Below are 115,343 nucleotides of genomic sequence, written 5' to 3' on the forward strand. Positions count from 1 at the left end.
TTCTCGCCGGTTTCCGGCATGGAATCGACGCCGTACTGCTTCTTCATCAGCGGGTTGACGAAACGCCAGCCGATCGTCGTGTCATGAATTTCGGCAGCACGCGAAAAAGCCGTGTCGGCCTTCGGCATCACGAAGGGCGCACGCGACATGCTTTCCACGCCGCCGGCGATCATCAGTTCGGCCTCGCCTGATCGGACGGCGCGCGCTGCGGTAATGACGGCATCCATGCCCGACCCGCAGAGCCGGTTGATCGTCGTGCCCGGCACAGAGACCGGCAGGCCGGCGAGCAGCAGCGACATGCGCGCGACGTTCCTGTTGTCCTCGCCCGCCTGATTGGCGCAACCGAAGACGACGTCGTCGACGGCTTCCCAGTCGACAGACGCATTCTTCGTCATCAGCGCCTTCAGCGGAATGGCGCCGAGATCGTCGGCCCGGACCGAGGAAAGCGAGCCGCCATAACGGCCGATCGGCGTGCGGATATAATCGCAGATAAAGGCTTCGGTCATGGACTTGTCCTCAAAGTTGGGGAACGACGAGGTCGGCAACCGGCCCCTCGATATGAAGCTGCGCGCCGGTCATGGCCTGCAGTTCTTCGAGGGACATCGCGGCAAGCTTCTCGCGCAGCACGAAACGTTCGTCCTTGATGTCGATGACGGCGTGGCTCGTATAGATGCGGGTGATGCAAGCCACTCCCGTCAGCGGGAAGCTGCATTTATCGACCAGCTTCGGCTCGCCATTCTTGGTGACGTGCTCGGTGATGACGCAGACCTGTTTGGCGCCGTGCACCAGATCCATGGCACCGCCGACCGCCGGCACGCCCTTGGCGCCGACGCGCCAGTTGGCGAGATCGCCGTTCTGGGCAACCTGATAGGCGCCGAGGATCGCGACATCGAGATGACCGCCGCGTACCATGGCAAAGCTGTCCGCATGGTGGAAGAAGGCCGCACCCGGCTTCAGCGTCACCGCTTTCTTGCCGGCGTTGATGAGATCCCAGTCCTCCTCGCCCGATGGCGGCGCCTCGCCGAAATTGAGGATGCCGTTCTCCGTGTGGAAGATCGCCTGCCGGCCCGGCGGCTGATAGCGGGCAACCATTTCCGGAAAGCCGATGCCGAGGTTCACATAGCCACCGTCGGCGATGTCCTGCGCTGCCCGCCAGGCGATCTGTGCGTTGGAGAGCTTGATATCTTCTCTGGTGTCGACGGTCATATGTAGGCCACCCCGGCTCGAATGAGCTCTTCTTCCTGTTGCGGATTGGCGATCTCGACGACGCGATCGACGAAGATGCCGGGTGTGACGACATGCTCAGGATCGATGCCGCCGGCCGGCACGATCGTCGAGACCTGCGCGATCGTCTTGGCAGCCGCCATGCACATCAACGGATTGAAGTTGCGGCCGGCCTTGTTGTAGGTGAGGTTACCGTGGACATCGCCGACATGCGCCTTGACGATGGCGAAGTCAGCTTTCAGCCAGCGTTCCTGCACGTAGTGGCGGCCATCGAATTCGGCGATGACCTTGCCTTCGGCAAGCTCAGTCCCGTAACCCGTCGGCGTATAGAAGGCCGGGATGCCGGCTCCGCCGGCGCGGATGCGTTCGGCGAGCGTGCCTTGCGGCACCAGCTCGAGTTCGATTTGCCCTGCAAGATACCTGTCGGTGAAGGCGCGCGGGTCGGATGAGCGCGGGAAGGAGCAGATCATCTTCCTGACCATGCCGGCATCGATCATTGCGGCGATGCCGATGCGGCCATTGCCGGCATTGTTGTTGATGACCGTGAGATCTTTCGGCCCTCTGTCGATCAGGGCGTGAATGAGTTCGATCGGCGCACCCGAGCCACCGAAGCCACCGATCATCACGGTCGCGCCGTCGCCGATTTCGGAGACGGCGTCCGCCGCCCTCCCGATTGTCTTGTCCATGCGGGATCTCTCCTTGCCGGCTGAGGCTTCCTCGTGCCCCAATGAGAAAAGCATAAAGTGAGAGCCATCCGGACGGCAAGAGTTTTGTGCGCTATTTTATATTTGTTCGTATATCGCACATAGGTGACGTGCAAATATTCTCGGCGGTCGACCGGCCCGCATGGAAAAGCAATCGTGCGTCGGTGGGCCAGCGGCCATCCGGCAGCGTTCGCAGAAAGCCGGTTTTGCGATGAGGTTAGATTGTCGGCAGGGCAGGTCGCAGCGAGACCCGCAGAGAGAGAATGCTCGAGAAGAGGCAAGACACGGTTGCCATGCAAGGATCCCAAGCGGACTGGAGCTGCCCCCTTGCGGGGGCGCTTTCAACCGTGTCGTACCGTCAGGCTTAACGTCCTTTGCTTTCCCGCGATGCCGGCAGTGTCGTGCTTTCCCAATGCCACTCCACATTTCCGGGTACAAATCCGAGCTTGAGGTTTCTGCGACCAATAATTCGACGGCTTCCGGTGTTCGGCGCAAGATGGTCGATATCTGTCAGGAACGCGTCAAAACTGTCGCGCCAGCGTGGATCTATGTGATGGTCGGACGCAAGCATGCGGCGATACTGTTCCCGCAGGAACTTGTGCTTATGGGTTTTTGGCATGGTGCTCGGGTGGGAATGCTGGGGGTGTCGGAGCAATAGTGAGCGGGCCGTATAATTTGACTTTACGTTCGTTGTAAAGTGCCTCTTGTCGGCAAAGCAGATTAACCGTCACGTTCATCCGGCTCGTTGCGACTGGCGGAACCCGGACGCGAAGCGACATAGGCGGCGCAAGCCAGGATCAGTGCACCGACAATGATCACGAGCGGAACAGACGGCTTGGAGGTAACGAGGAATATTGCGTATCCCGCCGACATCCCCATCAAGGCCAAATTCTTGGACTTGCGGGAAATCGCGCCATTCTCGCGCCAGTCACGCAGCGAGCCGCCAAATCGACTGTTCATCAGATAGGCCTCCAGGCGCGGAGATGACCGGCTGAAGAACCATGCGGCCAGGATCAAGAAGATCGTCGTCGGCATGAGCGGCAGAATGGCGCCGACAATTCCAAGGCCAACCATCAACAGACCGAGGCAAAGGTAGACAGCCCGTCGGAACGAACTGCGCGATGGATCTGGCGTAGAACTCAATTCACACACTCCTGTCGGGTCGTCAGGTACCTGAGATAATCGAGGTCCTGTTCGCCATCCATTCGCGGAAGCATCAATTTTGACGTCGACGGTTGCCCAGCTGACGCGTAAGTTCGCCGAACCACACGACTATCTCGCGCAACACATTCCAAACATCTGAGCGGAACCTCTACCATGACGACCCACGATTTCGTCGCGACTGCCTTTTACAACGTTATTGGCACCTTGCCTCCTGCTTTGAAAATCATGAGCGGCGATACGATCGTAACCCGCACGCTCGATGCAGGGGGCTACGACGAGAATGAGGTCCAGCGGGCGCACGGTCCAAATCCTATGAATGGGCCGATCTTCATTGAAGGTGCCGAACCCGGAGATGCCCTCAAGGTCGAGATTCTGGACATGAAACCGACGCGTGACATGGGCTTCACTCGCAGTGTGCTGGCGGCAAATGTCATCGACCCCGAGGCGGCTCGCGATCTTCCGAGGTCCGAAAAGACGCTGTGGGACATCGACCGGCAAGCCATGACGGTGAAGCTGAAGGAGCAGGTTGCCGGCATCGAAAACCTCGTCCTACCGCTATCGCCGATGATCGGATGTTTCGGCGTTGCGCCGAGCCACGGCCAGGCGATCTCAACGGCGACCAGCGGCGCGTATGGTGGAAACATGGACTATCGCTTGCTCGGTCCAGGCGCGACGATCTGGTTTCCGGTCTTTGCGCCCGGCGCGTTGTTCTTTCTCGGGGATTGCCATGCGGTCCAGGGTGACGGCGAAATCGTCGGCACCGGCGTCGAAACGACATTCGAGGTGACGGTCCGGCTGACCGTCGAAAAGGCAAGGCCGATGTCCTGGCCGAGGGCCGAAATTGCCGATGACATCATCACCATCGGCAATGCGAGGCCGCTGGATCAGGCTCTGCAGCATGCGACGACCGAAATGCTGACCGTGCTCGTAGCGGACTACGACCTGACGAAGGTCGCGGCCAGCCATCTGCTCGGCCAGGTGGTCCGCTACGATATTGGCAACGTCTTCGATCCCGCCTACACGGTCGCCTGCCGGGTTGCGAAGAAATGGCTTCCGGCGCGCTGAGCAATGCCGGCCGCACAAAGGCTGCGATCGGGACCTCACCCATCATCGATCCGGCAACCGAACTTCTGAGCCACGATGAAGGAGCCAGACAAGTCCATGCGCGAAAGCGATTTCGTCAGCGGCTTCGCCCGCGGCCTCAAGATAATCGAAGCTTTCGGTGAAATGCATCGCCGCCTATCCATCACCGATGCGGCGAAGCTCACCGGCCTCGACCGCGCCACAGTGCGCCGCTCGCTGCTGACGCTCGCCGAACTCGGCTACGCCAATTACGATGGCAAGTTCTTCACGCTGACACCGAAGATCCTGCGGCTCGGGCATGCCTATCTGGAGGCGACACCGCTGCCGGTGCTCATTCAGCCGCATCTCGATGCCCTCTCCGAGAAGGCTGGCCAGAGCGCATCCGCTTCGGTGCTCGACGGCAGCGAGATCGTCTATGTCGCCCGCGCCTCGCAGCGCCGCGTCATGTCGATCAATCTCACGCCCGGCAGCCGTCTTCCCGCCTATTGCGCCTCGATGGGCCGCGTGCTGCTTGCCGCCCTCCCTGAAGGCGAGGCACGGGCGGTTCTTTCCCGAAGCGAGCTGAAGGCGAACACGCCGAATACGAAGACCGATCCTGGGGAACTGATGGCGGAGTTCCGCAAAGTTCGCGCACAGGGCTATGCTCTCATCGACCAGGAGCTTGAAATCGGCCTCTGCTCCATCGCCGTACCGGTCGAGAACGACCGCGGTCAGACTGTAGCCGCCATCAATATCGGCGCACCGGCCGCCCATGTGCCGGCGGCCGAGATGGTCGCGCGCTACCTGCCGCTACTCAAGGAAACGCAAACCACACTGCGGACCGTGCTGCGCTAGAGCCGAAGCCATCAGCCGTCACTCCGGCCGGCGCGAAATGCGAAAGACGCTGGCGGGCGGAATATTCAGGCGCACCCGGCCGAGCCTCTCCGCCCGCAGGCCCAATTCCGCAAGCACATCTGGTGGAACGGAACAGGATTGGCCGTAGGTGAACTGGTAGAAGGCGCCGCCACGTTCCAGCAGGCTGAACCCGCCGCCGACGATGGCGGTGATGACCTCGATGGGCATGTTGCGAAAAGGCAGGCCGCTGACGATTGCGGCCTGCGGCCCGAACTCGGTCCTGCAGGCAGAAAGCTCGCACGCGTCTCGCTGGAGGATGGTCACGTCAGGAAAGCGCTGCCGCAGTGGAGCGATGAAGCGGGCTTCGAGCTCCACTAGGGTCAGGTCTCGCGCCGCTAGGCCGCGTTTGAGAAGCGCCTCGGTGAAAACCCCGGTGCCGGGGCCAAGCTCCAGCACCTTGCCGGCCGAAGGCTCGATCTCGCTGGTCATCAACCGCGCCAGCCGCCCTCCCGAGGGCACGATCGCGCCGATTTTCCTGGGCTCGGCGAGAAGCGCACTAAAGAAGGCGGCCAGTGGCGGCTGTTGCATGCGGGTCTCCGGCATCGATTTTCCAATTCCGGTATTCCCCTTTCAAATGATGTGAGCATGACGTGCACTCGCAGCATCGGAGAGATTCATACAGTCTGGACCGTCGGCTCGAAGCTCATGTTGAAGCTCGCGCCGCCGCCCTCCGCATCCGACACCCATACGCGCCCGTGGTGCAGCTTGACGATCTCGCGCACGAGGTGCAGGCCGAGCCCGATGCCCTGGCTGCGCCCGTTGGCGCGCTGGAAGGGCTCGAAAATCCGTTCCCGGTCCTCAGGCGCGATACCGCGGCCTTCATCGCTGACGGAAATCTGTGCGGGGCGCTCCACGGCTATGGTGATCGTGCCGCTCCTGCCGCCATGCTGGATGGCATTCTGCACCAGATTGGCGATCGCCCGCTCCAGCGCGGTCTCGTCGCCGAGAATGCGTTCGGGCATCGAGCGCAGCTCGAAATTGGCCTGATAGCCGGCAGCGATGATCAGCGGCGCAAGTTCCGCGGCCTGCCGTCTGGCGACCGTCGCAAGGTCGATGGAGCAATCCGGCACCGGCTCCTGATTGAGCCGCTGCAGGTCGAGCAATTGCTGGGCGAGCGTCGAGAGACGAGCGACATCCTCCAGCAGCCGGTTGGTTGCTTCCGTCGGCGGCATGGTTTCCAGCCGGTTCTGCAATATGGCGATTGGCGTGCGCAATTCATGGGCGGCCGCCAGCATAAAGCGCCGCTGCTTGTTGTGGTCGTCATCGAGGCGCTGCAGCGTCTCGTTCATGGCAATGACCAGCGGTGCGACTTCCTCCGGCACGTTTTCGAGCGGCAGGCGATAACCGCGTGTGGTGCCATCGATGCCCTGTGCTGCCTGCGCCACCTCATTCAATCCGCGGTGGATGCCGCGCGCAACGAAGGGCGTGACCGCCAGTGTGATCAGGCCTGTCAGCAAGATCACCGGCAGCACGACGCCGGAGGCGATCGCCACGAAGACGACCAGAAGTTTGCCGGCCGAGAGACTGCCCTGACGTCCGACGATGACGAGAAGATCCCCGTGATCGGTCTTCACCTTTTGCAGGCGCGCGGCAATTGTCGCCGGATTGTCCTCATCCCCGTTGAAACGCGCCTCGGCGATATCCGTGCCCGAGTTCGCAATGGCGAAATATTGCGCCGGCACATTCCCGTCGGTCAGCATGTGCCCCTGCTGATCACGCACCAGGAACCAGAAATCGGCTGCCTTATCGCGCTGGTAGTCCAGTGCGTCCGTGCTCGTGGTGCGCATCGAACCATCGGGATTCCAAGCGATCGATTCCGTCACCGCATCAATTGCATGCTCGTCGGGAGCGAAAATCCCGCTCATGCCCGAGATCCAGAAGACGAAGGCAAAGGCGATCGCGATCAGCACCAGGGTTGCGGCCTGCAGCGCCACCAGCCGGCGGATCAACCGCCATTTCAGCGAATAGAACTTCATCTTCTTCATGGCCGGGCCTGCCGGATCAGATAACCCACCCCGCGGATCGTATGGATCTCGACCCCAGCACATGCCGCATCGAGCTTGCGGCGCACGCGCGAGACATGCGCATCGAGTGCATTGGACTGGATCTCGTCATCCATGCCGTAGACGGCCTCTTCCAGACTGGAGCGCTCCACCGTGCGGCCGGCGCGGCGCATCAGCGCTTCCAGCACCAGCAATTCTCGGCGCGGCAATTCGAGCGCCACGTCGCCGACACGCGCCTCGCGATTGCGCAAGTCGAAATGCAGCCGGCCGAGGCACAGGCTTTCGATCTCGATATTGCCAGGGCGGCGCAGGATAGCTCTCAGCCGCGCCATCAACTCCTCTACGGCGAAGGGCTTGGCAAGATAGTCGTCGGCGCCGAGATCAAGCCCCTCGATCCGGTCTTTCAGATCGCTGCGCGCCGTCAGCATGATGACGGGAACGGTCGGCTGGATGCGGCGCGCTTCGGCGATCAGTTCCAGCCCGTCGCCGTCAGGCAGGCTGCGGTCGAGCAGCAGGGCATCATAACTGTTCAGCCGCACGGCCTCCTCGGCCGCCTCGATCGTTGAAACGTGGTCCGCGATGATGTTGTTGTTGCGGAGCGCCGCCGTAAGCACAGCGGCCATTTCCGGTTCATCTTCCGCCAGCAAGACGCGCATTCGATCGTCCAACTTCAAAAGCCGCTCTCTGCACAGGCAAGATTGCGTCAGCATGACGAAAATTACCAGAGCGCCCTGACGTTCAATCGCCGAAGGGCAGGGCAAGCGCCTCCGTCCGCGCTTCAAGGGCGCGGATGACAGCCGCCATGTCTTCACGGCCGAAACCCAGGCTTTCGGTTTCGGCATAGAGCGCATGGCAAGCATCGAGCAGCGGCGAGGCGATGCCCGCCTGCCGGGCCGCTTCGGCCACCAGCCTGTTGTTCTTGAGCGCGTCGGAGATCGCCGCCTGCACTGAGAAATCCCGCTCCACCAGCTTGCCGCTCTTGATCCGCGATATGCCGCTCGCCATTTGGCCGGCATCGACGACAGCTTTGAAAAGTCCCATGTCTAATCCCTGTCGAGCGGCAAAGTGCGCCGCTTCGGCGAGCCCCGTGACCGTCGTGATCAGAAATATATTAACGGCAAGCTTCATCAGGAGCGCATTCGGCACGGCGCCGCAGACAACCGTTTCCCTACACATGGGCTTCAAAAGCGGACGAACCTCTTCGACGACGTCCGCATCTCCCGCAAGCATGACCACAAGCTGGCCTTCCTCCGCCGGCCGGCGCGAGCCTGAAACAGGCGCCTCGACATAATGGCCGCCGGCGGCACGAATATCCGCCTCAAGCGCTTTCGAATATTCGGGCGCGGTGGTCCCCGTGTGGATAACGACATGTCCGGCGACCCGTTCGACAAAACCTGGTGTGCCGCGCCCGAGAACCGTGTCGATCACCGCTGCCGTGGCGAGCATCAGGATGACGGTCCGGGCTTTTGCAAACACTTCGTCGACATCCGCGGCCACTTCGGCACCGGCTGTCCGTAGCGTGTCAGCGCTTTCCGGCGACCGGTTCCAGACGATGAGGTCGGTGCCTGCCCGCGCGAGATTGAGCGCCATCGGCGTACCCATCACGCCGAGACCGATGAAGCCTGTTTTCATTTTGCCGTCTCCTCGGATAGCCAGGAGCGAAGTCTACGAACAAAGGCGACAGTTGTCTTGAAGGTTAGTGCGCAGGTGCGGGCTGCCCCGAAGTTTCCAGCGCTGCCTCACGGATCGTCTGCATGAGAATCGACAGCGGCAGCGAAGGGACGGCATCGGTACGCACCGTCAATCCAACCGGACCCTTCGTCTCGCTCGTATCGACCGGCAGGGCGACAAGCACGCCGTCGGCAATATCCCGCGCAACCACGCCGTTGGAAATGATCCAGATCGCGTCGCTATCGCGCACGAAAGCGCGGCCGAAGGCATCGGAGACGGTCTCGATCTGGCTCGGCAGGCTGGCGACACCATTGGCGATCAGGAAATTTTCGACCACCGGCCTAATGATCGAACCGCGGGTCGGCATCAGAAGCGTGTAGTGGCCGAGTTCGGTGAAGAACGATTTGCCGGCGCCAAGCAGCGGATGGCCGGCGCGCACGGCAAAGACCACTTGCTCGGAATAAAGATGCTCGAACGAGAAGCTGGCCATCCTTTCTGCTCCCGCGAGACGGCCGACGACGAGATCGAGATCGCCGACACGCAGCTGCTCCAACAGTACGGCATTGTCGCCGGTGACGATCTTCACCCGGCTCCAGGTATTTTCCTTCAGAAACAGGTCCATCGCCCGCGGCATGATGCGTGTCGAGACCGTCGGCAGAGCACCGATACGGATCGGCGGGGCATCGCCAAATTGCTCCTGCGAGACGGAATCGAGCCCCTGCCGGAGTGCTGTCAGCGCAGCACCTGCATGGCGCAGGAAGACCTCGCCGTACCGCGTGATGCGGATGCCGCGTCCTTCCCGCTCGAAAACCCCGACGCCGAGCGCCTGCTCCAGCTCGCGGATCGTCTTCGTCACTGCCGGCTGGCTGACATGCAGAAGTTCGGCGGCCTTCATCACGCTTTTCTGCCGCGCCACCTCGACAAAGGTCTGCAGATGGCGAAACTTGATACGACTATCGATCATTGCTTTCATAACTCATGGGTTATCGGAAAGCTGGAAAATATCATTTTACTTAACCGGTTCAACTCACCAAATTGGACGTGGAGGAGATTTAAAGTGCAATTCGCCAGTATCAACGACGTAACGATCCACTACCAGCTCATCGGCGCGCCGGCTGACCGGCCGGTCATCGTCTTTGCCAATTCGCTCGGCACGGACTTCCGGATCTGGCGCGATGTGATCGTGCGTCTTGCCGGCGATTTTGCCATCATCCTCTATGACATGCGCGGCCATGGGCTTTCCGATGTCGGCCAGGTGCCCTACGCCATGGAGGATCATGCGACCGATCTTGCCGGCCTGCTTGATCTGCTTTCGGTCAAGGATGCCGTCATCTGCGGTCTCTCGGTGGGCGGCCTGATTGCCCAGTCGCTCTACCAGCGCCGCCCGGATCTGGTGAAGGCGCTGATCCTTTGCGATACCGCCCACAAGATCGGCACGGCCGACAGCTGGAACAGCCGTATCGCCACCGTCGAGAAGAGCGGCATTGCCAGCATCGTCGACATGGTCATGGAGCGCTGGTTCACGCCGGCGTTCCGCCGACCTGAAAACATCGCCTATGCCGGCTACTGCAACATGCTGATCCGCCAGCCGGTGGAAGGTTATGTCGCCACATGCGCTGCGATCCGTGACGCCGATTTCACCGAGGCCGCGGCCAGGATCAAAGTGCCGACCATTTGCGTCGTCGGTGATCAGGATGGTTCGACACCGCCGGATCTGGTGCTCTCGACAGCAAAGCTGATCCCTGACGCGCGCTATGAAGTCATCAAGGACTGCGCTCATATTCCGCCCATCGAGCAGCCGGAAGCGCTGACAGCGATCATCCGCGCCTTCCTCTCATCCATCGGAGACAAGAGCCCATGAGCGACACCGCGTCCGAACGCTATCATCAAGGCATGACAACCCGCCGCGCCGTTCTCGGCGATGCCCATGTCGACCGCGCCCAAGCCGCTGCGACGGAATTCGACAAGCCGTTCCAGGAGTTGATCACCGAGGCCGCCTGGGGCCATGTCTGGTCGCGGCCGGAGCTGACGAAACGCGAGCGCTCGATGATCACGATCGCCCTGCTTGCAGCCCTTGGCCAGGACGAAGAGGTGGCGATGCATGTGCGCGCCACCGCCAATACTGGCGCCTCCCGGGAGGATATTCGGGAGGCGCTGCTGCATGTGGCAATCTATGCCGGCGTGCCGGCGGCCAATCATGCAATCAAGATCGCAAAACAGGTTTTCGAGCAGATGGACGCCGGCAAGGCAGCCTGAGGGGGAGAGAATGTCCGACTTACCGAACCGCAAGCCAGAAACCGGAGCTTTCTTCGCCCGCGACCGTGCCTGGCATCCGCCGGCCTATGCGCCGGGTTACAAGACCTCGCTCCTCCGTTCACCGCAACGCGCGCTGCTTTCTCTCGATGGCACGATTTCGGAAATCACCGGCCCGGTCTTCGGCCATTCGATGATCGGCGAGATGGATAACGACCTGATCCATAATTTCGCGCGGCCCGGCGAGAGCGCCATCGGCGAACGCATCATCGTCCACGGCCGGGTGCTCGATGAGCGCGGTCGTCCGCAGGTTGGTGTCCTCGTCGAATTCTGGCAGGCCAATGCCGGCGGCCGCTACCGCCACAAGAAAGAAACCTATCTCGCCGCAATCGACCCGAATTTCGGCGGCTGCGGCCGCTTCGTTACCGACGAGGAAGGCCGCTATTTCTTCCGCACCGTGCGGCCCGGCGCCTATCCCTGGCCAAACGGCGTCAACGACTGGCGCCCGGCGCACATCCATTTTTCGATCTTCGGCCACGGCTTCTCGCAGCGCCTCATCACCCAGATGTATTTCGAAGGCGATCCGATGATCTGGAAATGTCCGATCGTCGGCGCGATCCCGGACAAGGCGGCGATCGAGCAGCTCATCGCCCCCATGGATTGGGGCAATACGATCCCGATGGACGGCCGCGCCTACAAGTTCGATATCGTGCTGCGCGGCCGCCGCTCGACCATGTTCGAAAACAAGCTGGAGGGGAACTGACATGCAGGAACTCGGCTATCTCAAGGAAACCCCGTCCCAGACCGCCGGCCCCTATGTGCATATCGGCCTGACGCCGAACTTCTGCGACATCGCCGGCGTTTTCGACAGTGATCTCGGTACGCGGATGGTCAATGACAAGACGCTCGGCGAGCGTATCACCGTCAGCGGCCGCATCTTCGACGGTGCCGGAGCACTCGTTCGCGACGCCGTCATTGAAATCTGGCAGGCAGACAGCGCCGGCCTCTACAACAGCCCCTCGGAAATGCGTGGCACGGCAGACCCGAACTTCACCGGCTGGGGCCGCTGCCCCACCCGCGCCGAAGACGGTGTCTATAGTTTCGAAACCATCAAGCCCGGCAAGGTTCCCTTCAAGGACGGCCGCAAGATGGCCCCGCATATCACCTTCTGGATCGTCGCCCGCGGCATCAATATCGGCCTGCACACGCGCATGTATTTCCCGGAAGAGCAGGATGCCAATGCGGTGGACCCGGTTCTGGCGCGTATCGAGCACCGCGAGCGCGTGGCAACGCTGATCGCTGCGCGCGATGGCGCGAAGCTGAGCTTCGACATTTACCTGCAGGGACCGAAGGAAACGGTGTTCCTGGACATTTAAGCTATCTCGACTGGCTACTTGCCCGCGATCCGTCGGGCAAGTAGCGTCGGTTTCGCCCTGCCCTATCTGGGTCGAGATAAGCCGACAGGCAGACCGGGATTGCGATGAAACGAGCTGCCACATGACCACATCCCCTTTCGACCATCCTTTCCTTTCCGGCCTGCTCGGAGACACTGAAATCGTCGCCTACTTCTCAGTCGAGGCTGATATCAGGGCGATGCTCTCCTTCGAAGCGGCACTTGCACGCGCAGAAGCGACGCATGGCATCATTCCGGCGGAAGCCGCGCGAACAATCGGCGAGATCTGCGCTGGCTTTACCGCAGATGTGCAAAGCCTGAAGGCTGCAACGGCTCGGGATGGAGTCGTCATTCCGGACCTCGTCAAACAGCTCAGGAAGGTGGTCGGCAGCGAGGCCGCCGAACATGTTCATTTCGGTGCGACCAGTCAGGACGCCATCGACACCAGCCTGATGTTGCGGCTGAAGTCCATCACCTTCCTGTTCGGCGGAAGGCTGCATGCCATCGCGACGAAACTGGCGGCGCTCGAACGCCAGTTCGGCGCCAACCGCCTGATGGGCCATACACGCATGCAGGCCGCAATCCCGATTACCGCCGCCGACCGCATTGCCGCCTGGCGGATGCCGCTGGAGACCTATCGCGACCGGCTGACGGAGCAGACCTTCCCCGTGCAATTCGGCGGTGCTGCCGGTACGCTCGAAAAGCTCGGGGCCGAGGCATCCGTCGTGCGCGCCTCGCTGGCGCAGGAGCTGGGATTGGCCGATGAGCCGCAATGGCAGAGCCGCCGCAGCCGCATTGCCGATCTCGCCAATCTCTATTCGCTCATCTCCGGCAGCCTCGGCAAATTCGGGCAGGATATCGCCTTGCTCGCCGAAGCCGGCGGCGAGATCGAGCTTGCGGGTGGCGGCACGTCCTCGGCCATGGCCCATAAGCAGAATCCGGTCGCCGCCGAAACGCTGGTCGCGCTCGCCCGCTTCAACGCAACGCAGCTCTCGGCCATCCATCATTCCCTCGTTCATGAGCAGGAGCGCTCCGGGGCGGCCTGGACACTCGAATGGCTGGTGCTGCCGCAGCTGGTCATGGCAACCGCCGCCTCGCTGCGGCTGGCGGCGGAACTTATCGGCAATATCAAGCGTCTGGGGACAGGCTGATCGCCTTTGCATGAACGCGGTAAAACCGGCTATGCAGAGGCGTTGATTTCAGGAGTGATCCCGTGACCTTTCCCCTCTTCGATCTTTCCGGCCACCGCGCGCTCGTGACGGGCTCCAGCCAGGGTATCGGTTATGCGCTGGCACTCGGGCTTGCCGAACACGGCGCCTCCATCATCATCAACGGCCGCAACGCCCAGAAGGCGGAGGCCGCCGCCGAGACGATCCGCGAGCAGAAACGCCATGCCGTCAGCGCAGCCTTCGACGTGACTGATGCGGAGGCCTGCCGCTCGGCGATTACCTATATCGAAGCCGAGATCGGCCCGATCGATATCCTCATCAACAATGCCGGCATGCAGTTCCGCACGCCGCTGGAGAGTTTTCCGGTCGAAAAGTGGGACGAACTCTTTCGCACCAATGTCTCCAGCGTCTTCTACGTCAGCCAACCGGTCGCGCAGGCGATGATCAGCCGCGGCCGTGGCAAGATCATCAACATCGCCTCGGTTCAGGCCGAACTCGCCCGGCCAGGTATCGCGCCCTATACGGCGACCAAGGGTGCTGTGCGCAATCTCACCCGTGGCATGGCAACCGACTGGGCAAAGCATGGCCTTCAGGTGAACGCGATTGCGCCCGGCTACTTCAAGACGCCGCTCAACCAGCCACTTGTCGATGATCCGAAATTCTCCGGCTGGCTCGAAACCCGTACACCGGCTGGCCGCTGGGGCAATGTGGAAGAGTTGGTTGGTGCGGCCGTCTTCCTGGCGTCGAACGCATCGTCCTTCGTCAACGGCCATATGCTGATGGTCGACGGTGGGATTACGGCGTCGCTCTGAGGTTAATCGCCTCCACCGTCACCACCGCCGTCGCCTCCATCACCGCAATCAAAACTCATTTCGAGGCCGCCTTCGGCTTGGCCACGAACGGAACGCCTGGAAAACCGAAGGTGCGCCCACCAAACAGGGTTCCAGGACAAGAATACGGCAAATGCGACGATGAGGATGAAAACGATCACGAGGCCTATAAGGATTGCAGTGACTGGAGCCATGTTCACTCCAAAGGTTGCGCAAGGAAATTATCTCAGCGATTTCCGCGAGAAACAAGAACATCTCGATTTTGAGCACGATATGACAAAGACGAGCTTTCGCTGCCGCGAGCGTGCTTCGGCTGCCGGCCATCTCCGACGCGGTTTCCTTGCCGTTTCGCGGCTTTAGCATCGCCAAAAACAGGCGGATTTGCATTTTCGGTCGCGCGCAACCATTTAAGATGCATGATCCGCGGAAATGTCGCGATCTCGCTCACGCCGGAACGTTTACAGAAAACGAACCATACCGGCTTGCATTCTGAGCCAAAAGCCGATTGCTTAGGAAAATCTACTTCTTCTTCGGCTAGCCGTTGGAAGAGTGCGAGGGGATATAGGCAAACCCGTGGAATTCTGCAGCTTCGCATCGGGATCGATGGTGACTACGATGACGAAGCGGGAAAGCTGGTTTGAAGGAAGATGAGTAACGATCTGTTTCAGGTAAAATTTTGGGGCGTACGGGGGAGCATTCCCGTGTCAGGCCCGGAATTTGACCGCTATGGAGGCAACACCTCCTGCATTGAAATCCGCTGCGGCCAGCACCGGATGCTGTTCGACGCGGGCTCTGGCCTGCGTGAAGCCGGCCTGTCGCTCATTGCTGATGAAGTCCACGATGTGGATCTCTTCTTCAGCCACTGCCACTATGATCACATCATCGGCCTGCCCTTCTTCAAGGCGATCTACTACCCGTCGATCAACGTCAACATCTGGTCCGGCCATCTGGACGGCAAGATGACCACGCGCGAGATGGTCGAGCAGTTCATCAGCCCGCCCTGGTTCCCTGTGAAGACCGACATCTGTCAGGCGACGATGAATTTCCGTGATTTCCATGCCGGCCAGACACTGACCCCGCATGATGGTGTGGAGATGCAGACCTATATGCTGAACCATCCGGGCGGTGCGATCGGCTATCGCATCCATTGGAAAGGGCGCATCATATCGCTGATCTACGACATCGAGCACACGCCGGGTAGCTACGATCCGGTGGCGCTGGAGATGATGAAGGACGCCGATCTCGTCGTCTACGACTGCACTTATAATGAAGACGAGATGCAGCGCTTCAAAGGGTTTGGCCATTCCACGTGGCAGCACGGTACCGAACTTGCAAAAATGGCGGGCGCGAAGCGCTTCGCCCTATTCCATCATGCGCCCTCGCGCACCGATGAACAGCTCGCTGTCATGGAAAGCCAGGCGCAGGCCGCCTTTGCCGGTGCCTTTGCCGCCCGTGACAATCAGGTCATCGACATCTGATCCTGTACGAGCGCGGCTGCCGAGACCCATTCTACTGCGGGATGGCCCGAAGTCGCCTCGAAGAGCTCGGCAAGGAAATCCCACGCCGCCGCATCATGCACCAAGTGATGCGCGAGCACGCCGATCGGTTCGCTGCTGCCCTCGAACCTGTCCTGCAATTCGGCAACCAGTTCGCCGATCAGGTCTGCCATCGGCCGGCCGCCGCGCGTACCGTGCCAGTCCATGAGGTCGACATGGGAATTGACGATGGCGAGCGGGCTTTCTCCCTTGACGCGTCCGTAAGTCGAAAGGGCTTCAAAGCCGAGCGCCGGCAGCTTGGGAATGAGGCCCTTGTCGATGCGGTTCCAGGGCGGAACCAGCATGGCTAGAAAGCGTGTCGGGTAAAGACCCTTCAGCTTCAGGAAGCCTTCGTAGAGTTCACCGAGAATGGTTTCTTCCAGACGCGCTCCGCCGAGCTCCTGCTTCTTGTCGTCAGGTCCGGCATGATTGTGATGCGCCCAGCCGTGAACCGCCACGCTGACATGCGCCTCGCCCGCAAGCCGCTGAGCCAGCGGCGCGTCGGTAAAGGCCGGAATGACCGCAAGCGTGACGGGGATGCCGTAGCTTTTCGTTTCGGAGAGCAGCCGCTCCAGCGCCGCCGTCGGCTCGATCGCATCGTCATCCCGCAGCCAAAGCCGCGCCACGCGGCCAGCGGCGCGCCAGCGCTCCAGTTCCCGATACAACGGCTCGTGGATGGTGCTATCGATCATGTGCAGCTCCTGCATGATTGCATAGGATCAAATCCAGTTCTTTCGCCGCGCCGGCTAGCGAACGCTCGTCGATGACGAAGCGACGGGCCGCGGATGCCATGGCGTCACGGCGCCCCCGGTCATCCAGCAGTCCGGCAATGGCCCGCGCATAGGCTTTCATATCGCCATCAGGCGTCAATAGGCCGGTCATATCGGCCTCCACCACGGCAGGCACGCCGGCGGTCTTCAGCGCCACAACAGGAAGGCCCGCCGCCTGCGCTTCGAGATAGGCAAGTCCATAGGCTTCGCCGCAACCCGGCCAGACATAGATGCTGCCCTTCGCCAACAGTACGGCAATCTCTTCCGGTTCCCTTTGGCCAAGCCAATCGATACGGCCGGGCGCAAAGCCGGCAAACAGGGCCTCTACCTCAGCCCGCAGCGGACCGTCACCGATGATGCCGAGTGTCCATGGACGCTCCGCGATCATGGAGAGTGCCGTGGCGAGCATCTTGTAGCTCTCCATCTTGTCGCCGGCCCGCATCATGGCCACGGTCATCAAGCGTTGCGGATCGGGGGCGGGCGTTATCGCCTCGAAGAGCGTTGTGTCGATGAAGGGCTTTATTCCGGCGATACGCGCTTCGGGAAAGACGTCTTCCAGTCCTTTCCGGTCGCGTTCGGTGAAGGCGATATTGACCGCCGCCTGACGGATCGCGTCCCCCACCGATCTCTGGAAGAAGGCCCAACCCAGCCCATCACGTTTGCGCGAGTAGGAGGCTTCGGCCGTGACATAGGGAATGGCGAATTGCTCCGCGATGGCGGGGCCGAGGAGATCAGGGGATTTGTAATAAGGATGATAGCAGAACCAGAGTTCCGGCCCCGGCTCCGCCCGCCATTTGCGCCGCAGCCGCTCGAGTTCGCCATCCGCCTTCGCCAGAACCTCAGCCGCCGCCTCCGGCGAGCCGGCATGGACACGGAATTCGGACACGACCTCGACAGAATGGCCAGCCATCCCCAGCGCCCGGATCAACAGCCGCGCCATCAGCCGGTCGCCTGAGGGCACTGGATGATCAGGCGATTTCATCGGCGCGTAGAAAGCGATCCGCATCGCGACACTCCGCTGACGACAGTGTGTTTCCAATCGGCGCTCGCGCCGTAAGCGAAAATTTCCGCTATTGTCACTATCCTTGAACGATACAGGCAGGCATACCGAAGCGATCGTGATTAGACGAGACGATAATTCCGCCCTTTTTCGTCTTCTCTAGTGCATTTGCGATTTGAGCTTCAAGAACAGGAATTGATGACGACGGTCTTGGCCACAGGGGTTTTTTCGGAGCGCACGATCAGGAAGGCCAGGCTCGGTTCCGGCCTTGTCATGTTCGTCTTCATCATCCTGCATATGTCGAACCATGCATTGGGGCTCGTTTCGCTGACGGCAGCCGATGATGCGCGCCGGCTGTTTCTGGCGATCTGGCGCAATCCGGTCGGCACTATTCTCTTCTATGGCTCGGTCCTCGTCCATATGACGCTGGTGCTGCGCGGGCTCTATATGCGCCGCAGCCTCGTCATGCCGAAAAACGAGATGGCACAGATCGTTCTCGGTCTCCTGATTCCGCTATTACTCATCGACCATGTCGTCGGTACGCGTATCGTCCATGCACTCTACAGCTATACCGACAATTACGAGACGATCGTTCGCACGCTCTGGATCAACTCACCGCAGAACGGCGTACGCCAGACTTTCGCGCTGCTCGCCGTCTGGATCCACGGCTGTATCGGCATACATTTCTGGCTGCGCTATCGGCCCTGGTACGACAATTCCTCATCGCTGCTTCTGGCGATCGCCATCCTTCTGCCGGTGCTGGCGCTGCTCGGTTTCGTCGAGATGGGCCGCACGCTGTCCGATCCCTCCTACATCGAGTCAGAATCCGGCCACTACGAAGAAGCGATCAATACCCGCTATTACAACGATCCCGAGGCGCGCGAGCAAATCGCGACGATTCGCGCCGGGCTCTACGGCAGCTTCTCCGCAACGCTGGCCCTCGTCATCCTGGCACGGGCGCGCCGCAGGCTGAAAGAGCGGGCGAACCAAGTTGCGGTTCACTATCCCGGCGGCGAGACGGTGCGCGTGCCCCGCGGCTTCACCGTCCTGGAAGCAAGCAGGCTTGGCGGTCTGCCGCACTATTCGGTCTGCGGCGGCAAGGGCCAGTGCTCCACCTGCCGCGTGCAGATCCTCGGCGATTACTGGACCCTGCCGCCGCCCGACAAGCTGGAGCAGACGACGCTGAAGCGCATCAATGCGGCATCCGATGTGCGCCTCGCCTGTCAGCTCCGCCCGGATAAGGACTTGACCGTCGCGCCGCTGCTCGTACCGCAGACAGAGGCTGCCCTTCCCGCCAACAGCCAGGAAACCAGCCCCGGCCGCGAGCGCGAGATCGCCGTGCTCTTCTGCGACATGCGCCATTTCACTACGCTGACCGAAACCCGCCTGCCCTTCGACGTCGTCTTCCTGCTCAACCGCTATTTCGGGATCGTCGGCAAGGCAGTGGAACAGGCCGGCGGACGGCTCGACAAATTCATCGGCGACGGCGCTATGGCACTCTTCGGCCTCAACACCACGCCTGAGGAAGCCTGCCGGCAGGCGGTAGCAGCCGCAACCGCAATTGTTGCCGAGGTGGAGAAGCTCGCCGCCGAACTTTCCGAGGAACTGCCTTTGCCGCTGCAGATCGTCATCGGCATCCATGCCGGCCCGGCCGTGGTCGGCACGATGGGCTATGGGCGCGTGCGCAGCCTGACCGCCGTCGGCGATACGGTCAATGTGGCAAGTCGCCTGGAAACCGCGGCCAAGGAACTCAATGCCGCTATCGTCATTTCCGAGCCGGTCGCGGTACGCGCAGGCATCGATCCGGAAACGGTCGAAAGCTGCGAAATCAATGTGCGCGGTCGGGTACTCCCCTTGAAAGTCTATGTCGTTCCGAGAGAGAACGCAGCCGAACCGCTCAAGGAAAGACAATAATGTCCGGCAAGGCATGGCTTACCGCCAAATATTGGAAGCGCCGTTTGCGCAAGGCGCGCAATGCGCTGGCCACGCGTTTCTTCAATACCCGCTTTGGCCGCCGGCTGCTGATCGAAAATATCGGGCCGCGCGTCACCTCCATGACCGTCGATGCCGGCGATCACCTGATGAGTTTTTCGCCGGCGGACTATATCGGCCGCAAGGTCTTCCGGAAGGGCCATTTCGAACGCGAGGCCGTCGACCGGCTGCTCGTGATCCTGCGCCAGCGCGGCCTGCTGAAGAAGGACGGCATGCTGCTGGAGATCGGCGGCAATATCGGCACACAGACCGTCTATTTTGCGCTCGCCCGGGCCTTTGCCGGGATCGTCAGCGTCGAACCGGACCCGCGCAATTTCCGCCTTTTGGAACAGAACATCCGTCAGAATGGACTTACGGATGCCGTGCGCCTCGTCAACTGCGCAGCCGGCGAAGACGAAGGCAAGATCGACTTCTTTCTAAACAGCGCCAATCATGGCAAGAGCAGCGCGATCCGCCAGAGCGCCAGCGACCAGAAGATCAGCGTGCCGGTGCGGTCTGTGACCGGCATCCTCGACAGACTCGGCATCGACCAAGCGGCCATCGGCCTCGTCTGGATGGACATCGAAGGGTATGAGCCGGTTGCCTGCCGCTCGATGCTGCCGCTGCTTGCCCGCCGCGCGCCTCTCTATATGGAATTCACGCCGCTCTTTTACGGCCCCGAGGGCACGAAAGCCTTCATTCGTACGCTCGCCGGCTTCTACGAGGATTGTCTCGTCGTCTTCGAGGACGGCGAGAAGGAGATGAAAGTCCGTGATCTGCCGGGCGAATTCGATCAATATGACGTGCTGTTCCTGCCTTAGACCGAAGAAGGGCATGTCGTCGTCCGAAAACCGCTCACGCTTTTCGGCGTCGTGCTCCAGGCGCCAGAGGCTACGGTGCAGACTGCATCACCAGCGATTGATGGCAATGTACACCGGCGAGGACGCCTGAGGCGGAGGCGAGCGTGGCGTTGTGCATGGCACTTGCCGCATCGCCGGCGGCAAAGACGCCTCTGACGGTCGTCTCTTTGTTATCGCCGGTCCGGATGACCGGCCCGAGCGGACCGTCGTCGAAGGCACAGCCAAGCTGCTCGGCAATCGGGCTTGCCATCGCCGTTTTCGCTGCGACAAAAACGGCGTCCAGCGGCACGACCCGGCCGTCGGTCAGGCGGACGGCCTCAAGCTTCGGATTGTCGCCCAATAATTCGACGATAGGGCTGCGCTCGATCCGAACACCGCGCGCGGTCATCCGCGCCAGTTGCTCTTCATCGGGCTCGAACAAGGCCTGGGTGAAGTAGGTCGTTTCTCCCCAGTCGGGAAGCAGCATGGCCGCATGCGCTGAAAGCGGAAGGGTTGCGAGAACGCCAAGTGCACCGCCACTCACTTCATAACCGTGACAATAAGGGCAGTGCAGCACGGAACGGCCCCATCGATCCCGCAGGCCGGGGATCTCAGGCAGTGAGTCGCTGATACCGGTCGCCAGGACGATGCGCGCGGCCCTTTCTTCGCCACCACCCTTGATGCCGATCACGAATTCATCTCCATCGGCACGCGCCTGAACAACTTCCCCGTCGCGGATAGTGATGGTCGGATAAAGCGAAAGCTGCCGCTTTCCCTCCCGCATGATCGCCGCCGGTGTCTGGCCGTCCTGGCCCAGGAAGCCATGTGACGCGTGCGAAAACCGATTGCGCGGTGCGCCTGCATCGATCAGCAGAACACGGCGTCGCGCCCGGGCAAGCTGCATGGCTGCGGACAGGCCGGCGAAATTTCCGCCGATGACGATGACCTCGAATGACATGGATCTCTCCTTTGACGTCGCCTCAATCATGAAGCAACATAAGTTACATGAAATGACGCAGTCAAGCATCATGTTACTTGTCTTGTTACGATCTGCTTGTGATAATGGCCCATTCGATCGACGGGAATAGAACTTCATGCGCAATGACAGCCGCCTTTCACGCATGCTGCACGTGCTGATCCACATGGATCGGCATGAGCATTCGGCGACCTCCGAAATGATTGCAAAGATGCTGAACACCAATCCCGTCGTCGTCCGCCGCACCATGGCCGGCCTTAGAGAACAGGGCTATGTCCGTTCCGAAAAGGGGCATGGCGGGGGCTGGACGCTGATGCGCCCGTTGTCGGAAATCACGCTGCTCGATGTCTACAACGCCATCGGCGAACCGCATCTTTTCGCCATCGGCCCAGCCGACGACCAGCCGAAATGCCTTGTGGAACAGGCTGTGAATGCTGCTCTCGAGGATGCGATGAAGGAGGCGCAGGCCCTGCTCCTGCGGCGATTGGGCAGCGTGACGCTGGACGAAATCGCGGCCGACTTCGAGGCAAAATATGCCGCGCTCTCGGCTGCGTCCTATTCCTGCGCCTCATAAGCGCGGATCATTTCCTGCGGTAGAGGAAATACCGGCCTTCCTTGATGCCGCCGGGCAAAGGCAGAGGCAAAAGTTCGGGATGTTCCAGCGGCAGGCCGCTGATGGCGATGCCGTGATGGGTAAGCACGCCGGCCATCAGCTGCGGCAGCCAGGTCAGCGTCACGGCGTCGATCTCGTCATGGCCGGTGCCGATATCGGCGTGGGCGAGCGCAGCATTGATCCCGAGGAACGCCTGGCCGGTGTCGCGGATATTGCCCGTCACCATATTTTCGGCTGGCGGCGTGGAGGCGGAATAGGAGCGTATTTCCCAATCGAAGGCGATAATGCGGCGATCGGGAAAATGCTCGCGCAGATGGTCGTAGGTGCGGCCATTGCCGAGGCCGAATTCGAGCACCGGCCCCTCCACCTCTTCCACCAGATCGATGATGGCATTGAGAATATCGCGTTGAGCCGACAATCGGCGAATGAAGCTATCGAGGCGGCTCATCTTGTCCTGTCCGTCATAAAATATGTCAGCGGTGCTACCATATCGATGCGGTGCAAGTCGATTGCCGGAACCGCAAATTGCCGTTGCAGCGGCAACACGGGTCTGTGATAAACTCGGCCCCATGAACGAGATATCCAGCGACGCATTCTTCGCCAACGTGCCTGTTTTCAGCGACTTCGAAGGCGTGACCGATGAGAGCAATTACCAGCCGCTGCCCGAACGGTGGGTGCTGGCGATGGCCGATATCGTCGGCTCGACGAAGGCGATTTCCGGCGGCCGCTACAAGGACGTCAACATGGCCGGCGCAAGCGTCATTTCCGCGGTGCTGAATGCCGTTGGCAAGGGCGACTATCCCTTCGTCTTTGCCGGCGACGGCGCGTTGATCGCCTTGCCCGCTTCGCTTGAGAAGGAAGCACGCAAGGCTCTTGCCGCGACGCAGGTCTGGGTGAAGGAGGATCTTGACCTCGATCTTCGTATCGCCATCGTGCCGATCGCCGATATTCGCGCGGAAGGTCTCGATGTACGCGTCGCTCGCTATTCGGCAAGTCCTTACGTCACCTATGCAATGTTTTCCGGCGGCGGCACGCTTTGGGCCGAAAAGAACATGAAGATGGGCCGGTACGGCGTCGAAAAGGCCGCGCCCGGCACTCGGCCGGATCTGACCGGCCTCTCCTGTCGCTGGAGCCCGATCGAGGCCCGCAATGGCGAGATCGTCTCGATCATCGCCGTACCGGGCGAAGCTGGTCCGGGGCCGGAATTTCAGGCTCTCGTCGCCGGCATCGTTTCGCTCACCGCCGAGCAAAACCGCAATGGCCATCCGGTGCCGGAAGATGGGCCGGAGTTTGCTTTTTCAATGAGTGGCATCAATCGCGAGGTGAATGCGACGGCGCCCAAAGGCAAACGACTGCGGCAAAAGCTGTTCATCTTCCTGCAGACCGGCTTGATCGTTTTCCTGCACAAATTCGGCCTCACCTTCGCTCATTTCAACGCGCGCCGCTACAAGCGGGACATCGCGGGTAATTCGGATTTCCGAAAGTTCGACGACGGACTGAAGATGACCATCGACGTGGATGCCGCCCATCTCGCCCGCATCGAGACGCTGCTGAAGCAGGCGCAGGAAAGAGGCGTGGCTCGCTACGGCCTGCACCGCCAATCATCGGCACTGGTGACATGCTTCGTGCCGACGCCACTGTCGCGCGACCACATGCACTTCATCGATGGTGCCGCCGGCGGTTATGCAGTCGCTGCCAGCCAGATCACCGGCAAGCAGCTTTCCGGCGCGCTCGTTACGCCTTGATAACGTGATCGGCAGTAAGGCCGAGCCGGCTGAAGACGTTTCGGGTATCGACAATCAGTTTGGCGCTCCTCGAAAGAGCCGCATAGTCGATCATGTCGTGATCGGTCGCGATGAGAACCGCGTCATATCCCGCAACGGCTTCCGGCGTCAGGTCGATGGATTTCCGGCCCTTCAGCGCCTGATATTCACGGGTCGGCGGAATCTCCGCGACGAAGGGGTCATGATAATCCGCCTTGCCGCCGCGTTCCTCGATAATTTCGATCAGGCGCAGCGACGGGCTTTCCCTGATATCGGCAACGTTCTTCTTGTAAGCGAGGCCAAGCACGAGGACGCGTGAGCGGCTGAGCGCCTTGCCGGCACGGATATCCAGCACCTCGGCCAGTTTGCCGACGACATAGCGCGGCATCGCCGAATTGATCTCGCCGGCAAGCTCGATAAAACGGGTCGGCAGTTCGTATTCGCGCGACTTCCAGGTGAGGTAGAAGGGATCGATCGGAATGCAGTGGCCGCCGAGACCGGGACCGGGATAGAAGGGCATATAACCGAACGGCTTGGTCTTGGCCGCGTCGATGACTTCCCAGACATCGATCCCCATTGCCGCGTAGACGGTCTTCAGCTCGTTGACGAGTGCGATGTTGACCGAGCGGAAGATGTTTTCGGTGAGCTTCACCGCTTCCGCCGTCGCATTGGAGGAAACCGGAACGACGGTCGAAACGGCTGTCCCGTAGAAGGATTTCATCAGCGACAGCGCTTCTGCACCGTCGCCTGCAACGACCTTCGGGATGGTCGCGGTGTGGTAGTGCTGGTTGCCGGGGTCCTCGCGCTCCGGCGAGAAACCGACGAAGAAATCGGAACCGGATTTCAGCCCGGTCTCTTCGAGAATGACCTTCACGATATCATCGGTGGTACCCGGATAGGTGGTCGATTCCAGCACGATGAGCTGGCCCGGCCGCAGATGGGCGGCGATCGACCGCGATGTCGCTTCCACGAAGGAGAGATCGGGATCGCGATGTTTGGTGAGCGGCGTCGGCACGCAGATAACGATCACGTCGCAATCCGCAAGGCCGGCGAAATCGGTCGTCGAGAAAAAACGCCCCGCATCGATCTCGGCTGTCAGCGCCTCATTCGTCACCGCATCGATATAGGAGCGGCGGGCATCCAGCGCGACGATTTTCTTCGGGTCGATATCAAAGCCGGTCACAGTAAAGCCGCTGCGTGCCACAGCCATCGCCAACGGCAAACCGACATAGCCAAGGCCGATAATGCCAGCGCGCGCCGTGCGGGCCTCAATCTTCTTTGAAAGCGTCTCGAAGGTGGAAGAGCGTGCGTCCAAGGCCATGCCTCTTGCGAAAAGTGAATCCGAACGCTGATCTAATGCATGATCGCGGCAAATTAAACCCGGCCCCTTCGCAGCGCCTGCCCGCGCCACGGCTTGGATTCATCAGCGGGGTGTGGCGAACATGGTTCGGTCCGAGCAGTGCCACAACCGAGACGCACAAAAAAATCCGGATCCCATTGTTTCGCACTTCCGGCGTGCCTATTTTGGCAAGTGATAATGAACCATTTTGCAAAGATTGCTCGCCCGTTTCCAGGAGGTCGGAAGCTGGCGGGTGTCAGTGCCGGGTCATCGGCACATCGTTGACACGATAATACCGCTCGTACATCCTGAATTCTTTGCGATCTGCTCATCGTGAATGGGCAGGTCGGGGTTGTTTTTGTCTTTGAGGATGGACGTGCGACATGAGGATAATACCAAGAATGAGCACGATCGAATCCAGCGTATCCTCCATTTTGTTGGACCGTGTTGCTGAATGGCTGACGAATTCTTCGCTGGCCGGTGACGACCTTGAAAACATCGTGCGCGGTTTCTGCGAGCGGCTTGCTGCCGCCGGTCTGCCACTCGCGCGCGTGCACCTGACCTTCTCGATGCTGCATCCGCTCTACGACGCACTGAGCTTCACCTGGAAGCGCGCGAGCGGCGTAACCATCGAAGGCTTTCGGATGCCGGCCGGCCAGAAGCAGGATCGTTTCCTGCAGAGCCCCTATTTCCATCTTCTCGACAACAATCTGCAGCATATCCGCCGCCGTATCATGCCTGAAGGCCCGAATGAATTCCCGATTTTCGAGGATCTGCGGCAGGAAAAGATCACCGATTACCTCGCCTTCGTGCAGCCGTTCGGTGATGGCTCGGTGCAGGGCATGATGGGTTCATGGTCGACCGACAGCCCGGTCGGTTTTTCCGACGACATGATCGACGCGCTGCTGCGCATGCAGAACCATCTGGCGGTCGCCGCCAAGATGGCGGTGCTTGCCAAGCTCGCCAACAATATGCTGACTACCTATCTCGGCGGCGATGCCGGCAAACGCGTGCTGAACGGGCAGGTTCGCCGTGGCGACGGCGAAACGATCCGTGCGGCCCTCGTGATGGCCGACATGCGCGAATCGACCATGTATGCCGAGAAGGAGGGCCGGCAGGCCTATATCGATACGCTCAACCAGTTCTTCGACGCGATCGCCGCACCCTTCAACCGCAATGGCGGCGAAATCCTGAGCTTTCTCGGCGATGGCTTTCTCGCGGTCTATCCCTGCGGCCGCCACAAGGACCCGTCCAAGATCGCCTGCGAGGCAGCGCTTTCAGCCGTACACCACGCGCAGGCGCGTGTTGCCGAACTCAACAAGGATCGCGAGACAAAGGGGCTTCCAAAGATCGGCTATGGCATCGGCCTACATGTCGGCAACGTCATGTTCGGCAATGTCGGCCTGAAGGACCGCCTCACCTTCTCTGCCTTCGGTTCGGCGGTGAACGAGGTGCAGCGCCTGCAGGTACTGACGAAGAAATATAGCCGCGAGGTCGTCGCGAGCCAGGCCTTTGCCGGCTATTGCGGCGGCGAATGGATCACGCTCGGCGAGGAAAAGCTGCGCGGCATCCGCCAGAAAGTGACGGTGCTGCAACCGCGCGCGCCGGCATCTGCCATTCACGTCGACGAAGGCTTCCGCGAAGCCGTTCAGAACGGCCTTTCGGAAGCAGAACAGGTCATCATGCTTCACCGCGACAAGAAACAGGTAAAACGCACGCCGATCGAAAAATTCATTCAGTAACCACGCGCGAACATTGCAGCCGCTTTAGCCGTTGCGTCTATATGAGAACCCTCGCACCAAGCGGCCTGTAAAATGGGCGCCCTGTGCCGCTTTTTCCCATGTCTGTCATCAACTGGACACCCCGTTTACGGTACGATAGTGTGCCTTAACGGGAACACATAAAGACTGGGGAATTTCATTGGTATGGCGTCTGCAGCCGATCTGTTGCGTGTTGAGAATCTGGATGTCGCCTTCTCCGTTTTCGGCGACCGGCTGCGTGTCGTAAAGGAAGCCAATCTCCGCATCCTGCCGGGAAAAGTGACTGCCCTCGTCGGCGAAAGCGGCTCCGGCAAATCCGTCATCAGCCAGGCGATCATGGGCATCTTGCCGGCACCGGCACATGCAAGTGGTCGCATCCTGTTTACCGATCCGCTAGATGGCAAGGCGACGGATATCGTGGCGCTGTCGCGCGATAGCGGTGAGATGCGCGACCTGCGCGGCCGCCGCATGGCGACCATCTTCCAGGAGCCGATGACGTCGCTCTCGCCGCTCCACACGGTCGGCAACCAGATCAGCGAAGTGCTTCTGATCCACACGGACGCCGATAAGAAAGAAGCGCGCGAGCGCACCGAGGAAATGCTCGGCCTCGTCGGTTTTTCCAATCCGAAGCGCACCTACGACATGTATCCGTTCGAGCTTTCCGGCGGCATGCGTCAGCGCGCCATGATCGCGATGGCGCTGATCTGCAAGCCGGCGCTGCTGATTGCCGACGAGCCGACGACGGCGCTCGACGTGACGATCCAGGCGCAGATCCTGGAACTGCTGCGCGACCTGCAGGCCAAGCTCGGCATGGCGATGCTGCTCATCACCCACGATCTCGGTGTCGTCGCCAATATGGCTGACGAAGTGGTGGTGATCTATCACGGCGAGATCATGGAGGCCGGCCCGGTCGAGGCAATCTTCCGCAATCCGCAGCATCCCTATCTCAAGGCCTTGATGGCCGCAGTTCCGCATTTCGACATGAAGCCAGGCGAGCGGCTGAAGGCACTGCGCGAGGTACCGGTCAATCTGGAATCGCTGATCGGCAAGAAGAAGTCGGTCGAGAAGGAGGCGCCGGGCGTGCTGCTTTCCGTTGCCAATCTTTCCAAAACCTACAAGACGCGCAAGCGCGGCTTCTTCGGCGGGCAGGAAGCGGCCATCGTGCACGCCGTCGATGATGTCAGCTTCGATATCCGCCTTGGCGAATGCCTGGGGCTGGTCGGCGAATCCGGCTGCGGCAAGACGACGGTCAGCAAGATCCTGATGCGTGCAGTGACACCGGATGGCGGCTCGGTCCTCTTCAACGATGGCAAGGACGTCATCGACGTCCTCTCCGTCAAGGGCTCGGAACTGCAGGACCTGCGCACCAAGATCCAGATGGTGTTTCAGGACCCTGTCTCCTCGCTCTCGCCGCGCATGACGGTGCGCAACATTCTGAGCGAGCCTCTTGAGATTCACGACCGTGGCAACAGCGCCGAGCGCAAGCAGAAGGTCGAGGCGCTGATGGGCGCGATCGGCCTCGATCGGCGCTATCTCAACCGCTATCCGCACAGCTTCTCTGGCGGCCAGCGCCAGCGCATCGGCATTGCCCGCGCGCTCGCCCTCGGTCCCAAGCTCATCATCCTCGACGAACCGGTCTCGGCCCTCGACGTCTCGGTTCAGGCACAGATCCTCAATCTCTTGAAAGACCTCCAGAAGGAACTCGGGCTCACTTATCTCTTCATCTCGCACAACCTCGCCGTTGTGGATTATATGGCCGATCGCATCGCCGTCATGTGCAAGGGACGCATCGTCGAGATCGCGCCGCGCGAGATCATCCTGCGCAACCCGGTTCACCCCTATACGAAGTCACTGCTTGCCGCCGTTCCCTTCCCGGACCTCGACCGGCCGCTCGACTTCAAAGCGCTGCAGGAAAACGGTGCAGCCGACAAGCAGAACTGGGGCGGCGTCTTCACGGCCGATCATGACGATGCCTCCGAACTCGCCTTTGCCGACCTCGGCGGCGGCCATCTGGTGCGCGCCCGTAAGGGCGCCGACGCAAAGGAGCTGGTCTGATGGTGACACGCCGCATCTTTCTCGGCGGCCTGATCGGTTCGGCTATCGCGCCTTCGGTGCTCCGGGCACAGCAGATCGCCGAGCCAGAAATTTTGAAGGCCAGGGTCGCTGACGGCAGTCTGCCGCCAATGGCTGAGCGCATTCCGACTGAGCCGCGTATCGTCAATCTCAAGGAGATGGGCCGCGTGCCCGGCACCTATGGCGGCAACGTGCGCACCATCATCGGCGGTGTGCGCGATATCCGCTACATGACCGTCTACGGCTATTCGCGGCTGGTCGGCTACGACACGAAGTTGCAGTTCCAGCCCGATATCCTTCGTGACTTCACCTCGGAGAATGACACGGTCTTTACCTTCTACCTGCGCGACGGGCACAGATGGTCTGACGGGCATCCTTTCACGGCCGAAGCCTTCCGATACTGGTGGGAAGACGTCATTCTCAACAAGGAACTGACGCCCGGCGGCGGCGCGCTGGAGCTACGTCCACATGGCTCCCTGCCGCGCTTCGAAGTGCTCGACGAGTTGACTGTGCGCTATAGCTGGGACAAGCCCAACCCGGTTTTCCTGTCGGCGCTTGCCGGCCCCCTGCCGCTCGTCATCTATGGCCCGGGCCATTACTTGAAACAGTTCCACAAGGGCTTCCAGGACAAGGTCAAGCTCGAGGAGCTGATGAAAAAGAACCGCGCCAAGAAGTGGGCCGATCTGCACATCAAGATGGCCCTCGCTTCCCGGCCCAACAATCCCGATCTGCCAACGCTCGATCCCTGGAAAAACCGCACCGCTCCGCCGGCCGATCAGTTCGTCTTCGAGCGCAATCCGTTCTTCCACCGCGTGGACGAAAACGGCATGCAACTGCCCTATCTCGACCGCTTCATCCTCAACGTCTCGTCTTCCTCGATCATCGCCGCCAAGGCGGGTGCGGGCGAATCCGACCTGCAGGCGACCGGCATCGACTTCAACGACTACACCTTCCTGAAAGAGGCGGAAAAGCGCTTCCCGGTGAAGGTCGATCTCTGGAAGATGACGCGCGGCTCGCGCATCACACTGTTACCGAACCTCAATGTCGCCGACGAAGCCTGGCGCGCGCTTTTTCGCGACGTGCGCTTCCGCCGGGCCTTGTCGCTGGCGATCAACCGGCATGAGATCAACATGGTGGCCTTCTACGGCCTCGGCAAGGTGAGTGCCGACACGGTGCTGCCGGAAAGCCCGCTCTTCAAGCAGGAATATGCCGATGCCTATGTGAATTTCGACCCTGATACGGCCAACAAGCTGCTCGACGAACTCGGCCTCGACAAGCGCGACAGCGATGGCATCCGCCTGCTGCCTGATGGACGCCGCGCCGAGATCACCGTCGAGACAGCCGGCGAGAGCAATCTCGACACGGACGTTCTGGAACTCGTGCACGATCACTGGGCCGATATCGGTCTGGCGCTCTTCACCCGCACCTCGCAGCGCGACGTCTTCCGCAATCGCGCCATGAGCGGCTCGATCATGATGTCGATCTGGTACGGGCTGGACAACGGCGTGCCGACCGCCGACATGTCTCCTTATGGACTAGCCCCTACACTGGATGACCAGCTTCAATGGCCGCTCTGGGGCATGTACTATCTTTCGGCCGGTCAGGAGGGCAAGGCGCCCGATCTGCCGGAGGCGGCCGAGCTTGTGGATCTCCTGAACCAGTGGGGCGCAAGTGCTACGACGGAAGAGCGTGAGGTTATCTGGCACAAGATGCTGTCCCTCTATACCCAGCAGGTCTTTTCGATCGGCCTCATCAACAGCACGCTGCAGCCGATCCTCATGTCCGCCAAGATGCAGAATGTGCCGGAGCACGCGCTCTACGGCTTCGATCCAACCTCCTTCCTCGGCGTCTACATGCCTGATACCTTCTGGTTCAAGGAGGCCTGAGCGATGATCCGCTATATTCTCTGGCGTATCGCCGCCATGGTGCCGACCCTGCTCGTGATATCGGCGCTGGTCTTCGTCATCATCGAACTGCCGCCGGGTGACTTCTTCGAAAGCCAGATCGCCGAACTGCGCGCACAGGGCGAGACCGCAAACCTGCAGGAAATCGAGGAGCTGCGCCATCAATACGGCTTCGACCAGCCGGGGATCGTGCGCTACTTCTTCTGGGTCGGCGGCATGCTGCATGGCGATTTCGGCTATTCCTTCGAATATCAGCTGCCGGTTTCCGACGTCGTGGGCGACCGATTGTGGCTGACGATCCTCGTCTCCTTCACGACCATCCTTCTCACCTGGCTGATTGCCTTCCCGATCGGCATCTATTCGGCAACCCATCAATATAGCTGGGGCGATTACGGCCTGACCTTCCTCGGCCTGCTCGGCATCGCCATCCCCAACTTCATGCTGGCGCTGATCCTGATGTATTTCGCAAATGTCTGGTTCGGGCTTTCCATCGGCCATCTGATGGACCAGCAATATCTGAACGAGCCGATGAGCTGGGCTAAGGCGCGGTCCATCCTCGCGCATCTCTGGATCCCGGTCATCATCGTCGGCACGGCGGGTACCGCCGGCATGATTCGCCGCCTGCGCGCCAACCTGCTCGACGAGATGCAGAAGCAATATGTGACGACGGCACGCGCCAAAGGGCTGCATCCGGTGCGCGCCCTGGTCAAATATCCGCTCCGTATGGCGCTCAACTTCTTCGTCGCCGATATCGGCTCGATCCTGCCGTCGATTATTTCGGGCGCCGAGATCGTCGCCATCGTTCTGTCGCTGGAGACGACCGGGCCGATGCTAATCAAGGCACTGCAGAGCCAGGATATGTATCTTGCCGGCTCGTTCCTGATGTTCCTCGCCTTCCTCAACGTCATCGGCGTGCTGATTTCCGATATCGCGCTCGGTTTCCTCGATCCCCGCATCCGTCTGCAAGGCAGGAGCACCAAATAATGTCGCCCCTACCCGCTCCCGGTGCGCCGCTGCCGCATTATGTTTCGACCGCCCCGTTCGATCCGATCGCAACGGAGACGATGACATCAGCGCAGTCGCGCATCCACCTTGCCTCGCAGAAGCAGCTCATGTGGTGGAAGTTCAAGCGCCACAGGCTGGCGCTTGCATCCGGCATCTTCCTCGCCGCCGTCTACCTGATGATCCTTATCGTCGAGTTCCTGGCGCCTTACGGGCTGCATACCCGCAACGTCGATTTCATCCATTCGCCGCCGCAGCGCGTCCGTCTTTTCGACAGCGAGGGCAATTTCGTCGGCCCCTTCGTCTATGGCCGGAAGATGACGCTCGATATCGATACGCTGCACCGTCTCTATACCGACAACCAGAACGACATCCAGCCGATCCGCTTCTTCTGCCGTGGCGATGACTACAAGCTCTGGGGCCTTGTCGCTTCCGACTTTCATCTCGTCTGCCCGGCAATCGGTGGACAGATGTTCCTGCTCGGCACCGACCGTCTCGGCCGTGACGTGCTTTCACGCATCCTTTATGGCGCACGCATCTCGCTCACCATCGGGCTGATCGGTATTTCCATCAGTTTCGTGCTCGGTATCATCATCGGCGGCCTCGCTGGTTATTGGGGTGGCATCTTCGACCTCATCGTCCAGCGCCTGATCGAAGTGCTACAATCACTGCCCTCCCTGCCGCTCTGGATGGCGCTCGCCGCCATCATGCCGGTGACATGGAGCCCGATCGTCATCTATTTCGGCATCACCGTCATTCTTGGCATCATCGACTGGACGGGCCTTGCCCGCGCCGTACGCTCCAAGCTTCTGGCGCTGCGTGAGGAAGATTATGTCCAGGCAGCCCAGCTCATGGGTGCCAGCACCCCGCGTGTCATCGGCCGGCATCTCGTGCCCGGCTTCATGTCGCATCTTATCGCATCCGCCACCATTTCCATTCCGGGTATGATCCTCGGTGAGACGGCGCTCTCCTTCCTCGGCCTCGGCCTGCGGCCACCCATTACCAGCTGGGGCATCCTGCTGACGGAGGCCAAGAGCGTAAGCGTCATCGCCTTCTATCCGTGGCTGCTGTTCCCGATCGTTCCGGTTGTACTGGTGATTTTGGCGTTCAATTTTCTGGGAGATGGCTTGCGCGATGCGGCAGATCCCTACAAATAGCGTCGAGTTCGACGGGCTGCTTTGCGTCCGCCGCCTCGTGGCCTCCGATTTGCGGGGGTGGTAGAAGTATGTCGTCCACCTCAGAGGGCACACCCATGGCCAGACGCCTCGAAGATGCACGCATCCTCATGTACAGCCACGATACATTCGGCCTCGGCCATTTGCGCCGTTGTCGCACGATCGCCCATGCCCTCGTCGAGGATTATCGCGGCCTGAACATCTTGATCATCTCGGGCGCGACGATTGCCGGCGCCTTCGATTATCGTGCCCGCGTCGACTTCGTGAAGATCCCGAGCGTCATCAAGCTTCGCAACGGTGAATATACCTCGCTGGCCAGCCACATCGATCTTCAGGATACGCTGAAGATGCGCGAGTCGAGCATTCGTCACACCGCCGAGACCTTCGAACCCGATATCTTCATCGTCGACAAGGAGCCGATGGGCCTGAAGGGCGAGATCGAGGAAACGCTTGCCTATCTGAAAGCGCGCGGCACCACTCTGGTGCTCGGTCTGCGCGAGATCATGGACGCACCGCATCTGCTTGAAGCCGAGTGGAAGAGAAACAGCGTCATGCAGAAGATCGACCAGTATTACGACAGCATCTGGGTCTATGGGCCGCCGGACTTCTACGATCCGCTTGTCGGCCTCGACGTACCCGCCGGCGTTCGCCGCAAGATGGATTTCGTCGGCTTCCTGCAGCGCAGCGTCTCCAAGGGCAAGAACTCGCTGAATGCCCGCAAGGACGACTATATCCTGGTGACGACAGGCGGCGGCGGTGACGGCTCCGATCTCGTTCACGACGTGATGAATGCCTATGAGGCCGACGAGACGCTGACGCAGAAGGCGCTTGTCGTACTTGGTCCGTATATGCCGGCGGCCGAACGTGCAAAGCTGGTCAAAAAAGGGGAGAAGATCCCCTATATCGAGGTGATCGAATTCGACAATCACATGGAGGAATTGATCGACGGCGCCACTGCCGTCGTCGCTATGGGTGGCTACAACACCTATTGCGAGATCCTTTCCTTCGACAAGCCGGCGCTCATCGTCCCACGCGTCGCCCCGCGCGAGGAGCAGCTTCTGCGCGCCCGCCGCGCCAGCGAACTCGGCCTCATCGATATGCTGCTGCCAGTGCAATCTGCTGACCCGGCGATCATGGCCGAAACGCTGAAGCGCCTGCCCTCGCGGTTGCCGCCATCAAGGAGCGGCTGCAACATGCACCTCGAGGGGCTGGATCATATTTCCCGCACTGTCGGCATATGGCTGGACAGCCGAGGACGCCATCTTTCCCTCGTCGGCGCAGAATAAAGAGCCATCCTTTGTCGCCACGCCGCAAGATTCTCGTCGTGCTGAAAGGCTATCCCCGCCTTTCGGAAACCTTCATCGCCCAGGAACTGCTCGGCCTTGAAAAGGCCGGCTTCGACCTGACGCTGATTTCCATGCGCCGGCCGACCGACAAGAAGCGTCATCCCGTCCATGATGAGATCAAGGCGCGCGTCGTCTATCTTCCGGAATATCTGCATGAAGAGCCGATTCGCGTGCTGAGGGGCCTTCTTGCCGGCTTTTCGAAACCTGGCTTCGGCGCGCTGATGAAGCGTTTCTTTGCCGATCTGCCGCGCGACATCTCCCGCAATCGCTTCCGCCGGCTCGGCCAGGCGCTGGTCCTGGCACGCGAATGGCCTGACAACGGCGAGTGGCTGCACGCTCATTTTATCCATACGCCCGCTTCCGTGACGGAATATGCGAGCATTCTGACCGGCACGCCCTGGACCTGCTCGGCCCATGCCAAGGATATCTGGACCTCACCCGACTGGGACCTCGGCCAGAAGCTCGGAAGTGCCCGGTGGGCCGTCACCTGCACCCGCAGTGGCTACGAGCATATGAAAGCGCTGACGAGGCGCCAGGATGCGGTACATCTGAGCTATCATGGCCTCGACCTCGCCCGCTTCGGCCATTTCTCAGGCGAGCGCTCAAACCGCAACGGCAGCGATCCCGCCGACCCCGTCTTCATCCTCAGCGTCGGCCGGGCGGTGGAAAAGAAGGGCTACGACGTGCTGCTGCGCGCCCTTGCCCTGCTGCCGAAGGAGCTCAACTGGCGCATGGACCATATCGGCGGCGGCGAGGAGCTTTCCAAGCTGAAAAAGCTTGCCGCTGAACTCGGTCTTGCCGAACGCATCACCTGGAAGGGCGCGCTGGCGCAGGAAGACGTGCTCGATCACTATCGCTGCGCCGACCTCTTCGCCCTCGCCTGCCGCATAGCCGCCAATGGCGACCGCGACGGCCTGCCGAATGTACTGGTCGAGGCTTCCAGCCAACGGCTCGTCTGTCTCTCCACCAATGTCTCCGGCGTGCCGGAACTGCTGAGCGACGGCGAAAACGGTCTGGTCGTGCCGCCGGAGGATCCGGCAGCCCTTGCAAAGGCGCTCGAGACGGCGATCCGCAATCCCGATATGCGCAAACGGCTGGGCGATGCGGCGGAGGAACGCGTGCGAGACCATTTCGATTACCATTCCAGCATCCGTCAGCTGAGCGGCCTGTTCGAGGCAGAATGGCAGAAAGCGTCATGACTGCTCCCCGTATCTTCTTTTATGTCCAGCATCTGCTCGGCATCGGTCATATTGCGCGCGCCAGCCGCATCGCCAATGCGTTGGTAAAGGACGGCTTCGAAGTCACCGTCGTCACCGGCGGCCTGCCTGTGCCGGGCTTTCCGGGCGACGGTGTGAAGACCATCGAACTGCCGCCGGTCGTCGCCAGCAATGTCGGCTTTTCCGGCCTTGCCGATGCCGACGGGCAGGCGGCAGGCGAGGAATTTCTGTCCAGACGCCGCGACCTGCTTCTGAAAGCCTTTGAGGAAGCGAAGCCCGAAGTCGTCATTATCGAGGCCTTCCCCTTCGGCCGCCGACAGATGCGCTTCGAACTGCTGCCCCTGCTCGATGCGATCGAAAAGGCCAACCCACGGCCGAAGCTCTTAAGCTCAGTGCGCGACATCCTGCAGGAAAACCGCAAGCCCGGCCGCGACGAGGAAACCGTCAAACTGGTCAGGGACCATTTCGACGCCGTGCTCATTCACGGCGATCCGGATTTCGTGCGTCTGGAAGATACTTTTCCGCTGACAGCCGATATCGCCGACCGGCTGCGCTATACCGGTCTTGTCGCTCCACCGCCGGCGCCGGAACCATCCGAGACATTCGACATCATCGCTTCGGCGGGCGGCGGCGCCGTCGGGTTGGAACTGATCCGCGCCGCCCGCGATGCGGCCGCACTTCTGCCTGCCGATATCCGCTGGCTGCTAGTTACCGGCCCCAACCTTCCCGCAGCCGATTTTTCTGCATTGTCGGAAGATGCGCCTGCCAATGTCACGCTGGTACGGTTCCGCAAGGATTTCCCCTCGCTGCTGCGCGGTGCGAAAGTCTCTATCTCGCAGGCCGGCTACAACACGGTGGGAGATCTCCTGCGCACCCAATGCCGTTCGATCCTCATCCCCTTCGTGGCGGCGGGTGAGACGGAACAGACCGTGCGCGCCGAACGGTTGCAGGCGCTAGGCCTTGCCGAAATCCTGCCGGAGAAGGGGCTGACCCTCGACGACGTCAAGGCTGCGGTCGAACGGGCACTTGCCGCCCCGCCGCGTCCGGCCGTTCGCCTCGATCTCGACGGAGCCGCAAAAAGTGCAGCCATCATTCGCTCGATGATCGGCTGAAACCCTCGCCTATTCCAAAATTCATGTGATATAAGAAAATTTCCGGCGAGAATCGGCGTTTCGACATCAGTCCGCTCCGCCTTGTTTTCGTTGCGATATCGGCGGTCTGACTGCATGGTCCTGTACTCGGAGATTCCCTCTTCTTCAGCATCAGGATCACTGCACGGACTTTCCCCACAGTCTGACGGTTAGCCATGGAAAAAAGCCTCGCGCGTTATATCTGGAAGAATACGCGGCTGCAGCAGCTCTGGATTCTGCTGGTCGTCGCAGCCTCCATGGTGCCTTACTTCCTGTCCTTCGACCTGCCGAAGCAGATCGTCAACGGACCTATTCAGGGTGACGGCTTCGAAGGGCCGGGCGCAAGACAGACCTTCATGCACATCGCTTACGACATCCCGCTGATCGGGCATGTCGAATTCTTCAAGGGCCTGGAGCTCAACCGCTTCCAGATGCTGATGGCACTGAGCCTCGTCTTCCTGGCGCTGGTCGTGCTGAACGGCCTCTTCAAGTTCTACATCAACACCTACAAGGGCCGGCTCGGCGAGCGCATGTTGCGCCGCATCCGCTTCGAACTCATCGATCGCGTGCTGCGTTTCCCGCCCGCCCATTTCAAGCGGGTGAAATCCGCCGAAATCGCCACCATGATCAAGGATGAGGTGGAGCCGATGGGTGGCTTCACAGGCGACGCCTTCGTCTCACCCGCCCTGCTCGGCGGCCAGGCGATCACCGCCCTTGCCTTCATCATCATCCAGAATTTCTGGCTCGGCATGATCGCGGCTGCCATCGTCGGCGTGCAGGCGGTGGTCATCCCCCGCATGCGCAAGCGCCTGCTGGAACTCGGCCGTCAGCGCCAGCTGACCGCCCGCGAACTTTCCGGCCGCGTCGGCGAGATCGTCGACGGCATCGGCACGATCCATGGCAACGATACCTCCAACTTCGAGCGCGCCGATATCGCCACCCGCCTCGGCCGCATCTTCTCGATCCGCTACGACCTTTATCAGTGGAAGTTTCTGGTCAAGTTCATCAACAACTTCCTCGCCCAGGTCACGCCCTTCCTATTCTATGCGATCGGCGGTTATCTGGCGCTGCAGGGCCGGCTCGACATCGGTCAGCTCGTCGCCGTCATTTCCGCCTACAAGGACCTGCCCGGCCCGCTGAAGGAGCTGATCGACTGGGACCAGATGCGCCAGGACGTGCAGGTCAAATATGCGCAGGTCTACGAGCAGTTCAATATCGAGCCGCTGATCGAAAGCCGCATCCAGGAGCTGGCCACGACGCCGGTGACGCCGCTGACGAGCGCCTTCGTCGTCACAAACCTCTCCGTCAGCGACGACAGCGGCGCACGCCTCGTCGACCATGTCTCGGTCGAGATCAAGCCCAACGAGACGGTTGCGATCGTCGGACCGAACGGCAGCGGCGCGGAAGCCTTCGCCGAAGCGCTTGGCCGGCTCGTTTGGCCGGATTCCGGCCGTATCACCATCGACGGACAGGATCTGCTGGATCTGCCGGAATCGATTACCGGCCGGCGCATCTCCTATGCCTCCGCCGACAGCTATTTCTTCCACGGCACGCTACGCGACAATCTGCTCTACGGCCTTAAGCATGCGCCGATGAGGGAACCCGAGTATGACGGCAAGGCCGCGCAGGAATATAAGTGGCATGTCGCGGAATCGCAGAAGGCCGGCAATCCGACACTCGATCTCAACAGCGACTGGGTTGACTACAAGGCAGCCGGCGCGAACGGCCCGGAAGACCTGCTGAAGGCGATCCGGCCGGTGCTCGACGCCGTCATGATGTCGCAGGACATTCTGGATCTGGCATTGCGATCCACCGTCAATACCGAGGTTCATACTGCGCTCGGCAGCCATATCGTCGAACTCAGGACGTCGCTGCGCGAGCGGCTTGCCAGCGAAAACCTCGACGCCATCGTCGTGCCCTTCGATTTCGACACTTACAATACACAGGCAACCGTCGGCGAGAACCTGCTCTTCGGCACGATGAAGCGGCCGCTGATGAACAATCGTCGGCTTGCCGGCCACCCCTATTTCCAGCAGCTCTTCCGCGATACCGGGCTCAGCACCGACCTCTATGCGATGGGCCTGGAGATTGCCGAGAACGCGGTGGAACTCTTCCACGACCTGCCGCCGGACCACCCCTTCTTCCAGCAGCTCACCTTCATGACGGCGGATGATATCCCGACCTATCAGGCGCTGCTGCAGAAGCTGCAGGGCAAGCGCTTCGAGGATGCGACGCCGGAAGACCGGGCCAGCATCATCCGCCTGAGCTTCGCCTATATCGAACCACGGCACCGCTTCGGCCTCTTGACCCAGGCGCTGATGGACAAGATCGTTAGCGCCCGCAAACAGTTCCACCAGAACATCCCCGACGATCTCGCCGAGCTGATCGAGCGTTATGACATCAACCGCTTCACGGCTTCCGCAAGCCTGATGGACAATGTGCTCTTCGGCCGCATCGCCTATCAGCAGGCCGATGCCTCCGACCGCATTCGTCTCATCATGGGTGAACTTTTCGATGCGCTCGATCTCTACGACGACGTATTGTCGATCGGGCTCGAATTTGATGTCGGCTCCGGCGGCAAGCGCCTGACTGGGGTGCAGCGGCAGAAGCTCAATCTCGCCCGCGCCCTGCTCAAGCGCTCCGACTACTTCATCTTCAACCGGCCGATCCCGGCGCTCGATCAGCGCATCCAGGATCAGATCACCCACAACGTCATCGAAGGCCTGCATGAGGAAGGCAAGCGTCCGGCGATCATCTGGGTGCTGTCCAACGCCAAGCTTGCGGAAATCTTCGATCGAATTCTGCTCTTCGATCGCGGCGATCTTGCCGAGGTGGGCAACTATCCGGAACTTTCCGAGAAAAACGGGATGTTCAAGGAACTGTTATCGTAATATTCTATTGGGGCGGCAGAGACGGCGCCCGCAAGGCGCTTGGAATTGGTTTTTAGCGCATGATCAAGGACCATGCGGCAGGGGGTTGTAACGCTCATGCTGTTGAGAGATGAAGTCGAAATGCTGCGGCGGGTGCCGATCTTCTCGAGGATCGCACCAGCGAAACTCAAGCTCTTGGCCTTCACCTCCGATCGCATGACCTACCACGCCGGCCAGAACCTGTTCCGCCAGGGCGATGTCGGCGACGCCGCCTATGTCGTTCTGTCCGGCACGGCCGATATCATCGTTTCCTCGCCTGCCGGTGAGATCAAGGTCGCCGATGTCGAGGTCAATTCCATCGTCGGCGAAATCGCCATTCTCTGCGACGTCTCGCGTACCGCGACCGTGCGCGCCACCTCACCACTCGAAGTCCTGCGCATCAGCAAGGAACATTTCCTCAAGCTTCTGAGCGATTTCCCGGAAATGGCCGTGGAGATCATGCGCGTGCTCGCCGACCGTCTCAACCATACGACCGCCGAACTGACCGCCGCGCGCGCTGCCAAGCAGCCGCAGATGGCGCAGTAAAGCCCGAAATAGGCGCCCCAAACAAAAAGGCCTGCCGGGTTTCCCAAGCGAGCCTTTTCGTTATACCTCTATGCGCACTATTCGCGCTGTTCCAGCGCCCTGCTGAAGGCGAGAGCCGCCAGCGTGCAGATCGCGCCCGAGAGCAGGTAGTATCCGACGAAGGCCAGGCCGAACTGGCTCGACAGGCTGAGCGCCACCAGCGGCGCAAAACCGGCGCCGACCAACCAAGCAAGGTCGGAGGTGAACGCCGCTCCTGTATAGCGATAACCACGGCCGAAGCGCGACGAGATCGAGCCGGTCGCCTGACCGAAGGAAAGGCCGAGTACGGCAAAGCCGATAATGACGTAGGCATCATGCCCGGTATTATCGGCACCGATCAGCAGCGGTCCGATGAAGCTGAAGATTGCGATCAGGACGGCACAGATCGCCAGCTGCGCGCGGCGGCCGATGCGGTCCGCGATCATGCCCGAGGCAATGATGGCGACGACGCCGACGATGGCACCGATAACCTGTACCACCATGAAGGCACCGATCGGCCGATCGCTGTGAAGGCTCACCCAGCCGAGCGGGAAGATGGTGACGAGGTGGAACATAGCGAAGCTTGCCAGCGGCACGAAAGCGCCGATCAGAATATCGCGGCCGTGGACGCGCAGCACGTCGAGGATCGGTGCTGCTTCAAGCTCATGCTGCTCCAAGAGCGTGCCGAAATCCTTGGTCATGACGAGACGAAGGCGGGCAAAGAGCGCGACGACGTTGATCGCGAAGGCGACGAAGAACGGATAACGCCAGCCCCATGAGAGGAAGTCTTCCGGGGAAAGATTGGCGACGAAGTAACCGAACAGGATGCTCGCCAGCGCAAAACCGATCGGTGCGCCGAGCTGCGGGATCATCGCATACCAGCCACGGTGATTCGGCGGCGCATTGAGAGCAAGCAGCGAGGCAAGGCCATCCCAAGCTCCACCAAGCGCAAAGCCCTGGCCAAGGCGAAAGAGGGCCAGCAGCGCAATCGACCAGTAGCCGATCTCGTCATAGCCCGGCAGGAAGGCGATCGATGCCGTCGAACCGCCGAGCAGGAAGAGCGCGATGGTGAGCTTCGTGCCGCGCCCGTACAGACGATCGATCGTCATGAAGACGACCGAGCCGACGGGGCGGGCAAGGAAGGCGAGCGAGAAGATAGCAAAGGAATAGAGCGTGCCCGTCAGCCTGTCCGGCGCGAAGGGAAAGACGAGTTGTGGAAAGACGAGTACGGATGCAAGGCCGTAAACGAAGAAATCGAAAAACTCAGACATGCGACCGATCACCACGCCGACCGCGATGCTGCCGGGCGAAACCGGCTTGTCATCGTGAATGCGCCGCGCATCCCGTTCCAGCGATGAAGATGATGGTCCTAAATGTGTGGCAGTAGCCATATGAAACGCCTCCCTCGTTCAAGGTGCTTTTTGCAAAGCGCCCCAAACTGATCTTGTTCCATCTTTGCAGCTTATCAAGTCCCGATTGCCCAAATAGTTACGCGAAGTTCTCAAAAATCAATGCGATGGAAAAATCGCGTGATACCTATCCCGACCTATTCCAGAGTTTTATTGGGCAAAGTCTTGTATTTCGGATATACAAAAATCGGCGCCGGAAAAATTCCTTCCCGTTTTCATCAGGATTTCGCGGCGTTGTGGACGCTGACTTCTCCCGCGATGCAAAATGCATGTTGCACTGCGACCAAAGACCTCATATCGCTCATCGTGCCAGTGCTTTAGTCGGCAATCGAACGAAACAAAAAGAGCTTAGAGACGTGCAAAAACTGCCAAAGTTTTCCCGCCTTCTATTAGTCTTGCCGCTGTTTTTTTTGGCAGGATGCAACTTGGTGGTCATGTCGCCTTCGGGCGATATCGCCATCCAACAGCGCGACCTCATCATCGTCTCCACGGTGCTGATGCTGCTGATCATCATTCCGGTGATCTTCCTCACGCTGCTTTTCGCCTGGCGCTACCGGCGCTCCAACACGGCCGCGAGCTACGCGCCCGAATGGCACCATTCGACCCGCCTCGAAATCGTGATCTGGGCAGCACCGCTCGCCATCATTATTGCGCTTGGCGCCGTCACCTGGATTTCCACGCACAAGCTCGATCCTTACCGCCCACTCGACCGTATCGATGCGGACCGTGCCATTCCGGCAGATACCAAGCCGCTGACCGTCGAGGTCGTGGCGCTCGACTGGAAATGGCTGTTCTTCTATCCCGACCTCGGCATTGCGACGGTCAATGAGCTCGCAGCTCCCGTCGACGTGCCGATCAGCTTCAAGATCACCGCCTCCTCGGTGATGAACTCCTTCTTCATCCCCGCCCTTGCCGGTCAGGTCTACGCCATGCCCGGCATGCAGACGAGACTGCACGCCGTCATCAATAAGGAAGGCGAGTATGAAGGCTTCTCCGCCAATTACAGCGGCGCAGGCTTCTCAAATATGCGCTTCAAGTTCCACGGCCTGAACCAGCAGGGCTTCGATGCCTGGGTGGCGCAGGTCAAGCAGCGCGGCACGATGCTCAACCGCGACGCCTATCTGAAGCTCGAAAAGCCGAGCGAGAAGGAGCCGGTGCGCTATTATGCCGGCGCCGATGCCGATCTCTACGACGCGATCCTCAACATGTGCGCCACGCCCGGCAAAATGTGCGCGAGCGAGATGATGCATATCGACATGATGGGCGGCGGTGGCAAGGAAAGCGAAGAAAACCGCGAAAAGCTGACCTACGACAACCGCCATGCGGACGAAGGCATTGTCGCACCTGCGGCAACCGTGCCCGCAACGGGCGCTCCCGCACGCAGCGAGCCTGCCGGAAGCACCGATGGCAGCAGCATGCACAATATGCCCGGGATGGACATGCAGCATGATGGCCATTCCATGCCCGGCAATAGCAATGGCGGCGATCCGGCGCCGGCGCAGCTCAACAACAATTAACCTGGCGCTTTGCGTCGCAAGACATAATGAACGGGTTGTTCCATGTTTTCCAATCCTGACCTCCTGAAGTTCATCTTCGGCCGGTTGACCCTCGACGCGATCCCGTATCACGAGCCGATCCTGGTCGTGACCTTCATCGGCGTCGTCATCGGTGCCATCGCGGTGCTGGGCATCATCACCTATTTCAAGTTCTGGGGTTCGCTATGGAACGACTGGATCTGCAGCGTCGATCACAAGAAGATCGGCATCATGTACGTCATCCTCGCCGTCATAATGCTGTTGCGCGGCTTTTCGGATGCCATCCTGATGCGCGTACAGCAGGCGGTCGCCTTCAACGGCATTGAAGGCCCCCTGCCACCGCATCACTACGACCAGATCTTCACCGCCCACGGCGTCATCATGATCTTCTTCGTGGCGATGCCCTTCGTCACCGGCCTCATGAACTTCGTGGTGCCGCTGCAGATCGGCGCCCGTGACGTCTCCTTCCCGTTCCTCAACAACTTCTCGTTCTGGATGACGACGGCAGGCGCCATCATCATCATGATTTCGCTTTTCATCGGCGAATTTGCGCAGACCGGCTGGCTCGCCTATCCGCCGCTCTCGGGTGCCGCCTATAGTCCAGGCGTCGGCGTCGACTATTATATCTGGGGCCTGCAGGTCGCCGGTGTCGGCACGACACTGTCAGGCATCAACCTGATCGCAACCATCGTGAAAATGCGCGCGCCGGGCATGACCTTCATGAAAATGCCGGTTTTTACCTGGACGGCACTCTGCACCAATATCCTGATCGTCGCTTCCTTCCCGATCCTGACCGCGACGCTCGCCCTCCTGTCGCTCGACCGCTATGCCGGAACGAACTTCTTCACGAACGACCTCGGCGGCAATCCGATGATGTATGTCAACCTCATCTGGATCTGGGGCCACCCGGAAGTCTATATCCTGGTTCTGCCGGCCTTCGGCATCTTCTCGGAAGTGGTTGCGACCTTCTCCGGCAAGCGCCTCTTCGGTTACGCCTCGATGGTCTACGCCACCTGCGTGATCATGATCCTTTCCTATCTCGTGTGGCTGCATCACTTCTTCACGATGGGTTCGGGCGCTTCCGTCAACTCCTTCTTCGGCATCACCACGATGATCATCTCGATCCCGACGGGGGCGAAGATGTTCAACTGGCTCTTCACCATGTATCGCGGCCGCATCCGCTACGAGGTGCCGATGCTGTGGACGGTCGGCTTCATGGTGACTTTCGTCATCGGCGGCATGACCGGCGTCATGCTTGCCGTTCCGCCTGCCGACTTCGTGCTGCACAACTCGCTGTTTCTGATCGCGCACTTCCATAACGTGATCATCGGCGGCGTTCTCTTCGGCATGTTCGCCGGTGTGAACTACTGGTTCCCAAAGGCCTTCGGCTTCAAGCTCGACCCCTTCTGGGGCAAGATGAGCTTCTGGTTCTGGCAGATCGGCTTCTGGTTCGCCTTCATGCCGCTCTACGTGCTCGGCCTGATGGGTGTCACCCGCCGCATGAGTCAGTTCGACGATCCATCGCTGCAGATCTGGTTCATCATCGCCGCCTTCGGCGTCGGCCTGATCGCGCTTGGCATCGCGTCCTTCCTGATCCAGATCGTCGTCTCCTTCAGGAAGCGCGAAGAGCTGCGCGACGACAGCGGCGATCCGTGGGACGGCCGCACGCTGGAATGGTCGACCTCCTCGCCGCCGCCGGACTACAATTTCGCCTTCACGCCGGTCGTGCATGATCACGACAGCTGGTACGACATGAAGAACCGCGGCTATGAGCGTCCGCTCGGCGGCTTCAAGCCGATCCACATGCCGAAGAATACCGGCGCCGGCGCGATTCTGTCCGCCATCAGCGTGGCGCTCGCCTTCGGCCTGATCTGGTACATGTGGTGGCTGGTGGTCGTCTCGGCCGTTGCCATGTTCATCGTCGCGATCGGCCATACGTTCAACTACAAGCGTGACTTCTACATCCCTGCGGATGAAGTCACCGAAACGGAAGGCAAGCGCACCAGGCTGCTTGCCGAGCAGGTGTAAGAGACCATGAGCGATCACACTATCGACACGGCCGAAAAGCCTGAATTCTACCTCACGGAAGACCATCATCCGGAGAACAGCACCAATCTGGGCTTCTGGCTCTATCTGATGAGCGACTGCCTGATCTTCTCGGTGCTGTTTGCCACCCATGCCGTGCTCGGTCGCAGCTATGCGGCCGGCCCGTCGCCGGCCGATCTCTTCGATCTGAAGCTGGTCGCCATCAACACGTCGATGCTGCTCCTCTCCTCCATCACCTACGGGTTTGCGATGCTGCAGATGGAGCGCAACGCAAAGGCGGAAACGCTGTTCTGGCTGGCCGTGACCGGCCTCTTCGGCGCAGCCTTCATCGGACTCGAACTCTATGAGTTCGTGAACCTCATCCATGAGGGCGCAGGACCGCAGCGCAGTGCCTTCCTGTCATCCTTCTTTACGCTGGTCGGCACACACGGTCTGCACGTCACCTTCGGCCTCATCTGGCTGGTCACGCTGATGGTGCAGGTATCCATGCACGGTCTGATCGAAGCCAACCGCCGGCGTCTGATGTGCCTTTCGATGTTCTGGCACTTCCTTGACGTCGTCTGGATCGGCGTCTTTTCCTTCGTTTACCTGATGGGAGTTCTTGGATGAGTTCGCAAGCACCCGCACATGAGGATGCCCACGAGGCTCACCACGGCCATAGTCACGGGCATCAGGCCGGTCACGGCACATTCAAGAGCTACGTGACGGGCTTCATTCTGTCCGTCATCCTGACCGCCATTCCCTTCTGGTTGGTCATGGCAGGCGTCTTCGAAAGTCACATTGTCACCGCCATCCTGGTGATGGCGCTCGCCGCCGTGCAGATCGTCGTTCATATGATCTTCTTCCTGCACATGAATACGAAGTCGGAAGGCGGCTGGACGATCATGGCGCTGATCTTCACGATCATCATCGTCGCGATCGCGCTGTCGGGTTCGCTCTGGGTCATGTATCACCTGAATACGAACATGATGCCGATGAGCCCTGAAATGATGAAGAACATGCCGTAACGGCTGGGGAACGGGCGGCGGCAAGGCCGCCCGTTGCGGTTTACTCATGACCGATATCTCTTCCGACCAACAGGACAGGCCGCGTTCGGCCGTTACACTTGCGATCCTTGGGCTCGGCCTTCTGGCCCTCGTCGCTGCCTTGATCGCGCTCGGCACCTGGCAAGTCTACCGGCTCTCCTGGAAACTCGATCTGATCGCCCGCGTCGATGCGCGCGTCCACACCGAGCCCGTCGTCCCGCCAGCTCGCGCCGACTGGGGTAAGATCAACGCCGCCGATGACGAATATCGGCGAGTGGCGGCAACAGGCGCCTTCGAAAACGACAAGGAGACGCTGGTTACCGCATCCACCGCGCTCGGCGCAGGCTACTGGGTACTGACGCCGCTTCGGCTTGCGGATGGCAGCGCGATTCTCATCAATCGTGGCTTCGTGCCGGCCGACCGCCGCGATCCGGCTTCACGGCCGGAGAGCTGGATTGCCAAACCCGCAAGCGTCACCGGGCTGATGCGCATGAGCGAGCCGAAAGGCATGCTGCTGCGCTCCAACGATCCGATAGCCGACCGCTGGTATTCGCGCGATGTCCCAGCCATTGCCGAAAAGCGGGACATCGCAGATGTCGCGCCGTTTTTCATCGACGCGGACGCGACGCCCAATGCCGGCGGCTTGCCCGTCGGAGGGTTGACGGTTCTCGACTTCCCGAACAACCACCTTGTCTATGCGATCACCTGGTATGTGCTGGCAATCATGGTGGCGGGGCTGCTCGTCTATATCCTGCGAAACGAGATCAGGATACGCCGGGGAAGGTAAGCGATCACCGGCCGGGACGGCAGGCGTCCCGACTTTCATGATAAAGGCGAGAACGTCACAACCCGTTCTCGCCGTCCCTCGTCACTCCTGAATCGTGGCTTGCTGTTGGGACAGGAATATCTCTCTCTGCTGTTTCCACGTTTCGAGCTTGTCGGCCTGCCTCTGAAGCTGCGCATAGAGCGGATCGCCCATCATCGCCTGGTAGTCCACTGTCGGTGGTTCGGTGACGATCGGTGGCAGCGCGGCATATTGGATCTGTGTGAGAGCCGTTCTCGATTTCGAGATCTTGCCGCCGAGCATAGCGGCGATCTGGTCCGCCCTGTCTTGAGCGAGGTCCGGTCCGTTCGTCCCATTGACACTGCCCTTCAGGACGTCCCTCAGCTTCAACCCCAATGCGTTATCGTTTGTCTGTACCCCACCGTCATTGAAAATCGTTGCCACGACCCGTCCACCGATGGATACCGTCGCATAGGGCTTGTTGCCGGGATAGTTCGACAGATCCGGCGGCTCGGGGAAATGCGTGTACTGCCTTTCCAGGTATTGTCTGTTGGCCACAATCCTCGCCGCCTCTCCTTCAATAAAGGACTGATATTCATCTTCGGGCAGTTCGGAGATGTTGATCGGCTTGAGATCGACGGCAAGTTTAGTCACGGTGATCACCTGCCCCATGAACTTGACGGTCGCCACGGACGGACGGGGATCAATAGGCTCGTCCGATTGACGCGAGCCGGTCGTCTCCGTCGTGGATTCCCGCCCGCTAGAAATACCGGAATAGACCTCTCCAGATGTCGTCGAATTTGCCTTGTCGTAACTGCTATGGCGAGTGCTGTAATAGGATGTTGGCACAATAGTCGTCATTGAAAATCCCCCACATTGGTGCAAATGCCGGGCTTCAATATATTAAAACTCTTGCGTGTAACTTGTGCTCGCCGGCTACGTGTGGATCACGGAAGGCTCCTCGAAACCAGAAGCCTCTCCGCATTAAACGATTGCCCGCCCGATCGCTTCGGCAAGCTGGGCCTGTGAAAAGGGTTTGCCGAGGCGCGGCACGTCAATGATACCGACGCCTTCGGGAATCTCGGCAAAGCCGGTCGCAAGGATGACGGGCATATCAGGCCATTCGGTCCGGATTGCGAGCGCCAGTTGCGAACCAGTCATGCGCGGCATGGCATGATCGGAAATGACGAGATCGACCTCTTCGTGGCGAAGAATATCGAGCGCATCGGCGCCGGCGGTCGCCTCGAATACGGTGTGACCGAGATCTTCCAGCATGAGGGCCGTATTCATCAAGACCAGCCCGTCGTCATCGACGGCAAGAATGCGCAGCGGTCGCGAACTGATTAAGGTCTCGGGCAAGGATTGTTCAGGCTGTTCGACCACGCATTCGGCTTGCGCGACCGGGAACCACAACTCGGCCGTCGTTCCCTCCCCGAGTCGGCTTTTCAGAACAAGCCTGCCGCCAGACTGGCCGGCAAGACCCTGCACCATGGAAAGACCGAGCCCTGTGCCCTTGCCGACACCCTTGGTGGTGAAGAAGGGCGTGGTGGCCTGCTTCAGCGTCTCTTCGTCCATACCTTCACCGTCATCGCTGACGGCGACACGAATATAATGACCGGGCGGCAGATTGCCATCCTCCGACACGACCTCTTCTGAAGCGTTGATCCTGATACGGCCGCCATCGGGCATGGCGTCGCGGGCATTGACGACGAGGTTGAGCACGGCCGTCTCGAGCTGGTTCGGATCGGTGGCGATCGCCGGCAGGCTCTCGGGAAATTCGGTTTCAAGCGAGGCGATCGGGCCGAGGGAACGCGAAACCATGTCCATCATACCGCGCAAGAGCTCGCAAACATCAATCGTCTCCACCTGCAACTCCTGACGGCGGGAAAAGGCGAGCATGCGCTGGGTCAGTGCCGCGCCGCGCTGGGCGCCGAGCATGGCATTGTCGACAAGCGGCGACAGAGCTGGGTCCTGCCGCATGCGCTTCTTGAGGATTTCGAGGCTGCCCAACACCGCCATCAGCAGATTGTTGAAGTCGTGCGCGATACCGCCGGTCAACTGGCCGATCGCTTCCATCTTCTGCGCCTGGAAAAGTTCTTCGCGGGTCCGCTCCAGCGCACGTTGCGTTTCCAGCTTCTCAGTGATGTCGCGAGTAATCTTGGCAAAACCGATAATCTCGCCGAAATCGTCTCTGATCGCGTCGATCACGATACTGGCCCAGAAGCGGGAGCCATCCTTGCGCTGGCGCCAGCCTTCCTTTTCGAACCGTCCGTCGCGGCTGGCGATGGCCAGTGCCTGCTGGGGCAATCCGTTAAGGCGATCTTCGTCCGTATAGAAAGTGGAAAAGTGTCGGCCAATGATCTCTTCCGACCTGTAACCCTTGATGCGTTCAGCGCCGGAATTCCAGCTCGTCACGTTGCCTTCGAGATCAAGCATGTAGATCGCATAATCGGAGACGCCCTGAACGAGAAGGCGAAACTGCTCTTCGCTGCGCTTCAACGCGTTCTCGGCCTCCTTGCGCTCCGTCAGGTCGCGGGTGATCTTGGCAAAACCCATCAACTCGCCGGAGGCGTGGCGGATCGGATCGATGATGACATGTGCCCAGAAGCGCGTGCCATCCTTGCGCTGGCACCAGCCTTCCCCCTCGAAGCGTCCTTCCGCCGCGGCAATTTTAAGCGCCCTGGCGGGCAGACCGGCCTCTCTGTCAGCATCAAGGTAGAAACAAGAAAAATGCTGGCCGAGGATTTCGGAAGCGCGATACCCCTTGAAACGCTGGGCGCCGGAATTCCAGCTCGCCACAAGACCTTCGGGGCTTAGCATGTAGATCGCATAGTCGGTAATCGCATCGACGAGCACCCGGAAACGCCCCTCGTCTTCAAGAGACGTATCATATCGATTCAAGGCTTCCATCTGCCCCTCTAAACGATTCACCAGCGCATTATAACGCTGGTTCGCGGGGATGGTTCCAGAGAAGGGCTGCGAATTACCTCAGACGGCTTGGCTCTGCGGATAGAAGCGTTCCGCAATACGTTCTGACGCCGAATAGGCCTGGGTGACGATCTCAGGCACGAGATCGATGTCCGGCAGACTGCCGAGACCGAGCGGACCGACGGCAAAAAGTCCATCGATCGACGAGCCGTCGTCCAGGAACGGTTCGCCGCGGGCATTGACCGCCAGGCCAAGCGCAAGCTCGTCAGGCATGGCGAGACGCGCCGCAAGCAAGCTCTGAATCAGAGGAGCGGAAAGATCCGGCGCATGACAACGGCAATCGATGATGCGTTCGGCATGGATGATCTCTTCGCTGGACGAACCGGCCGGCGTGAAGAACAGGCCGCTGAGGCCCCGGCGCCCGGCGCGGCCGCGCCTGAGCACCGTGCGGCCCTCGGCAAGCTCCCGCTTGAGGCGCAGATGCATGGTCTCGGGCAAGCGGTTGCGGTGGCTGTCATAGATGGCCCGCAGATGCCTGTTGAACTGACGCTTCTCGCGCGCCGGCAACGAACGCCAGAGCGAACGGGCGTGCCTGCGAAGACCGTTCATGACCGACTGCCAGCTCCGCCCCTCCTCTTCCGCCTCACGGCAGGCCTGGCGGATGAAGCGGACGATGTCCGGCAGGCCTTGCGGTAGCGCCTCGGCCGGGAAGACCGGATCTGCGGAATTCGGCGTGTGGCTCTGCGGCAGGAAACCGTGCCGCGAAATGATAGTTACCTGCCCGGCATAACCGGCGTCGCGAAGCTGCAGCAGCTGGTCCACGACGCGAATGCCGCTGCCGAGAAGCACCGTATGAGGACGGGCAACGAGGCGTTGCGCCCTGACCGGTGAAACCTCCTGCTCTTCGGCTTCCGATCGAGGCAGGCCGTAGCCGGTCGCGAGGATAACGGTATCGAAAAGCGGATTGGCAGGATTGGCGCTTTCGAGCAGGAAGCGGTTGCCATGGCTCCTGCGGATTGCCACGACCGGATCGCGACAGACCTGGACGGTGATATCCCGACGGGCGGCGAGCGCTTCGGAAAAGCGCTGGTAGACATAATCGCTGAAGATTTCCCTCGGCACGAAAATCTGCCGGAAGCCTGGAATCGCGGCCGGCACGGCGGCGCGGAACTCGGCATTGCTACAGAGCCAGTCGTTGAAATCGTCGGGATCGCCGAGCGAGACGGAGAGGTCACGAACGCGCGTATTGAGAATGGTGGATGACCGCGCCGAGGAGAGAGCCTGACCGCCGTTGACTGTGGAGTTCGGATCGAAAAGCTGGAGGTGGAACGGCGTGCGCACGGTGCGCATCAGCGCTACCGCCATCATCATGCCGGAAAAACCACGGCCGACGATCGCAATGCGCGGCACGGCGGAAATTTGCGCCGCCGCAGTCGCTTTCCCGGAAAAAAGTCCCTGAACCGTCATCTCAACTCCCTTGCGGCTCATCCGCACGTGTCTCGATCGAGGTTTCAACGCAGAACATCTGAAGCTCTGCGTTGGCAGGTTCATGCGGCCATGCAAAACATTCGCCGCTAAATCGGGTTCCGTCCGGAACCATTACAGGCTGGAGAAGACACCCTCACCCCGCCTCATAGTCTATCAAACTAGTCGTGTATGAAAGCGCGAAAAGCACAAGGTGGCAAGAAGTTTATTTTACCATCTGCCCAACACCCTGATTCGAAACGGAAAATGAGTCCGGCCTAAGCGAGGATTTCGGCGGTGAAGGAAAAGCGCGCCGTTTGGCCCGCAGCAAGCATCTTCGTATAGGGGCGCCCCTCCAGATCGTCCGAACCGCCATTTTCGGCGGCCGTTCCGTGCCAGGGCTCGATGCAGAGGAAGGGAGCGCCGGGCTTGGTCCAGAGCGCCAGATTCGGCAGGTTCTCGAAGCTGAAATGCATGGCCGGGCCGCCTTCGGCCTCATAACGCAGACCGAAGCCTGCACCTTCGGGGAAGATCATCGCATCCTGCTCGAACATCGAATGGTCGAGCACCAGGCTGCCGGCCCTGAAGGGCGAGGCAAGTTTCTTCGGCGAGATCAGCCCTCCTTCAAGCCTCAGCAGCGCCGGCTCGGCACCATTGTCCAGTGTAATGGTATGCGGCCTCTTTGCAGCACCCGGCAGCGGCCAGAGAAAGGCCGTATGAAAACCGAGGCCGAAAGGCAGCGGGCGGCTGTTGCGGTTGGTGACTTCGGCAGCAACGGTCAGAACCCGGCCTTCGACGCTGTGGATGACGGCCAGCAGGAAATCGAAGGGATAGACCGCCTTCGTTGCCTCTGAAGCGGCAAGCTCGTAGCGGCAGCTTGTCTCGGACGAGGATGCCAGCGCAAATTCGCTGCGACGAGCAAAACCGTGCTGGGCCATCGGCGCGCTCTGACCATCGACTTTCAGGATATCGTTCGGCGCCTTGCCGACCATCGGAAACAGGATCGGCGAACGGCCGGTCCAGAAGGCGGCGTCACCATTCCAGACCCAGGCGCGCCCGTCGCTCGATGTCAGCGACTGCATTTCTGCCCCCAGCGAGGAAATGTCGACGGTGAGAAACTCATTTGCGATCCGGACCGTGGATGACATCGAACGCCCTCTTCGTGCTGGTTGGCGAGCGGACCATACATGCCCGGCAAACGGATTTCCACTGGCGATACGGCGTTGCCAAGTTTTCGTTTTCGAGCTGAAAATTGCAGCTGCTGCGTGTGACGGGTGAAGCAGTACGGTAGCGTTACCGCCCAAGCGAGGGAGGCTCACGTAAAAATAACCAGCTGGTGAATTCTTTACTTGAACCCCCTGTCGGAATCGGCAAATGTGGGTGCGCTATCAATCCCTTCATGGATTTGCCGTCTTTCCGGGCCATCGGTCCGAGCACACATCTATTGGAAAAATACCGTGAGCAGCGATGCGTCCATACGCGCGACGAAGCCTTCGGCTTCGATGGCGCTTGCAACCGCGGCAGGGTGGGGCAAGGGCCTCTACACACTGTTCCGCATTACCGTCATGGCCTTCCGCCATCCCTGGCAAGCGGGTCTTGCCATCGGCGCCACCCTGATCGCCTCCGCCTTCCAGCTGCTGATCCCCCGCCTCCTCGGCCAGGCCGTCGATCATACGCAGGTGGCGCTTCATGGCGGCACGGTCGGACAGCAGGCGCAGGACGCGCTTCTGACGACGGCGCTGCTCCTGCTCGGCGCCAGCGTGCTGCGCGGCATCTTCACGATGATCCAGAACTACTACAGCGAGGCGGTCGGCCACCATATGGGCTACGAGCTGCGCCTCGCCTGTTACGAGAAAATCCAGCGCCTCTCCTTCTCCTTCCATGACAGCGTGCATTCGGGCGACCTCATCACCGTCGGCCTGCTCGATCTCGAAGGCGTGCGCATGTATTTCTCGACAGCGCTCGTGCGCGTCTTCCTGCTTTCCATGCTGATCGGCATCGGCGCCTACATGCTGCTGACCACGGACGTCGTGCTTGGTCTGCTGGCGCTCTCCTTCGTGCCCTTCGTCGGCTGGCGCTCTTCCGTCACCCAGCTTCGCCTCCGCGCCACCTGGCTCGACCTGCAGCAGCGGCTATCGGTGCTGACGCGCATCATGGAGGAAAATCTCGGCGGCATCCGCGTCGTGCGCGCTTTTGCGGCCCAGGACCACGAACTGTCGAAGTTCGACGAAGCCTCGAAGAATGCGCTGGAACTTGCCCACCAGCGTGTCGGTATCCGTGTCATCAATACCAGCGCCATGACCTTTTCCTTCTTCGTGGCCATGGGGCTGGTGCTGTGGGTCGGCGGCGGCAAGGTGCACTCCGGCGAGATCACCGTTGGTACGCTCGCCTCGTTCCTGACTTTCATGACCATCCTGCAGATGCCGGTGCGCCAGCTCGGCCTGATGGTCAACGCCTTCGCCCGCGCTTCGACCTGCGGTACGCGCCTTTTTGACCTTCTGGATCTTGAAATCGCCGTGCGCGACGCCCCGGATGCGAAGGAGTTGACGGTAACGGATGGCACGCTGCGCTTCGAGAATGTCAGCTTCGCCTATCCGAGTTCGCCGATGCACGAAGTGCTGCACGACGTGAGCTTCGAGGCGAAGCGCGGCGAGACGATCGGCATCGTCGGCCCGCCCGGCAGCGGCAAATCGACGCTCGCGCACCTGATCCCGCGCTTCTATGATGCGACCGGCGGCAAGATTACCATCGACGGACAGGATATTCGCAAGGCGACCCTGCAGTCACTGCGCCGTGCCATCGCCGTCGTGCAGCAGGATTCCTTCCTGTTCACGACAACGATCGAAAACAACATCGCCTATGGCGACCCCTGGGCCAAGGAAGGCCGAATCGAGCGCGCCAGTGAAAGCGCACAGCTGCACAACTACGTGCTCGGCCTGCCGACGGGCTACGGCACGGTCGTCGGCGAACGCGGCGTATCGCTCTCCGGCGGCCAGCGGCAGAGGCTTTCGATCGCCCGCGCGCTGATGCTGAAACCCGCTGTGATGGTGTTCGACGATTCGACCGCAGCGATCGATGCGGCAACCGAGCAGCGCATTCGCAGCGCCATGCGCCGCTATGCCACCGACCGCGTGACGATCATCGTCGCCCATCGCCTGAGCTCGCTGATGCATGCCGACAAGATCTTCTTCATCGAGGACGGCCGCATCGTCGAACAGGGCACGCATGACGAGCTCCTGGCGCTCGGCGGACGATACAAGGCACTTTACGATTTGCAGGTGCGACCGGGCGACGACGCTTTGAGCGCGTAAGAAACCGGCGCAGGAGGAAACAGGATGGCCGAGGAACTGGAAACCGAGCGTCCGGACGTTCGCGAGGATGGCAGACGTCCTCCGCGGGCGGTCGTCGGATCGCAGCGCGTCGAAGAGGAAATCTTCGGCAAGGTCTTCGATTCCAACATCGTCAAGCGCATCTGGGCCTTCGTGCATCCCTATCGGCGCGATGTCATCCTGTCGGTGATTTCAGTACTGGTTTTCACCGGCATGCAACTCATGATCCCGCTGATCATCCGCTACGCTATCGACCATGGCATGCAGCCAGACGACAACAGCTCGGCTTTGACCTGGGCGATCCTCGCTTTCCTGATCGCCATCCTCATCAACTACGGTGCCAGCTACTGGCAGGAAACGCTGGTCGGCGGCGTGGCAGAAAACGTGCTCTTCGATATCCGCAAGGCGATGTTCTCCCATCTCCAGCGTGTGTCGCTCTCCTTCATGGACAAGACCGAGGTCGGCCGGCTGATGTCGCGCCTGCAGGGCGACGTCAACTCGATGCAGGAATTCCTGGAGACCTGTGTGCTTTCGGTCGGCGATATCTTCCTGCTCTTCGGCATCGTCTTCGTGATGCTCTATCTCGACTTCAAGCTTGGCCTGCTGACGCTGTCGGTGTTGCCGGTGCTCTTCGTCGTCCGCCTCTTCTGGCTGCCGCTCGCCCGCAAATCCTTCATGGCAGCGCATGAGACGAACTCGGTGGCGAACGGCGCGCTGGCGGAAGCAATCCATGGCGTTCGCGCCGTCCAGAGCATGGATCGGCAGGAGGTCAACTTCACGCTTTACGATGACAAGGCGCATGCCAACCTACTGACGCATCTGACCGCGGCCCGTTACGCACAGATCATGGTGCCGATCGTCGATACGTTGACAGGTATCGCCATGGCGCTCGTCATCGTCGTCGGCGGTGCGCGTGTGTTGAACCAGGCACTCGACGTCGGTGTGCTCGTCGCCTTCCTCTTCTACATCCAGCGCTTCTTCGACCCTATCCGCTCGCTGACGCTGCAATATTCGGTCATGCAGCGCGCCATGGCCTCGGGCCAGCGGCTGACCGACGTGCTCGACGTGCCGATCGATATCAAGGATGCTCCGGATGCCAAGGTGCTCTCGCCCGACATGGACGGCTCTGTCGAATTCCGCGATGTCGTCTTCGGCTATAATCCCAAGCATCCGGTGCTCAAGCATGTGAGCTTCAGGGTCAATCCCGGCGAGACGGTCGCCCTTGTCGGCCCGACCGGTTCAGGCAAATCGAGCTGCATGTCGCTAATCCACCGCTTTTACGAAGTGCAGCAGGGACAGGTTGTCGTCGGCGGCCATGACGTCCGCGAGTTGACGCAGGATTCGCTCGGCCAGCAGATCGCCATGGTGCTGCAGGAGCCCTTCCTCTTCACGGGGACCGTTTTCGAAAACATCCGCTATCACAAGAGGCAAGCCACCCGCGAGCAGGTGATCGAGGCTGCCAAGGCTGTCGGCGCGCACGACTTCATCATGCGCTTGCCCCAAGGTTACGACAGCATGCTCGGCGAGCGCGGCGGCAATCTCTCGCTCGGCCAGCGCCAGCTTCTCTCCTTTGCCCGCGCACTGGTGGCCGACGCCAAGATCCTCGTGCTCGATGAGGCGACGGCCAATATCGACAGCTATACCGAAATGCTGATCCAGAAGGCGCTCGTGAAGCTACTCGAAAACCGTACCGGCCTCGTCATCGCCCACCGTCTGGCAACGATCCGGGAAGCCGATCGCATTATCGTGCTGCAGAATGGCGAAATCGTCGAAAGCGGCAATCACCAGCAGCTCATGAAAAACGGCAAGCTTTACTCGAAGCTCTATAACCTCAACTACGCTTCCTTCGACGATATTCCCGAGGACGTGCTAGAAGAAACGGTGACGGAATCGGCGACCTGATACCGGCAGTTGCGATTGCGCGTTTGATCCGCCGAATTCGCGCTGAGGATTTCAGTGCAAAATATAAATTGAGGCCCTACGCGCCGTTTCTTGGCGGGCTTGCCTCAAAAGGTGCAAGATTTGAACGAACAAACGCCGCCGTGGAGCATTTTATGTTCGATAGGGGCGATTTGCGACTAAGGAGAATGTTATGAAGAGAATTGTTAGCAGTCTGTTGATTGCGACGGCCCTCGTGGGCTCGGCTATTCAGCCTGCTGCGGCACGCGATCATCATCACCACGACAATACTGGCCGTGCCATTGCCGGCGGCCTGGCAGCGGGTGTCGTCGGTGGCCTGATCGGCGGCGCCATCGTCAATAGCGGTCCCCGCTATGTCGACGGCCCCCGTTATTATGACGCAGGTCCGCCGCCGCCGAGGTGCTGGTACGAGGATCGTGACGTCCGCAACCGTTATGACGGTGGCTATCATACTGAAACCGTGCGGGTCTGCGATTAGCGGCTTCGAGAATCACCTGATGCACTAAAGCGGCGTTGACCTGATCCCCGGGTTATCGCCGCTGCCTCTCGCCCCCTCGGCCGGGATTGCAGCTGCAATCCCGGCCATGCTTTTCTGGCAATTGACAAAAGCGACCGACGACATCAGTTGCGACCCATTCCTGCCACGCAGAAAATCATCATCTGTCATTCGCCTGCAAAGAACCGCCGTTAGTTGTCGTCCCGGGCAATTGCATGGCTGTGCGACATGATTGCACCTATGCAACGGGGCAGAAAAATGAACCGGGACGGATTCCTGAAACGGCACAACATTGCCAGCCGCTCCGGCGCGGCCCACGATGACTGATGGTCCTGTGAACGACGGCAAGATACCGAAGAAGGAACGAATGCGCTTCGTGAGCGCCGAACAGGTGGCGCAGCTTGCCGGTGTTTCCCGCTCGGCCGTATCGCGCACCTTTACGCCGGGAGCAAGCGTTGCGCCCGCGACGCGCGAGAAGGTGCTGCAGGCGGCTGAGGAACTCGGCTACCACGTCAACGATCTTGCCCGCGGCGTGCTGGCCAATCAGAGCCGTCTTGTCGGCATTGTCGCCACCAAGCCGGAAATCGGCTTCCGCGCCCATCTCGCCGCATCGCTCGCCAAATTCCTGATCCAGCGGGGCAGCATTCCGATCCTCATCAACACCGGCCAGACGGAAGACGAACTGCTGGCCGCCCAGAAGATGCTGATCGGCCATCGCGCCGAGGCGATCATCATCCTGTCGGGCTCGCCGCCGGCAAGCTTCTTCGAGCTTGCCCAGCGCAATGGCCAGCCGCTCATCGTCATCGGCCGTTCCGAACCGGATGCCGACCATGTGCGCGCCGGCAATTCGGAAGCCTCCCGCAAGGCGGCGACAGTCTTTTTCGAGGCCGGACGGCGCCGCCTGGCAGTTGCCGGCTCCAACACCGGCACACCGAGCATTATCGAGCGCGAAAGCGCCTTCCTGTCGACAGCCGAAGGTCTGGGCGCAGAAGTGTTCATCGGCCGCGGCGCGGATTCGGATTATGAGAGCGGCATTACCGCAGGCCGCGCCCTGTTTTCGCAAAAGGTGCGCCCCGATGCCGTCTACTGCGCCAACGACCAGATCGCTTTGGACTGATGGACTACGTGCGGCAGGAGGCGAAGCTGCGCATTCCCGAAGATGTCGCCATCATCGGCTTCGACGATGTTCCCGAGGCGTCCTGGCTGAGCTACCAGCTCACCACCTTCCGTCAGGATCCGCTGGTCATGGCACTGCGCGCCGTCGAACTCATGGAGCGGCGCCTCGGAAATCCGGACTTGCCGCCGGGTTATGAACGCGTCATTCCTGAGCTCGTTTTCCGCCAGAGCTTCAGGCTCTGATTCCTTTCCGAAAGATCCCCATGCATTGCGAATTTCCCGATGATGCCCGCTTCGTGCTTGCCAAAGACGTGATCCTTAATGCGGCGGGTAAGGCGCTCTCCTACTTCTCCGATCTCTCGTCACTGGAAACAGGCCACAAGCTGAACGGCCAGGATGTTGTGAGCCAGGCCGATAAGGCCGTGGAAGCAATGATCCGCGAGCGCATTACCGCCGCCTTCCCCGATGATGGCGTGCTCGGTGAAGAGGAAGGACTGGCAGAAGGTCCCTCCGGTTATCTCTGGGTCGTCGATCCCATCGACGGCACGAGCTGCTTCGTGCACGGCCTCGACCAGTGGTGCATCTCGATCGCCGTCATGAAGGGTAAAGAAACCGTACTCGGCCTCATCTGCCAGCCGACATCGGGCGATCTTTTCGTGGCGAGGAAAGGCGCCGGCGCCTTTCTGAACGGCAAGGCCATCAGCGTCGACAAGACCACCAGCATCGGCACCGGGCTTCTCGGTGTCGGCGCCAATTTCCGCATTCCGCTGAAGCAGGTCTCGATCTTCATCCACCTGCTGCTGGAGACAGGCGGCATGTTCATCCGCAACGGGTCCGGTGCGCTCATGCTGGCGCAGGTCGCCTGCGGTCGGCTCGCCGGCTATTATGAACCGCATATCAACGCCTGGGACTGCATGGCCGGGCTCTTGATGATCCGCGAGGCCGGCGGCTGGACCGAAGCCTTCCCCGGTAAGGGCACGCTTTTGACCGGCGGCCCGGTCATTGCCGCAGCTCCCGGCGTGAAGGACGATCTCATGCGGCTCGTCAGCGGCTCGCTGCAGGATGAATTGGCGTAAGGACCGCCGCCCTGCGGAAAACAGCCTCGGCACGTTTCGTGCCGAGGCTTTGATTTACAGGGTCGTCAGGCGCCGCGCGGCACGGCGTCATGCTCCTTGCGCGCCATCATGGTCGCGACGACAAAGACCAGCAGTGCGCCGGCGGCAAGGCAGGCGGCCAGGAAGAACATCGGTGCAATGATGCTTCCCGTTTCATCCTTGATCCAGGGCACGACGTTCTGGGCAACGAAGCCGCCGAGATTGCCGACGGAATTGATGGCGGCAAGACCGGCCGCCGCCCCCGCCCCCTTCAGGAAGCGCGAGGGCAGGCTCCAGAAGACGGGCTGCGGCGCGAAGATGCCGGCTGCGGCAATGCAAAGAAAAACGAATTGCAGCACGTGGTTCGAAACGAGTGCGGACAAAAGCAGGCAGGCAGCACCGATGAAGGCCGGAATGACGATATAGGGCGTCTTTGCCTTCGCCCGGTCAGCGGCAGCCGGCACCGCCCATAAGGCGATCGCGACGAGCACCCAGGGGATGATGTTGATGAAGCCGTTCATGGTGTTGCTGACACCGAAGGCGCGAACGATCGTCGGCAGCCAGTAGCTGAGGCCGTAAGCTGCGAGCGGAAAGGCGATGTAGCAGAGCGCCATCAACAGGACGCGGGGATCGACGAGCGCCTTGAAGCCGTTTTCGGCATTGTGGTCCATGCCGGAATTTTCGGATGCAAGCCGATTTGCGAGCCAGCCCTTCTCCTTGTCGCTGAGGAAACTTGCACTTTCGGGCCGGTCGTAAAGATAGAAGAAGGTGACGATACCGGCGATGACGGCCGGAATGCCGGTTGCCAGAAACACCCATTGCCATCCTGCATGGCCGAGCAGGCCGTCGAGATCGAGCAGCATGCCTCCAACAGGCGCGCCGACGGCATTGGCAAGGGCGCTGAAAATCATGAAGAGCCCCACCATGCGGCCGCGATAGGCCGACGGAAACCAAAGCGTCAAAAGATAGAGGACGCCGGGAAAGAAGCCCGCCTCGCAGACCCCGAGCAGGAAGCGCAGGATATAGAACATCGGCGCGTTCTGCGTATAGGAGAGCAGGATGGTGACGATGCCCCAGGAGACAAGGATGCGGGCGAACCAGACGCGTGCGCCGAATCTGTCGAGGAACAGGTTGCTCGGCACTTCAAAGAGGAAATAGCCGATGAAAAAAAGTGAGGCGCCAAGGCCATAGGCATATTCGCTCATGCCGAGCGCATCGACCATTTCGAGCTTGGCGTAGCTGACGTTCTGACGATCGATATATGCAATGAGGTAAAGGATTCCGAGGAATGGCATGAGCCGCCAGGTAATCTTCGAGATCAACTGCTGTTCGTTGACCATATAAATTCTCCAAATGGTTGTTGCTTTTCTCCTCAATAGATAGCCGCATGCCGCAGATTATCAACCGCGCCGAGCGATTGGCGGAAGCCTCCGCATTGACAAGCGATATGTCGACAGTCATGCCTAACGGAGCGGAAGCCATCCATCCTGTCGTATCTCCAGAGAGGTCATCATGACCCTGCCCTCCCCCCGCGATTTCCTGACCTTGCTCTTTTCCGCAGCCGTGCGTGCCGCTGATCCCCTGACCGGCATCACCGCTCATCTGCCGCAAAAACCTAGGGGTAAGACGGTGGTGATAGGCGCCGGCAAGGGAGCGGCACAGATGGCGCATGCGCTGGAAAGCGTGTGGGACGGGCCGCTCGAAGGCGTGGTCGTCACCCGCTACGGCTATGGCTGCGAAACGCAGAACATCGAGATCATCGAAGCCGCCCATCCGGTTCCCGATGCTGCCGGCCTTGCCGCCTCCAGGCGGCTGATGGAGGCCGTCGCAGGATTGAGTGAGGACGATCTCGTCATCGCCCTGATCTGCGGCGGCGGCTCGGCGCTGCTGCCCTCCCCGCCCGAAGGGCTGACGCTGCAGGACGAGATTCTCTTGAACGAGTTGCTTCTGGCTTCCGGTGCGCCGATTTCGGCCATGAACGTTGTGCGCAAGCATCTCTCCACCATCAAGGGCGGACGGCTGGCGGCTGCGACCAAAGCCCGCGTCGTCAGCCTGATCGTCTCCGATATTCCCGGTGACAACCCCGCCCATGTCGCCTCTGGCCCGACTGTTCCCGACAGCTCGACCCGGCATGACGCGCTTCAGATCATCCGGCAATACAGCCTCAAGCTCCCACAGGCGGCCATCGATCATCTGAACTCCCCAAAGGCCGATGCGCCGCGACCGGGCGATCCGGTCTTTGCCCGCCACGAACATCACATCATCGCCTCGGCCGGCGTATCGCTCGAAGCCGCAGCCGAGCTCGCCCGTTCTGAGGGCATAACACCGGCGATCCTGTCGGATTCCATCGAAGGGGAAGCACGCGACGTAGCGCTGGTGCTTGCGGCGATCGCCCGCGAGGTCGCCGGACGCGACCGGCCTTTCACGAAACCGGTCGTCATTCTCTCCGGCGGCGAGACGACGGTGACATTGCGCACCAAGGGCGGCAAAGGCGGCCGCAACGGCGAATTCGCACTCGCCCTGGCGCTTGCGATCGACGGGTATGACGCCATTCACGTGCTTGCCGCCGACACTGACGGCATCGACGGCTCGGAGAACAATGCCGGCGCATTTTCCGACGGTGGTACCGTCAAGCGGCTGCGCGCTGCCGGTCTCGACCCGCGCCGCGTGCTCGACGGCAACGACAGCTATTCCGGCTTCAAAGCCATCGGCGACCTGTTCGAAACCGGCCCGACCGGCACCAATGTCAACGACTTCAGGGCAATCCTGATCGCCTGACTGTTCGTCTACGCAAGATCAGGGTGGTCACCGCTCTACCGATGCGTTCTCGGATAGGGATTTGGCTCCGGCGGCGTCCAATTGGCGAGCGTCGCGGGATCGGGTTTCCATATCTCGACTTTCAAAGGATAGCAGGCGGCCGCATCGCTGGAATGGCTTGCGCCGCAATCGCCACCTGGGCAGGCCGACAAGGCGCCGAGAAGATCGATCTCTGCAAAGAATTCGATGAAATCTCCCGGCCGCACGGGACTGGCCTTCATGAAATATTGGTGTGTATCCCTGGTGAAGCCGGTGCACATGAAAACATTCAACACATCATGCACATGCATTTCGGCCTGTTCGAGCGGCATGCCCGTGTCGGCGGCAAGCGCCCGCGTCAGGTTCGAATGGCAGCAGTGATGATAATCACCGCCCTTCAGCAACCGGTTGGTATAGGGATCGCAGCGGGTGCCGATGACATCATGAATGCCGGCGCCGTCATCGTCCCAACCGTACCAGCCGAGACTGTCATAGGTGATGGTCGCCATGGGGCGCAGGTAGGGCAGCGTGCTCCAGAGACGATCACCGACACCGACATGGGTGGCATGCAATGCCCGCGTCTTGCCGCTGAAAAACCGTTCGGTGAGATCGGCAGCGTTCCACAGATTGAGGTCACCGACCTGTGGGCCGTCGACGCTGACGATGCGGAAGAAATGCCCCTGCGGAACATGGAAGCTGCCCGCCTCGCGCGGCGGCACGATCAGTTCGTTGACCTTCGTCAGCGTTTGGCGGGCGGCCTCGAGCAGACCGAGATCGGCAGCCGGCAGCGTTTCGACGGGATAGACAACCACGGGCGGTGCTGACCGCCGCTCGGCTGCGTCAGATGGAATTGGCACTATCGACTGCTTCGACATCCTGATATTTCCGCTCCGCCGGCGGCCCCCGGGTGCTGCGCCCGGTGACACGCGATAAGTCGCCGAGCACTCTTAGCGAGGCTGCGTCACTGGGCAACCGAGATGATCCTTGCCCTATGGGCAAGTTTTGCTTAGTCATCCTGACATGAGAAACCTTCCCCTCGCATCACTGCGGGCATTCGAAGCCGCCGCACGCCACGAAAGCTTCGTCAGGGCGGCTGCCGAACTGAACCTGAAACCGGCCGGCATCAGCCAGCATGTGAGGGCAATGGAGAATTGGCTCTGCATCCCCTTGTTTCGGCGTCATAGCCGCGGCGTGACGCTGACGGCCGCCGGCAGGGAGTTCGGCGCAGCCGTCACGCATGCGTTGGTCCATATCGACGTCGCCGCCGGGCAGTTGCGCCCGGAGGCGAACAGCCGGCCGGTCAGCGTCGCGTGCATTCCTTCCATGGCGGTGCGATGGCTTATTCCGCAGCTGCCGAGACTGAGAACTGCTTATCCTGATATCAGGATCAACATTGTCTATGCGCTCGACGCCAGGACGCCGGAAGCTGCCGGTGCCGACCTGCTGATCTGCCATGGCGTCCGACCGAGCACCGGCGCCATCAAGCTCCTGGATGCCGAGACCAGACCAACCTGCTCAGCGGAATTCCTCGCTCGGCATGGTCCCTTTCATGTGCCGGCCGACCTGCTTGCCTGCGAAATTCTGCACGATGAGACAACCGATGCCTGGGCACGCTGGTTGTCAGGTGCCGGCATCCATTCCGCGCCGAAGGCTGGACCTATTTTTGCCGACTTCAATCTCATGATCGGCTCGTTGATCAGCGGCCAGGGTGTCGGCCTTTGCCCGACCGCGCTGATCGCAGACGGGATCGCGGCGGGTTTGCTCGTTTCCCTCTTCGAGAGAGCTTCCGATATGGATAAGGCCTACTGGCTCATCGAGGCGAAGGGGCTCTCGCGCGAGGCGAGAACGCTTCGCGATTGGCTGCTGGCAGCAAGGCGGGACGAGACCTGACGGGCCGATCAGGCCTTGGCGCGCTTCAGAACAGGTAAATCCTGATGTGTCATGCGCCAGATGTTGCGACCATCGGCCTTGGCGCGATAGAGCGCCCGATCCGCCTCCTGCATGAGCGCTTCGCGGTCCACTCCGTCAGCCGCAGCAATGCCGATGCTGATGCCGAGGCGGATGGCAAGACCGTTGATGGTAAAAGGCTGCTCGAAGGCGCCGATGCAGCGCTCGGCGAGATCAATCGCTTCGGCTCTTTCTCCCGTCATCAGGATTGCGAATTCATCGCCCCCGAGCCGGGCGACCAGATGACCTCGCGCATGCATCTGAAGCCGATTGGCGACATTTCTCAGCACCTCATCCCCGGCAGCATGGCCAAACGTGTCATTGACGGGCTTGAACCCGTCCAGATCCAGGCAGCAGATGATGACCTTTCCTCGTTCCTCCGATGCAAGGGCTTTTTCGAGCGCCTTGTAGAATTGCATCCTGTTCGGCAGGCCTGTGAGAATGTCGTGATGCGCCAAACGATTGGCTTCAGTCTCGGCAAGAATTCTGTCGCTAACGTCGGCCACGGTAAGCAGCAGCCGATGCTCGGCTCCCTCGTGGAGTTGGCGGACATAGATCAGCACGTGGCGCTCCGATCCGTCCTGCGTCGTCTGTCGCCAGATCGTGCGCGCATCACAGTCACTGTCGAGATGGAGGAGGACTTTCTCGAATGCCTGGAGTTCGCTGTCTACATGCATGTCGCAGGCTCGCTTCGACAGTAGTACCGCAGGTTGGATACCATAGAAATCAACAGCTGCCCTGTTGGCCTGAAGAATGGCGAGGCTATCGCCATCGCATAGAAGCATCGGCATGGGATTGGCGTCAAACAATTGGCGAAGCCAGTCCTCCCGCTGCTTGAGGCCGGTGATATCGATGCGCATGCCGATCGCGCCGCCGTCGGGCGTGCGCCGGTCGTCGTGGCGCAGCCACCTGCCGTCCCGCAACTGCTGCTCCTCCTGCGAAACCGGCTGATGGAACTTCTTCATGCGTTCGCTGAGCCAGACCTCCTTGTCTTCGACAAGTTCGCACATCCCGTCGCCGGCGAGGCTGGTCCTCAAAATATCCTCAAAGGCGACACCGGGCCTGAGGTGCTCGGCTATGTCAGCATAGAGTTCGGCATATTTCTGGTTCCAGAGCACATAGCGGTCGTTGGCGTCGAACACGCAGACCGCCTCCGGCAACATCTCGATGACATAGCGCAGCCGCAGATTGGCCTCACGCGCCGCATGACCTGCCGGACGCTCGTCATCGACAGGTTCGAGGAACGCCGCCGTGACTGTTTCCGCGCCTGTGGGCCAGCTTATGACCTGCACGCGGCATAGCCGACGACAACCGGGACGATCTCCGGCAAGCACCGTGCAGACGCCGGATAACAACGGCCATTCGGGCATGAGTTCGGCAATACCCATGCCGGAAAGCCGGTCTTCGAGATGGAGGAGATGCCTGGCTTCGGCATTGGCAAAGATGACATGACCGGTGGTGTCGAGCACGATCACCGCCATCGGACATGCCTCCAGGAATGCAAGGATCTCAGCACCAAGCGTCATTAGTCCAACCGTAAAGTCGCTTCAGCAGATCTTTCGGATGTGACTTTAACAGCGGAACGTAAAGGAATGTAATCAAGTCTCACAGTGCGAGAATTTCATACTCACTTCGAAGCAAGACAAGGTTTCTCGAAAGTTAAAATAAGACCCGGATGGAATGTTCCAGGACGAGATGGCTTCGGTAGCGCATTGCTTTCACCACTTCGACTTCGATTTCATCACAACGTCGGGCCGCGTCTTCTCGCCTCAGTAGGCAACACGCGAGTCCGCCACGCCTGCACAATTAGTAGGATTTTCCATGAACCGGCAAACGAAAGAAATAAATAGTCTATAGATTTTATAGATAATTAGACACCCTCCCATCATCGCTTCCTGAGATTGCAACCTCAAACGGGAATATCACGATGACATTGGCAAAGACATTGGGAATGGCTGCGCTCGGCCTCATCTCCCTCGGCATGTTCAACAACGTGGCAATGGCCGAGACGAGCCCACCGCTGCTCGACAAGGTGCCGCCGGGAACGGTTCTGACGATCGGCGATCCGGTCACGCAGAAGGCTCTGGAGGTTTCCGGCCTCATCAAGGAATTCACCTTCGAGGTCAAATGGGCCAATCTCAGCGGCGGCCCTCAGACCTCCGAAGCCTTCCGCGCGCACGCTCTCGATGTCGGCTCCGTGGCCGAAATCCCGTCGATCTTCGCGACCTGGAACAACCTGCCCGTCCGCAACATCGCCTATCGCGAACGCAAGGACCCGATTGCCAATCCAATCTACCGTTTTGGTATCGCGCCTGGCGTCGACGTCAAGTCGCTCGCGGATTTCCGCGGCAAGCGCATCGCCTTCAGCCCCGGCCAGGCCCAGGGCACGCTCGTGCTTCGCGCGCTCCATGCAGCAGGCCTGACGAAGAAAGACGCCACGCTGGTCGAGCTGCCGAGCACCGCCGATGTCTATCCGAAGGCGCTTGCCAGCAAGCAGGTCGATATCGCGCCGCTCGGCGGCGTCAATATCCGACGCTACATCAGCCAGTACGGCTCCGATGGCGCAAGCCTGATCGAGCACGGACTTCGTGATGACCCCACCCACCTCTATGCACCGCAATGGGTGCTGGACGATCCGGCAAAGGCAGCCGCCCTTGCCGAATATGTCCGCCTCTGGGCGCGCGCAACCGAATGGATCGATCAGAATCCGGAAATCTGGATCAAGGAATATTACATCGGCCAGCAGGGCCTCAGCCGCGAGGACGCCGAATTTCTCGTCAAGCTCGCAGGCACCCAGGTGATCCCCGATAGCTGGGCGGACGTGAAGAAGCGCCATCAGGAAACCATCAACCTGTTGGCCGACGAACTTGGCTACAAGCCCTTCGACGTCGAACAGATCTTCGACAACCGCTTCGAAAAAATCGCTGCAGGCACTCTGACAAGAAGCCAGTGATCGCACATGCCGTCCACAGTAAAGAGAGGAGATCGCAAGCATGGCAACCACCTGGGATGCAGATAGTGTCAAGACATCACGGATATCGCCGCGCGAAAGCGCTGGCGTAACAGCCACAGCAAAACACGGAGCCTCCCGCGCCCGCCGTAGGCTCGGCCCAGGACGCGAGATACCCTTCGGACTGCAGATCGGCCCGGCACTGCTGGTGCTGGCCTGGATTGCCGGATCGGCACTCGGCTGGATCGATCCGCGCATTCTCTCGGCACCCTGGACGGTCGTCGAGGCCTTCGGACGGCTGATCGCCGAGGGCCGCCTGCAGGACAACTTCGTGACGTCTGCGACCCGCGCACTGCTGGGCCTTAGCATCGGCCTCGTCATCGGCACGGCTCTCGCAGTCATCGCCGGCCTGTCCCGTGTCGGCGAAGCGCTGATCGATGGGCCGATCCAGATCAAGCGCGCCATCCCGACGCTGGCGCTGATCCCGCTTTTCATCCTGTGGTTCGGCATCGGCGAAGGCATGAAGGTCACGACCATCGTGCTTGCCGTCATCATCCCGATCTACATCCACACCCACAACGCACTGCGCAGTATCGACAGCCGCTATGTCGAGCTCGCCGAGACGCTCCGCATGAGCCACAAGGACTTCATCTTTCAGGTCGTGCTGCCCGGCGCCCTGCCCGGCTTCCTTCTCGGTCTGCGCTTTGCCGTGACCCTCTGCTGGGTGTCGCTCGTGGTGGTCGAACAGATCAACTCCACCAGCGGCCTCGGCTACATGATCGATCTTGCCCGCACCTATGGCCAGACGGATGTCATTCTCGTCGGCCTCGTGGTCTATGTGCTGCTCGGCCTCGTCTCGGACGGTCTCGTCCGCCTGCTCGAACGGAGGGTCCTGTCATGGCGCCGCACTCTGGCCAACTGAAACCCGCCGTGCATGTGGAAAAGCTCGTGCGACGTTTTGCGGCGAAGACGATCCTCGACGGCGTCGATCTCGATATCGGTGAGGGCGAGTTCGTCGCCCTGCTCGGCAAAAGCGGCTCGGGCAAGAGCACGGTCCTCAGAGCCCTTGCCGGTCTCGACCACGAAGTCGAGGGAACGGGGACGCTCGAGACACCCGAAAAACTTTCGGTCGTCTTTCAGGATGCCCGTCTGCTGCCCTGGCGCACGGTCATTCAGAACGTCACGCTCGGGTTGCCGGGTGAAACCGGACAGGAAGCCGGACGCAAGGCGCTCGCCGAAGTCGGTCTCGAAGGACGGGAAACTGCCTGGCCGAACCAACTTTCGGGCGGGGAACAGCAGAGGGTGGCGCTCGCCCGTTCGCTGGTGCGGGAGCCGGCGCTGCTGCTGGCCGACGAACCCTTCGGCGCGCTCGATGCGCTGACCCGGCTGAAGATGCATGACCTCTTGCGGGAGCTTTGCGCCAGACACCGCCCCGCCGTTCTCCTCGTCACCCATGATGTCGATGAGGCGATCTCGCTCGCCGACCGGATCCTCGTGCTCGACGAGGGTCGTTTCGTGGAGGATCTGCACGTCGACTTGGCCATGCCGCGCGATCACGGCGATCCGCGCTTCGCACAGATCCGAACCCGTCTTCTAAGCCGGCTCGGGGTTGATGCCACCGGCCGTCACGCTGCCTGAAACCAAAGGAGATCGTCATCATGGCTAGTCAGAAAAGACAGATACGGCTTGGCGCGTTCATCATGGCAACGGGCCATCATGTTGCCGCCTGGCGCCACCCGGACGCACAAGCCGACGCCGGCCTGAATATCGATCACTATCGCGAGCTCGCCCAGACCGCCGAGCGCGGCAAGTTCGACCTGGTTTTCGTTGCCGACAGCCCGGCAGGCTGGGAGCGGGCCAAAGACCCCGAAGCGCTGCGCCGCACCGCGCAGGGCGCCCACTTCGAGCCGGTGACCCTATGGGCGGCGCTTTCGCAGGTCACAAGCCATATCGGCTTTGTCGCAACCGCCTCCACCACCTATGAAGACCCCTATCTGCTTGCCCGCAAATTCGCTTCGCTCGACTATATCTCCAAGGGGCGCGCGGCCTGGAACGTCGTCACCACGGGGGCCGATGTCTCCAAAAATTTCTCGATCCCCGGCCACCCGGCTCATGCCGACCGTTACGCGCGGGCTGAGGAATTCGTCGATTTGGTGAAGGGCTTGTGGGATTCCTATGAGGACGATGCCTTCATCCGCGACAAGGAAAGCGGCGTCTATCTCGATCCGGACAAGGTGCATCAGCTCGACCACAAAGGCCAGTTCTTCTCCGTCAGTGGCCCCTTGAATGTCGGCCGCCCGGTGCAGGGTTATCCCGTCATCGTCCAGGCGGGCGCATCCGAGCCGGGACGCGAGCTCGCGGCGCGCACGGCCGAGATGATCTTCACCGCGAACCAGACGCTGGAAGACGCTCAGGAATTCTACTCCGACGTCAAAGGACGTCTTTCCCGCTACGGGCGCGGCCCGGACGAGCTGCTGATCAGCCCCGGCATCTTCCCGGTGCTCGGCAGCACGGAGGCTGAGGCCAAGGCAAATTACGACTATATCCAGTCGCTCGTTCACCCCTCGGTCGCCTGGAACATCCTGTCACGCCACTACAAGGGCGTCGATCTCTCCGGTTATTCGCTCGACGATCCGGCCCCGCCGCTTCCTGACAACACCGAGCTCAACAAGAGCCGCCTGAAGCTGGTCACCGATCTGGTCTCGCGCAACAATATGACGCTGCGCGAATTCTATCTGGCCGTCGCGACCGCCCGCGGCCACCGCACCGTGGTCGGCACGCCGGAACAGGTGGCGGACGCGATGCAGGAATGGTTCGACAATGGTGCCGCCGACGCCTTCAACATCATGCCGCCGATCCTGCCGAATGGGCTGACCGATTTCGTCGATCAGGTCGTGCCGATCCTGCGCAAGCGCGGTCTTTTCCGCGAGGAGTACGAAGGCACGACGCTGCGCGAGAACCTCGGCCTGCGGCGTCCACCGAATGGGCTGGCGCTGAGAGCCCGGCAGGGCACATCGGCCCGGGCGGCCGGATAACCCCCCCTTCGCGGAAACACGCGGGCGATCGCAACGCAGCCGGCCGCACTATTCCTTCTCATTCAATCACAAAGAACCGCAGGCGCATCACATGAGCAGCAATCCGGAATTCCTTTGGTATATCCCCAATGCCGTCAAAGCCGGCCATCGCGGCGATTCCGCAGTCGCAGACCATAACAGCTTGGAAACGCTGACCAGCCACGCCAGAGCGCTGGAAGAGCACGGCTGGAAGGGCGCGCTCATCGGCACCGGCTGGGGCCGCCCCGACACCTTCACGCTGGCCACCGCGCTTGCGGCACGCACCACCACCTTCGAGCCGCTGATCGCAATCCGCCCCGGCTACTGGCGGCCGGCGAATTTCGCCTCGGCGGCAGCCTCGCTTGACCATCTCACCGCTGGGCGGGTGCGGGTCAATATCGTCTCTGGCAAGGACAATCTTGCCGCCTATGGCGACAGTGAAGGCGATCAGGCGCATCGCTACGGCCGCACCAAGGAATTCATGCGGCTGGTGCGAAAACTATGGACCGAGGAAAACGTCACCTTTGCCGGTGAACATTTCGGGGTCAGCGAATCCACCGTCGTTCCCCGCATCGAAGCCCGCGGCGAGCGGCGTCATCCGAAACTCTATTTCGGCGGCGCCTCGGAAGCGGCCGAGCGTGTCTCCGCTACTGAAGCCGATGTTCAGCTCTTCTGGGGCGAACCGCTCGATGGCGTGAGGGAACGGATCGAACGCTTGAAGAGGCTGAGCCGTGACCTCGACCGCGACCTGCCGCCACTTCAATTCGGGCTTAGGATCACGACCCTGGTGCGCGACACCACCGAAGAGGCCTGGGCCGACGCCGAGGCGAAGGTCGCCGAGATGGCCAACAATAGCGGTGCCGGCTGGCACGACCACCAGCGCGCCGTCGCCGTCGGCCAGCAGCGTCTGCTCGATCTGCACCAGCGCGGCGAAGTGCTTGACGACAATCTCTACACCACGCCCGGCAAGTTCGGCGGCGGCGGTGCGGGCACGACCTGGCTGGTGGGCTCCGCAGCAGATGTCGCTCGCTCGCTGCGCCAATATGAGGCGCTCGGCATCAGCCATTTCGTGCTCTCCGACACGCCCTATCTCTCCGAGATCAAGCGGCAGGGTAGCCAGCTACTGCCTTTGCTGAGAGATCCCGCGCGGTTCGATGCTGATCTGCAGGAAACGCATAAAACCGGCGTTGCCCAAGAGCACACATAAGCGCACCCGGTCATCCCTGACCGGGTGCGCGCTGCTTTAGGCGAGTTTCAGACGGGCGGCTCAATGGGCGCCCGTGCCTCCACCGGTCTGCGGCTTTTTGGTGAAAAGCAGGGCGAGTGCCGCCAGCGCCAGCACGACGCCGATGACAGCAAACGTGTCGCTGAAGCCCATAATCAGCGCCTGGCGCTTGACGATCTGGCCGAGCGCGACGATCGCCTTCTGGGATGCGACGGCCGGATCGGTGACCCCATGCTGGGTAAAGTAGCCTGACAGCTGGGTCAGGCGATCACGGACCTCATCACGGGTCAGCGTAATCGACTGGCCGATAATGTTCGAGTGGAACTGCTCGCGCTTCGTCAGGATCGTGCCGAGCGAAGCCGTGCCGACGGCGCCGCCGAGGTTGCGCAGCATATTGGTCAGCCCCGAAGCAGCGGCTGCATCGGCGGGTGCAATGCCGGCGGTGGTGATTGCAGTGATCGGCGTTAGCACCAGGGCCTGGCCGATAGCACGCACGATATTCGGGATCCAGAACTGATCGCCGGCATTGTTGGCTGAGAGCGTAATGTTCATGAAGCAGCTGATCGCGAAGATCGAGATACCGAGGAAGCCGATATAACGGGCGTCGAAGCGCTTCATCAGAACCGGAACAAGCGGGATGAGCAGCAACTGCGGCAGGCCGGTCCAGGCAAGCACGTTGCCGATCTGCTCGGCATTGTAGCGCTGCACCTGACCGAGATATTGCGGCAGGATATAGACCGTGCCGAAGAGTGCGACGCCGACCAGCACATTGACCAGCACGCCGATGCCGAAATTGCGCTGGGTGAGCAGCCGCAGCTTTACCAGCGGCTTCTTGACGGTCAGCTCAATCCAGATGAAGGCCGCCAGGAAGACAAAGGCGACGATGCCGAGCTTGACGATGAAGGGCGAGGAGAACCAGTCGTCCTTGTTGCCTTCTTCCAGCACGGTCTGCAGAGCGGACAGGCCGATCGCCATGGTTATGATGCCGGCCCAGTCCCCTTCCTTCAGGAGGTGAAGCTGCATCGGCTGCTTGTCCAGCGTCGCTGCGAGAGCCGCCGCCATGATGAGGCTCGGGATGGTGTTGATGAAGAAAATCGTCTGCCAGCCGTAATTTTCCGTCAGGTAACCGCCGATCGTCGGGCCGATGGCCGGAGCGAAGGTGACCGACAAGGCGAAGACGGCAAGACCAAGCGGCTGCTGGCTCTTCGGCAGCTTGGTCAGCACCATGGTGAAGGCCATGGGGATCAGCACGCCACCCGCAAAGCCCTGCAGGCCGCGCAGCAGGATCATCGTGCCGAGATCATGTGCGAAGGCACAGGCCATCGAGAAGAGCGGGAAGAGGATGGAATTGACCAGGATATAACGGCGGAACGAGAAGACATTGCTGAAATAGGCCGTCAGCGGAATGACGACGATCTCGCCGATGAGGTAGGAGGTCGAGATCCAGGCGCCGTTATCGACGCCCGTGCCGATGCCGCCCTCGATATCGAGGAGGGAGGCATTGGTGATCTGGATATTGAGGATCGCCATGAAGGCACCAATCATGCCGGCGAGAACGGCGATCCAATCCCTTGTGCTGGCCTTGGTGCTGGCGCGCGGCTGCGGGATGGCACCTGACGTTGCTGCGATACTGGACATGACACGATCTCCTGCCCCTTCGCTTAGTTCCTGGCAGCATCGACCTTGGTATCGATGCTCGGCTGGACCGACATGCCCGGGCGCAGATCGCCCTTTTCGGCGGCATCGCCATCAAGCACGATCTTCACCGGAATGCGCTGAACGACCTTGGTGAAGTTCCCGGTGGCGTTGTCGGGCGGCAGCAGGGCGAATTCCTGACCGCTTGCCGGAGCCAGGCTGTCGACATGGCCGTGATAGGTGCGGCCCGGGAACATGTCGACCTCGATATCGACCGGCTGGCCGGCATGAACGTCCGTCAGCTGCGTTTCCTTGTAGTTGGCAACGATGTAGGCTGCCGTCGTCGGCACCACCGCCATCAGTTGCGTGCCGGCCTGAACATATTGGCCGACTCGCAGCGTCCGGTTGCCGATGGTGCCGTCAACGGGCGCGACGATCGTCGCATAGGAGAGATTGAGCTCGGCCTGATGGGCGACGGCCTGGTCGTGGGCAAGTGTCGCCTTGGCCTGGGCAAGTTCGGCATTCAGAAGGTCGACCTGCTTGGTTGCGGCATCGAGAGCCGCCGTGTCCCGTACGATCGTTGCCTGGGCAGCGGCAATTGCGGAGGCCGCCTGCTGGGCCGTCTGGACCGGGGCATAACCGTTGGTGGCCAAGTTCGTATAACGCTTGTTGTTCTGCTCGGCGAAGATCTCGTTGGCCTTGTCGACATCGAGCGTGGCGCGGGCGGCGGCGATGGTCGATTGCTGGATGTCGAGCGAGGCCTGCTTGGCATTGACGGTCGCTTCGGCCGCAGCGACATCGGCGCGGGCCTGGTCAAGCGCGGTGCGGAAATCGCGGTCATCGATGCGGGCGAGCGGCTGGCCTGCCTTCACCGTTTCATTGTCGCCGACGAGGACTTCGGCAAGATAGCCCGAAACCTTAGGCGCAACGGTGGTGCTGTCGGCCTCGACGTAGGCGTCGTCGGTCGAGACCTCGAAGCGGCCGACCGTCCAATAATTATGGCCATAATAGGCAGCAGCGGCGATGATGGCGATAGCCGCCACGCCCATCATCAGCGATCGGCCGCCGCGCCTACGAGCCGGCGCATCAGCGGTTGGCGCCGTTGCTGCGGGCTCGACAACACGCGGCGTCTTGCCTGCATCGAGCGTTGCAGGGGCGGCTTCCGGGGCAGTCTCAACGACAGATGTGTCTGCCGGGGCAGCGTTGTTATTCAGTGCATGCAGTGTCTTGACGGACATTGTCTCTCTCCAAGGTGAAGGTCGCTGTCGTCTTGGCCGCGGCCCTGAAATCCGGCTCAAGTCCAATTTAGGAAACTTGATGTTTTCCAAAATATGCACTAAAAATGAGATGTCAACGAGAATTTGGAAAATCACAATGGTCCAAAATCACAAAATCGAGAAGAAGCCGCGCGGCAGGCCGCAGGTACGTTGTGACGAGGATACGCGCAGCGTGCTTATCGAGGCTGCCAACAAGCAGTTTCACGAGAATGGTTATGCCGCGGTCAGCATCGCGGCGATTGCACAGGAAGCCGGCGTTTCGACCAAGACGCTCTATCGCCTGTTTCCGACAAAGGCAGATCTGTTTTCCGAAATGGTCTCGGATCGCACCGGACGCTTCCTCTTGGCGCTCGATCCCGGCACCTTGGCAACGACCGAACTCCACCAGGGACTGGAGCGCATGCTGATGGCCTATGGCATGCTGACGCTCTCGCAGGACACGATCACGATTACCCGCCTCGTCATCGGTGAATCCGACCGCTTTCCTGAACTCGCAACCTCCTTTTATGAGAAGGCGATCGTCCGAACCAATACATCGATGGAAAGCTGGCTGCGCCGGCAGGTGGAGCACGGGTTGATCAAGCTCGAGGATCCGCACGCCGCTTGCGGCATGCTGCGCGGCATGATGATCATGGAACCCCAACGCGCCGCCATGCTGCGCCAGCTGCCGGCGCCCAACATCGAAGAGATCGCGGCAAGGGCGAGAATGTGCGCGGATATTTTTCTGAAGGGATGTGCTGTCTAGGGCATGGAAATGCCTGCAGTCGCGCGGAAATATCGCAGATCGGGCAATCGCCCGAGCACGAGCTTGCGGACTGCCGATCGACGCGTTGCGGGCAGCCACGACGAACAAGGACTGACCCGCATGGGGCGAAGGCGCGCCGAGTGCCTTAATCCTGGAGCACCGCCGCGATAATCGCGACGGCGCCCAAAGCGAACTTCCGCAACACGTCAGGCCGCGAGAACCCCCGCCTTTTTCGCCGTCCAGATGGCGATCAAGTCCATCAGCGCGGGCGACAGGCAATCGTAAGGCTCAAGCCCAACCTCCTTGAGATGAGACCGCACGGCGCTCATCTTTCCAGGGTCGTATCCGCTTTCGATGATGGACGATACGAAGGCCGCAAAGCCGGGGCCGGCCCAGCCTTTCTCCTGGAACCGTTCGGGATGGACGAAGGACAGTCCCTGGAAGGCGTGCTCGCGCTCGACCGGCCCGTACATGTGAACCCCGCAATCCCTGCAGGCATGGCGCTGGATCAGCGCCGACGCGTCGACGACCGCCAGCTTGTTTCCATTCTCCAGAACCTCGACATTCTGCGTCGGGGTCACGGCAACCACCGAAAAGACCGCCCCCTTCGGCTTCCAGCATTTCGTGCAGCCGCAGGCATGGTTGTGGGCGATATCGCCCTTGATGCGGACCTTCACCGGGTTGCTCGCGCAGTTGCACACCAGCGTGCCGCCGGCAAATGACGCATCGCTCGCCCGGTATCCGGAATCCACGATCGGGTGGATCGCTACATTGGTCATGCGTTGTCTCCTTCCCTTCCTGGGCCGAGGCGGGATGCCGCGGCCAAGCCCTTCCTCATCGCGCAAAACAGTCGACGGTCAGCGCGAGATCGCCTCGTCGGGTGAGTATATCACCGCTACGAACGTGTGCCGTTTAAAAGCAGGAGACGACACCCCTTGGAGATCTGATGCGCTGGGTGAGCGCCAACATCACAATAACGCGCTATGACCAAGAGCGTGGACTTCTTCATTGACCGGAGTCAACGTTCAAGAGCGTTGGGCGTGTCCTGCTGATCCGGCTCGACTTCTGAGCCAAGCACCCTCTTCCCTGGCCTCCGCTGCAGAACCCATTCGGTGGCATGGCAATCTTCAGACGCCAAAGACGACTGCTCCGCCAATCATCCCTGCGCCGGCCGCAGCCAGAAGCAAATGTTCGCCAGGAGCGAACGGTTGCTGCTTGTTGGCCAGGGAGAGAGACAGAGGGATGGTGGCGGCCGAGGAGTTTCCGAATTCCCCTATGGTCCGCACCGCCTTGGCGGGCTGGAGGCCAAGCTGATCACAGGCAGCGTCGATAATGCGGGAATTGGCCTGATGCGGGACGAAGCGATCTATATCGCTTGCGGCCAGTCCGGCTTGTTCCATGGCCCTGACCGACGATTGCGTCATCATCCGGACAGCGTGCATAAACACAGCTCTCCCGTCACGCATCGTCATCCGAAGGTCCCGCGGATTGGTTCCGATCTCAAAAGGGCGCGCACTGCCGCCGGACGGGATCTGAATAAGGTCGTAATTCTCTCCCTCCTGCATCAGTTCGACCCCGAGGACACCGCCATGTGGATCCCTCGAAGGCGCAAGCACGACTGCGCCGGCAGCGTCCGCGAAGACTGCAGCGGTCCCCCGCTCGTCCATGTTGATGCGCCGACTGAGTATGTTGGCGGCAACGACAAGGGCAGGCCTACGCCAGGCCCTGACAAAACCGTCGGCTAACACAAGCGCGTAGAGAAAGCCGGAACAGGCGCCTGCAAGGTCGATCGCTCCCGAGGCTTGCAAGCCGAGACGGCATGCAAGCAGCGGAGCCGAAGGCGGCAGAAGATGATCCGGCGTCGATGTTGCAAGAAGGGTCAGCGCAATGTCGCTGCGGTCCACGCCTGCTTCCTCAAGCGCCATCGCACCCGCGTTCGTCGCAAGATCCGTCAGTGTCTGGCCGGGCATCGCCCAGCGTCGCGAGCGGATGCCGGTCCGCCCCTCGATCCAGCCCGCATCGAGGCCAAGCTGCATTTCGATTTCCAGGTTCTCGACACGCCGCTCGGGAACATAATGCCCGAAGCCGGCCATCCGGCTAACGATCGTCACGATGCCGCTTTCCTGATGAAATCCGCCGCCTCTTCAATGGCGCCATAGGCCCGATCGAGATCGCTTTCTGTCACGCAATATGGCGGCATCAGATAGATGACGTTCCCGAGCGGGCGGATGAGGAGATCTCTTTGACGAAAGAAAGCCCTGAGACGCGGGCCAACCTCGGAAAGATATCCTGTTGTTTCGACGGCGAGATCGAGCGCGGCAATCGTGCCCTGCTGACGAATATTGGAAAAACGGGGATCGGGCCGAAACCGCGCCAGCCTTTCACGGTGCATGTCCGTAACCGTCTGAATACGCTCCTGCACCGGCTCCTTGCACCACACGTCAAGATTTGCCAGAGCGGCGGCACAGGCGATGGGATTGGCGGTATAGGAACTGGAGTGAAAAAACATCCGGCTGCGATCGTCCGAAAGATGCGCAGCAAATATCTCGGCCGTGCACAAGGTTGCCGCCAGAGGCAGGGCGCCGCCGGTAATCCCCTTCGAAAGGCACAGGATGTCGGGGGTGATGCCGGACTGTTCGCATGCGAGCAGGGTTCCGGTCCGCCCCCAGCCCGTCATCACCTCGTCGGCGATCAGGAGCGTCCCGTATCGTTCGGTGATCCGCCTGAATTCCGTCAGCAGATGAGGCGAATACATCTTCATGCCTCCGGCGCCGAGAACCAAGGGTTCAATCAGCAGGGCCGCGATCTCGCCGCCGCGGCAGAACCGTTCGAGGGCGTCGAGCGTCTGCTGCTCGCGGCCTGGTTCCGGGAACGGGATGGTGTCGACATCAAAGAGCAGAGGCGCGTAGGGCGCATTGAAGACACCACGTTCGCCGGCGGACATGGTGCCGATCGTATCGCCGTGATAGCCATGCTCCATGACGACGATCCGCGAGCGCGGCGCTCTGTTGTTGTGGAAGAACCCGAGCGCCATTTTTATGGCGACCTCGACCGCGGTCGAGCCGCTGTCTGAATAAAAGACATGGGCCATGCCTGGAGGGGCCAGGCGGATCAAACCGCGGGCCAAAGCTTCCGCCGGCTCATGTGTGTATTCGGCAAAAATGATCTGGTCGAAGCGCTCCAACGCAAGCCGGATCGCCTCCATGATGGCGGGATGGCGATGCCCGTGAGTGATGACCCACCAGGACGATATGGCATCGAAGACCGAACGACCGTCCTCGTCGATCAGATAGGCGCCATCCGTCCGGACGATCTGCTTGAAAACAGGTTCGAGTTGATGCTGGCTGAATGGATGCCAGACCGGCGATGTCGAAGAAAAGCCGGTCACGCTGCAGCAACCTTCTGAAAGACCGAGATATCGAAATGCGCATCAAAAGCGCGGCGCAATGTGTCCGGTGCCAGCCTATCGAGGCGCGGCAGGCGGCCGAGAATTGGGATGCCGCTCATTTCCGTGATGATCTTCTCGGTGTCGGAGCGCTCCTCACCGATGAAAGCAATGCCAAAAATCGGAATTTGCCGTCTGCTCATCGCTTCGATCGACAGCAGGGTGTGATTGATAGTGCCGAGCCCGGTCCTGGCGCAGAGGATGACCGGTTGGCGCCAGCGCGCGAAAACGTCGATGAAGGTGACATGCCGGGTCAATGGGACGAACAGGCCACCGGCCCCCTCGACGACCAGAGGTCGCTTCGTGTCCGGTAGCAGAAGTGCATCTGGATCAATGGCGACGCCGTCGATCTCAGCCGCAAGATGCGGTGAAACCGGGGTCTGGAGGCGGCAGGCCTCGGGCAGGATCCGGTCAGGCGAAAGCCCGCCAAGTCGCCCGACCGTCTCGCTGTCCGTCTCCTCCTCGAGGCCCGATTGGACAGGCTTCCAGTAGCAAGCGTCGAGCGCACTCGTCAGCGCGGCCGCAAAGACAGTCTTGCCTATTCCGGTATCGGTCCCGGTGATGACGAAGCGCTTGTTCATGCCGCCTCCTCCGCAATCACCTCGGCAAGCTCGTCCATCATCCCTGCGATGACAGGTCTATCGACATTCAGGGTGATCGTGATGCGCAGCCTGGCCGTGCCGACGGGGACGGTCGGATGCCGGATCGCCCTGATATCATAGCCCTTCGACTGCATGCGATCGGCAGCGCGCACGGTCCGGCCATTGTCGCCGATGATGACCGGCAAGATCTGCGTGCCGCTTGCCGGCCTGCCCAGACGTTCGGCAAATCTTGTGTTGGCAAAACCAATGAGGTCGTGAAGCCTGGCCCGCCTTTCCGGCTCCCGTGACAGAATGGCCAGCGCATGGCGCACGCAAGCTGCCTGCAGAGGCGAAGGCGCTGTCGAATAGATGAAGGGGCGAGCCCTGTTGACGAGAAAATCGCAAAGCACACGACTGGCGCCGACAAGAGCACCGGCAGCCCCGAGCGCCTTACCGCACGTATGCAGGACGATGACATTGTCGCGGCCTTCGATGGCCCCGGAATAACCGACACCGCCGGCGCCGTGCACACCTGTCGCATGTGCCTCGTCGACGAAGAGAAAGCCGTTGTGGCGATCGGCTATATCCACCAGATCCGACAAGGAGCTGCGGTCGCCATCCATCGAATAGAGGCTCTCCACGACAATCCACGGAAAACCCGTCCCGCCTGCCGCACGCCAAGTGCGGATTGCATCATCGATCGCATTCGCATCATTATGCGGTAGGGAAACGACGTCGGCCCGCCCCGCTCTCATCCCTTCATGTGCGCTTGCGTGTACCAAACAGTCATGGACAATGAGATCGCCGCGCTGCGGCAGGGTCGAAAGAACGGCGAGATTTGCGGCATAGCCGCTGCTGAAATAAAGCATTCGCTCGCACCGAAAGAATGCGGCGGCCTCCTCCTCAAGGGCCTCATGCTCCGCGTGATTGCCACGAAGCAACCGCGATCCGCCGGCACCGACCGGCAGCCCACGCTCGATTGCGGCGATCAGCGCAGCACTCATGGCAGGCGATGCGGCAAGCCCCAGATAGTCGTTCGACGTGAAGTCGGCGCCGGTATCGTGGCTGAGTGCGCGCAGCCGGTTCTTCTGCCGCAGTTGCTCAAGTTTCCCATCGTAGCGGGCGAGCCGATCAGAGATCACCCGACATCTCCATGGTGACGGGTGTGAGGCCTAGCCGGCCGAGGAGCCTTGAATCGCGGTCATTGCCTGGATTGCTTGCCGTCAGCAGCGTGTCGCCGATGAAGATCGAGTTGGCGCCGGCAAAGAAGCAAAGCGCCTGCATCTCATCGCTCATTGCCGTTCGGCCGGCGGTCAGACGGACGGAGGAACTCGGCATCATCAGGCGCGCAAGGGCGATAATGCGGATGAACTCGATCGGATCGACCGGTGCGGCATTTGCCAATTTGGTGCCGGCAACGGGGATCAGCATATTGATCGGCACGCTCTCGGGCGGCGTCGGCAGATTGGCGAGCGTAACGAGCATGTCGATCCGGTCATCCTCCGTCTCGCCCATTCCCAATATTCCGCCACTGCAGACCTTGATGCCTGCCTCTCGCACATGGGCCAGCGTCTCCAGGCGATCCTCGAAGCGACGCGACGTGACGACTGCGGGGTAAAAATTTTCCGAGGTATCGATGTTGTGATTGTAATAGTCGAGCCCGGCATCCGCGAAGGTCTCCGCCTGTTCCGGCGAAAGCATGCCGAGTGTCATGCAGGTTTCGAGGCCAAGCGATTTTACCGCCTGAACCATGGCGACGATCGCTGGCTCGTCACGGGATTTTGGACTGCGCCATGCAGCACCCATGCAATAGCGCGTGGCGCCGTTTTCCTTTGCCTTGCGGGCCTCCGAAACCACGTCCTCGAGTTTCATGAGCTTGGTGGCCGTCAGGCCGGAAGCGTGGTGGGCCGATTGGCTGCAGTAGCCGCAATCCTCCGGACAGCCACCCGTCTTGATATTCAGCAGTTTGGCAAGCTCGACGCGGTTCGGGTCGAAGTTCATTCGATGGACGGTTTGTGAGCGGAAGAGCAGCTCGTTGAACGGCAGATCGTAGAGCTCTCGTGCCGAGGTCAGCGTCCAGGGATCTCTGATGCAGCCGTGCTCCGTTACCGCCTCTGTTTTCAACATGACCATTCTCCTGCACGGGCACCGACAGCAGCACGTTGGAACTCGCTTGAATTATAGATAATCTATGATTATGCTGCTCATCTAACAGGCTATCGCCCGAATTTGGCTCAATCAATCTATTTTATCATAGATTATCTATGGAATATCATGGCAGAAACAGTCGCAGAACGCATCGCTCGTGTGATCGGGGAGAGAATTGTCGCCGGAGAACTGGCTGCCGGAACGCCGCTTCGGCAGGATCATATCGCTGAGGAATTCGACGCCAGCCATGTGCCCGCTCGGGAAGCCTTTCAGCTTCTGCGCGCCCAGGGGCTGGTTGTCAGCGAACCGCGTCGCGGCATGCGTGTTGCGCCGCTGGATCAGGCTTCAATTCAGGAAACCGTCGAAATTCGCGCCGCGCTCGAGACATTGGCGCTGAGGCTGGCGGCTCCCAAGATCAATGCCGCCGCATTCGAAAGAATAGAACTGGCGCTCGCGGCCGGAGACCAGGCAAAAACCATCGAGGAATGGGAACAGGCCAACCGCAACTTTCATAAGGAATTGCTCATTCCCTGTCGGATGCCGAGACTGCTCAGCATGCTCGACGATCTTCAGCTTGCAAACTCACGCATCATATTCTCGGCCACGCGTTCGGCCGGATGGCGACCCGGGTCGAGCCATGCGCACCGACAGATCGTCGACACCCTGAAGAAGCGTGACTTCCACAGTGCGGTATCCCTGCTCGACGCCCATATCCGCGGGCTCGAGCGAGCGACGAATGACGGCAGGTCGGCTGCCGCTCAAACCAAGCCATTGCCCCGCTGATTGCCGGTGCGAAAGCACTGCTTCCACTGGGTTGCGCGCTTGGCAGGTAAACCACTCCTGCCGAGCTGATGCGCGATATTCGTGACTGGAAGCGTGACGTCTCCTTCGCCTGCAACGCGTCACGTATCGGAAAGGTCTGAGCCTACCAGAGAGACGCGTGCCGATTGACGTCCTTGTAGAGCAGATAGCGGAAGCGGCCCGGTCCACCTGCGTAGCAGGCCTGCGGGCAGAATGCGCGCAACCACATGAAATCGCCGGCCTGAACTTCCACCCAATCCTCGTTGAGGCGGTAGACGGCCCGTCCTTCGAGAACATAGAGACCATGTTCCATCACATGGGTCTCCATGAAGGGGATTACAGCACCCGGTTCGAACGTGACGATGGTGACGTGCATGTCGTAACGTATGTCCGCGGGATCGATGAAGCGCGTCGTTGCCCACCGGCCATCCGTGTCGGGCATCGCGCTCGGCTGATGCTCTTCCTCATGCGTGAAGATCGCAGGCGGCCGATCCAATCCCTCGACCTCCTGGAAGGCCTTTCTTATCCAGTGAAACGTCGCCACATCCGCGCCGTCGTTCTGGAGAGTCCATGCGCTGCCGGCAGGGAGGAAGGCAAAGGATCCTGGACGAAGAGTGTAAACGCGCCCTTCGTACCCGATCGCCAAAGTCCCCGCCACAACGAAGATTGCCGTTTCAGCGCGGGGCTCCGGCTCAGGCTTCGCGCTTCCGCCGCCAGGTGCGACCTCCATGATGTATTGCGAAAAGGTCTCCGAAAAACCCGTCAAAGGCCGCGCAAGGATCCAAGCCCGCGTATTCGTCCAGTGAGGAAGGTAGCTCGTGACGATATCCGTCATTACGCCTCGGGGGATCACCGCATAGGCAGTGGTGAAGACCGCTTTGCCGGACAGGAGATCGGTTTGCGGCGGAAGCCCACCGGGAGGGGCGTAGTAGGAACGGTTTTCCATGAAGATTCTCTCAGCAGTTTGAATGTTTCGAACGCTATTCTGAATGCTGCGGCGTCTCAAGATCGATCTGCACCGGCGGCATCGACAGCCAGCCCGTCAGGTCCGTCAACGCCGGAGAGATTCACCATTGGGTGACTGTCACGCCGACATGCTATCGCCTCTACCATTCGGCGAGACTTCCATCCTCATGCCGCCACACCGGATTACGCCAACGGTGGTTCTCCCTGGCCCGTTCCCTGACATATTCCTCGTTCACCTCAATGCCGAGACCCGGGCCTTGCGGTATCGATACGAAGCCATCGTCGTAATGGAAGATCTCCGTGTTTGAGATGTAGTCGAGGATGTCGTTTCCGCTGTTGTAGTGAATGCCCAGACTTTGCTCCTGAATGAAGGCATTGTAGCTGACGGCATCAATCTGCAGGCAGGCGGCAAGGGCAATCGGGCCGAGCGGGCAATGTGGTGCAAGCGCAACGTCGTAAGCCTCGGCCATCGTCGCGATCTTGCGGCATTCGGTGATGCCTCCAGCATGCGAGAGATCCGGCTGCAAGATGTCTACATAACCATCCGAGAGAACCCGCTTGAAGTCCCAGCGTGAATACAGGCGCTCGCCGAGAGCAATCGGCGTCGAGCAATGGTTGGCAATTTCCTTCAATGCTTCGCGGTGTTCGGACAGCACCGGTTCTTCGATGAAAAGCAGCTTGTAGGGTTCGAGCTCCTTGGCGAGAACTTTGGCCATTGGTCGATGAACCCGGCCGTGGAAGTCGGCGCCAATGCCTACGTGGGGGCCGACAGCCTCGCGGACTGCTGCAATGTTCGCAATGATCGCATCTATCTTGTCGTTGGTATCTACGATCTGAAGTTCTTCAGCACCGTTCATCTTGATCGCTTTGAAGCCGCGGGAAACCACGTCCTTGGCATTGTCAGCCACATCGGACGGGCGATCGCCGCCAATCCAGGAATAAACCTTTATCTTGTCGCGTACCTGCCCGCCGAGCAGCGAATGGATCGGCTGACCAAGCGCTTTGCCCTTGATGTCCCAGAGCGCCTGGTCGATGCCCGAGATTGCCGACATGTGGATGGCGCCACCGCGGTAGAAGCCGCCGCGATACATGACGGTCCAGTGGTCTTCGATGAGGAAAGGATCCTTGCCGACAAGGTAATCGGCGAGTTCGTGAACGGCGGCCTCGACGGTCAGCGCGCGGCCTTCGACAACAGGCTCACCCCAGCCGACGATACCTTCATCGGTTTCGATCTTCAGAAACAGCCAGCGCGGCGGGACGATATAGGTGGTCAGTTTGGTGATCTTCATGAAATATGCCTGTTCATGCGAGGATAAGGTCTGCAGCTTTTCCCGCTGCTGCCATGACAGCGGCGTTGGTGTTGCCGCTGACGATCGCCGGCATCATCGATGCATCAACCACTCGAAGGCCTCGCGTTCCCCTTACCCGCAGGCTTAGATCCAAGACGGCTTCGTGATCTGAATCCCGTCCCATCTTGCAGGTCCCAACAGGGTGGTATCCCGTCTTCACTGTCCGTTTGCAGTGAGCCGCGACGGCATCGTCGCTGGTTACGTCCGGTCCCGGAAAGATCTCCTTTTCGATCAGGTCCCTCATAGGCGACGCGTCCAACACCGTTCTCGCGAACCGGAAACCTGCCATGGTGAGACGCAGGTCGTCCGGATGGCCAAAAATCTGCGTGTCGACAATGGGATTGTCGAAAGGGTCCTTCGATGCCAGTGTCACCGAGCCTCTTGCCTTCGGTCGCAACAGAAGCGAGTTGATCGTCACGCCGTCCCTGGGTTCGGTACCCATGACGTCACGGTCGAGATAAACCGTAGGAACACAGAACATTTGGATAGTCGGTCGGTCATTATTGCCGTCTGGATCATAGAACGCGCATGTCTCGACCCCGGTGGTAGAGACCGGCCCCGACTTGAACATCAGATACTGCAATCCGGCCTTGATCATCGGCCAACCACGGTCTTGCCCATAATAACCAAACGAGCCCTTTGTGGTTGCGACGACCGGGCATTCATAGTGGTCCTGCAGATTCTTCCCGACACCAGGCAAGGCGACGACTGTCTTCAGGCCGTGCCTTGTCAGTTCATCCTCCGGACCAATGCCCGACAGCATGAGGAGCTTCGGCGTCTGGTAAGCGCCAGCTGCAAGTATGACCTCCTTGCCGGCGTCCGCCTGCTTCGATGTGCCATTCTGCACGTATCGGACGCCGGTCACCTGGTCGCCGTTCATCTCCAGCGACGTCACTGTTGCTTCAGTTTCGATCGTCAGCAGCGGGTTGTTCATAACCGGAGCGAGGAAGGCGTCGACGGCGCTGGAGCGCTTGCGAGTCCTCCAATCGATCGTGTGCTGCATGAAGCCGACCCCGAACTGGCGGGCACCATTGAAGTCAGGATTATAAGGGATTTCCATGCCCTGCAGCGTCTTCACGTAGGTGCGCGTCATCGGGCTGGTATGGCCGAGATGAGAGATCTTGAGCGGCCCGCCTACCCCATGAAATTCGCCGGCAAGATGGTCGTTATCTTCCTGCTCTTTGAAATATGGCAGCAGGTCTGCGTACGACCACGCTCCATCGTTGGAGCCTTCGGACGTGGCGAGTTCGTTCCAAAGATCGAAGTCGGCAGCCTGGCCCCGCATATAGACCATCGCGTTGACCGTGCTGCCGCCACCCAGCACTTTCCCCTGTGGGACGATCGGACCGCGCCCGTTCAGTTGCGGCTGCGGCTTCGTCTGGTGCATGGACAGATAGGTGTCCTTGGCGAGGAACTTCATGTAGCCCGCCGGAAAATGCATGATGGGGTTGGCCTTGGCGGGGCCGCGCTCCAGAAGCAGAACCTTGGCCCTGCCCTCTCGCACCAGTTTGGCCGCAACCACACAGGCAGAGCTTCCGCCGCCAACTATGATGTAGTCATAACGGTCGATCGCAGACATTCATAAACTCCAAAACCGTCAATTCCAGTGGCTTGAGGGGCGCAGGTGCATGCTTCCGGAGAGGATTTCGCCGGGTTGCAACACCTTCAGCTCGCCGAGATCAGGCAGGTTATGTCCATTGGCCAGATGGGTCATAGGCTCGAAGCAAAAGTAGTCGCGCTTAAAGCCTGGATCGAAGGTCGTGTCCGACACGAATACAAAGGCGTGCTTGAAGATTGCGTCAGCGGTCAGATGCAGCGATGTGTGCCACTCCGGCCACGCTATAAATGCCTCGCCGCTCCAATCCTCGAAACCGTTGTTGACCCATCGATGAGGCAGCTTCGCTGGCGAACTGAAATCAAGGTCTGGCGGAATTTCGGTTTGCTCACCCGGCAGCCAACCTTCCACTTCCGTCCAGAATTTCCGGGCAGGCGCGAGCAACGTGGTGTTGGGCGTCATCGGAAAATAGGGATGCCAGCCCAGCCCGAACGGCATGGCTCGTTCACCACGGTTTTCGACCGTCAGCGTCATCGTCAGACCCTCCTCACTTAGAGCAAAGTGCTGATGCGCCCGATATTCGTATGGGGTTGCGCCGCCCCGGTGGGTAAAGCTCATCTCGACCAAGGTGGGCGTTTGTCTTCCCAGCGACCACTCCGCTTGCCAGCCTTCGCCGTGCAGATAATGCTTGTCCCACTCGGTGTTCGGCCTGAACTGGTAGTCATTGCCATCGAAGGAAAACCGGTTGTCCTTCACCCGATTGCCGAATGGCACGAGCGGATAGCAGGACGATCCCAATGCATTTGCGTCGTCCGACTGGCTGGGGCGTAACAGCGGTACTTTCCCGATACCAACGTCCCGCCAAAAGCCGAGCAAAAGCCCGCCCTTCGTCGAGACGCGAAGCGAAAGCGGACCAGCTGCGAGGTTGATTACCGACATGGGCTCAACCCTTGTTGCGCGACACGCTGCGCTTGATCGCCTGAATATTGGCAAGCACCGCGATAACGATGATCAGGCCACGGACGACCTGCTGGAAGAAGGGATTGATCCCCAGCAAGACGAGGCCGTTTCCAATGAGGGTAATGACCAACACGCCCAAGAGCGTACCGAGCATTGATCCCCGCCCTCCCGACAGCGAGGTACCGCCGACAACGACTGCCGCGATGACGTCGAATTCGAGGCCGGTGGCTGCGGTCGCATTGCCTGACCCAAGGCGCGACACCAGCAGAATGCCCGAGATCGCTGCCATAGCACCGGCAATCGCGAAAAGCGTAACGCGGATCTTCGATACGCTGATACCGCTCAGGAACGCTGCATGCGCATTGCCGCCAATCGCGAAGACCGACCGTCCAAACGCAGTCTTTCGGCTGATGAATGCAAAGACTGCGAACAACACCAGCATAATGATCGCCGCAGGCGGGATGCCGAGGACCGAGCGATCCAACGCGTCCAAGGTGTCGTTTCGACCAATCGAAACCGGAAGCGCGTCCGTCACAAAGAGAGCCGTCCCGCGCAATGCGCTCCAAAGGCCCAACGTCCCGACAAAAGACGGAACATCGAAATACGCCCGCAATGCTCCTGCGATAGATCCAAGCAGTGCGCCGACGACAATCGCAAGCGCAAATGCAATCGGAGTGGGAACGCCCCACTGAAGAAAAAACGCCAGGACCACGGAGATGAAAGCCACCATCGGTCCGACGCTGACATCAATCTCACCGGCGATGATGATCAGCGTTGCTGCCCATGCAGCAATACCGATTGTCGCCGCATCGCGGAGGATGTTGATCTGATTGTTGAAGGACAGAAAGCCATTCGCCGTCGATGTGAAGACGATGTAGAGTACGACAATTGCAACGAACAGGCTGAGTTCGTTCATGTGTTGAGAGAAGTTGAAGCCGGATTTGTTCGAGGTCCGGGCGGAAGTGGGCTTTGCAGCCTGGTCGAGTGACATCGCGTGTCTCCCTCAATGTCCTGCGATGCAGGCTGCCATCAAGGCGTCCTGATCGATGTTCGGTGATTTGAACTCTTCCTGCAGCGTCCCGTCACGAAGCACGAGAACCCGATCGCAGACGAGAGGCAGTTCCTCAATCTCGCTCGAGACGAAGATGATGCTGCGCCCTTCGGCGGCGAGCTGACGGATGATTGTGTAGATTTGGGCCTTGGCCTCGACGTCAACGCCACGAGTGGGCTCATCGAGAAGAAGGACGCGACTGTTGGCGTAAACCCAACGACCAATGACGACCTTCTGCTGATTGCCGCCTGATAGCGTGCCGATAGGAGTATCTGTCCGCGCCGTCTTGATATGCAGTCTCTCGATGACTTTGCGCGTGGCTTCTGCGATCAATCTGGAGGAGAGAATGCCATTCCTGCTGACACCCGAAAAATCCGTCGACAACGTGTTCTCATCGACCCCAAGGAGCGGGACAATCCCCTCTTCCTTGCGGCTTTCCGGCGTGTATCCGAAACCACGGGATATCATTTTCTTATAGTGACCGGGCGCCACCGAAACCCCGTCGACAAGCACGTTGCCGTGGTCCTGCATTTGGACACCCATAATCGCTTGCAGAAGCTCGGTACGGCCGGAACCAAGCAGACCCGCAATGCCCAGAACTTCCCCTGCCTTGAGCGAAAAGGAGATGGAGGCCAGTTTAGGGGACAGAGCAAGGTCCTTTACTTCGAGAACGGTCTGTCCCTGGCTTCTGTTTTCGAGTGCGGCCGTCTGAGACGCTTCAGACCCAAGCATAAGCCGGACAATCTCACGCGTGTCGGCACCCTTTACGTCCACCGTTTCGATAATGCGGCCATCGCGCATGATCGTCGCCGAGTGCGCGATCTGGCGAATTTCGTTCATCCGATGACTGACGTAGATGACCGCAATGCCGTCGGAAGCGATCCGTTTGACGGCCGCCATCACCTTCTCGGCCTCAGCTGCAGCGAGCGAGCTCGTTGGCTCGTCCAGGATAACAAGCTTGGGTTTGCCGAGCAGTACGCGGGCGATTTCCAGCAGCTGGCGTTCAGCCGGGCTTAGGCTCGCCACCAGGGAATTGGGCGGCCGGTCCAAACCAAGCCGGCCCATCGCCTCGGAAGCCTCGGCCTCCATATTGGCGTACTGGATGACACCTCCTTTTCGCGGCCAGCGCCCGAGGAAGAGGTTTTCGGCAAGCGACATTCCCGGCACCAGGCTAAGCTCCTGGTAGACGACACGCACTCCCTTATCGAAAGCATCTTGAGCCCGATTTGAGCCTGAGTAACGGAGTTCCTCGCCATCAACCGTGACGCTTCCGGTGTCTGGCACTTCGGCTCCGGTCAGGAGCCGGATGAGGGTCGATTTGCCAGCGCCGTTTTTGCCTAGAAGGGCTCTGACCTCGCCTGCCGCGACTTCAAAAGTTGCGTTGTCCAGGGCCAATACGCCCGGATACTGGCGGGTGCATCCCTTGATTGACGCGATTGAGTGGCGAGCAGCCTCAACCGAGCGCGATATCTGAGTCATGACATTATCCACCGATGAGAAGACGCCGCCAGTTTCCTGGCGGCCTCGATTGCTTGTCTCGTCAGACGACATGCCTCACGGAATACCGTCGGCGTGCGCCTTGAGCCAAGCCTTGCCGTCGTCGGACGACTTGTAGAGATCGATGTCGTACGGAACCTTGATCCCCTCCGGCGGCTGGCCATCGATCGACTTGATCGCCTGTGCGAGCGCCAGCTTACCGAGGCCCTGGCCCGAAATGTCTACGACTGCCTTGATGACGGTGAAGTCTGCAAGTTCCTGAGCGATCTCCGTGGTCATATCGCCACCAAAGACGACAACCTTGCCAGTCTTGCCCTGACTCTTGACGGCACGAGCAGCACCAAGCGTAGCACCACCGGCTTCACCGAAGAACGCATCGATATCGGGGTTGGACGAAAGCATCGTGCTCGCGACGGAAACCGCCTTGTCGAGGATAGCGCCTTCCTGGTTCGCAACGATCTGAGCGCCCGGAATCTTGGCCTTCAGCGCTTCCTCGAAGCCCTTGCGGCGGGTAACGCAGACTTCGACGAATTCGCAGTTGAGAACAGCGATTTTCGGCGCGTCCTTCTTCTCGGCGATGAAGTAATCGGCAGCCGCATCACCGAGTTTATGCCCGAAATCATAGGGGTCGCCGACGGCATAGGCCGAGATGTATTCCTTCATGTCGGCGTCGTTCAAGCACGTGTTGTAGCAGACGACCGGGATACCAGCTTCATGAGCGCGACGAATTGCTCGGTAGGAGCCGTCAGCGGAAACCGGCGAAACGATGATCGCCTGTACGCCGGACGAAATCAGCGAATCGATGAAAGAGGATTCTTTGCTCACATCCCCTTGCGCATTGGTCTCAACGATATCGAGCTTCCGACCGGCGTCGTTCGCGCCGGTTTGGATGCCTTTGCGGACACCAGCGTAGAAGCCTTGCGCATCCATGTAGATGGCACCAACTTTGAGATCTTTGTCCTGGGCATAGACCGGCGTGACAAACGCGGCGCTGAACGTGCTTAGCGCCAAGACGGCAGCTTGCTTGATGAGCTTCATCGCTCCCTCCCTATTGATTGCAGAAAATCATTGAACTCGGGCGTGCCGGGCTCATGCAGACGAGCAAACAATATTATGGGTACGATTAATGTCAATATAAATACGATTTATTTTTTTATAAGTGTGGTTTTTTCAGCTAGTTTCGTGCTAGTTGAGTATGATTAGGAACGAGCGGAAATGAACCGGCAGTCACCGTGAAAGAGTGGCGTAAAACGAGGAGTTCAGGGGAAAATGATGCGAACCGATAGAAAGTTGACTGAGAGTGGAGAGGAGATTGCCGGTCGTGGAAAACGCTCGGTCCGCGAAGCGTTGCTCACGCAACTCGTCGAGCAGATCGTCTCGGGAAAACTGCCGGAAGGTTCGACGCTTCCTAACGAAGCGGACCTAACTGAAAAGTTCGGGGTCAGTCGTACAAGCCTACGTGAGGCAATGCAGTATCTTGTGGCTCTGGGAATGACCCGCTCCCGCACGCGAGCGGGGACGACTGTCCTCCCACGCGAGAATTGGAACTATCTGGATCCGCTTGTCCTGGACGTGATGTTGTCCATGGGCGGCGATGAAGCCTTCTACACATCATTGATCGACGCACGACATCTGCTGGAGCCTGCAGCCGCGGCGCAGGCGGCCACGAACGCCACGGCCAAGCAGCTGGCACGCATCGCACAGGCCTACGAAGACATGGTCGATGCCAATGCCCGCGACAACGAAGAATGGAGCCGGGCAGATTTGGATTTTCACACCGCGATTATCAATGCCAGCGGCAACTGGGTCTACCGGCAGTTCGCGACTGCTATTCGGGCTGCTTTGCTCGCCAGTTTCCGTCTCACAAATCGTGCCAGCCAGTCTCACGAACAAGCTCTCGATAAGCATCATATCGTCCTTGATGCTATCCGGATGAGAGATCCGGACGCTGCGCGCAAAGCGATGGAGGCGCTCATCGGCGTTGCACGAGCAGAGATCACTGACGCCTTGAGATCCAGCAAGCCCGGATAAGATTATTTTCAGCTTCTGGCGTCCCCCGAAATTTGCGCTCGCCCACAGTGCGCATCCGTTTGAGATTAAACGACTTCGCCGGCACTGGTTCCTCCACCAGCAGCCTGCTGAGACCGCTGGTCAGGTTTTACCAGCGGGCGTATACTCTTTACGCGTGCAGCTTTCGGTCCCATGGCCCCGTTGTTCGCGGGTGTCCATTCTGATCGTTGCTGTCCGCAGCAAGATCGGGGGAACTGTCATGACACGTTTTATGACGCATTTTCATGTGATCGCGGGAGGTAAAGCGAACGCGGCCTACCCGAACGTGCGTCGCATCGGCGCGGCCGATGTCGTTGCGGCTCTGCGTCAGGGGCTGGCTGATTTTTGGGACAAGCCGTCGCACTACGTCTTTCTTTGCCTGGTCTACCCCGTGGCGGGTCTCGTCATCGCGCGGTGGACATCGGGCGCCAACATGCTGCCGCTGCTTTTTCCCCTGATGTCGGGCTTTGCCCTCCTCGGTCCGTTCGCCGCACTCGGTCTCTATGAAATCAGCCGCCGGCGGGAACTCGGTCTCGATACCTCCTGGCAGCATGCGCTCTCGGTCAGGCATTCTCCTGCGATGCCGGCCATTCTCGTCATCGGCGTCATGCTGGTCGCGATCTTCGTGGGGTGGCTTTTCACGGCGCAGGAGCTCTATGTCGGCCTGTTCAGGCCCGAGCGGCCGGAATCGCTGTGGAGCTTCTTCAACGAGATCTTCACCACCGAGCGAGGCTGGCGGCTGATCCTTTACGGCAATGCCGTCGGTTTCGTCTTCGCTCTTGTCGTGCTGTGCACCACGGTCATCGCCTTTCCCCTTCTTCTCGATCGCGATACGGGCGTGGCGGCGGCGATATATACGTCGATCAAGGCCGTGGCCACCAACCCTATCGAAATGGTGCTCTGGGGCCTGATCGTCGCGGTGCTTCTCGCCGCCGGTTTTGCCTTGTTCTTCGCCGGTCTCGCCATCGTCATCCCCGTGCTAGGACACACCACCTGGCATCTCTATCGCAAGGTCGTGGAACCCGCAGCAGCCTAGGGGGCCACGGGCGGGCGCTAAGTAAGCATCCGGGAAGCCAGCGGCCTACAAATTGTCCGTGGAGTGCTTCTTGCCTGCAAGGCTGGTCGTTGTGCGATCCAAAAAAATAAGCACGCGAGTGGTCAGTAGAGCGGTCGCATCCGCATCATAGGACGACAGCGAGCTGTCGGCGAAGTAGTGTTGATCGCCGGGGTACAGGAAAAGCTCCGCGTCCTCGACCTTCTCTACGATCTCGCGGGCGGCGTCGATGTCCCCCTCGCCGACAAAGACCGGATCGTTGTCCATACCGTGAATCTGGACCGGCACGCCGTCCGGCCAGGGTCCGAAGGCCCACTCGCCACTGATCGGCAGGCAGGAATAGAAGAGCAGAGCCCCGCGCGCTCCGGGCCGCGTCTGCGCCAGCTTCTGTGCCGGCAGCACGCCAAATGAGAACCCGGCATAGACAAGTCCGGGAGGCAGTTCATCGGCGACGCGGACGCCGCGCTCCCTCATGGCGTCGAATCCGATCTCACCAATATAGGCGAGCCCTTCTTCGATGCTTGGAAACGTGCGTCCCTCGAAGAGATCAGGCGTGTGCACGATATGGCCGTTTGCCCCGATGGCGTCGGCGAACGCGCGCACACCCGAGGTCAGCCCCTGTGCGTGATGGAACAACAAGACCTCGGCCATACAAAACTTTCTCCCGATGATCGCTATCTACGGCGCCGCACCAAAGAAGGCGAGCCGGGTGAAGATCGTATAGTCCGCTTCCGATACCATGAGTGCCACGAAAACCAACACCAATAGCGGCGGCAGCAGGATGGCATAGACCAGCGCCAGCCGTTCCCAGGCCATGTGCATGAAGACGGCGACGATCAGGCCGGCCTTCAGCATCATGAACAGCAGGATCAGCGTCCACCTGAGATAGCCCTGGATGCCGAGATAATCGACCATATAGGAAAAGGCGCTGAGCACGAAGAGCAGACCCCAGACCAGGAGATAGAGCCGGATCGGATGCTGCTGTCCGGTATGTGCTTGAACATGTGCCAGTTGGGTTTGCGCATGCGCCGTTGTCTCGCTCATAACGACCTCACCACAAATAAAAGAACGCGAAGATGAAGACCCAGACCAGGTCGACGAAGTGCCAGTAGAGGCCCATGATCTCGACGGCCTCGTAGCGGCCTTTCCGGCTGGTGAAGAAACCGCGCCGTTCCACGTCGAAATCGCCCCGCCAGACCTTGCGGGCGATGATCAGCAGGAAGATGACACCGATAGTGACATGGGTGCCGTGAAAGCCCGTTATCATGAAGAAGGTTGATCCGAACTGTGCCGCCCCCCATGGGTTTTCCCAGGGGCGCACGCCTTCGGTGATCAGCTTCGTCCATTCGAAGGCCTGCATGCCGACGAAGGTCGCCCCGAGAAGTGCTGTCAGCAGCATCAGTATTGCTGTGGTGCGGCGTTCGCGGCGATAGCCGAAATTGACCGCCATCGCCATGGTGCCGCTGCTCGAGATCAGCACGAAGGTCATGATCGCGATCAGGATCAGCGGCACATCCTGGCCGCCGATATGGAGCGCGAAGACTTCGCTCGGATTGGGCCAGGGGACCGGCGTCGACATGCGGGCGGTCATATAGGCGATCAGGAAACAGCCGAAGACGAAAGTGTCGCTGAGCAGAAATATCCACATCATCGCCTTGCCCCAGGAGGCGGTCTTGAAGGCGCGCTGATCCGAGCTGAAATCGGCCGCGACACCGCGAAGACCTGCCAGCCTGAGGCCGGGCTCGCCATGTGTCTGGACAGGATGTGCCATCTGCAAATCTCCTAGTTCAGTAATGTGCGGCAGAGATCGACGAAATCATTCGCCCAACCGGCAAAGAGTGCAAAGAGCAGGAGCCAGACGGCGAGCATGAAATGCGAATAGATGGCCGAGAGATCGACGCTGAGCTGCAATCTCTCCAGTTGAACGTCGGCTGAAAATGCCCTTACCGTCGTGTGCGCGAGCACAGCAAGCCCGCCGAGAATATGCAGGCCGTGCAGGCCGGTCAGCATGTAGAAGAAGCTGTTGGCGGGATTGTCGGCAAGCACATAGCCTTCTGCCGTAAGCTCCCGCCATGCCTGGATCTGCCCGACGAGAAAGAAGACGGCAAGCGCAAGCCCTGTCACAAGCGCCGGCCTCAGGCTTTCCATGCGACCGTGCCGCGCTTCCCGTTTAGCCCATTGCAGCGCGGCGCTGCTCAAGGCGAGTGCCGCGGTGTTCACCCAGAGGAGGCGCGGAACCGGCGTCCCCCACCAGTCGGCAGAGGCCATGCGCATGAAATAGGCGCTGACGGCGAGGCTGAAGATCGCTCCGACGACGCCGAGAAACACGAAAAGACCGATCTTCACCGCCGGCACCGGTGACCGCTGCCGCTCGGCGTCGTCATGAGCCGGCAGCTGCACCGAGCCGGTTTCGAGCCAGGGCTTCGAGGTCAGCCGCTGCCCGGCCAGCCACCAGATGATGATGGCGCCGATTGCGGCCAGGAAGATCAGCATGACATTCATGCCGGAACCTCCCGTGTGACGCCGCCGCTTGCCGGTACATTCTGCGGGATGAAATCCTCGGCGGCGCCCGGCACGCTGTAGTCATAGGCCCAGCGGTAGACGACAGGCAGGTCCTTGCCCCAGTTGCCGTGTGCCGGCGGCGTCTCCGGCGTCTGCCATTCGAGCGTCGTTGCCCGCCATGGATTGCCGCCTGCCTCCCTGCCCCGCAAAAGGCTCCAGACCAAATTGAACAGAAAGACCATCTGAGCCGCCCCGACGATCAGCGCCATGACGGTGATGAAGATGTTCAGCGTATGGGCCGAAGGCGGAACGAAGGCAGTCTCTCCCATCTCGAAATAGCGGCGCGGCACACCAAGAAGGCCGAGATAATGCATCGGAAAGAAGATCGCATAGGTGCCGAGGAAGGTGATCCAGAAGTGGATATGGCCGAGCACGTCGTTCAGCATGCGTCCCGTCACCTTCGGATACCAGTGATAGATCGCCCCGAAGATGACGAGGATCGGCGCGACGCCCATGACCATGTGGAAATGCGCGACGACGAACATCGTATCCGACAGCGGCACATCGACGACGACATTGCCGAGGAACAGGCCCGTCAGGCCGCCATTGACGAAGGTGACGATGAAAGCGAGCGCAAAGAGCATCGGCAGCGTCAGGTGGATGTCGCCGCGCCAGAGCGTCAGCACCCAGTTGTAGACCTTGATCGCCGTCGGGACGGCGATGATCAGCGTCGTGGTGGCGAAGAAGAAGCCGAAGGCCGGGTTCATGCCGCTGACATACATGTGGTGCGCCCAGACGACGAAGCTGAGCGCGCCGATGATCACGATCGCCCAGACCATCATGCGATAGCCGAAGATGTTCTTGCGCGCATGCGTACTGATCAGGTCCGAAACGATACCGAAGGCAGGCAGTGCCACGATATAGACCTCGGGATGGCCGAAGAACCAGAACAGGTGCTGGAACAGGATCGGGCTGCCGCCGCCATGCTGCAGCTGCGTGCCCATTTCAATGATGGCAGGCATGAAGAAGCTGGTGCCGAGCAGGCGGTCGAACATCATCATGACGCAGGCGACGAAAAGCGCGGGAAAGGCGAGCAGCGCCATCACGGTCGCGGTGAAAATGCCCCAGACGGTGAGCGGCATGCGCATCAGCGTCATGCCGCGCGTGCGTCCCTGCAGCACGGTCACCACATAGTTCAGGCCGCCCATGGTGAAGCCGATGATGAAGACGATCAGCGAGGTGAGCATCAGCAGGATGCCCCAGTCCTTGCCGCCGGGCGTGCCTGACAGAACCGCCTGCGGCGGATAAAGCGTCCAGCCGGCCCCTGTCGGGCCGCCGGGGACGAAAAAGCCCGCGACCAGGATCAGCACCGCGACAAGATAGATCCAGTAGCTCAGCATGTTCGCATAAGGGAAGACCATGTCGCGCGCGCCGACCATCAGCGGAATGAGGTAATTGCCGAAACCGCCGAGGAACAGCGCGGTCAGGAGATAGATCACCATGATCATGCCGTGCATGGTGATGAACTGGTAATAGTGATCGGCGTCGATGAAGGCGAAATAGCCGGGAAAGGCAAGCTGCAGCCGCATCAGCCAGGAGAGCACCAGCGCCACCATGCCGATCGAGATCGCGGTGACCGAATATTGCACGGCAATGATCTTGGCATCCTGGCTGAACACATATTTCGTCCACCAGCTTTTCGGATGATAAAGCTCGACATCCTCGACTTCGGCGGAGGGGATGCTGCCGGATGGAATCTCGACCATGATCTCTCTTCCCTTTTCTTCCCAGTCTGCGGCCGTCTTTCCCGCCGGTTCAGTTTGCCGGCGGCGGCGCTCCCGATGACGCCGTCAACTGGGTGAATGTCTGCTGCTGCCCGAGCCAGGTCTGGTAGTCCGCGTCGTTGTCGACGATGACGGTTCCGCGCATCTGCGGATGGCCGACGCCGCAAAGTTCAGCGCAGAGAATCTCGAAGGTTCCCGTCCGTGTCGGCGTGAGCCAGAAATAGGTGACCATGCCGGGGATCATGTCCATCTTGGCGCGGAATTCCGGTACGTAGAAATCGTGGAGCACATCGACGGAGCGCAGCAATATGTGCACCGGCTTGCCGATCGGCAGGTGCAGTTCGCCGCCCTCAATAATGATGTCGTCGAGGCCGCTTGCGTCGTTCTTGTCGAGGCCGAGCGGGTTCTCGGCGGTAACATCACGCGTCTCCGCGCGGCCAAGCTTTCCGTCAGCACCCGGCAGGCGGAAGCTCCACAGCCATTGCTGGCTGACGACCTCCACCGATGCAGCATCGGCAGGCACCGTGATGAACTGTTTCCACACGATGAGGCCGGGCGCCAGCATGGCGGCGACACCGACCGCCGTTCCCGAGGCGAGCAGCACCTCCAGCCTGCGGTTCTCGGGCTCGTAATGCGCCCGGTTGCCCGGCTTGTGCCGGAAGCGGAACACGCAATAGGCCATGAAGGAAATCACAGCCACGAAGACGACGCCGGTGATCCAGAAGGTGATGATGAGCGTGCTGTCGATATAGCTCCAGTTGGACGCGATCGGCGTCCACCACCACGGGCTCAGCACATGAAACAGCACGGAGCCGACGACAACAAGGACGAGAACCAGCACAACAGCCATTTCCGCCCCTCCCTGGGCCGACCGACCGTAAAACCGCATTCTGCAAATATCGTGTTTATTATCGCACAGATGGAAAATATGGCAATTACGACGACTCGGAGCACTTCCGGAACGTCAGAAGTGCCTTTCGTCATAACCTGAAAACTGGACTGCGCCTGGAAGAAGCGCTGGAACGGGCGCCGTCACGCGACGCGCGACCTCTTGTTTGAACGTCTTTACGCCAGGGATCCACGTCACACGCGCCGTCCACTGACAAGTCAGCGCTCGCCGGACGTTCCGTTGCTCATCTCCGAGGTTTCGCATCGTTGTCGTCGGCCGATTGTTGCCGATGATCGTCAGAACATGTATCCGGTCCGCCGAAAGCCCAATCTGCAACACGCACCGCGGCCATCATTTGCCTCGTTGCCAACCAGCTGATCCGAATGACTGAGAATGCCATCATATGGAGTATTGCCGGGCTCACCGCGGCAGGCGTCGTTACCAGGCCATTCCGGTGGCCGGAGGCGATCTGGGCTGCTCTTGGGGCTCTTGTCCTGCTTGCCTTCCAGCTCATCGGGCCGGTCGATGCCTGGGCTGGGATCGCCAAGGGCATCGATGTGTATCTCTTCCTGATCGGCATGATGCTTTTGTCCGAGCTTGCCCGACGGGAAGGCCTGTTCGATTGGATAGCCGCCATTGCGACTTCGCATGCCAAGGGTTCTCCCAGGCGTCTGTTCGCGCTCGTTTATCTCGTCGGTCTCATCGTGACTGTTTTTCTCTCGAATGATGCGACGGCCGTCGTGCTCACGCCTGCTGTCTATGCGGCTTGCCGAGCGGCTCGGGTCCGGGACCCAATGCCCTATCTGCTGGTATGCGCCTTCATCGCCAATGCGGCGAGCTTTCTGTTGCCGATCTCCAATCCGGCCAATCTCGTGATCTTCGCCGGCGGCGAGATGCCGCCTTTGTCACGCTGGCTGTCGACATTCCTCCTGCCGTCGATTGTTTCCATCGTCGTCACTTTCGTCTGTCTTTACTGGACGCAGCGGCGCACTCTTTCGGAAGACAGGCTTGCCGCCAGTGCGGAGCGACCGGCCCTTACCCGCAGCGCCAGCCTTGCAGGTTGGGGAATCCTGGTGACGGCGATCATCCTCGTGACGGCGTCCGCCATGCATGCCGATCTTGGTGTGCCAACCTTTCTCGCAGGAACCATCACCACGGCACTTGTCCTGATGCTGACGCGGCAGAGCCCCGTCGAGACGATAAAAGGCATAAGCTGGAGCGTCTTGCCGCTGGTGGCGGGTCTGTTCGTGATCGTAGAAGCTCTCGATCGCACGGGCGTCACAGGGCTTCTCTCCGGCCAATTGGCCTCCCTCGCCTCGGCTTCGCAAGCACAGGCAGTCGGCGTGGCCGGAGTGTTCGTCGCCATCGTCTGCAATCTCGTCAACAATCTGCCGGCCGGATTGGTCGCCGGCAGCGCAGTCCAGGCGGCGCATGTCTCAGATAAGGTGGCGGGCGCTGTCCTGATCGGCGTCGATCTCGGACCCAATCTGTCGGTCACGGGATCGCTCGCAACGATCCTATGGTTGTCGGCACTCCGCCGCGAAGGCCTCCATATCAGCAGCTGGAGATTTTTGAAGCTTGGGACTGTCGTGATGTTCCCGGCGCTCATTCTGTCGCTGGCGTCCCTTATCCTGCTCTAACGGGCCGCCCGCACCAGGTCTGCCAAGCCATCTGTCTTTACGACATCAGGGGTCGGGCCTTATCGGCTCGACCCCTGAGAAGATTCGTCAGTTGCAGGCAGGACCGGACGAAGCTCCCGATACTCAATCAGAACTCCTCCTAGCTGTCTGCCGGACGGGCACCAGCGCCTGCCGCGACCTTCAGCTTGGGAGCCGCGTTGATGGATGAGGTGTGCAAGGACGGAGGCGCCATTGCTTGCTGTCGGCAACCATGACATTTGCCTTCAGGCTTGCCAGTGCTGCCAGTTGAGCCTTGGTATTGCCGCCGATCATTCCAATCATTTCGCTCCTTTCGAAGCCGTGGCTTCGAGTTGAAATTTCGAGCGATCGACGATTCAGCTGAACTCCATTTCTCGCATGTGCAAATATTTGCACATGCCGGTTGATGGTCGCTTAACGTTAATTTTGCGTATATCCACGCACGGGAAAGGCTTCAGCCAGCCTCGTGAAGTATTGCCGTCATTTGGAATACTGTTTGAGATAGGCGATGAGGTCCGTGATTTCCTTATCGTCCTTCAGGCCGACGAAGGCCATCTTCGTGCCTTTCACCTTCACTCTCGGATTGCGCAGATAGTCGCGCAACGTCGCCTCGTCCCACACGAGCCCGCCGTCGCCGGCTGCCTTCATCGAAGCCGAATAAGCGAAATCGGGATGCGTTCCGGCCTTTCTGCCGAGCACCCCGTTCAGCGACGGACCGACCTTGTTCGTATCGGAATCGACGATATGACAGGTCGCGCATTTCTTGAAAACAACGGCACCCGCCGTCGCATCGCCCTCCTGCGCCCCAGCGTTACCAGGGGAAAGGGCAATCACGGAAGTGGCGATCAGCAGTACAACACGATAGTCCACGGCAAACCTCATCCTCCTCAAGGTCGCCCAGCCACTCGCACCCTCCGCTGCCATTGCCGTGCGGAGTATGTTAGCAATGTTTGAACTTAGTCCTTCGCGGGTGCAAGTCAATCGGCTCCGCAATCCTGACGTCCGCGTGATCAAAGAACGGACCGACGTGCGTTCGCACCTGGCGGGTGCGCGCCCCCGCTCCCCGATGCGCCCGGCGTACCCGGGAAGGCGGCGAGCGATCCCTTTCAATGAAGTCCGTTCGCGCCAACTGCCTGGGATTTCGACAAGGATTTGCCAGTCCAGACCTCTATGATCTCAATAGGAGAGTGTTCGAGGACGCAAAACTAAACGTCAAGAATTTCGACGCCAATTCAACATATGTTGGTTTTCCCGAATTTTGCTGCATCGCACGTTTTGATGTGTTGAAGGAGGCGATTGCTTATCGGCGCATTTCTACTCCGATTAAAGCGGATAAAATCTTTTATAATCAATGTATTATAATTTTCGCTGACGCGATTTGGCAGTGCTGATTGACAATCGGATGGTAGAAGTGCTGCCTTGAATCGGCATAAGTGATTAAATTTTACAAATGCTGATTGCTGGGAGGGCAATCTTTCAAATCTGAAGTCGGCGGTCGCGGCGGCGTACTCGGCACCTTCTTTGCAATCATGCTGCTCCAGGTCCTGCGCAACATCTTCAACCTGCTCGGCCTCGGTTCGTTCTACCAGATGACCGTAACCGGCCTGATCATCGTCGCCGCCATCCTGCTCAATCGCTTCATCGACATTCGCCGAGGCCAGGCGTAAACCTGCCGGAAAAAATTGGACATCACAATGACAGAGCATTTTCCCCGTCCCGAAGGCACGCCCCTGACACCGGATTGGTTCGACAGATATGTCGTCAACCTCAGTGCAACCGAACGCCGGGCCGCGACGCTGCCGGCCCGTCGCACCGTCAAGAAGGAATGGCAAGCCGCCTGGCTGTTGCGCGCAATCACCTGCATCGACCTGACGACGCTCGCCGGCGACGACACCGAAGGCCGCGTCAAGCGCCTTTGCGCCAAGGCCAAGGCGCCGCTCCGCGCCGATCTCTTGGAGGGTCTCGGCATCGACAAGCTGACTGTCGGTGCGGTCTGCGTCTATCCAACCATGGTGCCTCATGCCGTCAAAGCTCTTGACGGCTCTGGCATCCCGGTCGCTTCGGTGGCCACCGGCTTCCCCGCAGGATTAATGCCGCTGCCGCTCCGCCTCGCCGAAATCCGCTATGCCGTCGAACAGGGCGCAAGCGAGATCGACATCGTCATCACCCGAGAACATGTGCTGAAAGGCGAATGGGCCGCGCTCTACGACGAGATCAAGGCAATGCGTGAAGCCTGCGGCCCGGCGCATATGAAATCGATCCTCGCGACGGGCGACCTCAAAACGCTGACCAATGTCTACCGTGCCTCGATGGTCGCCATGCAGGCGGGCTCCGACTTCATCAAGACCTCAACCGGCAAGGAAGACGTCAACGCCACGCTGCCGGTATCGCTGACGATGATCCGCGCGCTGCGCGACTATCACGACCGGACCGGCCAGATGATCGGCTTCAAGCCGGCTGGCGGGCTTAGAACCGCCAAGGACGCGATGAACTGGCTGATCCTGATGAAGGAGGAACTCGGCACGCGCTTCATGATGCCGGACCTTTTCCGCATCGGCGCCTCCTCCATGCTGGGCGATATCGAACGCCAGCTCGAACACCATCTGACCGGCCGCTACTCGGCCGCCAATCGCCACGCGCTAGCCTGAGGACTGACCATGCCTTCCATCAAGGACATTATGCAAACTATGGAATACGGCCCAGCTCCCGAAAGCAATTCCGAAGTCAAGGCCTGGCTCGAGGCCCGTGCGGCTGGCCTCGGCCAATACATCAAAGGCAGCTTCACTGCCGCCGAAGGCGAACTGATCGAGGTCGTCAACCCGGCGACCGAAGAAGTCATCGCACGCGTCGCCAAGGGCGGCGCGGCGGACGTTGACGCGGCCGTGCGCGCTGCCCGCGCTGCCTTTCCTGCCTGGTCCGGTCTCCCGGGACACGAGCGCGCCAAATATCTCTATGCGATCGCCCGCCACATCCAGAAGCGCGAGCGCTTCTTCTCTGTGCTGGAGACGATGGACAACGGCAAAACGATCCGCGAAACGCGCGACATCGACATCCCGCTCGTCGCGCGCCACTTCTACCACCATGCCGGCTGGGCCGAAATCGCCGACGACGCATTCCCGAACTACGTGGCCGTCGGGGTCTGCGGACAGATCATCCCGTGGAACTTCCCGCTGCTGATGCTTGCATGGAAGATCGCTCCGGCGCTGGCAGCCGGCAATACGGTCGTCATCAAGCCCGCCGACCTCACGCCGCTGACCGCGTATGCTTTCGGCGAAGTGCTGGACGAAATCGGACTCCCGCCCGGCGTGGTCAACATCGTCCACGGTGACGGCGAGACGGGCGCTGCGATCGCCGGCCATCCGGACGTCGATAAAGTGGCGTTCACCGGCTCGACCAATGTCGGCCGTATCATCCGCCGGCAGATTGCCGGCTCGGGCAAGAAGCTCAGCCTCGAACTTGGCGGGAAGTCGCCCTTCGTCGTTCTTGAAGACGCCGACCTCGATGCCGCCGTCGAAGGTGTCGTCGACGCGATCTGGTTCAACCAGGGCGAAGTTTGCTGCGCAGGGTCCCGTATTCTCGTGCAGGAAGGTGTCGCGCCGACCTTCTTCGGCAAGCTGAAGAACCGCATGCAGACGCTGCGCGTCGGCGATCCGCTGGACAAGACGATGGATGTCGGCGCGATCGTCTCGGCAAAGCAGTTCGCCCGCGTTAAGGGCCTTATCGCAAAGGGCGAGGAAGAGGGCGCGACCCTCAATTTGGCGCCGGTAAACCTGCCGTCGACGGGTTTTTTCTGCGCTCCAGGCTTCTTCACCGGAACGGCGCCCGCCCACACCGTCTCGCAGGTGGAAATCTTCGGGCCGGTCGCAACGAGTTCCACCTTCAGGACGCTGGACGAGGCGGTCGCACTGGCCAATGACACCCGGTACGGCCTTGCCGCATCCGTCTGGTCTGAAAATATCAACCGCGCGATCGAAGTGGCCGCACGGGTCAAGGCCGGCGTAATCTGGATCAACGCCACCAATATGTTCGACGCGGCAGCCCCCTTCGGAGGCTATCGGGAAAGCGGCTTCGGCCGCGAGGGCGGCCGCTCGGGCATGTACGAATATCTGAAGCCCGCAGGCGGAAAGGAGGGCAAGATGCGTCCGACGCCGGCGCTTCGCCCGCATGTCGCACCGCTTGGCGGCAAGGTTGAGCGCCCCGAGATCGACGTCACCGCGAAGCTCTACATCGGCGGCAAGCAGGTGCGCCCGGATGGCGGCCAGAGTTACACGGTTGTCGGCAAGGCCGGTCAGGCGATCGGCCAGGCTGGGCTCGCCAACCGCAAGGACGTCCGGAACGCAGTCGAGGCGGCGAACAAAGCGACCTCCTGGAGCGGTGTGACAGCGCACAACCGTGCCCAGGTTCTTTACTTCCTGGCCGAAAACCTCACGCAACGACGCGCCGAATTCGTCGCCGCGCTACAAGCGACCGGGGCAAGTGCCAAGCCCGAGGACGAAGTGGAGCAGACGATCTGCCGGGCCTTCTGGTATGCGGCTCAGGCCGACAAGTTCGACGGCGCCGTGACGGCAACCAAGTCCCGCCATGTGACAATGACCGTCAACGAGCCGTATGGAACGATGGGTATTGTCGCGTCCGACGAGGCGCCCCTTCTGTCGCTTCTGTCCCTCATTCTGCCGGCGATCACGCTCGGCAACCGGGTCGTCGCCATTGCGGCCCAAAGCCATCCGCTGGTGGCGGCGCGCCTCTACCAGGTATTCGAGACTTCTGACATTCCGGACGGCGTCATCAATCTCCTGACCGGCGAACGTGATGTGCTTGCCAAGACCCTTGCCGAACACGACGATGTCGCTGCACTTTGGTATTGCGGCAGCGAAGAAGGTTCCGCCATGGTCGAGACGGCCTCAGCAGGCAACCTGAAGAACACCTGGGTCGATCGCGGCCGGCTTCGCGACTGGCGCGATCCAAAGCAGGGCCAGGGGGCGGAATTTCTGCGCCGCGCCTGCCAGGTCAAGACGATCTGGTTACCCTACGGAGAATGAGCCAATGGGAAGGGGGGCGGCCCGCCCCCTCAACTGGTCGATTTCGACGGTGTCATTGCCAATGGTGAGGCAATCAATCAGATCTTTCTTGCCTCATCGGCCGTCAGCGCGTTCTCCCGCGTGCCGGAAACGATAATCTCCAGCACTTCATGCTCGTCGGTATTCCTGATGTAGCGATCCCCGACATATTCGCCGCGCTTGAGGACCATGACGCGATCGCCCACGGCAAAGATATCGACCAGGCGGTGTGAGATGATGATCTGGGCGACGCCCTGCCTCTTCAGTTCCAGCATGGTTTCGAGCAGCCGGTCCGTCGCCATCACCGAAAGGTTGGCGGTCGGCTCGTCGAGGATCACGACGCGCGGCTCGAACGAGATGGCGCGGGCGATCGCGACGGATTGCTGGCGGCCGCCCGACAGGCTCTCGACCTTCTGATAGACGGAATTCACGTCGACCTTGAGCCGTTTCAGCACGCTGTCGGCTTCCGCATACATCTTCCGCCGGTTGACGAAGGGGCCTTTGAGCGGCCAGCGGCCAAGGAAGATATTCTGGCCGACATCCATGTTGCCGCAGAGCGCGAAATCCTGGTAGATCATCTCGATGCCGACGTCGCGGCTCTCATGCGGGCTCTTGAACCGCACCGGTTGCCCGGCAACGAGGATATCACCCGCATCGCGCTGATAGGCACCGGTCAGGATCTTCATGAGCGTCGATTTGCCGGCGGAGTTGTCGCCGACAAGGCCGAGGATCTCGCCGGGATAAAGCGTCAGATCGACCTTGCGAAGCGCCTGCACGGCCCCGAAGGCTTTTTCGATGCCCCGCATTTCCACGATCGGCGCTGTTGGTGTCGCCTCAGCCATGACTGCTGTCCCCTGTTGGCGCCCCTCTTCTCAGCCGGGTTCGCAGGCGCCCGAGAATGTTGGCCTGGCGCACCCATATGTCGATCAGCACCGCGACGATGAGAATGACGCCGATGAAGACGTTGATCCAGTGCTGCGGCATGCTGAAACCCTGGACATTGAGCTGAAGCAGTGCGCGGACGAGCGTGATGACGGCGGCCCCCGCAAGCGAGCCGATCATCGTGCCGTAACCGCCGAAGATCGATCCGCCGCCGATGATGACGGAAGCGATCGCATCGAGCTCGCGAAACTGGCCGGCGACCGGGTTGAAGCTGCGAAAATAGGCGACGTTGATGATCCCGGCCATGGTTGCGCAGAGCGCCGACAGCATGAGCGAGATGAAGCGCACGCGGTTGGTGTTGATGCCGGCATAAGCGGCAGCGCGCACGTTGCCGCCGGCAGCGCAGACCTTCAGCCCGAACGGCGTATAGGCAAGCATGATGCCGGCGATCACGGCAACGAAAAACATCCAGATCGTCTGAATGCTGACGACCTCGGCCACCGTGCGGATGATCCCCGGCGGCAATGCAAGGCCGAAATGAAGGAGAACGTCGTTCACCTTGCGCCCGAGCAGGTTATAGCCCTCGGGCCAGCCGGTCAGCTGCTGTCCCGCGACGAACCAGGCGGCGAGTCCGCGGGCAATGTAGAACATGCCGAGCGTGGCGATGAAGGCAGGCAGTTTGAAGCCGACGACGACCATGGCGTTGACGGCGCCGGCGGCCGTTCCCGCGAGCAGGCCCATCGTCACAGCGGTGAGCGGGTCGGCGCCGAGCACTTTCAGGAAATAGGCCGCGGTGCTGCCGGCAAGGGCGAGCACGGCACCGACCGAAAGATCGATATCGCCGGCTGCGATGACATAGGTGAGCCCGACGGTGATGAGGGCCAGTTCCGTGTAGTTGAGCAGGATGGCAAAGGTGTTGGGCAGGTTCCACCAGTAATCCGGCCTCAGCGCGAGACCCGTCAGCCACAACACGACGGTCAGGATGATGGCCAGTGCATCGCGGCGGGCGAGAAACTTGCCGAGCCCGGTGGCAGACAGCGCCATGTCGGCCGCCATCGCCCCCTTGGTCTGGACACCCTCGATCGCCACGCCGCCCATCTCGTAGGCCGGCGGGGGCGGCCGGCCAGTGAGCCATGCCCATAGCCGGGCCGCGACCTGGCGCCTGACAAGGACGGGTTCGATCAGCACGGCGATGACGAGAAGGAGACCGAGGAAAACCAGCACGGCGCCTGCAGGCAGGGTGAACTTGGCGCCGACCGAGACGTTTTCACCATCGATCAAGACGATGCGCGTGATCGGCCATCCCTCGCGCAGCACCTTGTCGATCAAGACGACGACCGCGGCACCGAGGCAGGACCCGATCACGCGCCCACGCCCGCCAAGGATCGATGCTCCGCCGATGACGACGGATGCGATGACGGTGAGTTCCCAGCTGACACCGTAGAGAGGGGTGACGCCCTTGTCCTGCGCAGCCGACAGGAGAGCTGCAAGGGTCGCGCAAAGCGAGGAGAGCAGATAGGCGCGAATGCGCACCCAGCGTGTGCGGATGCCGGCATAGACCGCCGCCTGCTCGTTTCCGCCGGTCGCGAAAGTCTCATAGCCCCAGCGGGTCTTCGCAAGCACATAGGCCCCAACGATGGCAATGAAAAAGAAGATCGCGATCTGGTTGTTGAAGCCGAGGATATTCGTCTCTCCGAGGTGAAAGAACAGCGGATGGTCTTTCGCCTTGTCGGAATAATAGATTGCCTGACCATGCGTCAGCGCGAGCACGAAGCCGCGGCCGATGAAGAGGATCGTCAGCGTCGCGATGAAGGCCGGCACTTTCAGGACGGTGACGAGCACGCCGTTGATCAGGCCGATCGCCGTGCCCAAGAGCACGCAGAGGATCACCGACAGGATCACGCCGAAATCGAGAAAACTCGGGGCAAAAAGCCTGGCGAAGACCACGGCGACCAGACCGTAGGTCGAACCGACCGAAAGATCGAGATCCCTGTTGACGATGACGAAAGTCATTCCGACCGCAATAATCCCCACACGGGACGTATCGCGCAGAAGCGCGTGAAGGGCCTCCGTCGATCCGAAAAAGGCCGGATTGACGATTGCCCCCCCGAAATAGAGCAGCGCAAGAAACACGAGGAGCCCCGCCTCCCAGCCGCCGACGAGCTGGGGCGGCGCACGGCCGAGCGATGTCGTCGTGGCGAGCTCCATGAGTTTCTACCGAAAATGCGTTCCTACCGACCGATCCTTGCTTTGACGTGGCGGGACGGCTCGCGCCCTCCCGCCCTGATTTCAGAGTTTCGAACGGCAGTCAGTTCTCGAAGCGTTTGCCGACGTTGGCGACCGTTTCCTTCGTCACGAGCTGGGCACGCGTGTCGAGATTGGCAGCGGCGATACCGCGATCGATCTGGAGATAAAGCTGCATGACAGGCCAGAAGCCCTGCAGGAAGGGCTGCTGGCCGAGCGAGCCGGTCAGGTTCCCCGCGGCGATGCCTTCCTGCTGTGCCGGGCCGAGATCGAAACCGTAAGCGCACAACTTGCCGGTCTTCCCCATCTGGGCAACCGCCTTGACGAGCGGCGGCGTAAAGACGTTGTTGGCCGTGAAGGCGCCGACCACGTCACCGCGGGACTCGAAGAGCGAAACAAGTGCGTTGACGGGGTCGTTCGGGTTCGTGTCGATGCCGACATTTTCCGGACCGGCGTCAACCTTGAAGGCATCGAGCTTGCCGGCATCCTTCAGCGTCTTGACGATGGCATTGAAGGCGGCGGTGACACGGTTGTTCACCTCGATATTGCCCATCGCCGTGGAGGACGGCAGCACGATCGAGCCGCTGGTCGCGCCACTGGCAAGCACGCAATTTGCAAGCGCCTCGCCGCCGATCGCCGCCGCCGACGCATCCTGGCCGGTATGGCTGATCGCGCTCCGGTGCAGAATGTTGCCGTCGAACGAATTGGTCGTCGCGACCGGGATGCCGGCCGCCTCGGCAGCCTTGACGATGTCGTTATAGGCGCCGACCTGCGGCGTCGTCATGATGATGCCGTCGATCGTCGGGTCCTGAATGATCTGGTTCAGGATCTCGAGCTCGCGGGCGGGATCGTCCACGGGCGATTCCGAACCGAGCAGCAATATTTTGGCGCCGATCATATTGCCGGCGGCGATCGCGCCGACATAGACAGGGTCAAAGAAGCCATTGCCTGCCGTGTGCGTCACGATCGCGAAGGTCAAATGACCGTCAGCCGAATGGAAATCCTTCGTGCCGGGGGCCTCTTTTGCGGCTTCCTCAAAGTTGTAGCCGCCAACCGCTTTCTCGACGCTGCCCGACTGCGCAAATGCATGCGGGACACCGAGCGACAGTATCGCGGCCGATGCCGCGTAGAACAATACCCGCCTCATGATTAGTCCTCCCTTGAAACCAAGGGAGGAAAGCCGTCGGGCGCAATTTATCGAGAGTGGGGCCGAAGGCTTATCCTCCCATTTGCTAATATTCTGCGCAATTCCGACCCAAGTAAACGGATAAGTTGATCGTCCTGGCGAATTTATTCGCTTTGGAAGCATCCGACCGGATCATCATCATGCGCAAAGGCGAGATCGTCGAACTGGACGAGGCGCAAGGTCCTCTGCAATCCTCAGCACCCCTGCTCCCGGGCTCTGAAGGACGCCGTACTGACCGCCGATTTCGCTCCGACGTCTTAACGACTTGAGCGAATGCGGCGTGCCATAAGACTGGAAAATGCGAACCGACGCGTGTGTCTTACCACAATCGGCAAAACGCGGATCGCTTGTCCCGTATCGTCATTCGTCCTGGTCACGGCGACCGTGAGAAACACCTCGGCTCCGCCAGAATGCCTCTTCTTCCTGCGCCGTAATATAACCTCCGATCCCCGGGGGGCGCGGCTCCTCTTCATTGGGGTAGCCCGCGACCAGGAAGTCTTCAGCCTCGAGATAGGCCTCTGCTTCAGGGCGAAGTTCGACCTCGAGGACGTGCACGGCAACCTCTTCCGAGTACTCCCTGACCGGCTCTGCATAGGAGTAGGTCGCCCAAGGGAAGAGCTTGGTCATAACATCATGCAGATTGTCTGCCCGAAGGTGATAGTCAATCCGAATATCCGGCTCATCCCTCTCTCCTTCGCCGATATAGATCTGCAGATTGGAAAAGATCGCCGGCGTATCGCCCCACTCGTCCCACACGAAGAACGTCGTCTGATCCTGAACTTCCTCCATAAGTTCTCGATCGAGGGCAAAGGCAGAACGCATCAGCGACTCCTGATCGGAGGCAATGACCTCCTCGAAACAGAGCTTGGCGTTGGCGTCCAGTACGTTGGCGGCCGGAACAACCATCGTCCATCCCAACTCCGTTTCCGTGCAGTTTCCCTCGCCGGCTCTTTGCCATCGTATCATCCCGGTGCTGGCGTCGACGATAACGATACAGACGGGCAACAAGTGCTTCGTCCAGTAATCGAGGTGACTGTGCTCGCCATGATGGATGTACTCGCCACCGTCTTCCGCCCACGATGGTACAGATCTGATTTGAAGTGGCAGGAACTTTCCGGTTGGCCGGCCCCTATCAAGAATTTCGGCGCGGGCATCGATGCCGACCTTCGAATCCGGCAGCCGGCGAAAAGACCACTTGAAATACCGGACAAACACCTTCTCGACAGCATCAATTGCCATGCGGGTCGCGGGGTCAGCCCGACGGCCGTCCAACGCAGTATTATGCTGTCGGCGCGACGGTGGTATCGGTGGCACGATCTGGTGCCAGATGGCCGCGAGCAGCCTTGGCGTCGCCGCGATTAATGTAATGATTGCAATGACTACAGCCTGCAGAAGTCGAACCATCGAAACTGCCCGTCACGAAACGCGGCCCTCCCCGTTCACACCGTCAAGCAGCCCAAGCAGACCCTTGAGGATATCCATCGGCGAAGGGGGACATCCTGGAATATGCAGATCGACGGGCACGACCTTCGAAACTCCGCCGAGGACGGCATAGCTGCCGGCAAAGCAGCCTCCATCACGGCCACAGTCGCCGAGGGCAACGACCCATTTGGGATCGGGCGTGGCAATGTAGGTCCGTTCAAGCGCCTGCGCCATGTTCCTGGTCACCGGCCCGGTAACCAGCAGCACATCGGCATGCCGCGGCGAGGCGACGAAACGAAGACCGAAGCGCTCGATATCGTAGAAAACATTGCTCAGGGCATGCATTTCCAGCTCGCAGCCATTGCAGGACCCGGCATCGACGGCGCGGATCGACAGACTGCGTCCAAGCCTTCGGCGCGCGCTCCTTTCAATGGCTTCAGCGAGCTCTGCCATCGCGGCGTCGGAAACCGTTGGTCTTGGCTCCGTCAGCGGCCGCCGGATGAGACTTTCGAAGAGGAGTTTTCGCATGCCACCCTGCCTTTAGAGATCATGACCGGAGTAGGAACAATTGAACGACTTGTTGCAGAGCGGGAAGTCGGCGACGATATTGCCTTCGATCGCCGCCTCCAGCAGCGGCCACTGAAACCAGGATGGATCGCGCAGATGGCAGCGTTCGATCCTGCCCTCGGGTGCAAGCCGCAGCCAGACCAATATGTCTCCACGAAACCCCTCGATGAGCGCCATACCTTCCCGATGTTCCCCGACGGAAGGGATCGCGGCGAGGATCGGTCCCACCGGAAGGCGGTCGAGGATCTGCTCGACGAGCGACAGGCTCCGCTCGACCTCGCGAATACGGATCCAGACGCGGGCGTTGACATCACCGTCGCTCAGCACCGGAACATCGAAGACCAGATTATCATAAGGCGAGTAGCGCGTGGTCTGCCGGGCGTCGAAACCGCGTCCGGAGGCTCGCCCGACATAGCCGCCCGCACCGTACTCGCGTGCCAATCCGGCACGCAGCCTGCCTGTGCCGACCGTCCTGTCCTGCAGCGAGGTGGTGTTGTCGTAGAGCTCGACCAAGCCCGGAAATCGACGGCGGATTTCTGCAAGCAGGCTTCGCAAGCCAGCCGCTCCATCGCTGTTCAGATCGCTGGTGATACCGCCGGGCACGATGCGGTCGCGCATGAGGCGATGACCGAAGGCGGCATCGGCGGCGCGCAACACACGCTCGCGCAGCATCCCGCAATGCGCCAGCATTATTGAAAACGCCGCGTCGTTGCAGATGGCGCCGATGTCGCCAAGATGGTTGGCGAGCCGTTCCAATTCCGCCATCAGAGCACGCAACCAGTTCGCCCGGGGCGGAACAACGAACCCTAATGCGGCCTCGACAGCCTGCGAAAAGGCATAGGCGTAGGCGACCGTGCTGTCGCCGGACACTCTCCCGGCGAGCTTCGCTCCGCGGACCAGATCCGCACCTGCCAATAACGCCTCTATCCCCTTGTGGACATAGCCGAGCCGTTCCTCGAGGCGGACGACCGTCTCGCCGTTGGCCGTAAAGCGGAAATGTCCCGGCTCGATGATGCCGGCATGCACAGGGCCGACAGGAATCTGGTGCAGGCCCTCACCTTCGGCACGCAAAAAAGCGTAGGGACTGACCTCCGGCAACGCGACCTCGCGCTCTCCAAGCGGGTAGCGCCGATCCCAACGGCCGTGATCGAGCCATGGCCGGCTGTCCGGCAGACCCTGCGGTTCGAGGCCGGTCAGGTCACGGATTGCCCGCTCCAGCCGCAACGCCGGCCGATGCAATTGCGCGACGGAAGGATAGCCGGTGGCCTCCAGCCCTTCCAGGCTGAGAACGCCGATCGCGCCGACCGCTTCATCGAGCAAGGCCATATGAACCGAGCTTTCTTCCCCCCAGAGACCGAGCAGGATCAGACGTCCTTCGGACAGCGCCCGCGTCGCCGATGTCCACAGATCCGTATCGGCGACAGCACGCGGCCACGGAACATGGTGCGGAACGGAACGGCCTTTCTCGAGGATATCACTGAGCATCGACATCTCCCCCGCATCATCGAAGAAGGTTGGCGATATGCTGGAACCAGGCCACCAGCTCTGACGGCAGATAAACGCCAGCGATAAGCACCAGCACGAGATGAGCATACATCGGCAGATAGGATGCCTGGACAGGAGCCATGCTGCCCCGCGGCTTCCCGAACACCGCACCCGTCAGACGCAACAGCAATGCGCCGAAAGCGACCAGCAGTCCGAAGACGAGCGGAATGGCAAGCAGCGGCTGCCTGGCAAAAGCCGAACTGACGATCAGGAACTCGCTCATGAAGATTCCCGCCGGAGGCAGGCCGGCGATGGCGATGACACCGGTCAGCAGGCCCCAGCCGAGCCGCGGATGTGTTTCCGTCAGGCCGCGGATCGCAGAGAGCCTTTGCGTTCCCTTAACTTGAGCAATATGGCCGACGGCGAAGAAGATTGCCGATTTGGTCAGCGAATGCATAACCATATGCAAGAGACCGGCGAAATTGGCGATCGGGCCGCCGAGGCCGAAGGCAAAGACGATGATGCCCATGTGCTCGATCGAAGAATAGGCGAACAGGCGTTTGATATCGCGGCGGCGGTAGAGCATGAAGGCCGCGAAAATCAGCGAGGCGAGCCCCATCGTCATCATCAGCGGACCAGGCGCAAGAGCTGCGGGATTGGCCGACAGCAGCATCTTGAAGCGCAGGACCGCATAGAGCGCGACATTCAGGAGCAAGCCGGACAGAACCGCCGAGATCGGCGTCGGCCCCTCGGCATGTGCGTCCGGCAGCCAGGCATGAAGCGGCGCGAGACCGACCTTGGTGCCATAGCCAAGCAGCAGAAAGACGAAAGCGACATTGAGAAGCGCCGGATCGAAGGCGGAGGCGTGATCGATCAAAATCGTCCAGACCATGGCATCATAGCCTTCACCCACGACCGGCTGCGCCGCAAGGTAGATGAGGATGGTGCCAAAGAGCGCAAAGGCGATGCCGACGCTTCCCAGAATGAAATATTTCCAGGCTGCTTCCAGCGCTTCATGCGTACGGTAGATGCCAACCATCAATACGGTGGTGAGCGTCGCAAGCTCGACGGCAACCCACATCAGCCCGATATTGTTCGACACGAATGCGAGGTTCATGCCGAACATCATGATCTGATACATGGCATGATAGAAACGAAGGTTGGCAGGCGTCAGCCGACCGATCTCCAATTCATGCGCGATGTAGCTGGCACTGAATATGCTGGTGGTAAAGCCCACGAAGCTGTTGAGGACGATGAAGACGATATTGAGATCGTCGACAAGCAGATATTGTCCCGGCGCCGGCCGCGCGGTCACGAACAGGGAGAGAGCAGCAAGCAGGGTCAGAAGGCTTGCGAGCACGTTCAGCCGCGCCGTCATTCGATAGCCGGGCAAAAGCGCCAGAAGCACGGCTGCAGCGATCGGTATCACAAGGACAGCAGTCAGCGTGTCGAAGGCCAGGACGGAGGACAACGCGTTCATTTCCGCCGCCTCCCCTTGAAATCGTCAAGCGCGCGGACATCGACCGTGTCGAAGCGCTCACGGATGCGAAACAGAAAAACGCCGATCACGATAAAGGCGATCAGGATCGAGAAGGCGACACTGATCTCGACGACCAGCGGCATGCCCTTGGCGCCGGTCGCGGCAAGCACCAGGCCATTCTCGAGCGACATGAAGCCCACGACCTGGCTCACCGCGTTGCGGCGGGTGACCATGATCAAGAGCCCCAGCAGCAGGACCGACAATGCAAAGGCGAGGTCCTCCCGTGCCAAAGGATCGGCCTCCGGCGTCACCCGAAGCATCACCACCGTCGCCAAGGCGACCAGGCCGATGCCGGCGAGCATGGTGGGGCCGATGCCGACGACGGTCTCGATCTCGCGGTGGATGCCGAGCTGGCGGATCATGCGATGGAGCACCAAAGGGATGACGATGGCCTTGAAGACGAGGGCGATCGCCGCCGTGACATAGAGATGCGGGGCATCCTGGACGAAAGCCTGCCAGGCCACCGACAGGGTCAATATCAACGAGTGCAGCGCAAAGACATTGAGCAGTGCATAGAGACGATCCTGATAGAGCATCATCATGCTGACCAGGACCAGACCGCCGGCGAGCATATGGGCGATGTCGAAGACCGGGCCGTTCATCACAGGCTCCTTGAGACAAACCGCAGCAGGGTCGCGAGCAGACCGAGCATGAGTGCTGCGCCCAGGAATTCGGGCACCCGGAAGACCCGCATCTTGGCGGTCGCGGTCTCGAACAGGGCAAGGAGAGCGCCGCCGACCGCAAGCTTTGCGAGATAGGCAACTATGCCCACCAGATAGGCAATCGGCCCCTCTCCCACCACGGCGAGTTGCCAAGGCACGAACATGCAGGCGATCAGGGTCATGTAGAGCAGGAGTTTCAGGCACGCAGCCAGCTCGATCATCGCGAGGTGCCGTCCGGAATATTCAAGCACCATGGCTTCGTGCACCATGGTCAACTCCAAATGGGTAGCGGGGTTATCGACCGGGATACGGGCGTTTTCGGCAATCGCGACCATCACGAGGGCGATCAGGGCGATCGCCAGTGAGACGCGCAGGCCCACCTGCGGGGAGGTCATGAAGGCGGCTATGGTCGAAAGCTGGGTCGAGCCCGCGATCAGGGCGAGCGTGAAGATGATCAGCAGCATCGATGGCTCTGCGAGCGTTGCGATCATCGCTTCCCGGCTCGATCCGATACCGCCGAAGCTGGTGCCGACGTCCATCCCGGCAAGCGCGAGAAAGAAACGCGCACTGCCAAGCAGCGCGATGATGGCGATCAGATCCGCCGTCCAACTGAAGATGAGGCCGGTCGCGAAAGTCGGGATGATGGCGGCCGCGACCCATGTGACGGCGAAAATCAGATAGGGCGTTACCCTAAACAGCCATGATGCGTTCTCGGCCAACACCACATCCTTGCGTAGGAGCCGCAGGATGTCGCGGTACGGCTGGATGACGGATGGCCCGCGCCGACGCAGCAATCGCGCCTTGATCAGACGGATGAAACCGGTCAGCAGCGGCGCAAGCGCCACGACGAGCGCCATCTGAACGGTCTGAATGAGAAGAGCGGAGATCACGACCATAGCGCCAGCATCAGCAACAGGAAAACAAGCGCCAGGAAAACCAGGCTCAGATAGCGACGGATCGT

Annotated in this window: 100 protein-coding genes and 3 pseudogenes (2 of these 103 cut by a window edge); 49 read left to right on the plus strand and 54 right to left on the minus strand. The window is 60.6% G+C overall.

Going from position 1 to position 115,343, the window contains the following annotated elements; translation table 11 throughout:
• The 4 genes from pcaF to FHT82_RS01830 all read right to left on the minus strand — a co-directional run.
• On the minus strand, nt 1-506 hold the 5' portion of the coding sequence (gene pcaF, locus FHT82_RS01815; RefSeq protein WP_183725762.1) for a 3-oxoadipyl-CoA thiolase. It extends 697 nt beyond the left edge of the window; only the first 506 of its 1,203 coding nucleotides appear in the window; its start codon is at nt 504-506; its stop codon lies off the left edge, out of view.
• A gap of 10 nt (nt 507-516) precedes the next feature.
• Nucleotides 517-1,206 carry a CoA transferase subunit B gene (locus FHT82_RS01820; protein WP_183725763.1) on the minus strand — a complete coding sequence of 230 codons (690 nt, stop codon included), beginning with the start codon at nt 1,204-1,206 and terminating at the stop codon, nt 517-519.
• Nucleotides 1,203-1,910, minus strand: a complete 708-nt coding sequence (locus FHT82_RS01825; RefSeq protein WP_183725765.1) for a 3-oxoacid CoA-transferase subunit A — start codon at nt 1,908-1,910, stop codon at nt 1,203-1,205. The genes FHT82_RS01820 and FHT82_RS01825 overlap by 4 nt, the downstream gene beginning before the upstream one ends.
• A gap of 738 nt (nt 1,911-2,648) precedes the next feature.
• A complete protein-coding gene (locus tag FHT82_RS01830; RefSeq protein ID WP_183725767.1) occupies nt 2,649-3,071 on the minus strand; it encodes a YbaN family protein in 423 nt (140 codons plus the stop codon).
• Between the two features lie 174 nt (nt 3,072-3,245).
• On the opposite strand from FHT82_RS01830, the gene FHT82_RS01835 reads away from it, so the two are divergent.
• A complete protein-coding gene (locus FHT82_RS01835; protein ID WP_183725769.1) occupies nt 3,246-4,157 on the plus strand; it encodes an acetamidase/formamidase family protein in 912 nt (303 codons plus the stop codon).
• Between the two features lie 96 nt (nt 4,158-4,253).
• Nucleotides 4,254-5,009, plus strand: coding sequence for an IclR family transcriptional regulator (locus FHT82_RS01840; RefSeq protein ID WP_183725771.1), 756 nt, complete (start codon nt 4,254-4,256; stop codon nt 5,007-5,009).
• Between the two features lie 18 nt (nt 5,010-5,027).
• Here FHT82_RS01840 and FHT82_RS01845 read toward each other — a convergent pair whose 3' ends face one another.
• From FHT82_RS01845 to pcaQ, 5 genes are all read right to left on the minus strand, one after another.
• Complete coding sequence (locus FHT82_RS01845) at nt 5,028-5,612, minus strand: rRNA adenine N-6-methyltransferase family protein (RefSeq protein WP_246698026.1); 585 nt, start codon at nt 5,610-5,612, stop codon at nt 5,028-5,030.
• A 71-nt stretch (nt 5,613-5,683) separates the two neighbouring features.
• Nucleotides 5,684-7,054, minus strand: a complete 1,371-nt coding sequence (locus tag FHT82_RS01850; RefSeq protein WP_183725773.1) for a HAMP domain-containing sensor histidine kinase — start codon at nt 7,052-7,054, stop codon at nt 5,684-5,686.
• Nucleotides 7,051-7,728 carry a response regulator transcription factor gene (locus FHT82_RS01855; protein WP_183725775.1) on the minus strand — a complete coding sequence of 226 codons (678 nt, stop codon included), beginning with the start codon at nt 7,726-7,728 and terminating at the stop codon, nt 7,051-7,053. Before FHT82_RS01855 ends, FHT82_RS01850 begins: the two co-directional genes overlap by 4 nt.
• An 82-nt stretch (nt 7,729-7,810) precedes the next feature.
• Nucleotides 7,811-8,704: an NAD(P)-dependent oxidoreductase gene (locus FHT82_RS01860; RefSeq protein WP_183725777.1), complete on the minus strand. Its 894-nt coding sequence runs from the start codon at nt 8,702-8,704 to the stop codon at nt 7,811-7,813.
• Between the two features lie 64 nt (nt 8,705-8,768).
• Entirely contained in the window at nt 8,769-9,707 is a 939-nt protein-coding gene (gene pcaQ / locus FHT82_RS01865) for a pca operon transcription factor PcaQ (protein WP_183725779.1), read from the minus strand.
• Nucleotides 9,708-9,800: 93 nt separating this feature from the next.
• Between pcaQ and pcaD the strand changes: the two genes are divergently transcribed.
• The 7 genes from pcaD to FHT82_RS01900 all read left to right on the plus strand — a co-directional run bounded on the left by pcaD (nt 9,801) and on the right by FHT82_RS01900 (nt 15,866).
• Nucleotides 9,801-10,604 carry a 3-oxoadipate enol-lactonase gene (gene pcaD / locus FHT82_RS01870; RefSeq protein ID WP_183725781.1) on the plus strand — a complete coding sequence of 268 codons (804 nt, stop codon included), beginning with the start codon at nt 9,801-9,803 and terminating at the stop codon, nt 10,602-10,604.
• Nucleotides 10,601-10,999, plus strand: a complete 399-nt coding sequence (gene pcaC, locus FHT82_RS01875; RefSeq protein WP_183725783.1) for a 4-carboxymuconolactone decarboxylase — start codon at nt 10,601-10,603, stop codon at nt 10,997-10,999. Before pcaD ends, pcaC begins: the two co-directional genes overlap by 4 nt.
• 10 nt (nt 11,000-11,009) lie before the next feature.
• Nucleotides 11,010-11,759, plus strand: a complete 750-nt coding sequence (gene pcaH / locus FHT82_RS01880) for a protocatechuate 3,4-dioxygenase subunit beta (protein WP_183725785.1) — start codon at nt 11,010-11,012, stop codon at nt 11,757-11,759.
• 1 nt (nt 11,760) lies between these two features.
• Nucleotides 11,761-12,372: a protocatechuate 3,4-dioxygenase subunit alpha gene (gene pcaG, locus FHT82_RS01885; protein WP_183725787.1), complete on the plus strand. Its 612-nt coding sequence runs from the start codon at nt 11,761-11,763 to the stop codon at nt 12,370-12,372.
• Nucleotides 12,373-12,493: 121 nt separating this feature from the next.
• Nucleotides 12,494-13,540, plus strand: coding sequence for a 3-carboxy-cis,cis-muconate cycloisomerase (locus tag FHT82_RS01890; protein ID WP_183725789.1), 1,047 nt, complete (start codon nt 12,494-12,496; stop codon nt 13,538-13,540).
• Nucleotides 13,541-13,602: 62 nt separating this feature from the next.
• Nucleotides 13,603-14,370 (plus strand): SDR family oxidoreductase, encoded by a 768-nt coding sequence (locus FHT82_RS01895; RefSeq protein WP_183725791.1) that lies wholly within the window; start codon nt 13,603-13,605, stop codon nt 14,368-14,370.
• A 665-nt stretch (nt 14,371-15,035) separates the two neighbouring features.
• The gene (locus tag FHT82_RS01900) at nt 15,036-15,866 is read left to right on the plus strand and encodes an MBL fold metallo-hydrolase (RefSeq protein ID WP_183725793.1); all 831 of its coding nucleotides are present in this window, start codon (nt 15,036-15,038) and stop codon (nt 15,864-15,866) included.
• Here the strand turns inward: FHT82_RS01900 and FHT82_RS01905 are convergent.
• Both FHT82_RS01905 and FHT82_RS01910 read right to left on the minus strand, forming a co-directional pair.
• A complete protein-coding gene (locus tag FHT82_RS01905) occupies nt 15,848-16,615 on the minus strand; it encodes a polysaccharide deacetylase family protein (protein WP_183725795.1) in 768 nt (255 codons plus the stop codon). The genes FHT82_RS01900 and FHT82_RS01905 overlap by 19 nt on opposite strands.
• A complete protein-coding gene (locus FHT82_RS01910; protein ID WP_183725797.1) occupies nt 16,605-17,699 on the minus strand; it encodes a glycosyltransferase family 4 protein in 1,095 nt (364 codons plus the stop codon). The genes FHT82_RS01905 and FHT82_RS01910 overlap by 11 nt, the downstream gene beginning before the upstream one ends.
• 192 nt (nt 17,700-17,891) lie before the next feature.
• Here FHT82_RS01910 and FHT82_RS01915 point away from each other — a divergent pair, with 192 nt between their 5' ends.
• Together FHT82_RS01915 and FHT82_RS01920 are read left to right on the plus strand one after the other, a co-directional pair.
• Complete coding sequence (locus FHT82_RS01915; RefSeq protein WP_183725799.1) at nt 17,892-19,607, plus strand: adenylate/guanylate cyclase domain-containing protein; 1,716 nt, start codon at nt 17,892-17,894, stop codon at nt 19,605-19,607.
• Nucleotides 19,607-20,485, plus strand: coding sequence for an FkbM family methyltransferase (locus FHT82_RS01920; protein ID WP_183725801.1), 879 nt, complete (start codon nt 19,607-19,609; stop codon nt 20,483-20,485). The genes FHT82_RS01915 and FHT82_RS01920 overlap by 1 nt, the downstream gene beginning before the upstream one ends.
• Before the next feature lie 70 nt (nt 20,486-20,555).
• Here the strand turns inward: FHT82_RS01920 and FHT82_RS01925 are convergent, their stop codons facing one another.
• A complete protein-coding gene (locus FHT82_RS01925; RefSeq protein ID WP_183725803.1) occupies nt 20,556-21,461 on the minus strand; it encodes an NAD(P)/FAD-dependent oxidoreductase in 906 nt (301 codons plus the stop codon).
• A gap of 136 nt (nt 21,462-21,597) precedes the next feature.
• On the opposite strand from FHT82_RS01925, the gene FHT82_RS01930 reads away from it, so the two are divergent.
• Nucleotides 21,598-22,053, plus strand: coding sequence for an Rrf2 family transcriptional regulator (locus tag FHT82_RS01930; RefSeq protein WP_183725805.1), 456 nt, complete (start codon nt 21,598-21,600; stop codon nt 22,051-22,053).
• Nucleotides 22,054-22,060: 7 nt separating this feature from the next.
• Here the strand turns inward: FHT82_RS01930 and FHT82_RS01935 are convergent, their stop codons facing one another.
• Nucleotides 22,061-22,540, minus strand: a complete 480-nt coding sequence (locus FHT82_RS01935) for a class I SAM-dependent methyltransferase (protein ID WP_183725807.1) — start codon at nt 22,538-22,540, stop codon at nt 22,061-22,063.
• 121 nt (nt 22,541-22,661) lie between these two features.
• On the opposite strand from FHT82_RS01935, the gene FHT82_RS01940 reads away from it, so the two are divergent.
• Nucleotides 22,662-23,837: a DUF3095 domain-containing protein gene (locus FHT82_RS01940; RefSeq protein WP_183725809.1), complete on the plus strand. Its 1,176-nt coding sequence runs from the start codon at nt 22,662-22,664 to the stop codon at nt 23,835-23,837.
• Here FHT82_RS01940 and FHT82_RS01945 read toward each other — a convergent pair.
• Nucleotides 23,827-25,176: a nucleotide sugar dehydrogenase gene (locus tag FHT82_RS01945; RefSeq protein WP_183725811.1), complete on the minus strand. Its 1,350-nt coding sequence runs from the start codon at nt 25,174-25,176 to the stop codon at nt 23,827-23,829. The genes FHT82_RS01940 and FHT82_RS01945 overlap by 11 nt on opposite strands.
• A 419-nt stretch (nt 25,177-25,595) precedes the next feature.
• Here FHT82_RS01945 and FHT82_RS01950 point away from each other — a divergent pair, with 419 nt between their 5' ends.
• The 10 genes from FHT82_RS01950 to FHT82_RS01995 all read left to right on the plus strand — a co-directional run bounded on the left by FHT82_RS01950 (nt 25,596) and on the right by FHT82_RS01995 (nt 40,256).
• Complete coding sequence (locus FHT82_RS01950; RefSeq protein WP_183725813.1) at nt 25,596-26,936, plus strand: adenylate/guanylate cyclase domain-containing protein; 1,341 nt, start codon at nt 25,596-25,598, stop codon at nt 26,934-26,936.
• A gap of 183 nt (nt 26,937-27,119) precedes the next feature.
• On the plus strand, nt 27,120-29,009 hold the full coding sequence (locus FHT82_RS01955) for an ABC transporter ATP-binding protein (protein WP_183725815.1): 1,890 nt from the start codon (nt 27,120-27,122) through the stop codon (nt 29,007-29,009).
• Nucleotides 29,009-30,913, plus strand: a complete 1,905-nt coding sequence (locus FHT82_RS01960) for an ABC transporter substrate-binding protein (RefSeq protein WP_183725817.1) — start codon at nt 29,009-29,011, stop codon at nt 30,911-30,913. The genes FHT82_RS01955 and FHT82_RS01960 overlap by 1 nt, the downstream gene beginning before the upstream one ends.
• A 3-nt stretch (nt 30,914-30,916) precedes the next feature.
• On the plus strand, nt 30,917-31,915 hold the full coding sequence (locus tag FHT82_RS01965) for an ABC transporter permease (RefSeq protein ID WP_183725818.1): 999 nt from the start codon (nt 30,917-30,919) through the stop codon (nt 31,913-31,915).
• Entirely contained in the window at nt 31,915-33,090 is a 1,176-nt protein-coding gene (locus tag FHT82_RS01970) for an ABC transporter permease (RefSeq protein ID WP_183725820.1), read from the plus strand. The genes FHT82_RS01965 and FHT82_RS01970 overlap by 1 nt, the downstream gene beginning before the upstream one ends.
• 95 nt (nt 33,091-33,185) lie before the next feature.
• On the plus strand, nt 33,186-34,394 hold the full coding sequence (locus tag FHT82_RS01975) for a glycosyltransferase family protein (RefSeq protein WP_183725822.1): 1,209 nt from the start codon (nt 33,186-33,188) through the stop codon (nt 34,392-34,394).
• Between the two features lie 11 nt (nt 34,395-34,405).
• The gene (locus tag FHT82_RS01980; protein WP_183725824.1) at nt 34,406-35,653 is read left to right on the plus strand and encodes a glycosyltransferase; all 1,248 of its coding nucleotides are present in this window, start codon (nt 34,406-34,408) and stop codon (nt 35,651-35,653) included.
• Nucleotides 35,650-36,783 carry a glycosyltransferase gene (locus FHT82_RS01985; protein ID WP_183725826.1) on the plus strand — a complete coding sequence of 378 codons (1,134 nt, stop codon included), beginning with the start codon at nt 35,650-35,652 and terminating at the stop codon, nt 36,781-36,783. The genes FHT82_RS01980 and FHT82_RS01985 overlap by 4 nt, the downstream gene beginning before the upstream one ends.
• 194 nt (nt 36,784-36,977) lie before the next feature.
• Nucleotides 36,978-39,692: an ABC transporter ATP-binding protein gene (locus tag FHT82_RS01990; protein WP_183725828.1), complete on the plus strand. Its 2,715-nt coding sequence runs from the start codon at nt 36,978-36,980 to the stop codon at nt 39,690-39,692.
• A 96-nt stretch (nt 39,693-39,788) separates the two neighbouring features.
• Nucleotides 39,789-40,256 (plus strand): cyclic nucleotide-binding domain-containing protein, encoded by a 468-nt coding sequence (locus FHT82_RS01995; RefSeq protein ID WP_183725830.1) that lies wholly within the window; start codon nt 39,789-39,791, stop codon nt 40,254-40,256.
• A 77-nt stretch (nt 40,257-40,333) separates the two neighbouring features.
• Here FHT82_RS01995 and FHT82_RS02000 read toward each other — a convergent pair whose 3' ends face one another.
• Complete coding sequence (locus tag FHT82_RS02000; protein ID WP_183725832.1) at nt 40,334-41,665, minus strand: MFS transporter; 1,332 nt, start codon at nt 41,663-41,665, stop codon at nt 40,334-40,336.
• Nucleotides 41,666-42,039: 374 nt separating this feature from the next.
• On the opposite strand from FHT82_RS02000, the gene cyoA reads away from it, so the two are divergent.
• From cyoA to FHT82_RS02025, 5 genes are read left to right on the plus strand one after another with little or no spacing between them, the layout of a single operon-like run.
• The gene (gene cyoA / locus FHT82_RS02005) at nt 42,040-43,200 is read left to right on the plus strand and encodes a ubiquinol oxidase subunit II (protein WP_183727215.1); all 1,161 of its coding nucleotides are present in this window, start codon (nt 42,040-42,042) and stop codon (nt 43,198-43,200) included.
• 42 nt (nt 43,201-43,242) lie between these two features.
• Nucleotides 43,243-45,246: a cytochrome o ubiquinol oxidase subunit I gene (gene cyoB, locus FHT82_RS02010; RefSeq protein ID WP_183725834.1), complete on the plus strand. Its 2,004-nt coding sequence runs from the start codon at nt 43,243-43,245 to the stop codon at nt 45,244-45,246.
• A gap of 6 nt (nt 45,247-45,252) precedes the next feature.
• Nucleotides 45,253-45,873 carry a cytochrome o ubiquinol oxidase subunit III gene (cyoC, locus tag FHT82_RS02015; protein WP_183725836.1) on the plus strand — a complete coding sequence of 207 codons (621 nt, stop codon included), beginning with the start codon at nt 45,253-45,255 and terminating at the stop codon, nt 45,871-45,873.
• Nucleotides 45,870-46,271 (plus strand): cytochrome o ubiquinol oxidase subunit IV, encoded by a 402-nt coding sequence (gene cyoD / locus FHT82_RS02020; protein ID WP_183725838.1) that lies wholly within the window; start codon nt 45,870-45,872, stop codon nt 46,269-46,271. The genes cyoC and cyoD overlap by 4 nt, the downstream gene beginning before the upstream one ends.
• Nucleotides 46,272-46,317: 46 nt before the next feature.
• Nucleotides 46,318-47,076 (plus strand): SURF1 family protein, encoded by a 759-nt coding sequence (locus FHT82_RS02025; RefSeq protein WP_183725840.1) that lies wholly within the window; start codon nt 46,318-46,320, stop codon nt 47,074-47,076.
• Nucleotides 47,077-47,157: 81 nt separating this feature from the next.
• Here FHT82_RS02025 and FHT82_RS02030 read toward each other — a convergent pair whose 3' ends face one another.
• From FHT82_RS02030 to FHT82_RS02045, 4 genes are all read right to left on the minus strand, one after another.
• Nucleotides 47,158-47,934: a hypothetical protein gene (locus FHT82_RS02030; RefSeq protein WP_183725842.1), complete on the minus strand. Its 777-nt coding sequence runs from the start codon at nt 47,932-47,934 to the stop codon at nt 47,158-47,160.
• 123 nt (nt 47,935-48,057) lie between these two features.
• A complete protein-coding gene (locus tag FHT82_RS02035) occupies nt 48,058-49,983 on the minus strand; it encodes a PAS domain-containing sensor histidine kinase (protein WP_183725843.1) in 1,926 nt (641 codons plus the stop codon).
• A gap of 78 nt (nt 49,984-50,061) precedes the next feature.
• On the minus strand, nt 50,062-51,468 hold the full coding sequence (locus tag FHT82_RS02040; RefSeq protein WP_183725845.1) for an FAD/NAD(P)-binding protein: 1,407 nt from the start codon (nt 51,466-51,468) through the stop codon (nt 50,062-50,064).
• Between the two features lie 275 nt (nt 51,469-51,743).
• Entirely contained in the window at nt 51,744-52,613 is an 870-nt protein-coding gene (locus FHT82_RS02045; RefSeq protein ID WP_183725846.1) for an aldose 1-epimerase family protein, read from the minus strand.
• Nucleotides 52,614-52,814: 201 nt separating this feature from the next.
• Between FHT82_RS02045 and FHT82_RS02050 the strand changes: the two genes are divergently transcribed.
• The 5 genes and pseudogenes from FHT82_RS02050 to FHT82_RS02070 all read left to right on the plus strand — a co-directional run bounded on the left by FHT82_RS02050 (nt 52,815) and on the right by FHT82_RS02070 (nt 59,402).
• Nucleotides 52,815-54,776 (plus strand): ABC transporter ATP-binding protein, encoded by a 1,962-nt coding sequence (locus FHT82_RS02050; protein WP_183725848.1) that lies wholly within the window; start codon nt 52,815-52,817, stop codon nt 54,774-54,776.
• 24 nt (nt 54,777-54,800) lie between these two features.
• Nucleotides 54,801-56,696 (plus strand): ABC transporter ATP-binding protein, encoded by a 1,896-nt coding sequence (locus FHT82_RS02055; protein ID WP_183725849.1) that lies wholly within the window; start codon nt 54,801-54,803, stop codon nt 56,694-56,696.
• Nucleotides 56,697-56,886: 190 nt separating this feature from the next.
• Complete coding sequence (locus FHT82_RS02060) at nt 56,887-57,192, plus strand: hypothetical protein (protein ID WP_112546130.1); 306 nt, start codon at nt 56,887-56,889, stop codon at nt 57,190-57,192.
• Nucleotides 57,193-57,529: 337 nt separating this feature from the next.
• Nucleotides 57,530-58,569, plus strand: a pseudogene (locus tag FHT82_RS02065) (LacI family DNA-binding transcriptional regulator).
• A 20-nt stretch (nt 58,570-58,589) separates the two neighbouring features.
• Nucleotides 58,590-59,402 (plus strand): inositol monophosphatase, encoded by an 813-nt coding sequence (locus tag FHT82_RS02070; RefSeq protein ID WP_183725851.1) that lies wholly within the window; start codon nt 58,590-58,592, stop codon nt 59,400-59,402.
• Nucleotides 59,403-59,467: 65 nt separating this feature from the next.
• On the opposite strand, the gene FHT82_RS02075 is transcribed toward FHT82_RS02070, so the two are convergent.
• The gene (locus FHT82_RS02075) at nt 59,468-60,760 is read right to left on the minus strand and encodes an MFS transporter (RefSeq protein ID WP_183725853.1); all 1,293 of its coding nucleotides are present in this window, start codon (nt 60,758-60,760) and stop codon (nt 59,468-59,470) included.
• Nucleotides 60,761-60,932: 172 nt separating this feature from the next.
• Between FHT82_RS02075 and FHT82_RS02080 the strand changes: the two genes are divergently transcribed.
• On the plus strand, nt 60,933-62,198 hold the full coding sequence (locus FHT82_RS02080; protein WP_183725855.1) for a glycerate kinase: 1,266 nt from the start codon (nt 60,933-60,935) through the stop codon (nt 62,196-62,198).
• Between the two features lie 35 nt (nt 62,199-62,233).
• Here the strand turns inward: FHT82_RS02080 and FHT82_RS02085 are convergent, their stop codons facing one another.
• Nucleotides 62,234-63,091 carry a DUF1989 domain-containing protein gene (locus FHT82_RS02085; RefSeq protein WP_183725857.1) on the minus strand — a complete coding sequence of 286 codons (858 nt, stop codon included), beginning with the start codon at nt 63,089-63,091 and terminating at the stop codon, nt 62,234-62,236.
• Nucleotides 63,092-63,236: 145 nt separating this feature from the next.
• On the opposite strand from FHT82_RS02085, the gene FHT82_RS02090 reads away from it, so the two are divergent.
• Complete coding sequence (locus FHT82_RS02090) at nt 63,237-64,106, plus strand: LysR substrate-binding domain-containing protein (RefSeq protein WP_183725859.1); 870 nt, start codon at nt 63,237-63,239, stop codon at nt 64,104-64,106.
• Nucleotides 64,107-64,114: 8 nt separating this feature from the next.
• Here the strand turns inward: FHT82_RS02090 and FHT82_RS02095 are convergent, their stop codons facing one another.
• A complete protein-coding gene (locus FHT82_RS02095; RefSeq protein WP_183725867.1) occupies nt 64,115-65,689 on the minus strand; it encodes a diguanylate cyclase in 1,575 nt (524 codons plus the stop codon).
• A 401-nt stretch (nt 65,690-66,090) separates the two neighbouring features.
• Between FHT82_RS02095 and FHT82_RS02100 the strand changes: the two genes are divergently transcribed.
• From FHT82_RS02100 to FHT82_RS02120, 5 genes and pseudogenes are all read left to right on the plus strand, one after another.
• Entirely contained in the window at nt 66,091-67,116 is a 1,026-nt protein-coding gene (locus FHT82_RS02100) for an ABC transporter substrate-binding protein (RefSeq protein ID WP_183725869.1), read from the plus strand.
• A 40-nt stretch (nt 67,117-67,156) separates the two neighbouring features.
• Entirely contained in the window at nt 67,157-68,035 is an 879-nt protein-coding gene (locus FHT82_RS02105) for an ABC transporter permease (RefSeq protein WP_183725871.1), read from the plus strand.
• Nucleotides 68,011-68,751: an ABC transporter ATP-binding protein gene (locus FHT82_RS02110; RefSeq protein ID WP_183725873.1), complete on the plus strand. Its 741-nt coding sequence runs from the start codon at nt 68,011-68,013 to the stop codon at nt 68,749-68,751. Before FHT82_RS02105 ends, FHT82_RS02110 begins: the two co-directional genes overlap by 25 nt.
• Before the next feature lie 20 nt (nt 68,752-68,771).
• On the plus strand, nt 68,772-70,148 hold the full coding sequence (locus FHT82_RS02115; protein WP_183725874.1) for an LLM class flavin-dependent oxidoreductase: 1,377 nt from the start codon (nt 68,772-68,774) through the stop codon (nt 70,146-70,148).
• A 91-nt stretch (nt 70,149-70,239) separates the two neighbouring features.
• Nucleotides 70,240-71,304 (plus strand): annotated as a pseudogene (locus tag FHT82_RS02120) (LLM class flavin-dependent oxidoreductase); the annotation flags it as partial.
• A 129-nt stretch (nt 71,305-71,433) separates the two neighbouring features.
• Here the strand turns inward: FHT82_RS02120 and FHT82_RS02125 are convergent.
• Nucleotides 71,434-73,029: a DHA2 family efflux MFS transporter permease subunit gene (locus FHT82_RS02125; protein WP_183725876.1), complete on the minus strand. Its 1,596-nt coding sequence runs from the start codon at nt 73,027-73,029 to the stop codon at nt 71,434-71,436.
• Nucleotides 73,030-73,052: 23 nt separating this feature from the next.
• On the minus strand, nt 73,053-74,264 hold the full coding sequence (locus FHT82_RS02130) for an HlyD family secretion protein (protein WP_183725878.1): 1,212 nt from the start codon (nt 74,262-74,264) through the stop codon (nt 73,053-73,055).
• Nucleotides 74,265-74,400: 136 nt separating this feature from the next.
• Between FHT82_RS02130 and FHT82_RS02135 the strand changes: the two genes are divergently transcribed.
• Nucleotides 74,401-75,048, plus strand: coding sequence for a TetR/AcrR family transcriptional regulator (locus FHT82_RS02135; RefSeq protein WP_183725880.1), 648 nt, complete (start codon nt 74,401-74,403; stop codon nt 75,046-75,048).
• Between the two features lie 206 nt (nt 75,049-75,254).
• Here FHT82_RS02135 and gfa read toward each other — a convergent pair whose 3' ends face one another.
• The 6 genes from gfa to bioB all read right to left on the minus strand — a co-directional run bounded on the left by gfa (nt 75,255) and on the right by bioB (nt 81,201).
• A complete protein-coding gene (gfa, locus tag FHT82_RS02140) occupies nt 75,255-75,827 on the minus strand; it encodes an S-(hydroxymethyl)glutathione synthase (protein WP_183725882.1) in 573 nt (190 codons plus the stop codon).
• Between the two features lie 348 nt (nt 75,828-76,175).
• Nucleotides 76,176-77,159 (minus strand): beta-ketoacyl-ACP synthase III, encoded by a 984-nt coding sequence (locus FHT82_RS02145; RefSeq protein ID WP_348647571.1) that lies wholly within the window; start codon nt 77,157-77,159, stop codon nt 76,176-76,178.
• Complete coding sequence (locus tag FHT82_RS02150) at nt 77,156-78,436, minus strand: adenosylmethionine--8-amino-7-oxononanoate transaminase (protein ID WP_183725884.1); 1,281 nt, start codon at nt 78,434-78,436, stop codon at nt 77,156-77,158. The genes FHT82_RS02145 and FHT82_RS02150 overlap by 4 nt, the downstream gene beginning before the upstream one ends.
• Nucleotides 78,433-79,074, minus strand: a complete 642-nt coding sequence (gene bioD, locus FHT82_RS02155; RefSeq protein ID WP_183725886.1) for a dethiobiotin synthase — start codon at nt 79,072-79,074, stop codon at nt 78,433-78,435. The genes FHT82_RS02150 and bioD overlap by 4 nt, the downstream gene beginning before the upstream one ends.
• On the minus strand, nt 79,071-80,216 hold the full coding sequence (locus FHT82_RS02160; protein ID WP_183725888.1) for an 8-amino-7-oxononanoate synthase: 1,146 nt from the start codon (nt 80,214-80,216) through the stop codon (nt 79,071-79,073). Before FHT82_RS02160 ends, bioD begins: the two co-directional genes overlap by 4 nt.
• Entirely contained in the window at nt 80,206-81,201 is a 996-nt protein-coding gene (gene bioB / locus FHT82_RS02165) for a biotin synthase BioB (protein WP_183725890.1), read from the minus strand. The genes FHT82_RS02160 and bioB overlap by 11 nt, the downstream gene beginning before the upstream one ends.
• A 147-nt stretch (nt 81,202-81,348) precedes the next feature.
• Here bioB and FHT82_RS02170 point away from each other — a divergent pair, with 147 nt between their 5' ends.
• A complete protein-coding gene (locus FHT82_RS02170) occupies nt 81,349-82,005 on the plus strand; it encodes a GntR family transcriptional regulator (protein WP_183725892.1) in 657 nt (218 codons plus the stop codon).
• A 142-nt stretch (nt 82,006-82,147) separates the two neighbouring features.
• On the opposite strand, the gene FHT82_RS02175 is transcribed toward FHT82_RS02170, so the two are convergent.
• From FHT82_RS02175 to FHT82_RS02205, 7 genes are all read right to left on the minus strand, one after another.
• Entirely contained in the window at nt 82,148-82,969 is an 822-nt protein-coding gene (locus FHT82_RS02175) for a bifunctional allantoicase/(S)-ureidoglycine aminohydrolase (protein WP_183725894.1), read from the minus strand.
• Nucleotides 82,970-83,129: 160 nt separating this feature from the next.
• Entirely contained in the window at nt 83,130-84,278 is a 1,149-nt protein-coding gene (dgoD, locus tag FHT82_RS02180) for a galactonate dehydratase (RefSeq protein WP_183725896.1), read from the minus strand.
• Between the two features lie 13 nt (nt 84,279-84,291).
• The gene (locus FHT82_RS02185) at nt 84,292-85,917 is read right to left on the minus strand and encodes an FAD-dependent oxidoreductase (RefSeq protein WP_183725898.1); all 1,626 of its coding nucleotides are present in this window, start codon (nt 85,915-85,917) and stop codon (nt 84,292-84,294) included.
• 18 nt (nt 85,918-85,935) lie between these two features.
• Nucleotides 85,936-86,832 (minus strand): aldose 1-epimerase, encoded by an 897-nt coding sequence (locus FHT82_RS02190; RefSeq protein ID WP_183725900.1) that lies wholly within the window; start codon nt 86,830-86,832, stop codon nt 85,936-85,938.
• A 4-nt stretch (nt 86,833-86,836) separates the two neighbouring features.
• Complete coding sequence (locus FHT82_RS02195) at nt 86,837-87,844, minus strand: ABC transporter permease (protein WP_183725902.1); 1,008 nt, start codon at nt 87,842-87,844, stop codon at nt 86,837-86,839.
• A gap of 12 nt (nt 87,845-87,856) precedes the next feature.
• Nucleotides 87,857-89,455 carry a sugar ABC transporter ATP-binding protein gene (locus FHT82_RS02200; RefSeq protein ID WP_246698029.1) on the minus strand — a complete coding sequence of 533 codons (1,599 nt, stop codon included), beginning with the start codon at nt 89,453-89,455 and terminating at the stop codon, nt 87,857-87,859.
• A 3-nt stretch (nt 89,456-89,458) separates the two neighbouring features.
• Nucleotides 89,459-90,439 carry a substrate-binding domain-containing protein gene (locus tag FHT82_RS02205; RefSeq protein ID WP_183725904.1) on the minus strand — a complete coding sequence of 327 codons (981 nt, stop codon included), beginning with the start codon at nt 90,437-90,439 and terminating at the stop codon, nt 89,459-89,461.
• Nucleotides 90,440-90,670: 231 nt separating this feature from the next.
• On the opposite strand from FHT82_RS02205, the gene FHT82_RS02210 reads away from it, so the two are divergent.
• Nucleotides 90,671-91,432, plus strand: a complete 762-nt coding sequence (locus FHT82_RS02210; protein WP_246698030.1) for a FadR/GntR family transcriptional regulator — start codon at nt 90,671-90,673, stop codon at nt 91,430-91,432.
• 250 nt (nt 91,433-91,682) lie between these two features.
• Complete coding sequence (locus FHT82_RS02215) at nt 91,683-92,486, plus strand: DUF2189 domain-containing protein (RefSeq protein ID WP_183727220.1); 804 nt, start codon at nt 91,683-91,685, stop codon at nt 92,484-92,486.
• 45 nt (nt 92,487-92,531) lie between these two features.
• Here the strand turns inward: FHT82_RS02215 and FHT82_RS02220 are convergent, their stop codons facing one another.
• Genes FHT82_RS02220 through FHT82_RS02245 form a run of 6 tightly spaced genes read right to left on the minus strand, consistent with a single transcriptional unit; the run spans nt 92,532 to nt 97,640 of the window.
• Nucleotides 92,532-93,155: a dienelactone hydrolase family protein gene (locus FHT82_RS02220; RefSeq protein ID WP_183725906.1), complete on the minus strand. Its 624-nt coding sequence runs from the start codon at nt 93,153-93,155 to the stop codon at nt 92,532-92,534.
• A gap of 27 nt (nt 93,156-93,182) precedes the next feature.
• Nucleotides 93,183-93,548, minus strand: a complete 366-nt coding sequence (locus tag FHT82_RS02225) for a cytochrome C oxidase subunit IV family protein (RefSeq protein ID WP_183725908.1) — start codon at nt 93,546-93,548, stop codon at nt 93,183-93,185.
• 7 nt (nt 93,549-93,555) lie between these two features.
• A complete protein-coding gene (locus tag FHT82_RS02230) occupies nt 93,556-94,275 on the minus strand; it encodes a heme-copper oxidase subunit III family protein (protein WP_183725910.1) in 720 nt (239 codons plus the stop codon).
• Between the two features lie 11 nt (nt 94,276-94,286).
• Nucleotides 94,287-95,006, minus strand: a complete 720-nt coding sequence (locus tag FHT82_RS02235; protein WP_183725912.1) for a cytochrome c oxidase subunit 3 — start codon at nt 95,004-95,006, stop codon at nt 94,287-94,289.
• A complete protein-coding gene (locus FHT82_RS02240; RefSeq protein ID WP_183725914.1) occupies nt 95,003-96,772 on the minus strand; it encodes a cbb3-type cytochrome c oxidase subunit I in 1,770 nt (589 codons plus the stop codon). Before FHT82_RS02240 ends, FHT82_RS02235 begins: the two co-directional genes overlap by 4 nt.
• 49 nt (nt 96,773-96,821) lie before the next feature.
• On the minus strand, nt 96,822-97,640 hold the full coding sequence (locus FHT82_RS02245; RefSeq protein ID WP_183725916.1) for a cytochrome c oxidase subunit II: 819 nt from the start codon (nt 97,638-97,640) through the stop codon (nt 96,822-96,824).
• A 422-nt stretch (nt 97,641-98,062) separates the two neighbouring features.
• Here FHT82_RS02245 and FHT82_RS02250 point away from each other — a divergent pair, with 422 nt between their 5' ends.
• A complete protein-coding gene (locus FHT82_RS02250) occupies nt 98,063-99,319 on the plus strand; it encodes an arsenic transporter (protein ID WP_183725918.1) in 1,257 nt (418 codons plus the stop codon).
• Nucleotides 99,320-99,817: 498 nt separating this feature from the next.
• Here FHT82_RS02250 and FHT82_RS02255 read toward each other — a convergent pair whose 3' ends face one another.
• On the minus strand, nt 99,818-100,207 hold the full coding sequence (locus tag FHT82_RS02255; protein ID WP_348647572.1) for a cytochrome c family protein: 390 nt from the start codon (nt 100,205-100,207) through the stop codon (nt 99,818-99,820).
• A 587-nt stretch (nt 100,208-100,794) separates the two neighbouring features.
• Between FHT82_RS02255 and FHT82_RS02260 the strand changes: the two genes are divergently transcribed.
• From FHT82_RS02260 to FHT82_RS02270, 3 genes are read left to right on the plus strand one after another with little or no spacing between them, the layout of a single operon-like run.
• Complete coding sequence (locus tag FHT82_RS02260) at nt 100,795-101,004, plus strand: hypothetical protein (RefSeq protein ID WP_246698031.1); 210 nt, start codon at nt 100,795-100,797, stop codon at nt 101,002-101,004.
• Between the two features lie 27 nt (nt 101,005-101,031).
• Nucleotides 101,032-101,985, plus strand: a complete 954-nt coding sequence (gene deoC, locus FHT82_RS02265) for a deoxyribose-phosphate aldolase (RefSeq protein ID WP_183725922.1) — start codon at nt 101,032-101,034, stop codon at nt 101,983-101,985.
• A gap of 9 nt (nt 101,986-101,994) precedes the next feature.
• On the plus strand, nt 101,995-104,376 hold the full coding sequence (locus FHT82_RS02270; protein ID WP_183725924.1) for an aldehyde dehydrogenase family protein: 2,382 nt from the start codon (nt 101,995-101,997) through the stop codon (nt 104,374-104,376).
• Nucleotides 104,377-104,453: 77 nt separating this feature from the next.
• Here the strand turns inward: FHT82_RS02270 and FHT82_RS02275 are convergent, their stop codons facing one another.
• The 3 genes from FHT82_RS02275 to FHT82_RS02285 all read right to left on the minus strand — a co-directional run bounded on the left by FHT82_RS02275 (nt 104,454) and on the right by FHT82_RS02285 (nt 108,667).
• A complete protein-coding gene (locus tag FHT82_RS02275; protein WP_183725926.1) occupies nt 104,454-105,236 on the minus strand; it encodes an ATP-binding cassette domain-containing protein in 783 nt (260 codons plus the stop codon).
• The gene (locus tag FHT82_RS02280) at nt 105,229-107,484 is read right to left on the minus strand and encodes an ABC transporter permease (RefSeq protein WP_183725928.1); all 2,256 of its coding nucleotides are present in this window, start codon (nt 107,482-107,484) and stop codon (nt 105,229-105,231) included. The genes FHT82_RS02275 and FHT82_RS02280 overlap by 8 nt, the downstream gene beginning before the upstream one ends.
• 100 nt (nt 107,485-107,584) lie before the next feature.
• Nucleotides 107,585-108,667 (minus strand): substrate-binding domain-containing protein, encoded by a 1,083-nt coding sequence (locus FHT82_RS02285; RefSeq protein WP_183725930.1) that lies wholly within the window; start codon nt 108,665-108,667, stop codon nt 107,585-107,587.
• A 161-nt stretch (nt 108,668-108,828) separates the two neighbouring features.
• On the opposite strand from FHT82_RS02285, the pseudogene FHT82_RS30225 reads away from it, so the two are divergent.
• Nucleotides 108,829-108,967 (plus strand): annotated as a pseudogene (locus FHT82_RS30225) (ABC transporter ATP-binding protein); the annotation flags it as partial.
• Nucleotides 108,968-109,066: 99 nt separating this feature from the next.
• On the opposite strand, the gene FHT82_RS02290 reads toward FHT82_RS30225, so the two are convergent.
• The 7 genes in view from FHT82_RS02290 to hyfB are tightly spaced (at most 12 nt apart) and all read right to left on the minus strand, a layout consistent with a single transcriptional unit that may run on beyond the window.
• The gene (locus FHT82_RS02290) at nt 109,067-110,110 is read right to left on the minus strand and encodes a DUF4365 domain-containing protein (protein WP_183725932.1); all 1,044 of its coding nucleotides are present in this window, start codon (nt 110,108-110,110) and stop codon (nt 109,067-109,069) included.
• 12 nt (nt 110,111-110,122) lie between these two features.
• Complete coding sequence (gene nuoB, locus FHT82_RS02295) at nt 110,123-110,656, minus strand: NADH-quinone oxidoreductase subunit NuoB (protein ID WP_183725934.1); 534 nt, start codon at nt 110,654-110,656, stop codon at nt 110,123-110,125.
• A 12-nt stretch (nt 110,657-110,668) separates the two neighbouring features.
• Entirely contained in the window at nt 110,669-112,186 is a 1,518-nt protein-coding gene (locus FHT82_RS02300) for an NADH-quinone oxidoreductase subunit C (RefSeq protein ID WP_183725936.1), read from the minus strand.
• A gap of 10 nt (nt 112,187-112,196) precedes the next feature.
• A complete protein-coding gene (locus tag FHT82_RS02305; protein ID WP_183725938.1) occupies nt 112,197-113,660 on the minus strand; it encodes a hydrogenase 4 subunit F in 1,464 nt (487 codons plus the stop codon).
• Nucleotides 113,657-114,322 (minus strand): hydrogenase-4 component E, encoded by a 666-nt coding sequence (locus FHT82_RS02310; protein ID WP_183725940.1) that lies wholly within the window; start codon nt 114,320-114,322, stop codon nt 113,657-113,659. The genes FHT82_RS02305 and FHT82_RS02310 overlap by 4 nt, the downstream gene beginning before the upstream one ends.
• Nucleotides 114,322-115,278, minus strand: coding sequence for an NADH-quinone oxidoreductase subunit H (locus FHT82_RS02315; protein WP_183725942.1), 957 nt, complete (start codon nt 115,276-115,278; stop codon nt 114,322-114,324). Before FHT82_RS02315 ends, FHT82_RS02310 begins: the two co-directional genes overlap by 1 nt.
• Nucleotides 115,269-115,343 carry the end of a hydrogenase 4 subunit B gene (gene hyfB / locus FHT82_RS02320; protein WP_183725944.1) on the minus strand. It continues 1,947 nt past the right edge of the window, so the window shows 75 of its 2,022 coding nt (coding positions 1,948-2,022); the start codon falls outside the window, past its right edge; the stop codon is at nt 115,269-115,271. Before hyfB ends, FHT82_RS02315 begins: the two co-directional genes overlap by 10 nt.

Origin of the sequence: Rhizobium sp. BK275 (assembly GCF_014193555.1) — a bacterium.
GTDB lineage: Bacteria > Pseudomonadota > Alphaproteobacteria > Rhizobiales > Rhizobiaceae > Rhizobium.

Excerpts from the sequence above, each read along its gene's own strand:
- FHT82_RS01820 (WP_183725763.1), bottom strand. The coding sequence starts at position 1,206 with ATGACCGTCGACACCAGAGAAGATATCAAGCTCTCCAACGCACAGATC.
- FHT82_RS01825 (WP_183725765.1), bottom strand. The coding sequence starts at position 1,910 with ATGGACAAGACAATCGGGAGGGCGGCGGACGCCGTCTCCGAAATCGGC.
- FHT82_RS01835 (WP_183725769.1), top strand. The coding sequence starts at position 3,246 with ATGACGACCCACGATTTCGTCGCGACTGCCTTTTACAACGTTATTGGC.
- FHT82_RS01840 (WP_183725771.1), top strand. The coding sequence starts at position 4,254 with ATGCGCGAAAGCGATTTCGTCAGCGGCTTCGCCCGCGGCCTCAAGATA.
- FHT82_RS01845 (WP_246698026.1), bottom strand. The coding sequence starts at position 5,612 with ATGCCGGAGACCCGCATGCAACAGCCGCCACTGGCCGCCTTCTTTAGT.
- FHT82_RS01850 (WP_183725773.1), bottom strand. The coding sequence starts at position 7,054 with ATGAAGAAGATGAAGTTCTATTCGCTGAAATGGCGGTTGATCCGCCGG.
- FHT82_RS01855 (WP_183725775.1), bottom strand. The coding sequence starts at position 7,728 with ATGCGCGTCTTGCTGGCGGAAGATGAACCGGAAATGGCCGCTGTGCTT.
- FHT82_RS01860 (WP_183725777.1), bottom strand. The coding sequence starts at position 8,704 with ATGAAAACAGGCTTCATCGGTCTCGGCGTGATGGGTACGCCGATGGCG.
- pcaQ (WP_183725779.1), bottom strand. The coding sequence starts at position 9,707 with ATGATCGATAGTCGTATCAAGTTTCGCCATCTGCAGACCTTTGTCGAG.
- pcaC (WP_183725783.1), top strand. The coding sequence starts at position 10,601 with ATGAGCGACACCGCGTCCGAACGCTATCATCAAGGCATGACAACCCGC.
- pcaH (WP_183725785.1), top strand. The coding sequence starts at position 11,010 with ATGTCCGACTTACCGAACCGCAAGCCAGAAACCGGAGCTTTCTTCGCC.
- pcaG (WP_183725787.1), top strand. The coding sequence starts at position 11,761 with ATGCAGGAACTCGGCTATCTCAAGGAAACCCCGTCCCAGACCGCCGGC.
- FHT82_RS01890 (WP_183725789.1), top strand. The coding sequence starts at position 12,494 with ATGACCACATCCCCTTTCGACCATCCTTTCCTTTCCGGCCTGCTCGGA.
- FHT82_RS01900 (WP_183725793.1), top strand. The coding sequence starts at position 15,036 with ATGAGTAACGATCTGTTTCAGGTAAAATTTTGGGGCGTACGGGGGAGC.
- FHT82_RS01905 (WP_183725795.1), bottom strand. The coding sequence starts at position 16,615 with ATGATCGATAGCACCATCCACGAGCCGTTGTATCGGGAACTGGAGCGC.
- FHT82_RS01910 (WP_183725797.1), bottom strand. The coding sequence starts at position 17,699 with ATGCGGATCGCTTTCTACGCGCCGATGAAATCGCCTGATCATCCAGTG.
- FHT82_RS01915 (WP_183725799.1), top strand. The coding sequence starts at position 17,892 with ATGACGACGGTCTTGGCCACAGGGGTTTTTTCGGAGCGCACGATCAGG.
- FHT82_RS01920 (WP_183725801.1), top strand. The coding sequence starts at position 19,607 with ATGTCCGGCAAGGCATGGCTTACCGCCAAATATTGGAAGCGCCGTTTG.
- FHT82_RS01925 (WP_183725803.1), bottom strand. The coding sequence starts at position 21,461 with ATGTCATTCGAGGTCATCGTCATCGGCGGAAATTTCGCCGGCCTGTCC.
- FHT82_RS01930 (WP_183725805.1), top strand. The coding sequence starts at position 21,598 with ATGCGCAATGACAGCCGCCTTTCACGCATGCTGCACGTGCTGATCCAC.
- FHT82_RS01935 (WP_183725807.1), bottom strand. The coding sequence starts at position 22,540 with ATGAGCCGCCTCGATAGCTTCATTCGCCGATTGTCGGCTCAACGCGAT.
- FHT82_RS01940 (WP_183725809.1), top strand. The coding sequence starts at position 22,662 with ATGAACGAGATATCCAGCGACGCATTCTTCGCCAACGTGCCTGTTTTC.
- FHT82_RS01945 (WP_183725811.1), bottom strand. The coding sequence starts at position 25,176 with ATGGCCTTGGACGCACGCTCTTCCACCTTCGAGACGCTTTCAAAGAAG.
- FHT82_RS01950 (WP_183725813.1), top strand. The coding sequence starts at position 25,596 with ATGAGCACGATCGAATCCAGCGTATCCTCCATTTTGTTGGACCGTGTT.
- FHT82_RS01955 (WP_183725815.1), top strand. The coding sequence starts at position 27,120 with ATGGCGTCTGCAGCCGATCTGTTGCGTGTTGAGAATCTGGATGTCGCC.
- FHT82_RS01960 (WP_183725817.1), top strand. The coding sequence starts at position 29,009 with ATGGTGACACGCCGCATCTTTCTCGGCGGCCTGATCGGTTCGGCTATC.
- FHT82_RS01965 (WP_183725818.1), top strand. The coding sequence starts at position 30,917 with ATGATCCGCTATATTCTCTGGCGTATCGCCGCCATGGTGCCGACCCTG.
- FHT82_RS01970 (WP_183725820.1), top strand. The coding sequence starts at position 31,915 with ATGTCGCCCCTACCCGCTCCCGGTGCGCCGCTGCCGCATTATGTTTCG.
- FHT82_RS01975 (WP_183725822.1), top strand. The coding sequence starts at position 33,186 with ATGGCCAGACGCCTCGAAGATGCACGCATCCTCATGTACAGCCACGAT.
- FHT82_RS01985 (WP_183725826.1), top strand. The coding sequence starts at position 35,650 with ATGACTGCTCCCCGTATCTTCTTTTATGTCCAGCATCTGCTCGGCATC.
- FHT82_RS01990 (WP_183725828.1), top strand. The coding sequence starts at position 36,978 with ATGGAAAAAAGCCTCGCGCGTTATATCTGGAAGAATACGCGGCTGCAG.
- FHT82_RS01995 (WP_183725830.1), top strand. The coding sequence starts at position 39,789 with ATGCTGTTGAGAGATGAAGTCGAAATGCTGCGGCGGGTGCCGATCTTC.
- FHT82_RS02000 (WP_183725832.1), bottom strand. The coding sequence starts at position 41,665 with ATGGCTACTGCCACACATTTAGGACCATCATCTTCATCGCTGGAACGG.
- cyoB (WP_183725834.1), top strand. The coding sequence starts at position 43,243 with ATGTTTTCCAATCCTGACCTCCTGAAGTTCATCTTCGGCCGGTTGACC.
- cyoC (WP_183725836.1), top strand. The coding sequence starts at position 45,253 with ATGAGCGATCACACTATCGACACGGCCGAAAAGCCTGAATTCTACCTC.
- cyoD (WP_183725838.1), top strand. The coding sequence starts at position 45,870 with ATGAGTTCGCAAGCACCCGCACATGAGGATGCCCACGAGGCTCACCAC.
- FHT82_RS02025 (WP_183725840.1), top strand. The coding sequence starts at position 46,318 with ATGACCGATATCTCTTCCGACCAACAGGACAGGCCGCGTTCGGCCGTT.
- FHT82_RS02030 (WP_183725842.1), bottom strand. The coding sequence starts at position 47,934 with ATGACGACTATTGTGCCAACATCCTATTACAGCACTCGCCATAGCAGT.
- FHT82_RS02035 (WP_183725843.1), bottom strand. The coding sequence starts at position 49,983 with ATGGAAGCCTTGAATCGATATGATACGTCTCTTGAAGACGAGGGGCGT.
- FHT82_RS02040 (WP_183725845.1), bottom strand. The coding sequence starts at position 51,468 with ATGACGGTTCAGGGACTTTTTTCCGGGAAAGCGACTGCGGCGGCGCAA.
- FHT82_RS02045 (WP_183725846.1), bottom strand. The coding sequence starts at position 52,613 with ATGTCATCCACGGTCCGGATCGCAAATGAGTTTCTCACCGTCGACATT.
- FHT82_RS02055 (WP_183725849.1), top strand. The coding sequence starts at position 54,801 with ATGGCCGAGGAACTGGAAACCGAGCGTCCGGACGTTCGCGAGGATGGC.
- FHT82_RS02060 (WP_112546130.1), top strand. The coding sequence starts at position 56,887 with ATGAAGAGAATTGTTAGCAGTCTGTTGATTGCGACGGCCCTCGTGGGC.
- FHT82_RS02070 (WP_183725851.1), top strand. The coding sequence starts at position 58,590 with ATGCATTGCGAATTTCCCGATGATGCCCGCTTCGTGCTTGCCAAAGAC.
- FHT82_RS02075 (WP_183725853.1), bottom strand. The coding sequence starts at position 60,760 with ATGGTCAACGAACAGCAGTTGATCTCGAAGATTACCTGGCGGCTCATG.
- FHT82_RS02080 (WP_183725855.1), top strand. The coding sequence starts at position 60,933 with ATGACCCTGCCCTCCCCCCGCGATTTCCTGACCTTGCTCTTTTCCGCA.
- FHT82_RS02085 (WP_183725857.1), bottom strand. The coding sequence starts at position 63,091 with ATGTCGAAGCAGTCGATAGTGCCAATTCCATCTGACGCAGCCGAGCGG.
- FHT82_RS02090 (WP_183725859.1), top strand. The coding sequence starts at position 63,237 with ATGAGAAACCTTCCCCTCGCATCACTGCGGGCATTCGAAGCCGCCGCA.
- FHT82_RS02095 (WP_183725867.1), bottom strand. The coding sequence starts at position 65,689 with ATGACGCTTGGTGCTGAGATCCTTGCATTCCTGGAGGCATGTCCGATG.
- FHT82_RS02100 (WP_183725869.1), top strand. The coding sequence starts at position 66,091 with ATGACATTGGCAAAGACATTGGGAATGGCTGCGCTCGGCCTCATCTCC.
- FHT82_RS02105 (WP_183725871.1), top strand. The coding sequence starts at position 67,157 with ATGGCAACCACCTGGGATGCAGATAGTGTCAAGACATCACGGATATCG.
- FHT82_RS02110 (WP_183725873.1), top strand. The coding sequence starts at position 68,011 with ATGGCGCCGCACTCTGGCCAACTGAAACCCGCCGTGCATGTGGAAAAG.
- FHT82_RS02115 (WP_183725874.1), top strand. The coding sequence starts at position 68,772 with ATGGCTAGTCAGAAAAGACAGATACGGCTTGGCGCGTTCATCATGGCA.
- FHT82_RS02125 (WP_183725876.1), bottom strand. The coding sequence starts at position 73,029 with ATGTCCAGTATCGCAGCAACGTCAGGTGCCATCCCGCAGCCGCGCGCC.
- FHT82_RS02130 (WP_183725878.1), bottom strand. The coding sequence starts at position 74,264 with ATGTCCGTCAAGACACTGCATGCACTGAATAACAACGCTGCCCCGGCA.
- FHT82_RS02135 (WP_183725880.1), top strand. The coding sequence starts at position 74,401 with ATGGTCCAAAATCACAAAATCGAGAAGAAGCCGCGCGGCAGGCCGCAG.
- gfa (WP_183725882.1), bottom strand. The coding sequence starts at position 75,827 with ATGACCAATGTAGCGATCCACCCGATCGTGGATTCCGGATACCGGGCG.
- bioD (WP_183725886.1), bottom strand. The coding sequence starts at position 79,074 with ATGAACAAGCGCTTCGTCATCACCGGGACCGATACCGGAATAGGCAAG.
- bioB (WP_183725890.1), bottom strand. The coding sequence starts at position 81,201 with ATGTTGAAAACAGAGGCGGTAACGGAGCACGGCTGCATCAGAGATCCC.
- FHT82_RS02170 (WP_183725892.1), top strand. The coding sequence starts at position 81,349 with ATGGCAGAAACAGTCGCAGAACGCATCGCTCGTGTGATCGGGGAGAGA.
- FHT82_RS02175 (WP_183725894.1), bottom strand. The coding sequence starts at position 82,969 with ATGGAAAACCGTTCCTACTACGCCCCTCCCGGTGGGCTTCCGCCGCAA.
- dgoD (WP_183725896.1), bottom strand. The coding sequence starts at position 84,278 with ATGAAGATCACCAAACTGACCACCTATATCGTCCCGCCGCGCTGGCTG.
- FHT82_RS02185 (WP_183725898.1), bottom strand. The coding sequence starts at position 85,917 with ATGTCTGCGATCGACCGTTATGACTACATCATAGTTGGCGGCGGAAGC.
- FHT82_RS02190 (WP_183725900.1), bottom strand. The coding sequence starts at position 86,832 with ATGTCGGTAATCAACCTCGCAGCTGGTCCGCTTTCGCTTCGCGTCTCG.
- FHT82_RS02195 (WP_183725902.1), bottom strand. The coding sequence starts at position 87,844 with ATGTCACTCGACCAGGCTGCAAAGCCCACTTCCGCCCGGACCTCGAAC.
- FHT82_RS02200 (WP_246698029.1), bottom strand. The coding sequence starts at position 89,455 with ATGTCGTCTGACGAGACAAGCAATCGAGGCCGCCAGGAAACTGGCGGC.
- FHT82_RS02205 (WP_183725904.1), bottom strand. The coding sequence starts at position 90,439 with ATGAAGCTCATCAAGCAAGCTGCCGTCTTGGCGCTAAGCACGTTCAGC.
- FHT82_RS02210 (WP_246698030.1), top strand. The coding sequence starts at position 90,671 with ATGATGCGAACCGATAGAAAGTTGACTGAGAGTGGAGAGGAGATTGCC.
- FHT82_RS02215 (WP_183727220.1), top strand. The coding sequence starts at position 91,683 with ATGACGCATTTTCATGTGATCGCGGGAGGTAAAGCGAACGCGGCCTAC.
- FHT82_RS02220 (WP_183725906.1), bottom strand. The coding sequence starts at position 93,155 with ATGGCCGAGGTCTTGTTGTTCCATCACGCACAGGGGCTGACCTCGGGT.
- FHT82_RS02225 (WP_183725908.1), bottom strand. The coding sequence starts at position 93,548 with ATGAGCGAGACAACGGCGCATGCGCAAACCCAACTGGCACATGTTCAA.
- FHT82_RS02230 (WP_183725910.1), bottom strand. The coding sequence starts at position 94,275 with ATGGCACATCCTGTCCAGACACATGGCGAGCCCGGCCTCAGGCTGGCA.
- FHT82_RS02235 (WP_183725912.1), bottom strand. The coding sequence starts at position 95,006 with ATGAATGTCATGCTGATCTTCCTGGCCGCAATCGGCGCCATCATCATC.
- FHT82_RS02240 (WP_183725914.1), bottom strand. The coding sequence starts at position 96,772 with ATGGTCGAGATTCCATCCGGCAGCATCCCCTCCGCCGAAGTCGAGGAT.
- FHT82_RS02245 (WP_183725916.1), bottom strand. The coding sequence starts at position 97,640 with ATGGCTGTTGTGCTGGTTCTCGTCCTTGTTGTCGTCGGCTCCGTGCTG.
- FHT82_RS02250 (WP_183725918.1), top strand. The coding sequence starts at position 98,063 with ATGACTGAGAATGCCATCATATGGAGTATTGCCGGGCTCACCGCGGCA.
- deoC (WP_183725922.1), top strand. The coding sequence starts at position 101,032 with ATGACAGAGCATTTTCCCCGTCCCGAAGGCACGCCCCTGACACCGGAT.
- FHT82_RS02270 (WP_183725924.1), top strand. The coding sequence starts at position 101,995 with ATGCCTTCCATCAAGGACATTATGCAAACTATGGAATACGGCCCAGCT.
- FHT82_RS02275 (WP_183725926.1), bottom strand. The coding sequence starts at position 105,236 with ATGGCTGAGGCGACACCAACAGCGCCGATCGTGGAAATGCGGGGCATC.
- FHT82_RS02280 (WP_183725928.1), bottom strand. The coding sequence starts at position 107,484 with ATGGAGCTCGCCACGACGACATCGCTCGGCCGTGCGCCGCCCCAGCTC.
- FHT82_RS02285 (WP_183725930.1), bottom strand. The coding sequence starts at position 108,667 with ATGAGGCGGGTATTGTTCTACGCGGCATCGGCCGCGATACTGTCGCTC.
- FHT82_RS02290 (WP_183725932.1), bottom strand. The coding sequence starts at position 110,110 with ATGGTTCGACTTCTGCAGGCTGTAGTCATTGCAATCATTACATTAATC.
- nuoB (WP_183725934.1), bottom strand. The coding sequence starts at position 110,656 with ATGCGAAAACTCCTCTTCGAAAGTCTCATCCGGCGGCCGCTGACGGAG.
- FHT82_RS02300 (WP_183725936.1), bottom strand. The coding sequence starts at position 112,186 with ATGTCGATGCTCAGTGATATCCTCGAGAAAGGCCGTTCCGTTCCGCAC.
- FHT82_RS02305 (WP_183725938.1), bottom strand. The coding sequence starts at position 113,660 with ATGAACGCGTTGTCCTCCGTCCTGGCCTTCGACACGCTGACTGCTGTC.
- FHT82_RS02310 (WP_183725940.1), bottom strand. The coding sequence starts at position 114,322 with ATGAACGGCCCGGTCTTCGACATCGCCCATATGCTCGCCGGCGGTCTG.
- FHT82_RS02315 (WP_183725942.1), bottom strand. The coding sequence starts at position 115,278 with ATGGTCGTGATCTCCGCTCTTCTCATTCAGACCGTTCAGATGGCGCTC.